Origin of the sequence: Streptomyces doebereineriae (genome assembly GCF_031845645.1) — a bacterium.
Lineage (GTDB): Bacteria > Actinomycetota > Actinomycetes > Streptomycetales > Streptomycetaceae > Streptomyces > Streptomyces canus.
In genome coordinates this window covers 1-112,918 of record NZ_JAVREZ010000025.1, presented here as the reverse complement: position 1 = coordinate 112,918, position 112,918 = coordinate 1, and the positions used below count along the sequence as shown (strand labels likewise).

At 70.5% G+C, this 112,918-nt stretch carries 104 protein-coding genes and 2 pseudogenes (1 of these 106 cut by a window edge); 33 read left to right on the top strand and 73 right to left on the bottom strand.

All coding sequences use genetic code 11. The features are described from left to right. On the top strand, positions 1–63 hold the end of the coding sequence (locus RNB18_RS44370; protein ID WP_062045160.1) for a lysophospholipid acyltransferase family protein. It extends 609 nt beyond the left edge of the window; only the last 63 of its 672 coding nucleotides appear in the window; its start codon lies off the left edge, out of view; its stop codon occupies positions 61–63. 78 nt (positions 64–141) lie between these two features. On the opposite strand, the pseudogene RNB18_RS44365 reads toward RNB18_RS44370, so the two are convergent. Next, positions 142–636: pseudogene (locus tag RNB18_RS44365) on the bottom strand (transposase); the annotation flags it as partial. A 380-nt stretch (positions 637–1,016) separates the two neighbouring features. Beyond that, entirely contained in the window at positions 1,017–1,919 is a 903-nt protein-coding gene (locus tag RNB18_RS44360) for a WD40 repeat domain-containing protein (protein ID WP_311719823.1), read from the bottom strand. Between the two features lie 107 nt (positions 1,920–2,026). Between RNB18_RS44360 and RNB18_RS44355 the strand changes: the two genes are divergently transcribed. After that, entirely contained in the window at positions 2,027–2,302 is a 276-nt protein-coding gene (locus RNB18_RS44355; RefSeq protein WP_311719822.1) for a hypothetical protein, read from the top strand. Positions 2,303–2,391: 89 nt separating this feature from the next. On the opposite strand, the gene RNB18_RS44350 is transcribed toward RNB18_RS44355, so the two are convergent. From RNB18_RS44350 to argH, 4 genes are all read right to left on the bottom strand, one after another. Continuing rightward, a complete protein-coding gene (locus RNB18_RS44350) occupies positions 2,392–3,915 on the bottom strand; it encodes an MFS transporter (RefSeq protein WP_311719820.1) in 1,524 nt (507 codons plus the stop codon). Further along, positions 3,912–4,478, bottom strand: coding sequence for a TetR/AcrR family transcriptional regulator (locus RNB18_RS44345; protein ID WP_311719819.1), 567 nt, complete (start codon positions 4,476–4,478; stop codon positions 3,912–3,914). Before RNB18_RS44345 ends, RNB18_RS44350 begins: the two co-directional genes overlap by 4 nt. An 83-nt stretch (positions 4,479–4,561) precedes the next feature. Beyond that, positions 4,562–5,533, bottom strand: a complete 972-nt coding sequence (locus RNB18_RS44340; protein WP_311719818.1) for an aldo/keto reductase — start codon at positions 5,531–5,533, stop codon at positions 4,562–4,564. A 179-nt stretch (positions 5,534–5,712) separates the two neighbouring features. Further along, positions 5,713–7,143, bottom strand: a complete 1,431-nt coding sequence (gene argH, locus RNB18_RS44335) for an argininosuccinate lyase (protein ID WP_311719817.1) — start codon at positions 7,141–7,143, stop codon at positions 5,713–5,715. A gap of 196 nt (positions 7,144–7,339) precedes the next feature. Between argH and RNB18_RS44330 the strand changes: the two genes are divergently transcribed. Together RNB18_RS44330 and RNB18_RS44325 are read left to right on the top strand one after the other, a co-directional pair. Beyond that, positions 7,340–8,257: a hypothetical protein gene (locus tag RNB18_RS44330; RefSeq protein WP_311719816.1), complete on the top strand. Its 918-nt coding sequence runs from the start codon at positions 7,340–7,342 to the stop codon at positions 8,255–8,257. Between the two features lie 121 nt (positions 8,258–8,378). After that, positions 8,379–8,966, top strand: coding sequence for a pyridoxamine 5'-phosphate oxidase family protein (locus tag RNB18_RS44325; protein WP_311719815.1), 588 nt, complete (start codon positions 8,379–8,381; stop codon positions 8,964–8,966). A 1-nt stretch (position 8,967) separates the two neighbouring features. Here RNB18_RS44325 and RNB18_RS44320 read toward each other — a convergent pair whose 3' ends face one another. Together RNB18_RS44320 and RNB18_RS44315 are read right to left on the bottom strand one after the other, a co-directional pair. Continuing rightward, a complete protein-coding gene (locus tag RNB18_RS44320) occupies positions 8,968–10,410 on the bottom strand; it encodes a sensor histidine kinase (RefSeq protein WP_311719813.1) in 1,443 nt (480 codons plus the stop codon). Further along, entirely contained in the window at positions 10,407–11,147 is a 741-nt protein-coding gene (locus tag RNB18_RS44315) for a response regulator transcription factor (RefSeq protein WP_311719812.1), read from the bottom strand. The genes RNB18_RS44320 and RNB18_RS44315 overlap by 4 nt, the downstream gene beginning before the upstream one ends. A 149-nt stretch (positions 11,148–11,296) precedes the next feature. Between RNB18_RS44315 and RNB18_RS44310 the strand changes: the two genes are divergently transcribed. The 5 genes from RNB18_RS44310 (at position 11,297) to RNB18_RS44290 (ending at position 16,161) form a co-directional block, all read left to right on the top strand. Then, positions 11,297–12,649 carry a ferredoxin reductase family protein gene (locus RNB18_RS44310; protein ID WP_311719811.1) on the top strand — a complete coding sequence of 451 codons (1,353 nt, stop codon included), beginning with the start codon at positions 11,297–11,299 and terminating at the stop codon, positions 12,647–12,649. A 10-nt stretch (positions 12,650–12,659) separates the two neighbouring features. After that, a complete protein-coding gene (locus tag RNB18_RS44305; protein WP_311719810.1) occupies positions 12,660–13,088 on the top strand; it encodes an FMN-binding protein in 429 nt (142 codons plus the stop codon). 77 nt (positions 13,089–13,165) lie between these two features. Continuing rightward, a complete protein-coding gene (locus RNB18_RS44300) occupies positions 13,166–14,548 on the top strand; it encodes a ferredoxin reductase family protein (protein ID WP_311719809.1) in 1,383 nt (460 codons plus the stop codon). A 28-nt stretch (positions 14,549–14,576) separates the two neighbouring features. Beyond that, complete coding sequence (locus tag RNB18_RS44295) at positions 14,577–15,368, top strand: FMN-binding protein (RefSeq protein ID WP_311719808.1); 792 nt, start codon at positions 14,577–14,579, stop codon at positions 15,366–15,368. Beyond that, positions 15,361–16,161, top strand: a complete 801-nt coding sequence (locus RNB18_RS44290) for an FAD:protein FMN transferase (protein ID WP_311719807.1) — start codon at positions 15,361–15,363, stop codon at positions 16,159–16,161. Before RNB18_RS44295 ends, RNB18_RS44290 begins: the two co-directional genes overlap by 8 nt. Before the next feature lie 90 nt (positions 16,162–16,251). Here RNB18_RS44290 and RNB18_RS44285 read toward each other — a convergent pair whose 3' ends face one another. The 6 genes from RNB18_RS44285 to RNB18_RS44260 all read right to left on the bottom strand — a co-directional run bounded on the left by RNB18_RS44285 (position 16,252) and on the right by RNB18_RS44260 (position 23,685). Beyond that, positions 16,252–16,797 carry an arginine repressor gene (locus tag RNB18_RS44285; RefSeq protein WP_266526190.1) on the bottom strand — a complete coding sequence of 182 codons (546 nt, stop codon included), beginning with the start codon at positions 16,795–16,797 and terminating at the stop codon, positions 16,252–16,254. A 19-nt stretch (positions 16,798–16,816) separates the two neighbouring features. Next, positions 16,817–18,004: an acetylornithine transaminase gene (locus tag RNB18_RS44280; protein WP_311719806.1), complete on the bottom strand. Its 1,188-nt coding sequence runs from the start codon at positions 18,002–18,004 to the stop codon at positions 16,817–16,819. Further along, the gene (argB, locus tag RNB18_RS44275; protein WP_311719805.1) at positions 18,001–18,909 is read right to left on the bottom strand and encodes an acetylglutamate kinase; all 909 of its coding nucleotides are present in this window, start codon (positions 18,907–18,909) and stop codon (positions 18,001–18,003) included. Before argB ends, RNB18_RS44280 begins: the two co-directional genes overlap by 4 nt. Next, on the bottom strand, positions 18,906–20,057 hold the full coding sequence (gene argJ / locus RNB18_RS44270; RefSeq protein WP_311719804.1) for a bifunctional glutamate N-acetyltransferase/amino-acid acetyltransferase ArgJ: 1,152 nt from the start codon (positions 20,055–20,057) through the stop codon (positions 18,906–18,908). Before argJ ends, argB begins: the two co-directional genes overlap by 4 nt. Next, positions 20,054–21,082: an N-acetyl-gamma-glutamyl-phosphate reductase gene (gene argC / locus RNB18_RS44265; protein ID WP_311719803.1), complete on the bottom strand. Its 1,029-nt coding sequence runs from the start codon at positions 21,080–21,082 to the stop codon at positions 20,054–20,056. Before argC ends, argJ begins: the two co-directional genes overlap by 4 nt. Before the next feature lie 65 nt (positions 21,083–21,147). Next, positions 21,148–23,685 (bottom strand): YfhO family protein, encoded by a 2,538-nt coding sequence (locus RNB18_RS44260; protein ID WP_311719845.1) that lies wholly within the window; start codon positions 23,683–23,685, stop codon positions 21,148–21,150. A 227-nt stretch (positions 23,686–23,912) separates the two neighbouring features. Here RNB18_RS44260 and RNB18_RS44255 point away from each other — a divergent pair, with 227 nt between their 5' ends. Continuing rightward, positions 23,913–24,350 carry a carboxymuconolactone decarboxylase family protein gene (locus tag RNB18_RS44255; protein WP_266567128.1) on the top strand — a complete coding sequence of 146 codons (438 nt, stop codon included), beginning with the start codon at positions 23,913–23,915 and terminating at the stop codon, positions 24,348–24,350. Here RNB18_RS44255 and RNB18_RS44250 read toward each other — a convergent pair. Further along, positions 24,337–26,814: an alpha-L-arabinofuranosidase C-terminal domain-containing protein gene (locus RNB18_RS44250; protein WP_311719800.1), complete on the bottom strand. Its 2,478-nt coding sequence runs from the start codon at positions 26,812–26,814 to the stop codon at positions 24,337–24,339. The two genes, RNB18_RS44255 and RNB18_RS44250, sit on opposite strands and share 14 nt — an antisense overlap. A 138-nt stretch (positions 26,815–26,952) precedes the next feature. Between RNB18_RS44250 and RNB18_RS44245 the strand changes: the two genes are divergently transcribed. Next, the gene (locus RNB18_RS44245) at positions 26,953–27,429 is read left to right on the top strand and encodes a DUF6314 family protein (protein WP_311719799.1); all 477 of its coding nucleotides are present in this window, start codon (positions 26,953–26,955) and stop codon (positions 27,427–27,429) included. Positions 27,430–27,542: 113 nt separating this feature from the next. On the opposite strand, the gene RNB18_RS44240 is transcribed toward RNB18_RS44245, so the two are convergent. Together RNB18_RS44240 and RNB18_RS44235 are read right to left on the bottom strand one after the other, a co-directional pair. Then, on the bottom strand, positions 27,543–28,136 hold the full coding sequence (locus tag RNB18_RS44240) for a histidine phosphatase family protein (RefSeq protein ID WP_311719798.1): 594 nt from the start codon (positions 28,134–28,136) through the stop codon (positions 27,543–27,545). 73 nt (positions 28,137–28,209) lie between these two features. Further along, a complete protein-coding gene (locus tag RNB18_RS44235) occupies positions 28,210–28,650 on the bottom strand; it encodes a GNAT family N-acetyltransferase (RefSeq protein ID WP_311719797.1) in 441 nt (146 codons plus the stop codon). A gap of 85 nt (positions 28,651–28,735) precedes the next feature. Between RNB18_RS44235 and RNB18_RS44230 the strand changes: the two genes are divergently transcribed. Continuing rightward, the gene (locus tag RNB18_RS44230) at positions 28,736–29,086 is read left to right on the top strand and encodes a DUF6461 domain-containing protein (protein ID WP_311719796.1); all 351 of its coding nucleotides are present in this window, start codon (positions 28,736–28,738) and stop codon (positions 29,084–29,086) included. Here RNB18_RS44230 and RNB18_RS44225 read toward each other — a convergent pair. Beyond that, on the bottom strand, positions 29,083–30,516 hold the full coding sequence (locus RNB18_RS44225) for an aminotransferase-like domain-containing protein (protein ID WP_311719795.1): 1,434 nt from the start codon (positions 30,514–30,516) through the stop codon (positions 29,083–29,085). The two genes, RNB18_RS44230 and RNB18_RS44225, sit on opposite strands and share 4 nt — an antisense overlap. On the opposite strand from RNB18_RS44225, the gene RNB18_RS44220 reads away from it, so the two are divergent. Next, positions 30,515–31,426 carry a DMT family transporter gene (locus RNB18_RS44220; protein ID WP_311719794.1) on the top strand — a complete coding sequence of 304 codons (912 nt, stop codon included), beginning with the start codon at positions 30,515–30,517 and terminating at the stop codon, positions 31,424–31,426. The two genes, RNB18_RS44225 and RNB18_RS44220, sit on opposite strands and share 2 nt — an antisense overlap. A 92-nt stretch (positions 31,427–31,518) precedes the next feature. Next, on the top strand, positions 31,519–31,719 hold the full coding sequence (locus tag RNB18_RS44215) for a DUF1918 domain-containing protein (RefSeq protein WP_311719793.1): 201 nt from the start codon (positions 31,519–31,521) through the stop codon (positions 31,717–31,719). Here RNB18_RS44215 and RNB18_RS44210 read toward each other — a convergent pair. After that, complete coding sequence (locus tag RNB18_RS44210) at positions 31,688–32,947, bottom strand: glycoside hydrolase family 10 protein (protein ID WP_311719792.1); 1,260 nt, start codon at positions 32,945–32,947, stop codon at positions 31,688–31,690. The genes RNB18_RS44215 and RNB18_RS44210 overlap by 32 nt on opposite strands. A 158-nt stretch (positions 32,948–33,105) precedes the next feature. Between RNB18_RS44210 and RNB18_RS44205 the strand changes: the two genes are divergently transcribed. Both RNB18_RS44205 and RNB18_RS44200 read left to right on the top strand, forming a co-directional pair. Then, positions 33,106–34,005, top strand: coding sequence for a 3-hydroxybutyryl-CoA dehydrogenase (locus RNB18_RS44205; protein ID WP_280856484.1), 900 nt, complete (start codon positions 33,106–33,108; stop codon positions 34,003–34,005). Between the two features lie 210 nt (positions 34,006–34,215). Further along, on the top strand, positions 34,216–34,473 hold the full coding sequence (locus RNB18_RS44200) for a hypothetical protein (protein WP_057614266.1): 258 nt from the start codon (positions 34,216–34,218) through the stop codon (positions 34,471–34,473). Between the two features lie 4 nt (positions 34,474–34,477). Here RNB18_RS44200 and RNB18_RS44195 read toward each other — a convergent pair whose 3' ends face one another. The 10 genes and pseudogenes from RNB18_RS44195 to infC form a co-directional block, all read right to left on the bottom strand. Then, positions 34,478–35,017: an NUDIX hydrolase gene (locus RNB18_RS44195; protein ID WP_311719791.1), complete on the bottom strand. Its 540-nt coding sequence runs from the start codon at positions 35,015–35,017 to the stop codon at positions 34,478–34,480. Positions 35,018–35,091: 74 nt separating this feature from the next. Next, positions 35,092–36,432, bottom strand: a complete 1,341-nt coding sequence (locus RNB18_RS44190; protein ID WP_311719790.1) for a transcriptional regulator — start codon at positions 36,430–36,432, stop codon at positions 35,092–35,094. Positions 36,433–36,626: 194 nt separating this feature from the next. Further along, complete coding sequence (locus RNB18_RS44185) at positions 36,627–37,682, bottom strand: PP2C family protein-serine/threonine phosphatase (RefSeq protein WP_394817770.1); 1,056 nt, start codon at positions 37,680–37,682, stop codon at positions 36,627–36,629. A gap of 146 nt (positions 37,683–37,828) precedes the next feature. Beyond that, positions 37,829–40,339, bottom strand: a complete 2,511-nt coding sequence (pheT, locus tag RNB18_RS44180; protein ID WP_311719788.1) for a phenylalanine--tRNA ligase subunit beta — start codon at positions 40,337–40,339, stop codon at positions 37,829–37,831. Continuing rightward, the gene (gene pheS / locus RNB18_RS44175; protein ID WP_311719787.1) at positions 40,339–41,460 is read right to left on the bottom strand and encodes a phenylalanine--tRNA ligase subunit alpha; all 1,122 of its coding nucleotides are present in this window, start codon (positions 41,458–41,460) and stop codon (positions 40,339–40,341) included. The genes pheT and pheS overlap by 1 nt, the downstream gene beginning before the upstream one ends. A 144-nt stretch (positions 41,461–41,604) precedes the next feature. Further along, positions 41,605–42,723, bottom strand: a complete 1,119-nt coding sequence (locus RNB18_RS44170; RefSeq protein WP_311719786.1) for a sensor histidine kinase — start codon at positions 42,721–42,723, stop codon at positions 41,605–41,607. A 48-nt stretch (positions 42,724–42,771) separates the two neighbouring features. Then, entirely contained in the window at positions 42,772–43,617 is an 846-nt protein-coding gene (locus tag RNB18_RS44165) for a TrmH family RNA methyltransferase (protein ID WP_311719785.1), read from the bottom strand. A 96-nt stretch (positions 43,618–43,713) separates the two neighbouring features. Beyond that, positions 43,714–44,097 carry a 50S ribosomal protein L20 gene (gene rplT / locus RNB18_RS44160; protein ID WP_020132316.1) on the bottom strand — a complete coding sequence of 128 codons (384 nt, stop codon included), beginning with the start codon at positions 44,095–44,097 and terminating at the stop codon, positions 43,714–43,716. 101 nt (positions 44,098–44,198) lie between these two features. Then, on the bottom strand, positions 44,199–44,393 hold the full coding sequence (rpmI, locus tag RNB18_RS44155) for a 50S ribosomal protein L35 (protein WP_057614273.1): 195 nt from the start codon (positions 44,391–44,393) through the stop codon (positions 44,199–44,201). 110 nt (positions 44,394–44,503) lie between these two features. After that, positions 44,504–45,200 (bottom strand): annotated as a pseudogene (infC, locus tag RNB18_RS44150) (translation initiation factor IF-3). A gap of 333 nt (positions 45,201–45,533) precedes the next feature. On the opposite strand from infC, the gene RNB18_RS44145 reads away from it, so the two are divergent. Beyond that, positions 45,534–45,908: a DUF1844 domain-containing protein gene (locus RNB18_RS44145; RefSeq protein ID WP_311719784.1), complete on the top strand. Its 375-nt coding sequence runs from the start codon at positions 45,534–45,536 to the stop codon at positions 45,906–45,908. A 1-nt stretch (position 45,909) separates the two neighbouring features. Here RNB18_RS44145 and RNB18_RS44140 read toward each other — a convergent pair whose 3' ends face one another. Further along, entirely contained in the window at positions 45,910–46,641 is a 732-nt protein-coding gene (locus tag RNB18_RS44140; protein WP_311719783.1) for an SseB family protein, read from the bottom strand. 150 nt (positions 46,642–46,791) lie between these two features. On the opposite strand from RNB18_RS44140, the gene RNB18_RS44135 reads away from it, so the two are divergent. After that, positions 46,792–47,790 (top strand): serine hydrolase, encoded by a 999-nt coding sequence (locus RNB18_RS44135; protein WP_311719782.1) that lies wholly within the window; start codon positions 46,792–46,794, stop codon positions 47,788–47,790. Between the two features lie 13 nt (positions 47,791–47,803). Here the strand turns inward: RNB18_RS44135 and mycP are convergent, their stop codons facing one another. Beyond that, complete coding sequence (mycP, locus tag RNB18_RS44130) at positions 47,804–48,988, bottom strand: type VII secretion-associated serine protease mycosin (protein WP_311719781.1); 1,185 nt, start codon at positions 48,986–48,988, stop codon at positions 47,804–47,806. Next, positions 48,985–50,925: a hypothetical protein gene (locus tag RNB18_RS44125; protein WP_311719780.1), complete on the bottom strand. Its 1,941-nt coding sequence runs from the start codon at positions 50,923–50,925 to the stop codon at positions 48,985–48,987. Before RNB18_RS44125 ends, mycP begins: the two co-directional genes overlap by 4 nt. Positions 50,926–51,195: 270 nt before the next feature. Between RNB18_RS44125 and RNB18_RS44120 the strand changes: the two genes are divergently transcribed. Further along, a complete protein-coding gene (locus RNB18_RS44120; RefSeq protein ID WP_311719778.1) occupies positions 51,196–52,398 on the top strand; it encodes an amino acid deaminase/aldolase in 1,203 nt (400 codons plus the stop codon). Between the two features lies 1 nt (position 52,399). Here RNB18_RS44120 and RNB18_RS44115 read toward each other — a convergent pair whose 3' ends face one another. Genes RNB18_RS44115 through RNB18_RS44100 form a run of 4 tightly spaced genes read right to left on the bottom strand, consistent with a single transcriptional unit; the run spans position 52,400 to position 56,711 of the window. Next, positions 52,400–53,158, bottom strand: coding sequence for a DUF2510 domain-containing protein (locus tag RNB18_RS44115; RefSeq protein WP_311719777.1), 759 nt, complete (start codon positions 53,156–53,158; stop codon positions 52,400–52,402). Between the two features lie 21 nt (positions 53,159–53,179). Beyond that, positions 53,180–53,962 carry a 3-oxoacyl-ACP reductase gene (locus tag RNB18_RS44110; protein ID WP_311719776.1) on the bottom strand — a complete coding sequence of 261 codons (783 nt, stop codon included), beginning with the start codon at positions 53,960–53,962 and terminating at the stop codon, positions 53,180–53,182. Continuing rightward, positions 53,959–55,341 (bottom strand): aldehyde dehydrogenase family protein, encoded by a 1,383-nt coding sequence (locus tag RNB18_RS44105; RefSeq protein WP_311719775.1) that lies wholly within the window; start codon positions 55,339–55,341, stop codon positions 53,959–53,961. The genes RNB18_RS44110 and RNB18_RS44105 overlap by 4 nt, the downstream gene beginning before the upstream one ends. Before the next feature lie 11 nt (positions 55,342–55,352). Further along, complete coding sequence (locus RNB18_RS44100) at positions 55,353–56,711, bottom strand: glutamine synthetase family protein (protein ID WP_311719774.1); 1,359 nt, start codon at positions 56,709–56,711, stop codon at positions 55,353–55,355. 95 nt (positions 56,712–56,806) lie between these two features. Here RNB18_RS44100 and RNB18_RS44095 point away from each other — a divergent pair, with 95 nt between their 5' ends. Then, entirely contained in the window at positions 56,807–57,544 is a 738-nt protein-coding gene (locus RNB18_RS44095; protein ID WP_311719772.1) for a FadR/GntR family transcriptional regulator, read from the top strand. Between the two features lie 67 nt (positions 57,545–57,611). After that, positions 57,612–58,304, top strand: a complete 693-nt coding sequence (locus tag RNB18_RS44090; protein ID WP_311719771.1) for a gamma-glutamyl-gamma-aminobutyrate hydrolase family protein — start codon at positions 57,612–57,614, stop codon at positions 58,302–58,304. Here RNB18_RS44090 and RNB18_RS44085 read toward each other — a convergent pair. Both RNB18_RS44085 and RNB18_RS44080 read right to left on the bottom strand, forming a co-directional pair. Then, positions 58,201–59,253, bottom strand: a complete 1,053-nt coding sequence (locus tag RNB18_RS44085; protein ID WP_311719770.1) for a phosphotransferase — start codon at positions 59,251–59,253, stop codon at positions 58,201–58,203. The genes RNB18_RS44090 and RNB18_RS44085 overlap by 104 nt on opposite strands. A 65-nt stretch (positions 59,254–59,318) precedes the next feature. Next, positions 59,319–60,245 carry a LysR family transcriptional regulator gene (locus RNB18_RS44080; protein ID WP_311719769.1) on the bottom strand — a complete coding sequence of 309 codons (927 nt, stop codon included), beginning with the start codon at positions 60,243–60,245 and terminating at the stop codon, positions 59,319–59,321. 70 nt (positions 60,246–60,315) lie between these two features. On the opposite strand from RNB18_RS44080, the gene RNB18_RS44075 reads away from it, so the two are divergent. Further along, positions 60,316–61,440: a TDT family transporter gene (locus RNB18_RS44075; protein ID WP_311719768.1), complete on the top strand. Its 1,125-nt coding sequence runs from the start codon at positions 60,316–60,318 to the stop codon at positions 61,438–61,440. On the opposite strand, the gene RNB18_RS44070 is transcribed toward RNB18_RS44075, so the two are convergent. The 4 genes from RNB18_RS44070 to RNB18_RS44055 form a co-directional block, all read right to left on the bottom strand. Further along, positions 61,352–62,068: a helical backbone metal receptor gene (locus tag RNB18_RS44070; protein WP_311719767.1), complete on the bottom strand. Its 717-nt coding sequence runs from the start codon at positions 62,066–62,068 to the stop codon at positions 61,352–61,354. The genes RNB18_RS44075 and RNB18_RS44070 overlap by 89 nt on opposite strands. Continuing rightward, entirely contained in the window at positions 62,065–62,634 is a 570-nt protein-coding gene (locus RNB18_RS44065; protein WP_266378847.1) for a helix-turn-helix domain-containing protein, read from the bottom strand. Before RNB18_RS44065 ends, RNB18_RS44070 begins: the two co-directional genes overlap by 4 nt. Before the next feature lie 294 nt (positions 62,635–62,928). Beyond that, entirely contained in the window at positions 62,929–65,535 is a 2,607-nt protein-coding gene (locus RNB18_RS44060) for an ABC transporter permease/substrate binding protein (RefSeq protein ID WP_311719766.1), read from the bottom strand. Continuing rightward, positions 65,528–66,583, bottom strand: coding sequence for a quaternary amine ABC transporter ATP-binding protein (locus RNB18_RS44055; RefSeq protein ID WP_311719765.1), 1,056 nt, complete (start codon positions 66,581–66,583; stop codon positions 65,528–65,530). Before RNB18_RS44055 ends, RNB18_RS44060 begins: the two co-directional genes overlap by 8 nt. A gap of 194 nt (positions 66,584–66,777) precedes the next feature. Between RNB18_RS44055 and RNB18_RS44050 the strand changes: the two genes are divergently transcribed. Continuing rightward, positions 66,778–67,707, top strand: a complete 930-nt coding sequence (locus RNB18_RS44050) for a 5'-3' exonuclease (protein ID WP_311719844.1) — start codon at positions 66,778–66,780, stop codon at positions 67,705–67,707. 93 nt (positions 67,708–67,800) lie between these two features. Next, positions 67,801–68,646 carry a siderophore-interacting protein gene (locus RNB18_RS44045; RefSeq protein WP_311719764.1) on the top strand — a complete coding sequence of 282 codons (846 nt, stop codon included), beginning with the start codon at positions 67,801–67,803 and terminating at the stop codon, positions 68,644–68,646. 68 nt (positions 68,647–68,714) lie between these two features. On the opposite strand, the gene RNB18_RS44040 is transcribed toward RNB18_RS44045, so the two are convergent. The 3 genes from RNB18_RS44040 to RNB18_RS44030 form a co-directional block, all read right to left on the bottom strand. After that, on the bottom strand, positions 68,715–69,491 hold the full coding sequence (locus RNB18_RS44040; protein WP_311719763.1) for an ABC transporter permease: 777 nt from the start codon (positions 69,489–69,491) through the stop codon (positions 68,715–68,717). Then, positions 69,488–70,477, bottom strand: a complete 990-nt coding sequence (locus RNB18_RS44035) for an ATP-binding cassette domain-containing protein (RefSeq protein WP_311719762.1) — start codon at positions 70,475–70,477, stop codon at positions 69,488–69,490. Before RNB18_RS44035 ends, RNB18_RS44040 begins: the two co-directional genes overlap by 4 nt. Positions 70,478–70,663: 186 nt before the next feature. Then, positions 70,664–71,254: a PadR family transcriptional regulator gene (locus RNB18_RS44030; protein WP_311719761.1), complete on the bottom strand. Its 591-nt coding sequence runs from the start codon at positions 71,252–71,254 to the stop codon at positions 70,664–70,666. 255 nt (positions 71,255–71,509) lie between these two features. On the opposite strand from RNB18_RS44030, the gene RNB18_RS44025 reads away from it, so the two are divergent. Beyond that, positions 71,510–73,036 carry an amino acid permease gene (locus tag RNB18_RS44025; protein ID WP_311719760.1) on the top strand — a complete coding sequence of 509 codons (1,527 nt, stop codon included), beginning with the start codon at positions 71,510–71,512 and terminating at the stop codon, positions 73,034–73,036. A 47-nt stretch (positions 73,037–73,083) separates the two neighbouring features. Here RNB18_RS44025 and RNB18_RS44020 read toward each other — a convergent pair whose 3' ends face one another. After that, complete coding sequence (locus RNB18_RS44020) at positions 73,084–73,665, bottom strand: GNAT family N-acetyltransferase (protein ID WP_311719759.1); 582 nt, start codon at positions 73,663–73,665, stop codon at positions 73,084–73,086. 1,065 nt (positions 73,666–74,730) lie between these two features. On the opposite strand from RNB18_RS44020, the gene RNB18_RS44015 reads away from it, so the two are divergent. After that, entirely contained in the window at positions 74,731–75,756 is a 1,026-nt protein-coding gene (locus RNB18_RS44015) for a terpene synthase family protein (protein WP_311719758.1), read from the top strand. 117 nt (positions 75,757–75,873) lie between these two features. Next, entirely contained in the window at positions 75,874–76,818 is a 945-nt protein-coding gene (locus RNB18_RS44010) for an RluA family pseudouridine synthase (protein WP_311719757.1), read from the top strand. A gap of 17 nt (positions 76,819–76,835) precedes the next feature. On the opposite strand, the gene RNB18_RS44005 is transcribed toward RNB18_RS44010, so the two are convergent. From RNB18_RS44005 to RNB18_RS43980, 6 genes are all read right to left on the bottom strand, one after another. After that, entirely contained in the window at positions 76,836–78,329 is a 1,494-nt protein-coding gene (locus tag RNB18_RS44005; protein WP_394817769.1) for a cytochrome P450, read from the bottom strand. A gap of 127 nt (positions 78,330–78,456) precedes the next feature. Next, positions 78,457–79,077 (bottom strand): GTP-binding protein, encoded by a 621-nt coding sequence (locus tag RNB18_RS44000; protein WP_266567073.1) that lies wholly within the window; start codon positions 79,075–79,077, stop codon positions 78,457–78,459. Next, on the bottom strand, positions 79,058–79,480 hold the full coding sequence (locus tag RNB18_RS43995) for a DUF742 domain-containing protein (protein ID WP_311719755.1): 423 nt from the start codon (positions 79,478–79,480) through the stop codon (positions 79,058–79,060). Before RNB18_RS43995 ends, RNB18_RS44000 begins: the two co-directional genes overlap by 20 nt. Continuing rightward, positions 79,477–79,884 (bottom strand): roadblock/LC7 domain-containing protein, encoded by a 408-nt coding sequence (locus RNB18_RS43990; protein ID WP_007380839.1) that lies wholly within the window; start codon positions 79,882–79,884, stop codon positions 79,477–79,479. Before RNB18_RS43990 ends, RNB18_RS43995 begins: the two co-directional genes overlap by 4 nt. Next, positions 79,881–81,470 (bottom strand): ATP-binding protein, encoded by a 1,590-nt coding sequence (locus RNB18_RS43985; RefSeq protein WP_311719754.1) that lies wholly within the window; start codon positions 81,468–81,470, stop codon positions 79,881–79,883. Before RNB18_RS43985 ends, RNB18_RS43990 begins: the two co-directional genes overlap by 4 nt. A gap of 278 nt (positions 81,471–81,748) precedes the next feature. Then, positions 81,749–82,390 carry a TetR/AcrR family transcriptional regulator gene (locus RNB18_RS43980; protein ID WP_311719753.1) on the bottom strand — a complete coding sequence of 214 codons (642 nt, stop codon included), beginning with the start codon at positions 82,388–82,390 and terminating at the stop codon, positions 81,749–81,751. Positions 82,391–83,011: 621 nt separating this feature from the next. On the opposite strand from RNB18_RS43980, the gene RNB18_RS43975 reads away from it, so the two are divergent. Genes RNB18_RS43975 through atzF form a run of 4 tightly spaced genes read left to right on the top strand, consistent with a single transcriptional unit; the run spans position 83,012 to position 89,683 of the window. Further along, positions 83,012–83,836, top strand: coding sequence for an urea amidolyase associated protein UAAP1 (locus RNB18_RS43975; RefSeq protein WP_311719752.1), 825 nt, complete (start codon positions 83,012–83,014; stop codon positions 83,834–83,836). Next, positions 83,833–84,471 (top strand): urea amidolyase associated protein UAAP2, encoded by a 639-nt coding sequence (locus RNB18_RS43970; protein WP_311719751.1) that lies wholly within the window; start codon positions 83,833–83,835, stop codon positions 84,469–84,471. The genes RNB18_RS43975 and RNB18_RS43970 overlap by 4 nt, the downstream gene beginning before the upstream one ends. Next, positions 84,468–88,004, top strand: a complete 3,537-nt coding sequence (locus tag RNB18_RS43965; RefSeq protein ID WP_311719750.1) for a 5-oxoprolinase/urea amidolyase family protein — start codon at positions 84,468–84,470, stop codon at positions 88,002–88,004. The genes RNB18_RS43970 and RNB18_RS43965 overlap by 4 nt, the downstream gene beginning before the upstream one ends. A gap of 32 nt (positions 88,005–88,036) precedes the next feature. After that, a complete protein-coding gene (gene atzF, locus RNB18_RS43960) occupies positions 88,037–89,683 on the top strand; it encodes an allophanate hydrolase (protein ID WP_311719748.1) in 1,647 nt (548 codons plus the stop codon). Between the two features lie 93 nt (positions 89,684–89,776). Here the strand turns inward: atzF and RNB18_RS43955 are convergent, their stop codons facing one another. The 12 genes from RNB18_RS43955 to RNB18_RS43900 form a co-directional block, all read right to left on the bottom strand. After that, complete coding sequence (locus RNB18_RS43955; RefSeq protein WP_311719747.1) at positions 89,777–92,638, bottom strand: DEAD/DEAH box helicase; 2,862 nt, start codon at positions 92,636–92,638, stop codon at positions 89,777–89,779. Between the two features lie 58 nt (positions 92,639–92,696). Further along, positions 92,697–93,587 carry a diacylglycerol kinase gene (locus RNB18_RS43950; protein ID WP_311719746.1) on the bottom strand — a complete coding sequence of 297 codons (891 nt, stop codon included), beginning with the start codon at positions 93,585–93,587 and terminating at the stop codon, positions 92,697–92,699. A gap of 31 nt (positions 93,588–93,618) precedes the next feature. Further along, positions 93,619–94,569, bottom strand: a complete 951-nt coding sequence (tatC, locus tag RNB18_RS43945; protein ID WP_199873949.1) for a twin-arginine translocase subunit TatC — start codon at positions 94,567–94,569, stop codon at positions 93,619–93,621. 48 nt (positions 94,570–94,617) lie between these two features. Beyond that, positions 94,618–94,905, bottom strand: a complete 288-nt coding sequence (gene tatA / locus RNB18_RS43940) for a Sec-independent protein translocase subunit TatA (RefSeq protein ID WP_057614315.1) — start codon at positions 94,903–94,905, stop codon at positions 94,618–94,620. Between the two features lie 258 nt (positions 94,906–95,163). Next, positions 95,164–95,358, bottom strand: a complete 195-nt coding sequence (locus RNB18_RS43935; protein WP_053850561.1) for a hypothetical protein — start codon at positions 95,356–95,358, stop codon at positions 95,164–95,166. A 10-nt stretch (positions 95,359–95,368) separates the two neighbouring features. Further along, on the bottom strand, positions 95,369–95,659 hold the full coding sequence (locus RNB18_RS43930) for a hypothetical protein (protein ID WP_311719745.1): 291 nt from the start codon (positions 95,657–95,659) through the stop codon (positions 95,369–95,371). Further along, positions 95,656–96,693 (bottom strand): helix-turn-helix transcriptional regulator, encoded by a 1,038-nt coding sequence (locus RNB18_RS43925; RefSeq protein WP_311719744.1) that lies wholly within the window; start codon positions 96,691–96,693, stop codon positions 95,656–95,658. Before RNB18_RS43925 ends, RNB18_RS43930 begins: the two co-directional genes overlap by 4 nt. Positions 96,694–96,711: 18 nt before the next feature. Continuing rightward, positions 96,712–97,665: a helix-turn-helix transcriptional regulator gene (locus tag RNB18_RS43920; RefSeq protein WP_266526309.1), complete on the bottom strand. Its 954-nt coding sequence runs from the start codon at positions 97,663–97,665 to the stop codon at positions 96,712–96,714. A gap of 176 nt (positions 97,666–97,841) precedes the next feature. Next, entirely contained in the window at positions 97,842–98,213 is a 372-nt protein-coding gene (locus RNB18_RS43915; protein WP_020117713.1) for an FKBP-type peptidyl-prolyl cis-trans isomerase, read from the bottom strand. Between the two features lie 88 nt (positions 98,214–98,301). After that, the gene (locus RNB18_RS43910; RefSeq protein ID WP_311719743.1) at positions 98,302–99,306 is read right to left on the bottom strand and encodes an FKBP-type peptidyl-prolyl cis-trans isomerase; all 1,005 of its coding nucleotides are present in this window, start codon (positions 99,304–99,306) and stop codon (positions 98,302–98,304) included. A 127-nt stretch (positions 99,307–99,433) separates the two neighbouring features. After that, entirely contained in the window at positions 99,434–100,795 is a 1,362-nt protein-coding gene (gene pafA, locus RNB18_RS43905; protein ID WP_059207845.1) for a Pup--protein ligase, read from the bottom strand. A gap of 9 nt (positions 100,796–100,804) precedes the next feature. Continuing rightward, complete coding sequence (locus RNB18_RS43900; RefSeq protein WP_311719742.1) at positions 100,805–102,064, bottom strand: MFS transporter; 1,260 nt, start codon at positions 102,062–102,064, stop codon at positions 100,805–100,807. 88 nt (positions 102,065–102,152) lie between these two features. Between RNB18_RS43900 and RNB18_RS43895 the strand changes: the two genes are divergently transcribed. Beyond that, positions 102,153–103,169 carry a LacI family DNA-binding transcriptional regulator gene (locus RNB18_RS43895; protein WP_311719741.1) on the top strand — a complete coding sequence of 339 codons (1,017 nt, stop codon included), beginning with the start codon at positions 102,153–102,155 and terminating at the stop codon, positions 103,167–103,169. Positions 103,170–103,240: 71 nt separating this feature from the next. Here RNB18_RS43895 and prcA read toward each other — a convergent pair whose 3' ends face one another. From prcA to arc, 6 genes are all read right to left on the bottom strand, one after another. After that, on the bottom strand, positions 103,241–103,996 hold the full coding sequence (prcA, locus tag RNB18_RS43890; protein WP_059207842.1) for a proteasome subunit alpha: 756 nt from the start codon (positions 103,994–103,996) through the stop codon (positions 103,241–103,243). A gap of 60 nt (positions 103,997–104,056) precedes the next feature. Further along, positions 104,057–104,902, bottom strand: a complete 846-nt coding sequence (gene prcB, locus RNB18_RS43885) for a proteasome subunit beta (RefSeq protein WP_311719740.1) — start codon at positions 104,900–104,902, stop codon at positions 104,057–104,059. Beyond that, the gene (locus RNB18_RS43880) at positions 104,854–105,315 is read right to left on the bottom strand and encodes an endonuclease VII domain-containing protein (protein ID WP_311719843.1); all 462 of its coding nucleotides are present in this window, start codon (positions 105,313–105,315) and stop codon (positions 104,854–104,856) included. The genes prcB and RNB18_RS43880 overlap by 49 nt, the downstream gene beginning before the upstream one ends. A 118-nt stretch (positions 105,316–105,433) precedes the next feature. Beyond that, on the bottom strand, positions 105,434–105,652 hold the full coding sequence (locus tag RNB18_RS43875; RefSeq protein WP_007380863.1) for a ubiquitin-like protein Pup: 219 nt from the start codon (positions 105,650–105,652) through the stop codon (positions 105,434–105,436). Positions 105,653–105,807: 155 nt separating this feature from the next. Beyond that, positions 105,808–107,319 (bottom strand): depupylase/deamidase Dop, encoded by a 1,512-nt coding sequence (gene dop / locus RNB18_RS43870; protein ID WP_365647039.1) that lies wholly within the window; start codon positions 107,317–107,319, stop codon positions 105,808–105,810. Positions 107,320–107,564: 245 nt separating this feature from the next. Continuing rightward, positions 107,565–109,331 carry a proteasome ATPase gene (gene arc, locus RNB18_RS43865; RefSeq protein ID WP_057614326.1) on the bottom strand — a complete coding sequence of 589 codons (1,767 nt, stop codon included), beginning with the start codon at positions 109,329–109,331 and terminating at the stop codon, positions 107,565–107,567. Positions 109,332–109,575: 244 nt separating this feature from the next. Between arc and RNB18_RS43860 the strand changes: the two genes are divergently transcribed. After that, complete coding sequence (locus RNB18_RS43860; protein WP_057614327.1) at positions 109,576–109,881, top strand: ferredoxin; 306 nt, start codon at positions 109,576–109,578, stop codon at positions 109,879–109,881. 57 nt (positions 109,882–109,938) lie between these two features. On the opposite strand, the gene RNB18_RS43855 is transcribed toward RNB18_RS43860, so the two are convergent. The 3 genes from RNB18_RS43855 to RNB18_RS43845 all read right to left on the bottom strand — a co-directional run. Further along, positions 109,939–110,517, bottom strand: a complete 579-nt coding sequence (locus RNB18_RS43855) for a hypothetical protein (protein ID WP_311719739.1) — start codon at positions 110,515–110,517, stop codon at positions 109,939–109,941. Positions 110,518–110,733: 216 nt separating this feature from the next. After that, on the bottom strand, positions 110,734–111,636 hold the full coding sequence (locus tag RNB18_RS43850; protein WP_057614329.1) for a tRNA (adenine-N1)-methyltransferase: 903 nt from the start codon (positions 111,634–111,636) through the stop codon (positions 110,734–110,736). 38 nt (positions 111,637–111,674) lie between these two features. Further along, a partial coding sequence (locus RNB18_RS43845; RefSeq protein WP_311719737.1) for a site-2 protease family protein occupies positions 111,675–112,918 on the bottom strand: 1,244 nt, incomplete at its 5' end.

Genomic DNA, 112,918 nt, shown 5'->3' with positions numbered 1-112,918 from the left:
GTCATGCGGTTGTCCGGGCAGGAGTACGTGGACATGTACGCCACCAAGGCGAAGGCTGCGTAGGGGTTCGCTGTCGGGTGCGGCGCCGTCGGGGCTGGTCTCGCCCACGCGGCGGAGCCGCAGATCGATACAGCCCCGCGCATCGTGACCGCCGGGCAGACGGTCGACCTCCAGGCGTATCAACGAGCCCTCAATGAACGGGAGTTCGCCGGTGTGGTCGATCCATGCCGAGCGCGTGGTCAGCCTCGGTGAATGCGGTCCCAGGCCATCACGGGAGCGGTGCCGTAGCGGTCGGTAACCTGCACGGTCTCCGCGTCCGGCTCGCCCCAGGTGTCGGACTTGGCGAAGCGGAACTCCCACGGGACCGGGCAGTCCGGCCAGGAGGTGGGCCATGCGCGGAGCGTCGTATCCGGCATCGAAGACAACCAAGATGTCGCGGTCACCCGGCTTCCAGCGGCCCATCTCGATGAGGTCGGTGACCACCCGGCGGACCTGGGCGGCAGCGGCCTCGGCGACATCGTCGGCCGGCCCCAGCCGCAGCGCGTCCAGGATCTGACACCACGAGGTCCGGCCCGCCTCCAGCGCGGCGACGAACGAGTAGGGCCAGCCGGGCACGAAGTGCGAGGAGCGTCCGCTGCCCACCCCGGCCGCGTACAAGGCCGAGCAGCCGCACGACGTCGGGTCGGCGGTGGAGGGTGCCCGCCCGTGTCCGTGCCCAACTGCGCGCCGGGGCGACTGGCCGGCCCCGTATCGAAAGCCGCGTGCCGTTCGTGCCCACCGGCTGACCCCGGGCGACGAAAAGGGCCCCGTCCGTGGCGGTCGGGCCCGGAGGTGCGTGCCGGCGGCTACGCGGCCGGCACTGGTGCCATGGGGCCGGGCCGGTATGCCCTGCCCCGACTGGGCTCCTCCAGAATCTCTTGGAGGAGGCCAGCCTTGATATGTCAGGAATCGCTGCCAGAAAGGATCACTGCGGGCGAGCCGCGTTACCCGTTGATCTCCATGCTTGTCATGCCGGGTCATGCCAGGCGAATGCTGATGTCCCCGTCCTCCGTGCCGGAGGCGAGGAGCGCGCGGCCGTCGGGCAGCACCACGGCGGCGACCGACATGCCGGTGTGGGATTCGTCGATGAGGCGGCCCGTCACGGCGTGCCATTGACGGACAAGGCCGCTTGCGGAGGGGGCGACGATTCTGGGCTCGTCGGCGACATCGACGGACGTCAACGAACCCACCATTTCCCCGGTCTCGATCGGATTCCCGAGCCGCTCCCCGGTCACCGCGTCCCACCGGTGGAGCACCCCGTCGCTGTCCCCGCAGGTGAGCACCGAAACGCCCGATCGGGACACCAGGAGATTCATGTCCAGGATCTCCGCGTTGATGACGTCACTGACGCCCACGCACTCCCCGGTGGCCCCATCCCACCTGCGAACCGTCCCGTCATCGCTTCCCGAAGCGATCAGCACCCCACGTGCTGGAACATCGCCTACGGCCACGCATTTGACACTGCTTCGGTGCCCAGCGAGCGGCGTTCCCGCCGTTGTACCGCTGATCGGGTCCCACCGATACACCATGTGATCGTTGCCCGCCCCCACAAGGATGGGCGAACCATCAGCCGCCACAATGGAGTCGAGCCCCCAGATCGTTCCCAAAGTGAGGTCGCTCGTGTCCTCCAGACGAATTCCGGAGCGCGCCTCCCACCGCTGCACGCCGACCTCTGTCGACACAGCCAGGACATCCCGGCCGTCGTGTGCCTTGATCACAGAGAGATCGAAGCACCCGTACCGGAGTTCGCCGTCCTGGAGACCCCAGACAGACTCCCCCGTCATCGCATCCCAGCAGCACAGCCGGTTGTCCGGATGTGCCGCACCGGAAATCAGGACCATCTGGTCCGACGAGAGACGACCGAACAGCAGCGGCCACACAATTCCGTCGTGCGCCGAAGTGATATGAAGCTCGCTGCCATTGTCTGCGATCCGCGCTATTTTCCCTCCACATTGTTGCCGCCCAGCACCACAGCCACACCGTCCCCGTGGATTACCGGATAAGCGGCCGGGGTACCGCCCAGATCAGCTACGCCGGGCCGGACGGAAAGCTGCACACCGTCAGCGCCCGTCTGCCCTGGCACGGCGGCGCCGACCTGACCGCCGGCAGCGCTCAGGCGGCCGTCTCCATCCTTCTGGGCAAGGAGGGCGGCAACGCCACCTGCTCGGTCAGCCTGCACGGCAAGGTGATGCAGCAGGCCACCGCGTACGGCTCCTACGGACGCGCCAACTGCCGCACCCCTCTGGCCCGCACCACACCATGATCACCCCGGGACGACATGCACGACGCCTTCCTCCAGCCGGCACATTGCATGGCCCTCGCCCGCAAGTACCCAGCATGCTGAAAACACCCCTAAGGGCGACTGTCGAGCCGTTGGTCCTTCAGCATGAACCACGCGGCCACTGCCGTCGCGAGCAGGACCGCTGCTCCTGCGCCCGCGGCGATGGTGAGGCCGTCCACGAAAGCCTCTCGGGCTGACGACAGCAGGTCCTGAGCCGTGTTCATCGGCAGTCCGGACGCTGCCTCCACCGCGCCGCCCAGGGACTCGCGCGCCCCTTCCGGCGTGCCCGCGGGGGCCGCGAAGTCCCGGTAGACGCCCGTCACAATCGAGCCCAGTACCGCGATTCCCAGGGCCGCGCCCAGTTCGTACGCCGTCTCGGACACCGCCGATGCCGAGCCCGCGTGTTCCTTGGAGACGCTCGACAGGATCACGTCGGCGGTCACCGTGAAGGAGAAGCCCGCGCCCACGCCGACCACCAGCAGGGCGGCGCCCAGCAGGGGGTAGCCCGTGGACTGGTCGAGCAGGGTCAGGGCCGCCAGGGCCACGCCGATGGCCGCCAGGCCCCCGGAGACGACCGCGCGCACCGAGTAACGGCGGGCCACCGTGCCCGCGACCAGGCCCGCCGCCACCGCGCCCACCGCCGCCGGGAGTTCGGCCAGGCCCGCCTCCAACGGGCCTCTGCCCTGGACGAGTTGCAGGTACTGGGAGAGGAAGAAGACCAGCCCGGAAAGGCCGAGGATGGTCAGGAGGTCGGCCAGGACGGCGCCGCTGAAGCCGCGGTTGCGGAAGAGGCGCATGTCCAGGAGGGGCGCGGGGAGGGTGAGCTGGCGGCGGACGAAGGCGTACAGGGCTGCCGCTCCGAGGATTCCCGCGGCGACCGGCTCCCACGTGATGCCGTGCGCGGCGGTCTCCTTGACGGCGTAGACCACTCCGATCATGCCGACCAGGGACAGCGCGACGCTGGTCATGTCCCAGGGGCCCGGGTTCGGGTTGCGGGACTCGGGCAGGAACCTGATGCCGACGAGGACCAGGACCGCCATCACGGGCAGGTTGATCAGGAAGACCGAGCCCCACCAGAAGTGTTCGAGCAGGAAGCCGCCGACGATGGGGCCGATCGCGGTGCCGGCGGAGGCGGCCGCGCCCCAGATACCGACGGCGAGGCTGCGTTCGCGCGGGTCGTGGAAGAGGTTGCGGATCAGGGCCAGGGTGGCGGGCATCAGGGTCGCGCCGGCGACGCCGAGCAGCGCCCGCGCCAGGATCAACAACTCCGGCGTCGACGCATAGGCGTTGAGGATCGATATCGCGCCGAACGCCGTGGCGCCCACCAGCAGGATCCGCTTGCGGCCGATGCGGTCGCCGAGGCTGCCCATCGACACCAGCAGGCCCGCGATGACGAACGAGTAGACGTCACCGATCCACAGGAGCTGGGTACCGGTCGGCTCGAGGTCCTCGCTGATGTACGGGGTCGCGAGGCCGAGGACGGTCGCGTCGACGGCCACCAGCAGCACGGCGAGCACCAGGACGGACAGCGCGAGCCAACGGCCGGGACGCTTCACCCCCTCGGTGGCGGTCGCCGGCTGCAGGGTGCTGGTCATGATTCCTCTATCGGTCGTACGGAATGACGTAGTGCGCCACCGAGCAGCAGCTCGACGGTCATGTGGTGGAAGTCCTTGGGGGCGCCCTTGCCGCTCTGGAGCAGCCAGACGGCGGAGGCGAGCAGGCCGAACAGGGCCTCGGTGAGCCAGACGGGCGTGAGGTCGATGCGGAACTCGCCGCTCTGCTGGCCGCGCCGGAACAGTGCGGAGATGCGGGCGTCGATGCGGGCCCAGCCGTCGTTCTGCTCCTCGCCCTCGAAGAGCTGGTTCTCCGTGTAGAGGAAGGCGAGGAGTCCGGCCGCGGGTTCGGCCTCGCGGACCAGGCGCCGTACGGCTTCGCTCGCCGGCCCCTCGTCCAGGCGGGCGGCCTCGAGCGCCTTCTCGCACTCCTCGATGCCCAGCGATTCCAGTGCGCGTACGAGCGCGTCGCGTCCGGCGAAGTGGCGGTGCAGCGTGGCCCGGCTGATCCCGGCGGACTTGGCGACCTCGTCCATGGTCGCGGTGGATCGGCGGGTCAGCAGGGCCGCGGCACTGCGCAGCACGTGGTCACGGTCGACAGCCATGAGACAACCATAACCCATATGAGACACTCATGTCTCACGAGGGGCGTGGCTGTCTCATGTGCGACCGCTGATCAGAGGTCTCGTCAGTGCCAGGGCAGCCGGCTGCGGCGCTCCCAGTACGCGCCCGGCTCCTCGGCCAGGCCCGCCAGCCGGGACAGCTGCTGGTCGTCGAGGTCCACGACGGCCGCGTGCAGGTTGGACGCGAGCTGGACGGTGGTTGCGGCCCCCGAGAGGACGACTCCGGCCCAGGGCTGACGGAGGACGAGTGCGAGGGCCACGGCGTCACAGCCCAGGGAGGTTTCCGCCGCTACGGCCTTCAGGGCGTCCGGGGCGTGCGGCTCGGCGAGCCTGCCGTTGGCCATGCCCTCCTTGACGATCACCGTGAGGCCCGCGTCGTGGGCCTCGGCGAGGGCGGGGGCGGCCGAGGTCTCCAGGGCGTTGTAGGTCGACTGGACGGTACGGAAGAGCGGCTCGCCGTCGACCGTCACGGCGAGGGCGGCGCGGATCGTGTCCGCCTGGGCGGGGCCGCTGGTGGAGAAGCCGATCGAGGTGCCCTGGGCGGCCGCCTCGGCGAGCCTCGCGTGGAGTTCCTTGTCGGTGAGGGCCGGGCTGTCCGGGGTCACCGAGTGGATCTGGTAGAGGTCGAGGCGATCGCCGAGCAGTTCGGCGGTTTCGGCGCGCTGACGGTCGTACGTCTGGACGCTGTGGTCCTTGACCTCGTGCTTCTCGGCGTCGGTGGCCCAGCCCGCGGTGTAGGTGTAGCCCCATTTGCTGCCCACGACGATGTCGTCGATGTCGGGACGGGCGTTCAGCCAGTCCGCGAGGAACTCCTCGGAGCGGCCGTAGGAGCGGGCCACGTCGAAGTAGCGGACGCCCTGGAAGTAGGCGGCGTCGAGGAGTTCGTGGGTGCGGGTGCGGAGGGTCTCTACGCTGCGGTTGTCTCCGAGGTCCTGGTCTCGGCCGAGGTTGATGTAGCCGGGGCGTCCGACGGCGGCGAGGCCGAGTCCGATGTGGCAGGTGGGGGTTGTCGCTGTGGCCAGTCGGGCGAAGGGCATCGCAGGCTCCGTTCGGTCGGGTCCGGTACGGCTGTCCGACCAACGTATCCCGCGATGACCTTCGGTGATGGAACCGCTCGCCCAAGAGCTCGGTTCTCGCGGTGGTTCGGCGGATGCGGCGACGTCGTGGCTTGTCGCGCCCCGCGGCGGGAGCCGCAGATCAATACAGCCTCGCGCCCCTAAGGGCGCTTTGCCTCAGCCCACTTGTGCTGTGCTGCCACGTCCGCCTTCACCTCGGCCAGCTGGACCGCCACCGCGCTCGGAGCCGTGCCGCCCCTGGCGTTGCGGGACGCGAGCGCGCCCGGGACGTTGAGGACCGTGCGGACCTCCGGGGTCAGGTGGGCGGAGATCTTGGCGAACTGGTCGTCCGTCAGGTCGCCCAGTTCCTTGCCCTCGGCCTCCGCCGCCTTGACGCACTCGCCGGCCACCTCGTGGGCCACACGGAAGGGGACGCCCTGCTTGACCAGCCACTCGGCGATGTCGGTGGCGAGGGAGAAGCCGGCCGGGGCCAGTTCCTCCATGCGCTCGCGGTTGACCGTGAGGGTCGCCATCATGCCGGTGAAGGCGGGGAGCAGGACCTCCAGCTGGTCGCAGGAGTCGAAGACCGGCTCCTTGTCCTCCTGGAGGTCGCGGTTGTAGGCGAGGGGCAGGGCCTTGAGCGTGGCCATCAGACCCGTCAGGTTGCCGATCAGGCGGCCGGACTTGCCGCGCGCCAGCTCCGCGATGTCCGGGTTCTTCTTCTGCGGCATGATCGACGAGCCGGTGGAGAACGCGTCGTGCAGGGTCACGAAGGAGAACTCCTTCGTGTTCCAGATGATGATCTCCTCGGCGATCCGGGAGAGGTTGACGCCGATCATCGCGGTGATGAAGGCGAACTCGGCGACGAAGTCACGGGAGGCCGTGCCGTCGATGGAGTTGCCGACGCTGCCGTGCTCGAAGCCGAGGTCCTTCGCGACCGCCTCCGGGTCAAGGCCCAGGGAGGAACCGGCCAGGGCACCCGAGCCGTACGGGGAGACAGCCGTGCGCTCGTCCCACTGGCGCAGCCGCTCCGCGTCCCGGGACAGGGACTGGACGTGGGCCAGGACGTGGTGGGCGAACAGGACCGGCTGGGCGTGCTGGAGGTGGGTGCGGCCGGGCATCGCCACGTCCGGGTGGGCCTCCGCCAGACCGACCAGCGCGTCCTGGAGCTCGGCGATCAGGCCGCCGATGATGCGGGCGTGGTCCCGCAGGTACATGCGGAAGAGGGTCGCGATCTGGTCGTTGCGCGAGCGGCCCGCGCGCAGCTTGCCGCCGAGGTCGGGGCCGACGCGCTCCAGCAGGCCCCGCTCCAGGGCGGTGTGGCAGTCCTCGTCGGCGATCGTGCCCACGAAGGAGCCGTCGGCCACATCGGCTTCGAGCTGGTCGAGCCCCGCGTGCATGCGCTGGAGCTCGTCCTCGCTCAGCAGTCCCGCCTTGTGCAGCACGCGCGCGTGGGCACGCGAACCGGCGATGTCGTACGGCGCGAGCCGCCAGTCGAAGTGGACGGACGCGGACAGCTTGGCCAGGGCCTCGGCGGGACCGTCGGCGAAACGGCCGCCCCAGAGCCGGACGTCACCGCTGTTGCTGCTCACTTGCGTTGCTCCTCACGGCTGCACTCAACGTTATGCATGATTATGCAGAGTCCTGCATGATTCGTCAATCCGAGGTCGGGCGGCAAGGAATTTGCGCTCCCTTTGAACACGGGAAACCGCTTGCTCGTACTTCCCGCCGAACGCAGGCGCCGCGTTTGTCAAGAAGACCACTCCCGACCCCGAGTGAGGCATCCGCATGTCCAGGGCTCTTCCTAAGTACAACAAGCGCCGCGTGGCGATCATCGGCGGCGCCGCCGCCGTGGCACTGACCGGGGCGATCGTCGCCGGTAGCGCCCTCGCCGGGGAGACCTCCAAGAGCAGCACCGCCACCGCCCGCACGCTGGCCGACGTCGGCAGCATCACGTGCCCGGACGTGGCCTCCCAGCTGCCGGAGATCCCGGCCACCGCGCAGGCCGAGGTCGACCGCAACCTGACCCTGCTCCAGACCCAGATCGACGAGGCCAACAAGCGGCTCGTCGACACCGTCGGCCAGGGCGGTGCCAACTTCGTCCAGAACGCCATTCTCGGCCCGCTGGAGGACAAGCGCATCGCCACGGTCAACCGCATCGCCACCGCCATCGGCCGTACGGCCGACAAGCCGCAGGGCCTCGACGCCCTGGCTCCCTGCACCCTCAACGCCGGCGGTGCCGCGGGCGCGGGTGAGGAGGCGGGCGCCGGGGCGGAGGCCGGTGCAGGCGCGGAGGCCGGGGCCGGCGCGGAGGCGGAGGCCACGCCGAGCGAGGCGGCCTCGGAGGCGGCAGGCGGCGCCGAGGACACCGGGAACGCGGAGGGTGCGGGCGACGCGGGTGAGGCCGCCGGCGCGGGCGCCATCTCCTGCCCGGACGTGGCCTCGCAGCTGCCGGCGATCCCCGCCACCGCGCAGGCCGAGGTGGACCGCAACCTGGCGCTGCTCGACACGCAGCTCGCCGAGGCGAACAAGCGGCTCGTCGACACCGTCGGCCAGGGCGGACCGAACTTCGTCCAGAACGCCATCCTCGGCCCGCTGGCCGACAAGCGGAACTCGACCATCGACCGCATCGCGATCTCCATCGGCCGTACCGCGGAGAAGCCGCAGGGCCTCAACTCCCTGGCCGCCTGCACGCTCACCCAGTGACGTGACAGGCGCTGTGGCCGCCCCGTGTGAGCGCCGGCCGGGGCGGCCACGGGCGTCCTCCCGCGAGGGGACGCCCGAATTCCTTAGACAGGCGAAAGGTCTGCGCCCATAATGCCTTGACATGGGAAAGACCTACGAACGCATAGACGGCCGGCTCCGCTCCTTCATCGAGGCGCAACCCCTCTTCTTCACCGCGACCGCGCCCCTGTCCGGCGACGGCACGGTCAACCTCTCCCCCAAGGGACTGCGCGGCTCCTTCGCGATCCTCGACGAACTCACCGTGGCCTACCTCGACTTCGCGGGCTCCAACGCCGAGACGGTCGCGCATCTGCGGGAGAACGGCCGGATCACCCTCATGTGGTGCGCGTTCCAGGGGCCGCCCAACATCGTCCGCGTGCACGGGCGCGGTGAGCCGGTCTTCCGGGACGACCCGCGCTTCAAGGAACTGCTCTCCCGCTTCCCGGACATCGACCCGACCGCGCACGGACTGCGGGCGATCGTCGTCGTGACGGCAGAACTGGTCCGCGACTCCTGCGGTTACGCGGTGCCGTACATGGCGTACGAGGGCGACCGCGAGCTGCACGGCAAGCGGTTCGCGCGCGAGGACGACGCCTCGCTCAGCGAGTACTTCACCAAGAAGGACCACATCGCCACGAGCCTGGACGGCCTGCCGGGGCTGCCGTTGCCGTTGCCGCCGTCCACGATCTGATTCACGCGCCATCGATCCGCACGGTGAAGGTCGTCGATCCCGGCCCGCTCTCCAACGTCACGCTCCCCCCGTGCGCCTCCACCACCGCCGCCACGATCGACAGTCCCAGGCCCGCGCCGCCGGTCTCCGCCTTGGTGCTGCGATCGGCTCGGGTGAAGCGTTCGAAGACGCCCGGCTGGATGTCCTCGGGGATGCCGGGGCCGTCGTCGTGGACCTTCAACGACGCTGTGCTGCCGTCGGTCTCCAGGGTCACCGTCACCTTGGCGCCGGCGGGGGTGTGCAGCCGGGCGTTGGACAGCAGGTTGGCCAGGACCTGCTGGAGGCGGTGTGCGTCGCCCGGCACCGTGACCGGGTCCTCGGGGAGGTCCAGTTCCCAGCGATGACCGGAACCCGTGGCCCGTGCGTCCGTGAGGGCGTCGAGGACCAGGCGGGTGAGGTCGACGGGGGCGGTCTCCAGGGGGCGGCCCGCGTCCAGGCGCGCCAGCAGGAGCAGGTCGTCGACCATCGCGCCCATGCGGGTCGACTCGGCGGCGATGCGCTGCAGGGCCCGGGTGATCTCCGGCGGCAGCGGGCCGGGGTGCAGCAGGGCGAGTTCGGCGTGGCCGCGCACCGAGGCGACCGGGGTGCGCAGTTCGTGGCTGGCGTCGGCGGCGAAGCTGCGCAGCCGTTCCTCGCTGGCGTGGCGTTTGGTGAGGGCGTCCTCGACGTGGCCGAGCATGCGGTTGAAGGCGCCGGCGACCCGGCCCACCTCGCCGCGCGGATCGGACTCGGGGGCGCGGGGCGGAAGGGCCACCTCCCCGCTGGCCAGCGGGAGTTCGCTGACCCGGGTGGCGGTCGCGGCGACCCGGCTGAGCGGGCGCAGGGACCAGCGCACCCACAGGGCGCCCGCGACACCGGCGGCGGTGAGGGCGGCGCCGAAGACGATCCCGGCGACCAGCTCCAGGCGGTGAACGGCGGCCTCGACGGGCTCCAGGGGCATCCCCGTGATCAGGACGTCGCCGTCCAGCCCCCCGGTGGCGATCACCCGGTAGTCGTCCAGGGCGGAGAGGCCGACGCTGTGGCCCCGGCCGTCGGCCGGGACGGCCGCGAGCCGCTCCCGGTCAGCGGCGGTCAGGTCGACGTTCAGGGTGCCGGTGGGGCGGACCACCGCGGCGTTGGTGACCGTGCCGTCGACCAGCCGGGCGCCGAACGTGCCCGTGGCCTGCCGGCGGGTGTCGGCGTGCTCGTCGCCGTCGTGATCGTCCTTCTCCGTCTCCCCCTTGTGCTCCAGGCTGACCGCGAACCTGTTCCCGGTCTCGGTCAGCTGCTCGTCGAGCCGGCTGGTGAGAAACCCGTTCAGCTCCACCACGGCGGCCAGCCCGACGGCGGCACAGCTCACCGTGAGGAGCACCAGGAGGCCTAGGGTGAGCCGGGCCCGCAGCGTGTGCGGCCGCAGGTCCCTCACGGCGTCACCGGCTTGATCACATATCCCGCCCCGCGCACGGTGTGGATCATCGGCTCGCGGCCCGCGTCCACCTTCTTGCGCAGATACGAGATGTACAGCTCGACGACATGGGCGCGGCCGCCGAAGTCGTAGGACCACACCCGGTCGAGGATCTGCGCCTTGCTGAGCACCCGGCGCGGGTTGCGCATGAGGAAGCGCAGCAGCTCGAACTCGGTCGGGGACAGTTCGATCAGCTCGCCACCCCGGGCGACCTCGCGGGCCTCCTCGTCCATGACCAGGTCGCCGACGGCCAGCCGGGGGCCCTCGTCGAGCTGCCGGGCCATGCCCGCGCGGCGCAGCAGTCCGCGCAGCCGGGCGACGACCTCCTCCAGGCTGAAGGGTTTGGTGACGTAGTCGTCGCCGCCCGCCGTGATGCCCTTGATGCGGTCCTCGACCGCGTCCCGGGCGGTCAGGAAGAGCACGCACACGTCCGACTTCACGGTGTGCAGGGCGCGCAGGACCGCGAAGCCGTCGGTGTCCGGGAGCATCACGTCCAGGACGACGGCGTCGGGCAGCAGCTCCCGGGCCGCGGCCACCGCCGAGGCGCCGTCGCCGGCCGTGCGGATCTGCCAGCCCTCGTAGCGCAGGGCGCCGGAGAGGACCTCGGCGAGGTCCGGGTCGTCGTCGACGACGAGGACGCGCAGCGGGGTGCCGTCGGGACGGGTGAGGGCGGGGCGGCCGGAGCGTGCGGTGTTCATGACCTCTCCAGGATCACCCCTGGCCGGGGCGGCGGGGGCCCCGGGAAGCTCTGAGTTTCCTCTGAGTGCGCTCTGCGGGTGGCCGTTCAGAGGGTCCTGAGAGGTTCCCCTCGCACAGTGGTGTCCCGGACAGGCGAAAGGACGCACCTATGACCACCGTGTACGAGCGGCGGGCCGCACCGGCCGTGGCACCGCCCGCGCGACGCTCCCCCGCGGGTGCCGTGCTGGCCCTGCTGTGGGCCGGGGCGGCGGCCGTGATCGCCCTGTGGTGGGCGGACACCGGTTCCGTGGTCGGTACGGCCGGGTGGCTGACCGGCGCCGGGCGGATCGCCGGGCTGCTGTGCGGGTACGCCTGCGCGGTGCTGGTGGGTCTGATGGCGCGGGTGCCGGTGCTGGAGCGGCGGGTGGGTTCGGACCGGGTGGCCCGCTGGCACGCGATGGCCGGGCGCTACACCGTCTGCCTGCTGCTCGCGCACCTCGCGCTGATCCTCTCGGGGTACGCGGCTCAGGACGGCGCCTCGCTGTGGCACGAGACCGTCACGGTGGTCCTGGACTATCCGGAGATGCTCAAGGCGACCGCCGGTACGGTGGTCCTCCTCGCGGTCGGTGTCACCTCGGCACGAGCGGTGCGCCGCCGTACCGGCCACGAGTTCTGGTACTACGTCCATCTCCTCACCTACGCGGCCGTGTTCCTCACCTTCGGACACCAACTGGCCCTCGGGAACGACTTCAACGGCAACACCGCGGCCACGGCGGCCTGGTACGCGCTCTACCTCGGTGTCGCGGCCCTGGTGCTGTGGTTCCGGATCCTCGCGCCGGTGCGGCTGAACCTGCGGCACCGGCTGCGGGTCGAGTCCGTGCACCAGGAGGCGCGGGGCGTGTGGTCCGTCGTCGTGCACGGGCGGGAGCTGGATCGACTCGGCGCGCGGGCCGGGCAGTTCTTCCGCTGGCGGTTCCTCGCCCCGGGCCTGCGGTGGACCTCGACGCCGTACTCCCTGTCGGCGCCGCCCCGCCCCGACCGCATGCGCATCACGGTCAAGGCGCTCGGCGACCACAGTACGGCCGTGGCCCTGCTGCGGCCGGGCACACGGGTGTGGGCGGAGGGGCCGTACGGCTCGCTGACCGCCGAGCGGCAGACCTCGCCCAGGACTCTGCTGATCGGTGGAGGGGTCGGCATCACCCCGCTGCGGGCGCTGTTCGAGACGCTGCCGGGCGAGGTCACCCTGCTGTACCGGGCGCGCACGGTCGAGGACCTCGCGCTGGGCGGGGAGTTGGAGGCCGTCGCGCGGTGGCGCGGGGCGAAGGTGCACTACCTGCTCAACGGGCCGGAGGGGCAACGGCCGCGTATCACCGCCGAGTCGCTGCGGGCGGCCGTCCCCGACCTGGCCGGTCACGACGTCTACCTCTGCGGCCCGCACGGGTTCGCCCGGGAGCTGTACGAGGAGCTGCGCGCCGCGGGAGTGCCCGATCGCCGTATCCACCACGAATCATTCGAGCTGTGAGGCCTCACACGTGCACGCGTTGAAGAAGAACCGCCCGCTGCGCCGGATCGTGCTGGCGAGCGCCGCCACCGTCTCCGGCATGGTGATGCTGCTGTCGCTGAAGCCGCACACCTCGCCGGCCCTCGCGGTGGCGTCCGGGGCAACCGCCCCCGCGGTCACGGGAACCCGAACCGTCACCGGCGACTCCGTCCAGACCCGCTGGGGTCCCGTACAGGTGCGGGTCACCGTGAAGAACGGCAAGCTCACCGACGTGACCGCCGTCGTCTACCCCACCGACAACCCCCGGGACCAGGAGATCAACAGCTACGCGCTCCCGCGGCTGCGGACCGAGGCGCTGCAAGCCCAGAGCGCGGAGATCGACACGGTCTCGGGGGCCACCTACACGAGTGACGGTTACCGCCAGTCACTCCAGTCCGCACTGGACTCCGCGGGCAGCTGAACACACCGGCGTCACGGCACGTATCTCAGGACCAAGGGACCACGCCCACCCCCCTTGCCCCCGTCCCCGGAGGAAACGTGACCACGACGCTCGCAGGCGGCCGCGCCGCCCGCCGCCAGACGATGCGCCGCATCCGCCCGCGCCGTTCCCCGGCGACCGTCCTGCTGCTCGCCGTATGGGCGGGGGCGGCCGGTGTGCTGTGGCTGTGGTGGCACAACACACCGTCCGTCGCCGACGACAACAGCAAGATCCTCAACGCGGGCCGGATCACCGGTCTGCTGGCCGGCTATCTGATGGCGCTTGTGGTGCTGCAGATGGCCCGAGTACCCGCGCTGGAACGCCGGGTGGGCTCCGACCGGGTCGCCCGCTGGCACGCGATGACCGGCCGCTACACCCTCTGCCTGGTCGTCGCCCACGTCTTCCTGATCATGTGGGGTTACGCCCTGCAGGCCGGCAAGGGGCTCGGCGACATCGTCCAGCAGACGATGGACTCCATCAACCAGCTGCCGGACATGGGCAAGGCGGCCATCGGCACCGGTCTGCTCTTCCTCATCGGGCTGATGTCGATCGGCGGGGTGCGCCGCAGGATCCCGTACGACACCTGGTACCACGTGCACCTGCTGACGTACGCGGCGGTCTTCCTGACCTTCTGGCACCAGCTGACCACCGGCAACGACTTCGCGGTCGAGCCGGTCGCCAAGACCGTCTGGTACGCGCTGTACGGCTCGGTCACCGCGCTGGTCGTCTGGTACCGGATCCTCACGCCGATCCGGCTGAACCTGCGCCACCGGATGTATGTGGAGGCGGTCGTCGAGGAGACGCCGGGCGTCGTGTCCGTGCTCATCGGCGGACGCAAGCTGCACCGGATGGGCGCGGAGGCGGGCCAGTTCTTCCGCTGGCGCTTCCTCGCGCCGGGCATGCGGTTCAGCTCCCACCCGTACTCGCTGTCGGCGGCGCCCCGGCCGGGGATGCTGCGGATCACGGTGAAGGCGATCGGCGACCACAGCGAACGGCTGCGCGAGCTGGTGCCCGGCACCAAGGTGTGGGCCGAGGGACCGTACGGCGCGCTGACCGCCCAGCGCCGCAGCCGGGGCAAGGTGCTGCTGGTGGCCGGCGGGGTCGGCATCACGCCGATGCGGGCCCTGTTCGAGACGCTGCCGGGCGCGGCCGGTGACATCACCCTGCTGTACCGGGCCAACACCACCCAGGACCTGGCCCTGTGGGACGAGCTCGCCGCCATCGCGGACGAGCGCGGCGCCCGGCTGATGTACGCGGTCAACAGTCCGGACGGGGAGCGCCCGGACATCTCCGCGGAGTCCCTCCAGCGCAAGCTCCCCGACATCGACAAGCACGACGTGTTCATGTGCGGGCCGAACGGTTTCGCGCAGTCCGTGTACGAAGCACTGCGCGGCGCGGGTGTGCCCGCCCGCCGCATCCATCACGAGTCGTTCGAGATGTGACGACGGGAATTCAGGAGCTGTTGAAGCGATGAGGAAGAGTCACCCCGTCCGTCGAGTCGTGCTCGCGACCGCCGCCACCGTCTCCGGTGTCGTGCTGATGCTGTCGCTGAAGCCGTCCTCGGACCCGGCGTCCGCCCAGGCGGGCGGAACGATCCCGCAGCAGACGGCGGCGGCGCAGGAGTCGGCCCAGGGCGGCACCGGGGCGGCCGCCGGCGGCGCGGTCACCGGGGACGTGGTCCAGACCCAGTACGGTCCCGTCCAGGTCCGTATCACCGTCAGCGGCAACAAGATCACCAAGGCCGAGGCGGTCCAGGCGCCCAAGGGCGGGGAGAGCGACGCGAAGACCGCTCTGTCCATCCCGAAGCTCACCCAGGACACGCTCGCCAAGCAGACCTCGCAGGTCGACACGGTCTCCGGGGCGACCTACACCAGCGAGGGCTACCAGAAGGCCCTCCAGTCGGCGATCGACAAGGCGAACGAGGCGGCCTCCCAGGCCCAGCCCTCGGCTCAGCCGTCCCAGACCGCGGGCGGCAGCGCCGGGGCGGCCGCCAAGACGGTGACCGGTGCCGTGTCGCAGACCCAGTACGGCCCGGTCCAGGTCCGGATCACGGTCAGCGGCGGCAAGATCACCAACGCCGAGGCGGTCCAGGCGCCGAAGGGCGGGACGAGCGACCAGAAGACGGCGCTGTCCATCCCGAAGCTCAACCAGGAGGCCGTGGCGGCCGGCAGCGCGGACATCGACTCGGTCTCCGGGGCCACCTACACCAGCGAGGGCTACAAGAAGTCGCTGCAGTCGGCGCTGGACCAGGCCGGTGGCTGACACGGTGGCCGAGCCGGCACAAGCTCCCGCCGCGGTGCGTCACGCGGAGGAGGTCATGGGGACGGTCTTCTCCTTCGACGTCCGCGGCGGGGAACCCGTTGCCGTGCAGACGGCACTGCGGGAGGCGGTGGCGGAACTGCACCGCGTGAACGAGGTGTTCAGCACCTACCGCGACGACAGCCAGGTCTCCCGCCTGGCCCGCGGCGAACTGACGGTCGCCGAGTGCGACCCGGAGGTGGCCGAGGTACTCGAACTCGGCGCCGAGGCCGAGCGGTCGAGCGACGGCTGGTTCAGCCTGCGCTACGGGGGCCGCCTCGACCCCACCGGCATCGTCAAGGGCTGGGCGGTGGAACGCGCGGCCCGACGGATGGCTCTCGCGGGGGCGACCGGGGTCAGCGTCAACGGCGGCGGAGACGTCCAGCTGTTGGGCGTACCGGGCCCGGAACGCCCGTGGCGGGTAGGGGTCTCGGACCCCCTGCGCCCGGGCGGCCTGGCGGCGGTGGTCTCGGCGGCGGGTGCTGCCGAGCTGGCGGTGGCGACTTCCGGTACGGCCGAACGCGGCGCCCACATCATCGACCCCCGCACGGGCCACTCCGCGGTGACGGACCTGCTGGCGGTGACGGTAGTGGCCCCGACCGTGACCTGGGCGGACTGCTGGGCAACCGCAGCCTTCGCGATGGGTTCGAGGGAGGGCCTGGCATGGCTGGAGAGCCTGCCGGACGTGGAGGCACTGCTGATCACGGCGGGCGATGAGGTGAGGTGTACAGGGGGCCTCGCAGCCAGGCTCGGGTGATTTCTTTTAGGGGCGCGGGGCTGTGTCGATATGCGGCTCCGCCGCGTGGGCGCGACCAGCCCCCACAAGCCCGCACCCGACAGACGACCGCTAGTGCCCGTTCTGAGCCAACCGCAACAAATGCTCGGCCAGCGCCTGCCCCCCCGTAGGGTTCCGGCTGATCAGCATCAACGTGTCATCCCCGGCGATCGTCCCGAGAATGTCATGCAGCTCGGCCTGATCAATGGCCGACGCCAAGAACTGCGCAGCCCCCGGAGGGGTCCGCAGGACCACAAGGTTCGCCGAAGCCTCCGCGGAAATCAGCAGCTCCTGAGAGAGCCGCCGCATCCGCTCCTCCTTCGCGGACTCCCCCAACGGCGCCCGAGGGGTCCGAAAACCCCCCTCACTGGGCACCGCGTAGATGAGATCCCCGTCGTTGTTACGGATCTTCACCGCGTTCAGCTCGTCGAGGTCCCGGGAGAGCGTCGCCTGAGTGACGCTCAGCCCGTCATCGGACAGCAGCTTGGCCAACTGGCTCTGCGACCGCACCGGCTGCCGGTTGAGGATGTCCACGATCCGGCGGTGGCGCGCGGTACGCGTCTGCGGCACGGCAGGCCCCGCGGCCCCGTTGTGCTCGTGATCCTGCGCATGACTCATCGTCGTCTCATTCTCCGGATCATCCGTCTCCCTCGGCGACACCCAGGATGCCGGGGAGAGCCTGAACAAGCGCGTCCACTTCGTCGTCGCCGATGTTCAGCGGCGGCATCAGCCGTACGACATCGGGGGCGGGCGCGTTGACCAGGAATCCGGCGTCCTGAGCCGCCTGCTGCACCTTCGGCGCGAGCGGCTCGGTGAGCACGATACCCAGGAGGAGCCCCGCACCCCGGACGTGGGAGATCAAGGGGTGCCCGAGTGACTCGATTCCGTCCCGCAGCCTCTCGCTCTGCTGCTTGACGTTCTCCAGCAACCCGTCGTTCGCGATGGTGTCGAGGACGGCGAGACCGGCGGCACACGCGACCGGGTTCCCGCCGAACGTCGTTCCGTGCTGCCCCGGCTGCAGCAGGTCCGCGGCCCGCCCGAAGGCGACGGTCGCGCCGAGCGGCAGTCCGCCGCCGAGCTGCTTGGCGAGGGTGACGACGTCCGGGAGGACGCCCTCGTGGGCCTGGTACTCGAACCAGTGTCCGGTACGGCCGATGCCGGTCTGGACCTCGTCGAGGACCAGCAGGGCGCCCTTGGCCGCCGTGATCGCCCGGGCCGCCTTGAGGTAGCCGGCCGGCGGCACCACGACGCCGTTCTCGCCCTGGATCGGCTCGATGACGACGAGCGCGGTGTCCTCGGTGACCGCGGCGGCCAGCGCCTGCGCGTCGCCGTACGGCACATGCGTGACGTCACCCGGCAGCGGCAGGAAGGGGGTCTGCTTGGCGGGCTGGCCGGTGAGCGCGAGGGCGCCCATGGTCCGGCCGTGGAAGCCGCCCTCGGTGGCGACCATGTGGGTGCGTCCGGTCAGCCGGCCGATCTTGAAGGCCGCCTCGACCGACTCGGCGCCGGAGTTGCAGAAGAAGACCTTGCCGTCCCGGCCGAAGAGCTGGAGCAGCCGTTCGGCGAGGGTGACGGTCGGCTCGGCCATGAAGAAGTTGGAGATGTGGCCGAGGGAGGCGATCTGCTTGCTGACGGCCTCGACGATCGCCGGGTGGGCATGGCCGAGCGCGTTGGTGGCGATGCCGCCGACGAAGTCGAGGTACTGCTTGCCCTCGGCGTCCCAGACCTTGAGTCCCGCACCGCGGACGAGAGGGAGGCGAGGGGTGCCGTAGTTGTTCATGAGCGTGCCCTGCCACCGCTGGGTCAGCTCCTGATTGTCGGTCATACGGCATCCCCCTCTTGTGCGTCCGGCACGACCATCGTGCCGATCCCCTCGTCGGTGAAGATCTCCAGCAGGATCGAGTGCTGGACCCGCCCGTCGATGACCCGGGCCGTGGTCACGCCGTTGCGTACGGCGTGCAGACAGCCCTCCATCTTCGGGACCATGCCGGAGCTCAACTCCGGCAGCAGCTTCTCCAGTTGGGAAGCCGTGAGGCGGCTGATCACCTCGTCGCTGTGCGGCCAGTCCTCGTAGAGGCCCTCGACGTCCGTGAGGACCATGAGGGTTTCGGCGTCAAGAGCAGCAGCGAGTGCCGCAGCCGCCGTATCAGCATTGACGTTGTAGACATGTCCGTCGTCCTGGCTCCGGGCGATCGACGAGACGACCGGGATACGGCCGTCGGCGAGCAGTGCCTCGATCGCACCCGTGTCGATCGCGGTGATCTCGCCCACCCGCCCGATGTCGACCAACTCTCCGTCGATCTCGGGCCGGTGCTTGGTGGCGCTGATGGTGTGGGCGTCCTCGCCGGTCAACCCGACGGCGAGCGGCCCGTGTTCGTTGAGCAGATTGACCAGCTCGCGCTGCACCTGCCCGGCCAGCACCATCCGTACGACGTCCATGGCGTCCTCGGTGGTGACGCGCAGTCCGGCCTTGAACTCGCTGACGATGCCGTGCTTGTCGAGGGCGGCGCTGATCTGCGGGCCGCCGCCGTGCACGACGACCGGCTTGAGCCCGGCGTGGTGCAGGAAGACGACGTCCTGGGCGAAGGCGGCCTTCAGGTCCTCGTCGATCATGGCGTTGCCGCCGAACTTGATGACGACGGTCTTGCCGTTGTGGCGGACCAGCCAGGGCAGCGCCTCGATGAGGATCTGGGCCTTGGGGAGCGCGGTGTGCTTTCGCGTGGTGCTCATGAGGAGTAGGCGCTGTTCTCGTGGACGTAGTCGGCGGTGAGGTCGTTGGTCCAGATGATGGCGGTCTCGGAGCCGGCCGCGAGGTCGGCGACGATGTGCACCTCGCGGTAGCGCATGTCGACCTTGTCGCGGTCCTCGCCGACGCCGCCGTTCTTGCAGACCCAGACGCCGTTGATGGCGACGTTGAGCCGGTCGGGCTCGAAAGCGGCCTTCGTGGTGCCGATGGCGCTCAGGACGCGGCCCCAGTTGGGGTCCTCGCCGTGGATCGCGCACTTGAGGAGGTTGTTGCGGGCGATGGAGCGGCCGACCTCGACGGCGTCGTCCTCGCTCGCGGCGCCCACCACCTCGACCTTGATGTCCTTGCTGGCACCCTCGGCGTCCCGGATCAGCTGCTGGCCGAGGTCGTCGCAGACGGTCCGTACGGCCTCGGCGAACTCCGCGTATTCCGGGGTGGCTTCGGAGGCGCCGGAGGCGAGCAGCAGCACGGTGTCGTTGGTGGACATGCAGCCGTCGGAGTCGACGCGGTCGAAGGTGGTCCGGGTGGCGGCCCGCAGGGCCCTGTCCAGGGCCTCGCTCTCCAGGTCCGCGTCGGTGGTGAGGACGACCAGCATGGTGGCGAGGCCGGGGGCGAGCATGCCCGCGCCCTTGGCCATGCCGCCGACGGTCCAGCCGTCCTTGGTCACCACGGACGTCTTGTGGACGGTGTCGGTGGTCTTGATGGCGATGGCGGCCTTCTCACCGCCGTGCTCGGACAGTTGAGCCGCGGCGGCCTCGACTCCCGGCAGGAGCTTGTCCATCGGGAGCAGGAGGCCGATGAGGCCGGTGGAGGCGACGGCCACCTCACCCGCGCCGATGTCCAGCACCTCGGCGACCTTCTCGGCCGTGGCGTGCGTGTCCTGGAAGCCCTTGGGGCCCGTACAGGCGTTGGCGCCACCGGAGTTGAGGACGACGGCGGAGAGCTGACCGGACTTGAGGACCTGCTCGGACCACAGCACCGGCGCGGCCTTCACGCGGTTGGAGGTGAAGACGCCGGCGGCGGCGCGGCGGGGCCCGGTGTTGACCACGAGGGCCAGGTCCGGGTTGCCGTTCTCCTTGATTCCGGCGGCGATGCCCGCCGCCTGGAATCCCTTGGCTGCCGTGACGCTCACGGTGCGACTCCGATCGTGGAAAGACCCAGCTCCTCGGGGAGACCGAGGGCGATGTTCATGCTCTGGACGGCACCGCCCGCGGTGCCCTTGGCCAGGTTGTCGATGGCGCTGATCGCGATGATGCGGCCCACGGACTCGTCGAGGACGACCTGCACCTGAACGGCGTTCGAACCGTAGACGGACGCCGTGGCGGGCCACTGCCCTTCGGGGAGCAGATGGACGAACGGCTCGTCGGCGAGGGCCTTCTCGTACGCGGCGCGGACGGACTCGGCGGTGACGCCGGGCTTCGCCTTGGCGCTGCACGTGGCGAGGATGCCGCGGGGCATCGGCGCGAGGGTCGGTGTGAAGGAGACGCTCACCCTGGCACCGGCCGCCGCGCTGAGGTTCTGGACGATCTCGGGGGTGTGCCGGTGGCCGCCGCCGACGCCGTACGGCGACATGGAGCCCATGACCTCGCTGCCCAGCAGGTTCGGCTTGGGCGCCTTGCCCGCGCCGGAGGTGCCGGAGGCGGCGACGATCACGGCCTCGTTCTCGGCAATTCCGGCGACGTAGGCCGGGAAGAGGGCGAGCGTGACGGCGGTCGGGTAGCAGCCGGGCACCGCGATGCGCCTGGTCCCGGTGAGCCGGGCGCGCGCACCCGGAAGTTCGGGAAGGCCGTAGGGCCAGGTGCCGGCGTGCGCGGAGCCGTAGAACTTCTCCCAGTCGGCTGCGTCCTCGAGCCGGAAGTCGGCGCCCATGTCGACGACGAGGACGTCCGGGCCGAGCTGTTCGGCGACGGCGGCGGACTGTCCGTGGGGCAGGGCGAGGAAGACGACATCGTGTCCGGCGAGGACGTCGGCCGTGGTCTCCTGGAGTACCCGGTCGGCCAGCGGCAGCAGGTGCGGCTGCAGTGTGCCGAGCCGCTGTCCGGCGTTGGAGTTGCCGGTCAGGGCGCCGATCTCGACCTCGGGGTGCGCCAGGAGCAGCCGCAGGACCTCACCGCCCGCGTATCCGCTCGCTCCGGCCACCGCCGCACGTACCGCCATGTCATCCTCCTCCTGGATGGCATGACTATACGTTTCGCTGCACGTTTATGCAACCACATGCATACTCACGCCCTCCGCCGACGAAGGGCCCCGAACGTGCCGATCCCGACGAGAGCGACGAGCGCACCGCCCCCGACCGCCGTCCCCAGCCGCAGACCGGGCGGATGGAAACTGCAGGTGACACTCGACGACGTGCCGTCGAGCGGCACGGCGATCAGCCCGTGGTACGCCTTCGCGGGTACGGCGGCCGCGTCACCGGCGGCGCAGCGCCAGCCGGCGATCCGGGGCGCGGCCACGACGGCGACGCCCTTGCTGCCCGCCGGGAGCCGGGCCCGGATCGTGCCTCCGGAGCCGGAGACGGTCACCTTGGTGGCGCCGGTGGCCTTGAGCTGTCGTACGACGGCGTGCAGGCGGCCGGTGTCCAGGCAGCCGACCGCCTGGTCCGGCACGACGCCCAGCCGGTTCGGGAACAGCTCGATCGTGAGGCGCCCGGAGTCCGGGACCGTGCCGAGCCGCTGCATGGCGGCGATCTTGGTGAGGGGGTGGTGGTCGGCCCTGAACCGCCCTGTCAGGCCGTGGGCGGAGGGGCCGGTGAGCCGCGCGGTGCCCGCGAAGTACGGCGCCCAGAGGTAGACCTCGCTGCCCGCCCGGCACCGGGCGGTGATCGTCGACCTGCCGCCGGTGCGCACCCCCTGCCGCTGGTCGGTACTGCGGTCCGGCCGCTTCCCGGCGCCGTCGAGGACGGTGATGCGGGGCAGGGTGTAGACGTGGGCACCCAGCAGCAGCTCCTGGTTGCGGTACGGCGACGGCCCGAAGGCACCGGTCGCGGCGGACGGCCGTACCGTCACCAGGGGCGGGACGTCCTCGCGGGTCACGGTCTCGCCGGTGCCGTCCTGGGGGAACCAGTTCTGATGCGGGTCCGGCGGGGAGTGCACCCGGGCGCCGACGGAGAAGAGGACGTCCGTCACCGCGTTGTCCAGGCTCTGGAGGCTGCGGCCGCCGGAGGTCCAGCCGCCACCGAGGGCGGTGAGCGTGCTGCTGAGCACGGCGGAGGTGTGGCTGCTGTAGTACTGGGCGCCCTGCCCGCCGACCTCCAGCGGGTCGTTGCCGACGGTCTGTTCCCGGCCCGGGTCGGTGCGGTAGCGGGGCCAGCCGTCGGCCTGCGCGACCGCGTCGGCCTGGTCCTGCTGCCGGGCGCCCCAGGGGGCGTAGTCGTCCATGTGCCCGAACCGCATCCGGGTGGCCACGGCATCGGTGGCGGTGGCCTCGCCCAGCTGCGCCCCGACGAGCAGTACGGCGGCGAGCGCTGCCGGGGCCATGCGCAGTACGGGTCGCCTGCGGCCGAGCAGGATCAGCCCGAGCAGCGCGCCAAGGGCCGCCATCAGGAATACCGGCCAGGCGAAGGAACGGACCAACTGACTGCCGCTGGCGACGACCGCGATCAGTGCGAGCAGTCCGGCGGCCGCGGCCAGGGCCCGCCGGTCGAGGGGGCCGTAGGAGAGCGTGTGCCAGGCGGCGATCACCAGCAGCGCGCAGACCACGAAGGTCTGGCGGTACGAACTGCCCTGCGGCGCGGCGAAGGCGTGCCAGAGCAGATGGGTCGGGCCCCACTGCATCGACAGGGTCACGACGAGCACCAGCAGCGTCCACCCCGCGCGCACCCGGCGGGGTGCCGCACGGTGGAAGGGCAGGGCGAGGGCGAGCAGCAGGGCCGTGGTGCCCACGAAGAGGGCCGGGGAGCCGAAGCTGTACGTCGTCGGCAGCAGCCGGGCCGACAGGTCCTGCGCGCCCACCGGAGCGAACCGGGTGAACCGGCCCTCGGAGGCGTGCGCGCTGCCGAAGTACACGACCGTCACCAGGGGTGCGGCCAGGCCCATGCCGAGCGCGAAGGTCAGGGCGGCCCGGCCCGCGGCGGTGAGCCCGCGGCGGCGGGGCAGGTCGGCCAGCCACAGCCGCAGCAGGAACACGAGAGCGGCGGCGAGGGTGGCCATGTACGCCGTGTAGAAGTTGGCGATCCATGCGGCCGTCACGACCAGCACCCCGACGAGCGGGCGCCTGCCGCTCAGGATCCACTCACCGACCAGGCACAGCAGCGGTAGGGCGATCAGCCCGTCGAGCCACATGAGGTTGTACGAGGCGGTCGCCACGGTCCATCCGCACAGGGCGTAGGACGCGCCCAGCAGTCCCGCCGTCCACCAGCGCCCGGGACGCAGCCTCAGCAGCAGCCAGGCCATGGCGGCACCGGCACAGGCGATCTTCAGCACGGTGATGACGTACACCGCGAGGTCGATCTCGTTCCTCGGGAACACCGCCACGAGCAGGGCGAACGGGCTGGTGAGGTAGGTGCCGAGGTCGGGCAGGAAGCTGGTGCCGAATCCTGACTGCCAGTTGACGAGGAGCCCGCCGGTGGCCCGCCCGTGCAGCAGGTCCCACAGGTGCGCGTGAAACGGCACGTACTGGTTTCCCAGGTCGTTGACGTTCCGGGTGCGCGGTCCGAAGGGGTAGCTGCGGGCGACGGCGTCGGCCGCGCAGAGCACGACGACGGTGATCGTCGCCGCCAGCAGAGCGGCCTGCCCCGGTCCGGGCGGCGGCCGCTCCCCCATGAGGTCGTCCGCGGTCTCCGGTTCGGGCGGGACGGTCGTTCGCACGCCCTGTTTACTGCTCAATTCAAGCCCCCGTCCGGGGCGTTCACCCCGTGCGTTGTAGCTGCGCCGATTTAGACCGGGGGTGCATACGGTTGGTTGTCCTACCGCAGATGGCGGTGCAGTGAATTCCGTACGACCCGGAGGCAACGGTGGCCGAGGGGACCGTACGGGCAGAGGGAGCTGACATGAGCGAGAGCACCACCCGCGAGGAGCGTTTCGCGCGCGGCCTGGAGATGCTGGGGAGCGTCAATCCCGAGGTAGGACAGCTGGTCGTCGACTCACTGGCCGACATCAGCCCGGAGATGGGCCACCAGGTCATCGCCTGGGGGTTCGGCGAGATCTACTCTCGACCACAACTCGCGCCCCGTGACCGCCAGTTGGTCACGCTGGGCATACTCACCGCGCTCGGCGGCTGTGAGACCCAGCTGGAGGTGCACATCAACACGGCCCTCAACGTGGGCCTCACCCCCGAGCAGATCGTCGAGGCACTGTTGCAGTCGGCCGGCTACTGCGGGTTCCCCAGGGCCCTCAACGCCACGGCCGTGGCGAAGAAGGTGTTCGGCGAGCGCGGGCTGCTGCCCGTAGGACAGCAGCCCGCCGACCCGTCGGCTACCTCTGCCTGATCCTCAGGAAGGTGATCGAGTTCGCCGGGAAGGTGTACGAGAACTTCCCGGCGACCCCGTCGAAGGTGGACTTCACCGGGGCGACCGCGGTCGACGTCTCACTGTTCACGGCGTCCGGGCCGGCCGCCAGCGTGGTCACCCGGGCCCTGGAGGCGACCTTGGCGCCGCCCAGGTCGACGGCCGTACGGGCGGCCGCGTTCTGGGCGTTGACGACCTTGACGATCAGGTCACCGGTCTTCTGATCCTTGGTGACCACCTGACGGAACGGCTCGGCCGGCTTGTCGTCGGTGAAGCTGCCCCACTCCTGTCCGTCGAGGTAGAGCGTCACCTGACGGTCACGCACCTTGACGTCGATGTCGTAGGTACGGCCGGTCTCGACCGATCCGGCCTTGGAGACCAGCGTCGACTTGCCGCCGTCCACGGCCTGTTCGACGGCGGACTGGGTGTTGTTCCAGCCGCCGATGTTCCACCAGTAGAAGTTGCCGGTGTCCTTGACGCCGAAGGCGACGAGGAAGCCCTCCTTGCCGGCCTTCTTGGTGGCCTTCGCCTTCAGGTCGTAGTCGTGCCAGGACGGGTCACCCGCCGAGACCATGGTGTTCTCGGCGTTCACGTCCGTCTGCACGTACTGCCCGTCCTGGACGCTCCAGCTGCCGCCGCCGGTGTGGGTCCACTGCGAGGCGTCACCGCTGAAGTCGTCGGTGAGCAGGGTCTTCCCGTCGGCACCGGTGACCCGCACATCGTCGTACGCCGCCGTCGTCGCCCACGTCGAAAGGCCCACGGCTCCGGTGATCGGGGCGAGCAGTGAGGGTGTGCCGGTGGCCTTCGAGGGCACCACGCGGTCGCCGACGTTGGTCATGAACAGCTTCTGGACCTCGTAGTTGGCGGAGTTCCAGGAGGCGTGGTTGTTGAACCAGATCAGGTCCGGGCGCCACTGGACGTAGTCCTCGTTGGCGAACAGCGGGGCGTAGGAGGCGAGTTTGACGACGTCGGCGTTGCGCTCCAGGCCGGTCATGAACGCCGCCTCGGTGAGGCCGTTCTTGAAGGTGTTGCCCTGGGAGGCGTACTCGCCGAGGAAGACCTTCGGGCCGTTCCTGTCGTAGGAGTCGTAGCGGTCGTTGTTCTGCAGGAACCACTGCGGGCTGTTGTAGTAGTGCTCGTCGACCATGTCGACCTTGGCGTCCTTGTTGAGCTGCCAGGCCGTGTCGAAGGTCGTTCCGGAGTCGTCCGGGCCGGAGTTGGAGATGACCTGGATGTCCGGGTACTTCGCCTGGATGGCGGCGCGGAACTCCTTGAACCGGGCGAAGAACTCGTTCGGCAGGTTCTCCTCGTTGCCGACCTCGATGTGGGTGAGGTGGAAGGGCTTGGCGTGGCCCATCTTCGCCCGCACCTTGCCCCACGTGGAGCTCGCCGGGCCGTTGGCGAACTCGATGAGGTCGAGGGTGTCCTGGATGTGCCGCTTGAGGAGTGCCTCGTCCACGACGGCCTTGTTCTGACCGCAGCCGGTCACCAGGGCGGGGACCACGGGCAGCGGCATGGCGCCGATGTCCTCGGAGAGGCGGAAGTACTCGTAATAGCCGAGGCCGTAACTCTGGTTGTAGCCCCAGAAGTTGGAGTTGGTCGCGCGCTGCTCGACCGGGCCGATGGTGTCCTTCCACTGGTACGAACGCTTGCGCTGCCAGCCGGAGGCCGCGCTGTAGTCCTCCATGGACCCCGTGTTCACCAGACAGCCGCCGGGGAAGCGCACGAAGCCCGGCTGCAGGGCGGCGATCTTCTCGGCGAGGTCCTTGCGCAGGCCGTTGGATTCACCGCGGTAGGTGTCGCGCGGGAAGAGGGACACCATGTCGAGGGCGGCCGCAGCGGAGGAGGCCACGGTGAGGCGGCCGTCGGAGCTGCTCCCGGTCGCGGTGAAGGTGGCCTTGTACTGGGCCCAGCCGCTCTTCGTCACGGTCACCTCGCGGGCGGTGGCGAGCGTCCCGTCGGCGTCCTGCAAGGAGACCGTGAGAGCCGTACCTGCGTCCGCGCGGGCCCACACCGAGAAGTCGTACTTCTTGCCCTCCTCCACGTGGATGCCGGTGTTGTATCCGGCGTTCGTGACGGACGAACCGGCGCCCAGGGAGAGGTAGTTGCGGTTGCGCTCGCCCAGCCGTCCGTCGTCGTTCACCACCTGGCCGGTGCCGGAGACCGTCCACGAGGTCAGCGGGGTGTACGAGGAGTTGTCGGCGGTGGAGTACTCGAAGGACCGGTTCTGTACGAGTTCGGCGTACAGACCGCCGTCTGCGGCGCGGTTGATGTCCTCGAAGAAGACGCCGTACATCGTGTCGTCGATCTTCGCGCCCCGGGCGGCCGGGTCGACGGTGATCGCGTAGTCGGTGACGTCCTCGGCATGGGCGGGGGCGGGGACCAGACCGGCGGCCACCAGGAAGGCGGTGGCACCGAGACCGAGTCTCCAGCGGGTGCGTGACATGAATACTCCGCGGCTCTGTGTCGAAGGTGACGTTCGAAATATCAAACGATGATCAGCACTTCGAACGGCAAGATAGGGAGGGTGCCGGGGAGCGTCAACGGGTCGCGCGGGACCGAAAGTGTCGGAAGTGAGGGACGGATGGGCGAGTTCTGGCCAGTGGCGGATGCGCTGACGTATCTGGCCGGGAACTGGCGGACCGAGCGAACCGTGCGGGATCTGGCGAGCGGAGACGAAGGGGAGTTCTCCGGTACGACCGCTTTCGGCCGACTGGAAGAGGGCGGACTGCTGTCCCAGGAGTCGGGCATCTTCGTCTGGCAGGGCGTCCCGCGACCCGCCGAACGGACACTCCGCTTCCTGCCGGGCAGCACACCGGGCACGGCCGACGTCCGCTTCTCCGACGGGCGCCCCTTCCACGACCTGGACCTGACGTCCGGCCACCATGTCGCCGACCACCCCTGCGCCGCGGACCTCTACCGCGGCGAGTTCAGCGTCCTGGACGCGGACCACTGGCGCACGGTGTGGCGCGTCGGCGGCCCGGCGAAAGACCTGGTCCTGACGACCCACTACACCCGCGAGCCCACCGACGGCCACGCGGACGGCACGCCCGACCACTGACCGCGCGAGACCACCGGCCGCCACCCGTACGAGGCGGCGACGGCTGACCGCACGGGACCGCCCGGCGGCCGCCCGCACAAGACGGCCTGCGGCCTGGCACGCCAAGCCCCCGGCTACGTCCGCGCGGGCTGAGCCGGGGCGCCCTCGAAACGGAGGTTCCAGCGGCCGGCTCTGCCGGTCACGGTGGTCGCCGACAGCGGACGTACGTCGATGTTCCAGTAGGTCGACGGCGGGGCCTTCAGCGCGTAGACCAGGGCGGCGCGGATCACGGCCGGTTCGGCGACGGCGACGATACGGCCGCCGTCGCCGACGGGCCGGGTGTCGAGCCAGCCGCCGACACGGGTGATGAAGTCGAGCAGTGACTCGCCGCCGTGCGGGGTCGCCCGCGGGTCGGCGAGCCAGGCGTCCACGGACTCCGGCTCCCGGGCCATCGCCTCGCCGAGGGTCAGCCCGCGCCAGCGCCCCATGTCACAGTCGCGCAGAGCGAGTTGCACCAGAGGGGCGTAACCGAGGGCGTCCCCGGTGGCACGGCTGCGCGGAGTGGGCGAGCAGTACCGCAGTTCGGCCGCCGCGAGCGGCAGCAGATCGTGCGCCACGGCCAGCACCTCGTCCCAGCCGGCCTGGTCGAGGGGGCGGTCGTCCTCGAACCGCTCGGCGAGCAGCGAGGAGCTGCGCGCGGCGGCGACGAACGTGACCCGAAGTTGCATGCGGCGATCGTGAGCTGTGGAAGTGCGCAGGTCAAGAGGCGTTACCGGGGAGTTACCCAGGGTGCGCCGGGGCTCACTGCCCGAAGATGAGCGCCATCCAGTGATCCGGCTTGGCGAGCGGCGCGAACCCGAGCTTCTCGTACACCCCTTGGGCGTCGTGGGTGGCGAGCAGAATGCGTTTGAGGCCGTAGGGCCGCAGGTGCTCGCGCACGGCACCGACCAACGCCGTACCGATCCCCTCGCCCCGCACGGACCGGTCCACGTACACGTCGCACAGCCAGGCGAAACTGGCCAGATCGGTGATCACGCGGGCATAAGCCACCTGATCCCCCGATTCCACCGCGTACACCCCGAAGTTGAGCGACCCGGCGATCGCCCGGTCCTGCTTCTCCCGCGGCCGGCCGATCGCCCAGTACGCGTCGGTCGACAGCCAGTGGTGCACCCGCCCGGCGTCGACGCGGTCGGGGTCGGTGGAGATCTCGTAGCCCTCGGGGAGGGGCGGGGTGTCGGTCATGCCGGGAGATTCGCAGGCCCCGGCCGCCGGCGTCGAACTGTTTTCCTGAGGGGCGTTGTCAGTGCCGGGTGCGATGCTGCGGAGCATGACGGGGATGACGACCGCCACCGATCAGGAGTGGCTGAAGGAGCTGGGGGCCGACGGGCGGAGCCGGATCGGCCACTGGACGCTGATGGTGGAGTTCAACGGCTACCTGGGCATCACCTTCGCCGACGCGCGGTACGGCAGCCACCCCGACGAACTGCTCACCGAGATGCAGGAGTCCGGCTTCGACCTCGAAGAGCGCGAGGAGGACGGTGATCACGACGCGTACTACGCGGCCCTGACCGCCGCCGCCTTCGCCCTCGCCCTCCGCCTCACCGGCATACGCCTGACCCCGGAACTCTTCGCCACCGCCGAGTTCCTGTGCGCGGTCGCGCCGGTGCCGCGCGGCTAGAGCACCTCGTCGCAGGCGGTACGAAGCCTGCGTACGCCTTCTTTGATCTCCTGCGGCCCCGCCACCGCCGCGAAGCTCAGCCGGACGTGTCCGGCCGGGGGTTCCGCGCTGAAGTACGGGCGACCGGGGGTGATCGCGACGCCCGCGCGCAGGGCCGCGGCGGTCAGGGCGGTCTCGTCCGTGCCGTCCGGGAGGCGGAGCCAGAGGTGGTAGCCGCCCGACGGGATGTGCGGGAGGGCGAGTTCGGGCAGGTCGAGGCGGAGGGCGGCGGTCATGGCGTCCCGGCGGGCCTTCAACTCCGCCGAGATCGTACGCAGATGACGGGGCCAGGCCGGGGAGCCGACGAGTTCCAGGGCCGCTTCCTGGAGCGGGCGGGGGACGAAGAAGGTGTCGACGATCTGGATCGCGCGGAGCCGGTCCAGTACCGGACCGCGTGCGGCGAGCGCGCTCACCCGGAAGCTGGGCGAGGTCGCCTTGGTCAGCGAGCCGACATGGACGACGACTCCGTCGGGATCGTCGGCGGCCAGCGGACGCGGCAACGGGCCGGCGTCCTCGTGCACGAGCCGTCGTACGAAATCGTCCTCGACGACGAAGGCGCCGGCCTCGCGGGCGATGCGCAGCACCTCGCCCCGGCGCTCGGGGGCAAGCACCGCGCCGGTCGGGTTCTGGAACAGCGGCTGGCAGACGAACACCCGCGCGCCGGTCGCCCGGAAGGCGTCGGCGAGCAGGGCCGGTTTCACGCCGTCCGCGTCCACCGGGACGGGCACGGGGCGAAGGCCGGCGGAACGCGCGATGGCCAGCATGCCGGGATAGGTGGGCGACTCGACGAGCACGGGCGCGCCGGGCGGGGCCAGCGCGCGCAGCGCCGTCGTGAGCGCCGACTGGCCGCCCGCAGTGATCAGCACCTCCGCGGTTGTGACGGCGCCGCCGATGCTCCGCGCGAACCACTGGCGCAGTTCCGGCAGACCCTCCGTCGGCGGTCGGCCCCAGGCTCCGGGTCGGCGGCCGGCGCGTGCCAGGGCCGCGGACATCGCGCGCTCCGGCTGCAGACAGGGGTGCAGATAGCCGCCGTTGAACTCGACCACCCCGGGCGGCGGGGCGGCCAGCGAGACCAGGACACCGGACGCGTCCACCGAGCGCGGTACAAGGTCGGCGGCGCCGTCCGCGCTGAGCGCGACCTCCTGCCAGGAGGTGTCCCCGGCCGGAGCGGCCGAGGTGCGCGCCGCCGCGCGGAAGGCACCCGCGCCCGGCCGGGTGACCACCAGCCCCTCGGCGGCGAGCTGAGCGAGGGCACGCGAGACGGTCACCGGGCTGACCCTGAACCGGTCGACCAGGACACGGCTCGACGGGAGCTTTCCACCGGGAGAGTAGCGGTCAAGCTCTCGCCGCAGCTGTTCTGCCAGGTCGGTGACGCTGCTACGCTCTTGCATGAGAGTACAGAGTAGCGCTACCGCGCCGACCGGGATAGCGGTCCCCGCTCCCGCCAAGAGCTTCGGCACCCTCCAGGCCGCCCTCGGCGTCGCCGCCTTCTCCCTCACCTTCCCCGCCACGGCGTGGGGGCTCGAGGGCTTCGGGCCCTGGTCCCTCGTCGCCGTGCGCAGCGTTCTCGCGGCACTCATCGCAGCCGGCTGTCTGTCGGCGCTGCGCGTCCCGATACCGAGCCGCCGTGACCGGCCGGGACTCGCGGTCGTCGCCGTCGGGGTGGTGGTCGGCTTCCCGCTGCTGACCACGCTCGCCCTGCAGACGTCGACCACCGCACACGCCGCCGTCGTGGTGGGTCTGCTGCCCCTGACGACCGCGCTGCTGTCGGCCCTGCGCATGGGCACCCGCCCCTCGCGCACCTTCTGGACGGCCGCCCTCGCGGGCGCGGCCGCGGTGGTCGCCTTCACGGTGCAGCAGAGCGGGGGCGCCCTGACCACCGCCGACCTGTATCTCTTCGCCGCGCTCCTGGTGTGCGCCGCCGGCTACACCGAGGGCGGCCGGCTGGCCCGGGTCATGCCCGGCTGGCAGGTCATCGCCTGGGCGCTGGTGCTGTGCCTGCCGATCGGCGTGCCCGCGGCGGCGCTCGCGCTGTCGTACGAACCGGTGCACCTCACCGCGCACAGCGTCGCCGGGCTGCTGTGGGTGGCGGCGGGCTCGCAGTTCCTCGGCCTGGTCGTCTGGTACCGGGGCATGGCGGCGATCGGGATCCCCAAGGCCAGCCAGTTGCAGTTGGCCCAGCCCCTGCTCACACTGGTGTGGTCGGTGCTGCTGCTCGGCGAGCACCTGACGGTGGCCGCCCCGCTGACGGCCGCGGCGGTGCTCGTGTGCATCGCCGTCACCCAGCGGGCGCGGGGCTGAACGGCGCGCACGCGCCGGTCCAACCGCGTCCCCGCGCCGTAGAATCGGGGCCACGGACCGTTGCTCCCGCACTTGTGAGGAGGCCCCAGACGATGCGTGCAACCGTGGGCGACCAGCTTGTCCAGCACGGCAGGGTGGTCGGACAGCAGGACAAGGTCGGCGAGATCGTCGAAGTGATGGGTCAGGGGGGCAACCCCCCGTACCGCGTCCGCTTCGAGGACGGGCACGAGGGCGTGTGCTCACCCGGCCCCGACACCGAGATCAAGCACCGGTTCCAGCAGACCGGCCGGTGAGTCGGCGCGGGGGAACCGCCGGCTCCTGGTAGTGGTCGGCGACCACCCGCGCCATCGCCCCGATCGGGTCCGAGGAGACCTCCCGCGCGGCGAAGAACACATGTCCGCGCACCTTCTTGTGGTCGCGCGCGAGCGTGAGGTGCCGGGACAGTTCCGCGGGGTCCTGCCAGGCCGCGGGCTGCGCCGGATCCCCGGCCTTGTAGAGGGCCTCGCCCAGGTACAGCTTCGTCCTGCTCCCCTGCGCCTGCTTCGCCCACCAGGGCACCAGCTTCGCGTAGTCGGCGGCGGCGAAGCCGATGTTCCAGTAGAGCTGCGGCACGAGGTAGTCGATCCAGCCCTCGCGCACCCACTTGCGGGTGTCCGCGAAGTTGTCGTCGTACGACTGCACACCCGCGCGCGTGTCCGAGCCGAGCGGGTCGGTGTCGGCGTTGCGCCACACCCCGAAGGGGCTGATGCCGAACTGTGCGGTGGGCCGGATCCGCTTGATACGGGCCGCGGTCTCCAGGACCAGCTTGTCGATGTTGTCCCGCCGCCAGTCGGCCCGGTTCGGGAAGGGGCCGCCGTACGCGTCGTAGGCCGCGTCGTCGTCGAAGGTCTGGCCGGCCACCGGGTACGGGTAGAAGTAGTCGTCGAAGTGGACCGCGTCCACCGGGTACTGGCGCACCGCGTCGAGGATCGCGTCCTGGACGAAGGCGCGGACCTCGGGCAGCCCGGGGTTGTAGTAGAGCTTCCCGCCGTACGTCACCACCCAGTCCGGGTGCCGGCGGGCCGGGTGGGAGGCGACCAGCCGGGTCGGGTCGCTGTGGTTGGCGATGCGGTACGGGTTGAACCAGGCGTGCAGTTGCAGGCCCCGCCGGTGCGCCTCGGCCACGGCCGTGCCGAGCGGGTCCCAGCCGGGGTTCTTGCCCTGGGTCCCGGTGAGGTACTGCGACCAGGGCTCGTACGGCGAGGGCCACAGGGCGTCGGCGGTGGGCCGTACCTGGAACATCACCGCGTTCAGGCGGTCCGCGGCCGCCCGGTCGAGGTGGGTGATCAGCTCCGCGCGCTGCTGTGCGGCGGTCAGCCCCGGCTTCGACGGCCAGTCCCGGTTGGACACGGTGGCGAGCCACACGCCCCGCATCCCGGTCGCCGCCCGCCTCGGATGCCGCGGTGCCGCCGCCGCTCCCGAGGCCGAGGTCATGGTCGACAGCGCGGCCAACGCGAAGGCCCGGCGCGACAGACGCCCCATGTGCACACTCCCCCAACACCATGGATCCGCTCGGTCACGGATCGTCTCCGCGCCCCAGAATGCCCGACGGAAGACGGACCCCGACGATCGATCATCGATACTTGGGAGTAACGTGCACGAACGGAGCAGGAACCGGACAACGGCCGACCTGCCACCAGGTGAAGATCAGCGAAAGGGACGAAGTGACGGACTTCCCGGCGGGAGACATCGCGCGCGTCGGAGTGGTGGGCTGCGGCCAGATGGGGGCGGGCATCGCCGAGGTGTGCGCCCGCGCCGGCCTGGACGTGAAGGTCGCCGAGACCACCGGCGAGGCCCTGGAGATCGGCCGCACCCGGCTGTTCAACTCCCTGACCAAGGCCGCCGAACGCGGCAAGATCACGGCGGACGAGCTGGCGGAGACGCAGGCACGTCTGAGCTTCACCACCGACCTCGGCGAGTTCGCGGACCGCGACCTGGTCATCGAGGCCGTCGTGGAGAACGAGCAGGTCAAGACCGAGATCTTCCAGGTGCTCGACCAGGTGGTGACCCGCCCGGACGCGATCCTGGCCTCCAACACCTCGTCCATCCCGCTGGTGCGGCTGGCGGTCGCCACCTCGCGGCCCGACCAGGTCGTCGGCATCCACTTCTTCAACCCGGCCCCGGTGCAGAAGCTCGTCGAGCTGATCCCGGCGCTCACGACGTCCGAGGGCACGCTGGCCCGCGCCCAGCAGTTCGCCGAGAAGCTGCTCGGCAAGCACGCGATCCGCGCCCAGGACCGCTCCGGTTTCGTGGTCAACGCGCTGCTGATCCCGTATCTCCTGTCCGCGATCCGGATGTTCGAGTCGGGCATCGCGAGCCGCGAGGACATCGACAACGGCATGGAGCTGGGCTGTGCCCACCCGATGGGCCCGCTGAAGCTGTCCGATCTGATCGGCCTGGACACCGTCGCCTCGGTCGCCTTCTCGATGTACGAGGAGTACAAGGAGCCGCTGTACGCCGCTCCCCCGCTGCTCCAGCGCATGGTCGACGCGGGCCGGCTCGGCCGGAAGTCCGGCTCGGGCTTCTACACCTACGACTGACCCGCACCCTGTCCGTTCCAGGGTGCTGATGACACAGTGCTACGAACACGGGCCCGGCACTCCTCCGAGTGCCGGGCCCGTGTCATTCACACACCGTGTGCGCGCCGGGCCCGCATATGCCCGTCGCACACTCTCCCCACGCGCCCACCAGGCGAGTTGACTCTTCATGCGCATGCAAGGGATGTGATGACTACGGAAAGGAGCGGACTTGTGACCGCCGAACCGGAGCATCCCGTGATCCATGGAGAACTCGCAGAGTTACGACGCCGCCTCGATGTCGCGTACGCACGCGTCGAGGGAGGCCTCGCTCTGCTCAGTCACCGTACGGAGGAGACGGACAAGGAGATCGACGATCTGAGCGCACGGATCATCGCCCTGGAGCACGCCCGCTGGCCGCTTCCCGCGGTTGCGGCGATCACCGCCGTGGGCGCGCTCGTCGTGGCGATCTGGCAGGCCCTCGGCCACTGAGGCCCTAGGTGTCCTGACCGAGCCTCAGATGGTGCAACAGGAGTAACGCGGCCGCCATGTTGGCGGCCGGGACCTCCCCACGGGCGACCATGTCGGGAACGAGCTTCAGGGGGACCCATTCCCGGCGGTCCGACTCGAAGTCGTCCACGGGGTGCCCGATGTACTCGCCCTCGTCGGCCCAGTAGATGTGGTGCCGGGCGTCGGTGAGCCCGTTGGAGGGCTCCACGCTCATGAGGTGGTGGAGCGGCCCCGGTCGCCAGCCGGTCTCTTCCTCGAGCTCCCTGGCGGCCGCGACGGCGATGTCCTCGCCGTCCTCGACCACACCCGCGGCGAGTTCCCAGCCCCAGCTGTCGGTGATGAAGCGATGGCGCCACAGCAGGAGGACCTCGTTGGCCTCGTTCACCACCGTGGCGACGGCGACCGGCCGCAGTCGTATCAGGAAGTGGTCGAGATGCCGACCGTCCGGCAGCTCGACATCGGCGAGATTGACGCTGAACCAGCGGTTTTCATACACAGTTTGTTCGTTCTGTTTCGTCCACTGCACGGCTCTGCCACCTTCCGTCGAGTAAGTGGCAATATCGCAGCAGGGACGGTGGCTGTCGGCGTACGCGTGTCGTCCTACAGCGGCACGCGCAGTGCGCCGTCGATCAGTTCGGCTGCCTCGGCGGTGCCCGCGCAGCCGCTGCGGACCAGGTGTTCGCGGACCGCTCTGAGTCTGTCGCGCAGGCGCTGGGACTCCATTCCCCGGGCCTGTTCCGCCATCTGTACGGCGGTGGCCACCGCCTTGTCGGCGTTGCCCTGACGCAGTTCGATCGTGCTGAGCATGGCGAGGCGGTGCACCCGGCCCCGGTCGTGGGCCGGGTTGTCGACGGCGGCCGCAGCGTGCGCGGCCGCCGCCGCGAGCTCACCGAGGCTGAGGAGCGCCTCCGCCACCTGGACGTTGACGAGGCCCGGCTGGACATAGCCGGTCTCGTCGGGCTCGTACCCCCGCCGGATGCGTTCGGCGGCCTGCTCGGCCCGCCGGATGCAGGACAGCGCGGTCGTGCCGTCGCCGAGGTGGGCGTACGCCTTGGCCTGCATCGCGTAGAGATCGCAGGCGAGCGCCGGGGTGATGTGCTTGCCGGCGGCCCGCAGCGCGGCCTCCGCGAAAGCGACGGCCTGGCGGTACTCCCGCATGAACAGGGCCTGGTTGACCAGCAGCGCGATGACATACGCGCCGAGTCCGCGGTCGCCGCTGGCCTTGGCGAGCCTGAGGGCCTGGTGGAAGTAGCGCTGGGCCAGGCCGTGGGCGTCGGAGTCGTAGGCGCAGATCCCCGCGACGGCGACCAACCCGCCGGTGGCGCGGTGCAGTTGGCGGCCCGTCTCGTCGGTGTAGCTGCCGCGCAGCAGCGGGGCGGCCTCGGCGTTGAGGAAGCCCACGATCCGGGTGCGGGTCGCTATGCCGCCGGCCTTGCGGTACATCTGCTCGTAGTGGGTGCGGGCGGCGCGGAGCATCGCGATGTCGGAGTGCGTGACCCGGTGCCGGCCGCCTCGGGAGACATCGACGTCCTCGGGCGGGTTCTCCCACTCCCACACGGGCATGACGGCGGGGGTGCCGGTGACCGCGGGGGCGCCCAGGATGTGCGGGCGCTGCTGTTCGTCGGAGCGCCACAGGGCGGTGGCCCGTTCCACGAAACCGGACAGCGAGGTGCCGTGCGGGGCGGAGGGTTCGCCGGGCACGCCGAGGCCGATGTCGTCGAGGGTGACGGGGCGTTGGAGCCGGCCCGCGAGCACCTCGCAGATCAGGTCGGGGACCTGACCGCGCGGGCGCTGGCCCTTCAACCACCGTGCCACGGCGGTGTGTTCGTACCTGAGCGCGAGGCCGCGTGCCCTCCCGGCCTGGTTCACATGTGCGGCAAGCCCGGCGTGCGAGACCCCGGCTTCGTCGAGGATCGCGTCGAGCAGAGTGTTGGGCTGCATATATGCCCCCCGGGTGGCTCGGTGCCGTCAGATTAGTGGGTTCGTCTTCACACGGGGTGTGAACGGAGTACTCGAATCCGCAGCGTGTGCGCACTGTCGCGGAGAGTTTCCACCCGGTTGACTGAAATACCTCGCAAGAGGCCGGCCGGGCCGCCGGCTCCCCCTCGTACAGTGCGGTGGCCCGGCCGTGGGCTTCAGAGGTGCGTCGTGGCTGGTCGCGCAGTTCCCGAGGTAGCTGAGTGTTGCCGTTCGTTTCTCAGCACCAGGAGGGCGACGTCGTCCGTCGGGGTGCCGCCCGTGTGGTTCACAAGAGCGGTGAATACAGCACCGAGTACGACGTCGGGAGCGCCCCGCGCAGCCTCACGCAGTACCTCCGGCAAGGAAAAGAACCGGCCATGAGCGTCCCTCGCGTCCTCGGCACCGTCCGTGTGCAGGACCAGGCTTTCGCCCGGTAACAGGTGGCCGCACTCCAGGGGCTGAAGGTCGCACGGCAGCCGAAACGGGCCGAGGGGCGGCAACGGATCCGCACACGACAGAGGCTCGACCCTGGGGCCACTCAACAGATACGGCCACGGGTGGCCACAGTTGAGGACGGAGAGCCCACCGTCCCTGTCGATCTCCAGCAGCAGCACCGTGACGAACTCCTCGGCGACCGTGCCGTCCCGTTCGGCGCGCTCCCTCAGGTGCCGGGCGAGCGCACGGTCCAGCCTGCGCAGCACCCCGGCGAGCCCGGGCTCGTCGTGGACGGCCTCGCGGAAGCTGCCGAGGACCGCGGCGGCCGTACCGATGGCGGCGAGGCCGTGGCCGCGGACATCGCCCATGACGACCCGTACACCGTGTTCCGTGGCGACGGCCTCGTACAGGTCGCCGCCGATGGTGGCGCCCCGGTCGGCGGACATCTGGGCGGCGGCCACGGTGAGCCCGTCGACGCGCGGGGGCAACGGCCGCAGCAGCGCGCTCTGGGCGGCGCCCGCGACCTGGCGGGCCTGTCTGAGCTCACGCAGCAGGGCCCGCCGGACATGGACGATCAGCCCGGTGCCCACCGCGAAGAACACGGCGCTGCTGGCGACCCGCGCGCCCAGGCCGTTCTGCTGGGCGAGCGGACAGGTCAGCTTGTACGTGATCGCGACGGCACCCCACACCGTGGGCAGCCCGAGCGTCAGCGCACGGCGCGACTTCCGGTGACCTCTGCGGACCGCGAGGCGAGCGGCACGCCCGACACGAGGCACCGCAGCCCTCAAGCACATCATGCCGATGGCCCCCCAACTAGGCCCTGCACACGCAATCGGACCGACCTCGAAAGGCCGGTCCGATTCTGTCGACCACATGGGCCGAAAGGGCCAGATCGCTGGGGGAACTCACCCTATCGAGTGAGGTGACCGCGCTCCCCGCACGCTCAACCCCGCAGCACAGCTCCCGTACGCTCCCCGGCGAGGGCGACCGCCGCGTCCCGGGCCGCGGAGGCCTCGTCCACGGTCAGGGTCCGGTCCCCCGCACGGAACCGCAGCGCATAGGCCAGCGACTTCTTGCCGTCCCCCAGCTGCTCCTCGTTCTCGTACACGTCGAACAGCCGGATCCCTTCGAGGAGTTCACCCGCGCCCTCACGCAGCGCGGTCTCGACGTCGGCGTGCGGCACGAACTTGTCGACGACCAGGGCGACATCCTGCGTGGCCACCGGGAACGTGGAGATGGCCGGCGCCTGCGGGGTGTCGTCGCCGACCGCCTCGAGGACATCCAGGTCCAGCTCCATCGCGGAGGTGCGCGCCGGCAGCCCGAACGCCTTCACCACCCGCGGATGAAGCTCACCGGCGTGACCGACGACCGTCTCGGCCCCGTCCACGACGACCACGAACTCGGCACAGCGCCCCGGGTGCCACGGCCCGTACTGACCGCCCCGCACGACCAGCTCGGCGCCGGCCTCACGCGCGACCAGACGCCCGGCCTCGACCGCGTCGGCCCAGTCGGCCGGACGGCCCCTGCCCCACCAGCCGGCCTGCTCCCGCGCACCGGCGAGCACCACGGCCACGTGCCGCGGCTGTTCCGGCAGCGCGGCGTCCAGTTCGGCGATCTCCGCGTCCGTGGGACGGCGGTCCACCGGCAGCACCGCGGCGACCCGCTGCTCCGAGCGCGGCAGGAAGACCAGCCCGGTCTCGAACAGCGCGAGATCGTGCGAACCCCGCCCGTCGTTGCGCCGCAGCGCACCGAGCAGCCCCGGCAGCAGCGACGTACGCAGCGCGGGCTCCTCGTCGTTCAGCGGGTTGGTCAGCCTGACGACACGGCGAGCCGGGTCGTCGGCCTCCAGGCCCAGCTGGTCGAAGACCTGCACGGAGACGAAGGGGTAGTTCGGCGCCTCGACATACCCGGCACCGGCCAGCGCCCGCCCGGCCCTGCGGTGCAGCCGCTGGCGGTGGGTCAGGCCACGGCCGGCCGGCGGCCTGGGCAGCGTGGAGGGCAGGTTCTCGTAGCCCTCCAGCCGGATGACCTCTTCGGCCAGGTCGTTGATCTCCTGGAGGTCGGGACGCCAGGACGGCACGGTGACGATCAGCTCGTCCTGCCCGTACACGTCGCAGCCGACCTCCTGAAGACGGCGTACGACGGTCTCGCGGCCGTAGGAGACACCCGCGACCTTGTCCGGGTGGTCCGCCGGGACACTGATGGTGTGCGGGGCCGACGGGGCGACGACCTCGGTGACACCGGCCTCGGCGGTGCCCCCCGCGAGCAGCACCAGCAGGTCGACCGTGCGCTGCGCGGCAGCGGCGGCGGCCTGCGGGTCGACACCGCGCTCGAAGCGCCGGGACGCCTCGGAGGACAGCTTGTGGCGGCGGGCCGTACGCGCGATGGCGACCGCGTCGAAGTGGGCGGCCTCGATGACCACGTCGGTGGTGCCTTCGCCCTCGGCGTGGTCGGCGATCTCGGTGTTGGCGCCGCCCATCACGCCGGCGAGGCCGATCGGACCGCGCTCGTCCGTGATGACGAGGTCCTCGGCGTGCAGCTTCCGCTCGACGCCGTCGAGGGTGACGATCTGCTCGCCCTCCTCGGCCCGGCGGACGCCGATGGTGCCCCGGACCAGCGTGCGGTCGTAGGCGTGCAGCGGCTGGCCGAGCTCCATCATCACGTAGTTGGTGACGTCGACGGCGAGCGAGATCGGGCGCATGCCGACCTTCTGCAGACGGCGCTGGAGCCAGAGCGGGGAGCGCGCCTCGGGGCTGAGGCCGGTCACCGTACGGGCCGTGAAGCGGTCGCAGCCGAGCGGGTCGGAGACCTGCACCGGGTAGCCGAAGGCGTTCGGGCCCGGGACGTCGAGCAGGGCCGGGTCGCGCAGCGGCAGGCCGTAGGCGATCGCGGCCTCGCGGGCCACGCCCCGGATGGACAGGCAGTCGCCGCGGTTGGCGGTGACGGCGATGTCCAGGACCTCGTCGACCAGCTCCAGGAGCTCGATGGCGTCCTTGCCGACCTCGGTCTCCGGCGGCAGCACGATGATGCCGTGGCTGCCGTCGTCGCCCATGCCCAGCTCGTCGCCGGAGCAGATCATGCCGTGGGAGGTCTTGCCGTACGTCTTGCGCGCGGAGATCGAGAAGCCGCCCGGCAGGGTGGCGCCGGGGAGGACCACGACGACCTTGTCGCCGACGGCGAAGTTGCGGGCGCCGCAGACGATCTCCTGGGGCTCACCGGTGCCGTTGGCCCGGCCGACGTTCACGGTGCAGAAGCGGATGGGCTTCTTGAACTCGGTCAGCTCCTCGATGGTCAGCACCTGGCCGACGACGAGGGGGCCCTTGAGGTCGGCACCGAGGTGCTCGACGGCCTCGACCTCGAGGCCGGCCGAGATGAGCTTGGCCTGGACGTCACGGCCGGTTTCGGTCGCCGGCAGGTCGACGTACTCCCGCAGCCAAGAAAGCGGGACCCGCATCAGATCTCCATCCCGAACGGCCGGGTGAACCGGACGTCACCCTCGACCATGTCTCGCATGTCCTCGACGTTGTGGCGGAACATCAGCATCCGCTCGATGCCGAACCCGAAGGCGAAGCCGCTGTACTTCTGCGGGTCGACGCCACAGGCGGTCAGCACCTTGGGGTTGACCATTCCGCAGCCGCCCAGCTCGATCCAGCCCTCCGAGGAGCAGGTACGGCAGGGGCGGTCGGGGTTGCCGACGGACTCGCCGCGGCAGACGTAGCACACCATGTCCATCTCGGCGGACGGCTCGGTGAAGGGGAAGAAGTTCGGGCGCAGCCGGGTCTTCATGCCCTCGCCGAACAGGGCCTGGACCATGTGGTCCATGGTGCCCTTGAGGTCGGCCATGGTCAGGCCCTCGTCGACGGCCAGCAGCTCGACCTGGCGGAAGACCGGGGTGTGTGTGGCGTCCAGCTCGTCGGTGCGGTAGACGACACCGGGACAGATCACGTACACCGGCAGCTCACGGCTCAGCAGCGAGCGGATCTGCACGGGCGAGGTGTGGGTGCGCAGCACGACACCGGACTCGGTGCCGCCGTCGGGGCCCTCGACGAAGAAGGTGTCCTGCTCGCCGCGGGCCGGGTGGTCCGGGCCGATGTTGAGCGCGTCGAAGTTGAACCACTCGGCCTCGACCTGCGGGCCCTCGGCGACCTCGTAGCCCATGGCCACGAAGACGTCCTCGATGCGCTCGGAGAGCGTGGTGAGCGGGTGGCGGGCGCCGGCCGGTACGCGGTCGTACGGCAGCGTGACGTCCACGGCCTCCTCGACGAGCACGCGCTGGTCGCGCTCGGCCTCCAGTTCGGCCTGACGGCCGGCGAGGGCCTTGTTCACCGCGCCCCGGGCCTGGCCGACGAGCTTGCCGGCGGCGGCCTTGGCGTGCGGGGGCAGGGCGCCGATCTCGCGGTTGGCGAGGGCCAGCGGGGAGGTGCCCCCGGTGTGGGCGACCTTGGCCTCCTGGAGCGCGTCGAGGGAGTCCGCGGCGGCGAAGGCGGCGAGCGCCTCTTCCCGCATGCGCTCGATCTCTTCCGGTTTCAGGGCCTCGACCTCTACAGGGTCGTACGACTTGTTCGGTGCCGACATCTCTTCCCGTGCTTCCGATTGGCTGGCTGAAGGTCCCCGTCACCGATTCACTCGGAGGGCCGTCCATGGGACACAAAGGTGCCAAAGGCCGAGTCTAACGGGGTTGAGGTACACGAATGCGCCCGCGGGCGGCTCGGGCGGATCTCAGGTGAGATAGGCCGGAGCGCTCACGGGCAACGTAAATCGGAACTCGGCGCCGCCCCGGGGGGCGCGGCCGACCGTGATGGTGCCGCCGTGGGCTTCGACGATGCCCTTGACGATGTAGAGCCCGAGGCCGGTGCCACCGCGCTTGCTGCCCCGCCAGAAGCGGGTGAAGACGCGGTTCATGGACTCCTCCGGGATGCCGGCGCCCTCGTCGCTCACGGTGACCGACGTGCCGGTGTCCTCCCCTTCGCGGGGGGACGCCGAGGGCGTGATGTCAATCGTGACGGTTCCCTCGCCGTGCCGCACCGCATTTTCCAGCAGGTTGCTGAGCACCTGGTCGATCTTGTCGGGATCGGCCCACAGGGCGGGCAGCGGCTGCTCGAGGCGGAGCAGGAACCGGTCGGCGGCGAGGCCCGCGGCGACGTAGGCCTGGATGTGGCGCCCGACGGCGGCGCCGATGTCGACGGGCTGACGCCTGACCTCCAGGCGCCCGGAGTCGATGCGGGAGATGTCGAGGAGCTCGGCGATGAGCCGGGTGACCCGGTCGGCGTCCGCGTCGACGGTCTCCAGCATCAGCCGTTTCTGGTCGTCGGTGAACCTCTCCCACTTGGCGAGGAGGGTCGCGGTGAAGCCCTTGACGGAGGTGAGCGGGGACCTGAGCTCATGGGCCACGGTGGCGATCAGCTCGGCGTGGCTGCGCTCGGTGCGGCGGCGGGCCTCGGTGTCCCGGAGGGCGACGACGACACGGTGGACGGGCCCGGTCGGCCGGGTGCGTACGTACTGCGCGGAGACGAGGACCTCACGGCCGCCCGGCAACAGCAGATTCCGTTCGGGCTGCCGCCTGCGGATGGCGAGGCCGCCGTACGGATCGGTCAGCTGCCACCAGCGCCGTCCCTCGAGGTCCTCTAATGGCAGGGCCTTCTCCAGCCGCTGTCCGAGGGCGTCCTCGGCGGGGAGGGCGGTGATCCGGGCCGCGGCGGCGTTGAAGCAGATCACGCGGCCCTGCTCGTCCGCGACGACGAGACCGTCGGGCAACTGGTCGGGATCGATGCCGAGTTCGGCGGCACCACCGGCACAAGCTCCGGACACGTCCTGGGCGCTCCTCGTGCCGACACTCATCCCCGTACCCCACCTCTCCGACGGCGCAGGGCCCCCGAGCTGGTCACCCTACTGGTTCTGGGTGACGGAGCGGCACCCTCCGGGGGCGCGCTGTGCACGGGCTGACGCATAGAGACATACGGCGGCCGCGGTGGCGAGGTTCAGGCTCTCGGCCTTCCCGTGGATCGGGACGCGCACCACGGCGTCCGCGAGTGCGCGGGTCTCCTCCGGGAGCCCCCAGGCCTCGTTGCCGAACACCCAGGCGGTCGGCCCGCCCATGGTGCCCTGGTCGAGCTCGGCGTCGAGGTCGTCGGTCCCGGCCCCGTCGGCGGCGAGGATGCGCACACCGGCCCGCCTGAGCCCCTCGACGGCCTCCTCCACGGGCACCCCGACGGCGACGGGCAGGTGGAAGAGGGAGCCCACGGAGGCCCGTACGGCCTTGGGGTTGTAGAGATCGACGGACGCGTCGGTCAGTACGACGGCCTCGGCACCGGCGGCGTCGGCGCACCGCAGCACGGTGCCGGCGTTCCCGGGGTCCCGCACGTTGGCGAGCACCGCGACGAGTCGGGGCCCGGCGGCGAGGATCTCCTCGAAGGGGGTGTCGAGGAACCGGCAGATCCCGACGAGGCCCTGCGGGGTGACGGTCGTCGAGATGTCGGCGATGACGTCCTCGGCGGCGAGGTGCACACGGGCCCCGACGGCCCGGGCCTCTCCGATGATGTCGGCGTACCGTTCCGCCGCCTCCACGGTGGCGAACAGCTCCACCAGACCGTGCCCGGAGGCCTCCCGCACCGCCTGCGGCCCCTCGGCCAGGAACAGCCGCTCCTTCCCCCGGAAGTTCCGCTTGGCGAGCCGCCGCGCGGCGGAGACCCGGGGGGAACGGGGGGAGATCAGCTCGGGGGTGACGGGGGGCATGCTCTTCGCCTTCGGAGGGGTGCAGGAAACAGCGGACCCGCAGGCATCACAGCCTGCGGGTCCACACAGTCACGTCGGCCTAGGGCCGGCGCAGCGTCACGCGGCCTTGGGCGCGTTCACGTCCGCCGGCAGAGCCTTCTGCGCGACCTCGACGAGCGCGGCGAACGCCGTCGCGTCGTTGACGGCCAGCTCGGCCAGGATCTTGCGGTCGACCTCGATGTTCGCCGCGTTCAGACCCTGGATGAAGCGGTTGTACGTGATGCCGTTGGCGCGGGCAGCGGCGTTGATGCGCTGGATCCACAGCCGACGGAAGTCACCCTTGCGCTTCTTGCGGTCGTTGTAGTTGTAGACCAGCGAGTGGGTGACCTGCTCCTTGGCCTTGCGGTACAGGCGCGAACGCTGACCGCGGTAGCCGGAGGCCGCCTCGAGGATCGCCCGGCGCTTCTTGTGGGCGTTGACTGCCCGCTTGACGCGTGCCACTTGTTAACTCCTTGTAGCGGGGCCGTGGTTGGACTCACACGGCCCGGTATCGATGGGGTCCCGGTCCAGACGTACGGCGCTCAGTGAAGGCGCCGCGTACGTCACTTGCCGAGAAGCTTCTTGATCTTCTTGGCGTCGCCCGGGGCCATCTCGGCGTTGCCGGTGAGGCGCCGCGTCAGGCGCGACGTCTTGTGCTCGAGGTAGTGGCGCTTGCCGGCACGCTCGCGGAGCACCTTGCCGGAGCCGGTGATCTTGAAGCGCTTGCTGGAACCGCTGTGCGTCTTGTTCTTCGGCATAGCGCCGTTCTCTCCTCGTCGGTGGCGCTCCGGTGCCCGGTCCTGAAACCGGGCACGGTGAGCGTCGCTCTTGTATCGGTTTGTGTCCTGGGGACTCGCGTCCCCCGGGGTCACGCCTCGGCGGAAGCCTCTGCCGGGGCCTCGACCTCGACCTCGGCCTCGTCCTCGACGTGGTCGCCCTCCGCGGCGTTCTGCGACTTGCCGGGGTTGGCCTTCGCGTCTGCCTTACGGGCTTCCTGCGCCTGGCGGGCCTCGGCCATCGCCTCGGTCTTCTTCTTGTGCGGACCGAGAACCATGATCATGTTTCGGCCGTCCTGCTTCGGATTCGACTCGATGAAGCCGAGGTCCTGGACGTCCTCCGCGAGACGCTGCAGCAGTCGGTAGCCCAGCTCGGGCCGGGACTGCTCGCGACCACGGAACATGATCGTGATCTTGACCTTGTCGCCCTGCTTGAGGAACCGGACGACGTGACCCTTCTTGGTGTCATAGTCGTGCGGGTCGATCTTCGGCCGGAGCTTCATCTCCTTGATGACCGTGTGCGCCTGGTTCTTGCGCGCCTCACGGGCCTTCATGGCCGACTCGTACTTGAACTTCCCGTAGTCCATGAGCTTGCACACGGGCGGACGGGCGTTCGCCGCGACCTCGACCAGGTCCAGGTCGTACTCCTGCGCAAGCTCCAGTGCCTTGGCCAGGGGGACGATGCCCACCTGCTCGCCACTGGGACCGACAAGTCGCACCTCGGGAACGCGAATCCGGTCGTTGATGCGGGGCTCGGCGCTGATGGATCCTCCTCGGTTAGCACCACACGGCGGTCTGGCGGACAGCCGCGTATGTCTTTTCGTTCGACCTAACCGCACCGAGGAACAAAAAATGCCCCGGCGGATCACAGACGGGGCTCCAACACTGCCGGAGCACCGCCGCGATGACGCGGGGCGCACTTTCGGGCGACTCCATCGTCCGTACGGAACGATGGTGGCCGCCTGACCGGGGTGACCCGCCTTCCCAGGGGATGGCCGGGTGGGAGATCGGAGCCTCCACTTGTGGGCCGGACACGCGAATGTCCAGCCGGTCGTTACACAAGGTTAGCAGCATCCCGGGGGTGGTGCGAACCGACGTGCGCCGGGCCCTATCGTGGGGGTCATGAGTGACACCCCTCCCGCGTCCTCCGGCGCTCCCGGCTCCCCCGACTTCGACGAGATGACCCGCGACATCGCCGAGGTCCCCGCCGTCGAGGTGATCGTGACGGTCGCCGTCAACCTGATGAGCGCCGCCGCGGTGAAGCTCGGTCTGACCGAGGAGGGCGACAAGTACAAGGACCTGGACGAGGCCCGCAAGCTGGTGGCGGCCCTGGCCGGCCTCCTGGACGCGAGCGCGACCGAGATCAGCTCCTTCCACGCGGCCCCGCTCCGCGACGGCCTGAAGTCCCTCCAGCTGGCCTTCCGCGAGGCGTCCCTCGTCCCGGACGAGCCGGGTCAGGGCCCGGGCGAGAAGTACACGGGCCCGGTCTACGGCTAGCTCACCCTCGTACGTACAAGGGCTCGCCCGGAGGCGTGGCCCCGGCCGGCAGGACTGCCAGGTCGAGGCCGCGTACCAGGCGGGCCCTCAGTGTTTCGTCGGCGGCCAGGCGCCGCGCGACCGCGTGGACGCCGGCGTCGTGCGGCACGGCCGGCTCGAAGACCAGGGCGAGGGTCCCGTCGGCCCGGCCCGGGCCGAGATAGGCACGCAGCACCGCGGGCACGTCGGCGACCACGGCGCGCACCGCGTCCACGACCGCCGGGTCGGCGAGTGGGTCCGTGGTGGTCCGTCCCTCGGCAAGGGCGAGCAACGCGGAGCCGGTCAGCTCGAAGGGCACCGGCCCCGCCAGATCCAGTACGACCGTGTCGGCCTTCTCGTGCGCGGCGGCCTGCAGCGCCTGGTGCAGGGGTACGGCGACGGGGCGGGCCTCGGGGTCCCAGCGGGCCAGCGACGCGGTGGAGGTGAAGGCAGGCAGGGCGGTCCGGGATCCTGCCTTGAGGGTGGGCACGGCCATGTCGCTGGTCTTCTCGCGGCGCAGCCCCTTCTCGTCCTCCTCGACCTCGCCGAGCACGGCCACCACGGGGACGAGCAGCCGGGCGCCCTTGAGGGCGTCCAGGACCGGGCCCACGGCGGCGCGGTCCTCGGCCCAGGCCGCGAGCGCCGCGCTCAGCCGGGGATCGGCGGAGCCGTCGTCGTCGGAGAAGCCGGGGTCGGGAATGTTCTTGTTCGCCACGGTCACCGACCCTATAGGGGGCTTGCTGCTGCGGTTGTGCGGGCCCGGAAACCCGCCCGTGACCGCTTTCACGGGTTTCTCAGAGTTCGCTGACACAGCTCTAACGTCCGTCTAACGGCCCGCACAGTCGGCGGCCCGACGATCAGCGGCATGGAGTCCTCCAGAGCCCCCGGCCGTCGCGTCCGCAGATTCCCCCTGCGGCCTTTGATGTACACCGCGCTCGCCTGTGTCGCCATCGCCGGCGTCACTGCCGGGGGCACCGTGTACGTGAAGGCGCAGGCGCACTCCGGGGGCGGCACCGTATCGTCGGCGCCGATGCCGTCGTTCTCGTCCTCCCCGGCGGCCACGACTGAGGAGGCGGCGGCGGTGACGGAGCCGGTGGTGGATTTCGACGAGCGGCTGTCCGACGCCATGAAGGCGGTGAGGGTGACGGGCGACGAGAAGGTCTCGGCGGCGGTGCTCGACCTGGAGTCGGGCGACAGCACGGTTTACGGCGACGGCGCCTTCGACACGGCGAGCATCGTGAAGGTCGACATCCTCGCGGCGCTGCTGCTCCGGCACCAGGAGGCGGGCACACAGCTCGGCGCGCGGGAGAAGGCGTACGCCACCACGATGATCGAGAACAGCGACAACACCTCGGCGTCGGCGCTGTGGGACCTCATCGGGAAGGCCTCCGGGCTCGACGCCGCCAACAAGAAGTTCGGGCTGACCGGCACGCAGGGCGGCGAGGGGGCGCTGTGGGGGCTGACCCAGACCACGGCGGCCGACCAGCTCACCCTGCTCCAGCAGGTGTTCGGGGACGACTCGGAGCTGAGCGAGACCTCGCGGTCGTACCTTCAGGGGCTCATGGGCCGGATAGAGGCCGACCAGCAGTGGGGTGTGTCGGCCGCGGCCGACGGCTCCGGGTGGGCGCTGAAGAACGGGTGGCTGCCGCGCAGCACGACCGGGCTGTGGGACGTCAACAGCATCGGGCGGGTGACGGTGGACGGCCACAGGTATCTGGTGGCCGTGCTCTCGAAGGGGAGCTCCACACAGGCGAAGGGGATTTCGCTGGTGGAGGCGGCGGCGAAGGCTGCGGTGTCGGTGTTCACGGGAGAGGACGCCTCGGCATCCGCGTCGGCGAACGCCACGAGCGCGGCGGCCCGTTGAGGCTTCGCCCGCCTCAGTAGCCCTCGTAGGACCGGCGGGGGCCCCGGCGGCCGCGCCACAGGACCACCCCGGTGACCAGCAGGGCCACGCCCAGGCCGCCCGCGAGCGGGGCCGCCCAACTGGCCGTGTCGTTCTCCGACTTGGCGGCATCGGGGCCGGAGCCGAAGTACTTCTCGCCGTAGGACGCCGGCTGCAGGCCCTGCGGCTTCAGGCGGGCCGCGGACTTCAGGGCTGCCGCGGGGTCGACGAAGCCGAAGCCGCGGGAGTCGTCGCGGCCGCCCGAGGGGGCGTTGCGGGCCGTGTCCTCCAGGAGCTTCTTGATCTGTGCGGGCGTCAGGTCCGGGTGGGCTGCCTTGACGAGGGCGACCGCGCCCGAGACGAACGCGGAGGCGGCGCTGGTTCCCCAGCCCTCGTAGTACTTGTGGTCGGGGTCGGCGATGACGACGTCGTCACCGGGGGCCGCGACCGTGGCGTACCAGCGGCGGGTGGAGAAGGAGGCGCGGGTGCCGAACTTGTCGACGGCGGTGACGGCGATGACGCCCGGGTACGCGGCCGGGTAGGAGATGTGGTCGCCCTTCTCACCGCCGTTGCCCGCCGAGGCGACGACGACGGCGCCCTTCTTGAGGGCGTACTGGACCGCGTCGTCCTCACCGGCCTCGGGGTGCGCGGAGGCGGAGTCGTCGCCGAGGGAGAGGTTGATGACGTCGGCGCCGTGATCGGCGGCCCAGCGGATGCCCTCGGCCAGGGCGTTGCCGCGGGTGTTGCGGGCCCTGGAGCGGGCCGGGTCGCCGTCCTCCAGGATCACGCGGACGGGGAGGATCTTGGCCTCGGGGGCGATGCCCATGACACCGTCTCCGTTGCCCACGCCGTGTCCGTGACCGGCGATGATGCCGGCCATGGCGGTGCCGTGCCGCGCCCAGGGCCGCTGCCCACGCACGGCTCCGAATCCGATCATGTCCTTGCCGGTGAGGACGTTGCCGACGAGGTCCGGGTGGTCGTTCTCGACGCCGGTGTCCAGGACGGCGACGGTGACGCCCGCGCCCTTCGTGGTCTGCCAGGCCTCCTGGGTGTGCATGGCCTCCAGGGCCCACTGTTTGGCGCGGATGCCGTCGGCGTGCGCGGCGGTGGGCGGGACGAGGGCGACGGAGGCGGCGAGCAGGACGCTCAGGAGACCTGCCCGGCGGGTCGTGACGCTCATGAGGACTGCTCCGGGGGCGAGGTGACGGTCTTGCGCAGGGCGCGTTCGACGCGGTCGGCCAGCCCCTGGGCCTCGTTGCCGAGACCGGCCTGGGCGGCGGGGGTGGTGTCGCCGGACTCCATGGCCTTCTCTGCGGGCTCCGGGGTGTCGACCGTACGGCCGTCCGCCCAGCCGGAGACGGCGAACGCGACCACGGGGGCGTCGGTGAGGACGGAGATCGTCCAGGAGGCCCGCTGCGCCGCACCGAAGTCCGCGGCGAGGGTGTTCTTCGCGGCGTACGGGAGGGGCATCAGGTCGGTGCGGTCGGCCAGGCCGTCGCGGGTGAAGCGGGTGTCGAGTTCGCGCATGGCGGTGGCGTCGGCGTCGGTGAAGAGGAGGCCGACGGTGGTGACGTAGCTCTGGGTGGCGTCCGTGTAGGTGGCGCGCAGGAGGCGTTCGCAGCCGACGGGGGCGAGGGCCTTGCGCAGCAGGGGGTCGAAGGCGTTCGTGCAGCCGCTGTCGGGGGCGACGGCGATCCGCGTCCAGGTGCGGTCGGCTCCGCCGGGCCCGGCGCCCTGGCCGTCCACGTTGGGCGGGAACAGCTGGTCGACGGGCACGCTGTGCCACAGCTCACCGGCCTGGGTGAACCTGTCGCCGCCGCCTTCGTCCCCGGAGTCCCCGGTCAGCCAACTCCCGGTCACGGCACCGCCGATGAGGCCGAGCCCGAGCACGGCGCACGCGGCCACGGCGGCGATCCGGGGAGGAATCCGCACCCACCACGACCGCTCCTTGTAGCCGACCTCGGGCTCACCGAACGACACGACGGGCCGCCCGTTGCCGGGCGTTCCGGCAAGCGGGGGCAGGGGGGCGCTCCAGGAGAGGGCGGGGTCGGGTGCGAGGGAGGTGGCCGCCGATTCTGCGGAGGCGGGGGGTGTGGAGGGCCGGTTGGTGGGCGCCGGGGGCGTTCTCGGCGGACCCGCGGGCGGCGGTGGCACGGTCGGCGGTCCCGAGGGCGTGCGCATCGCAGCGGTGCCCGACGCCTCACGCGTGGGGCGCGGCGGGAATCCGGGGCGGGCGGGCGCACCCGGCCGCGCACCGGTCTGGGGCCCTGCGGCGGCACCCGGACGGTGTGGATCGGCTCCAGGACGACCGGAGCCGGAGCCGGGGCGGGCGTCGGGCACGGGCGGTATGGCGGTGCCGCCGGAAGCCCCCCGCGGGGCGGAGGGCGTGGACGCCGAGCGGGTACGCCCGTCACCATCCGCCGGTCCCGGCGGCACCGGCCGCATCCGGAAGGTCGTCTCGGACGCGCTCTCGGCGGGGGCGGCGGCACGACGCGGGGGCACGGAGGGCTGAGCGCCGGGCCGGGGCGGCACGACACCGGACACCGGCGGTGAACCCTGCGCGGGAACCCCGGGGGTGTTCGGGTCCGGCGCCGGAGGGGTGTCCGGGAAGCGGGCCGAGGCCGGGGGCGGAGGCGGGGTGCTCGAGTTCCGGGGGCCGGATCGGGCGTCGGTGTCGGAGGGGGCCGGGGGCCGCGCGTCGTTGGTCATCGGTATCGGCGGCCGACCGGTGGCACCCGTTGCCTGGGACCGCTCCCCGCCCGGCACGTCGGTCTCCCGTCGCGCGTTCATGTCGCCGCCCGCGTCACCGGGTGCCCGGCGACCGGAGGTGTCCGGACCGCCGGACACCCGTGCGCCGCTCTCCTCGGACCCCTGCCAGTCGAACCCGCCGAACGTCGCCCGACCCTGCGCTTGCGGGCCTCGTCGGGTCCGCTCACCGAACGCCTGCCAGTCGGTGTCCTCGCTCATCCGCCCGCCCGGCTCGACGATCTCCCGCCGGCCCGACTCCTCGGACGGCTCCGAACCCGGCCCGTCCTCGCCCACCGCCGGCGGCTGGGCCGGCCTCGGTGGGGTCGTCGGGCGTGGAGGAACCGAGGCGCGACGTGCTTCGGTGCTCATGCACCCCCCGTTTCCTCATGTCCGGGCCGTTCGGTCGTGCGCGGGCCCTCGTCGGAGTCGCCGGCAGGGAAGACGGCCGTCCGGGCACGCATACCCGCACGGAAGGGCCGGCATCCCGGCGCGGCGGCGACGGGGGGCGTACAGCCCTGCGTGCGTGCGCGTCACTCTACGGGTTGTTCCTGGGCGAACGGGAACCAGTCCACCAGGCCGGGGGCATCTGCCCGGAACGTCCCCCTACCCTGCGGTAATCCTGTCTGGCAGTCTTCGTTCATGACTGCGCGCGCCGCCGACCGGGCCCGTTACGACCGGGCCACCGCCCATCTCGACGCCCCACTCGCGATCGTGGACCTGGACGCCTTCGATGCCAACGCGGACGATCTCGTCCGCCGGGCGGCGGGGAAACCCATCCGCGTCGCCAGCAAGTCCGTGCGGTGCCGGGCACTGCTCGAACGCGTCCTGGCGAAGGACGGATTCGCGGGCATCATGTCCTTCACGCTCGCCGAGTCCCTGTGGCTGGCCCGGGGCGGCTTCGACGACATCCTGCTCGCCTACCCCTCCGCCGACCGCGCCGGATACGCCGAACTCGCCGCCGATCCCAAGCTCGCCGCCGCCGTGACGGTGATGGTCGACGACCCTGCGCAGCTCGCCTTCATCGACGGGGCCCGCGCCGGCGGCACCGAAGTCATCCGGGTCTGCCTGGAGTTGGACACCTCGCTGAAGCTGCTCGGCGGCAAGGTGCGGGTCGGTGCCCGGCGTTCACCGCTGCACTCCCCCACCCAGGTCGCCGACATGGCACGCGCGGTGGCCCGGCGCCCCGGGTTCGAGGTCGTGGGGATCATGGCCTATGAGGGGCACATCGCCGGTGTCGGGGACTCGGTCGCCGGACGGCCGTTGCGTTCCCGGGCCGTCCGGCTGATGCAGGCCACCGCCCGCCGGGAGCTCGCCGAGCGGCGCGCCGCGGTGGTGCGCGCGGTGCGGGCCGTCGTGCCGGACCTGGAGTTCGTCAACGGCGGTGGCACGGGCAGTGTGCAGCACACCGCCGCCGAGGACGCCGTCACGGAGATCGGCGCCGGGTCGGGGCTGTACGTCCCGAGGCTGTTCGACAACTACACGTCCTTCAGCGGACGTCCGGCCGCCCTCTTCGCCCAGCCCGTCGTGCGCAGGCCGGGGGTCGGCGTCGTGACCGTCCTCGGCGGTGGCTACCCGGCCTCCGGCGCGGCCGGACCCGACCGACTGCCGGTGCCGTATCTGCCGGAAGGGCTGAAGTACGACCCGCAGGAGGGGCCCGGCGAGGTGCAGACCCCGCTGCTCGGCTCGCCCGCGGACGATCTGCTGCTCGGCGACAAGGTGTGGTTCCGGCACGCCAAGGCCGGTGAGCTGTGCGAGCGGTTCGAGAGGCTGCACCTGATCGAGGGGGACGCGGTGACGGCGACCGTCCCGACGTACCGCGGGGAAGGCCACACGTTCCTCTAGGTCAACGGCCGACCGACCGGATCCCGTCGGTGATCCGGTCCATGTCGGCGAGCGGCGGCCCGTCAGGACCCGCGTCGAAGGCGAAGCGGACGACGACGGCGTTCCGGGGTCCGCCGGGGGCGGGAGTGAAGACCAGCGACTGGACGTAACCCTCGGATCCCTGGGCCGACTCCACCCGCCAGCGCACCACGTATCCGGTGCATCCGGCGACGGCGACGCGCTCCGATCCGACGACCCGGTGGCTGCGGATGCCGGCGTAGGAACTGTGGGCGGCCTGCGGTATGTCCTTCTTCGCGAGGGATGCCGGGGACGCCCCGGAGTCCGCGGGCAGGGTGCGCGTGAAGACCCTGCCGCCGTCGGTGGTCATCACGACGTTGTCGCGGGTGACGTACTTCGCCGGGACCCAGCCGTCGGGCAACGGCAGGCTGATGCCGTCGAGTTCGTCGACCAGGCGGGACGGGTCCGGGGAGGCCGTGGAAGGCGGGGGCGTCGCGACCGTAGGTGCCGTGTCCGCCACGACGTCGTCGCCGTCGCCCCGGGCGAGGGCGAACGCCCCGCTGACGATCGCGGCGACGAGGACGACCCCCGAGGCCGTCAGGGCTACGGCCTTCGCGCGCCCCGAGGCCCCGCCGGCCGGCCGCGGGGGGCCGGGGCCCTCCGGGGCGCGCCGGTGGTCCGTCCAGGCCGTCCCGTCCCACCAGCGCTCCAGGTGCGGAGCGTCGGGGTCCGGGTACCAGCCGGGCGGGAGCGTCCTGCTCATGGGGGCACTGTAGGGCGAGACCTACTGCGGTGTGACGTACGCCCCCGAGATGCCGCCGTCGACGAGGAAGTCGCTGGCGTTGACGAAGGAGGAGTCGTCGCTGGCCAGGAAGGCGACGGCGGCGGCGATCTCCTCGGCCTCGGCGAACCGGCCGACCGGAATGTGCACGAGGCGGCGTGCGGCCCGCTCGGGGTCCTTGGCGAACAGTTCCTGGAGCAGCGGGGTGTTGACCGGGCCCGGGCACAGGGCGTTCACGCGGATGCCCTCCCGCGCGAACTGCACGCCCAGTTCGCGGGACATGGCGAGCACGCCGCCCTTGGAGGCGGTGTAGGAGATCTGCGAGGTGGCCGCGCCCATCCGGGCCACGAAGGACGCCGTGTTGATGATGGAGCCCTTGCCCTGGCGCCGCATGTAGGGGATCGCCGCCTTGCAGCACAGGTAGACGGAGGTCAGGTTGACCTCCTGGACGCGCTTCCAGGCCTCGAGACCGGTCTCCAGGATGGAGTCGTCGTCGGGCGGGGAGATGCCCGCGTTGTTGAAGGCGACGTCGACACTGCCGTAGGTGTCGTACGCCGTCTTGAACAGGGCCTCGACCTGCTCCGGGTCGGTCACGTCGACCTTGACGAAGAGCCCGCCGACCTCGTCCGCGGCGGCCTTGCCGCGGGTTTCGTCGACGTCGGCGCAGACGACACTGGCGCCCTCCGCAGCGAACCGGCGGGCGGTGGCGAGACCGATGCCGCTGCCGGCTCCGGTGATGACGGCGGTGCGGCCGACGAGTCGACGGCACACGATCTGATCGGTCACTGTGCGGGGCCCTCCGTGCTGATGAAGACGTTCTTGGTTTCGGTGAAGGCGGTCAGGGCGTCCGGGCCGAGCTCGCGGCCGAGTCCGGACTGCTTGTAGCCGCCGAAGGGGGTCCAGTAGCGGACGCTGGAATGGGAGTTGACGGACAGGTTGCCCGCCTTGACCGCGCGGGAGACGCGCAGGGCGCGGCCCAGGTCGCGGGTCCAGAGGGAACCGGAGAGGCCGTACGGGGTGTCGTTGGCGAGCCGGATCGCGTCCTCCTCGTCGGTGAAGGGCAGCAGAACGGCGACCGGGCCGAAGATCTCCTCGCGGGCGGCCTCGGAGTCGGGCGCCTCGCCGGTGAGGACGGTCGGCGCGAACCAGAAGCCGGGCCCGTCGGGCGCGCTGCCGCGCAGTCCGGGTGCGTCGGCGGGGACCAGTGCCCGTACGCGCTCCAGCTGCCGGCGCGAGATCAGCGGGCCCATCTGGGTCTTCTCGTCGGCGGGGTCGCCCACGACCACGGCGTTCACCGCGTCGGCGAGCAGTTCGCGGACCTCGTCGTAGACCGGCTCCTGGACCAGGATCCGGGTGCGGGCGCAGCAGTCCTGGCCGGAGTTGTCGAGGAAGGAGAAGGGGTCGACGGCCGTGCGCAGGTCCGCGTCCGCGAAGACGATGTTGGGGCTCTTGCCGCCGAGTTCGAGGGTGACGGGCTTGACCTGGCGGGCGCAGCCCTCCATGACGGCACGGCCGGTGCCGGTGGAGCCGGTGAACACGATCTTCGCGACGCCGGGGTGCTCGACGAGGGCGGTGCCGGCGACCGGGCCGTGGCCCGGCAGCACCTGGAACAGGCCGTCCGGGAGCCCTGCCTCCAGGGCGAGTTCGGCGAGCCGTAGGGCGGTGAGCGGGGTCGTCTCGGCGGGCTTGAGCACGACGGCGTTGCCGGCGGCGAGCGCGGGGGCCGTACCCCAGGCCGCGATGGGCATGGGGAAGTTCCAGGGCGCGATGACCCCGACGACACCGAGCGGTTCGAGGATCGTGACGTCGAGTCCGCCGGGGACCGGGATCTGGCGGCCGCTCAGCCGCTCCACTCCCCCGGCCGCATAGGCCAGCAGATCACGGACGTTGCCGGCCTCCCAGCGGGCGTTGCCGAGGAGGTGACCGGCCTCGCGGACCTCCAACCGGGCCAGTTCCTCGACGTGTTGGTCGACGACGTCGGCGAACCGGCGCAGCAGCCGGGCCCGGTCGGCGGGCGCGAGCGCGGCCCACTTCGCCTGCGCCTTGGCAGCCCTGGCGACGGCCGCGTCCACGTCGGCCGCGGTGGCGGCGGGGACGGTGGCGACGACCTCCTCGGTGGCCGGGTTGAGGACGATCAGCTCATGCTCGTAGGACGACGGGGACAACGGAGTGCCTCTCACAGACGTTCGAAGGAGCGGCGCAGCTCCCAGTCGGTGACCGCCGCGTCGAAGGCTTCGAGCTCGACGCGGGCCATGTTGCGGTAGTGCGCGACGACCTCGTCGCCGAAGGCGGCCTTGGCGATCGGGCTGTTCTCCCAGAGCTCGGCGGCCTCGCGCAGGGTGGTGGGGACGTGGGCGTACTCGGCGGTGTAGGCGTTGCCGGTACACGCCTCCGGCAGCTCCAGCTTCTGCTCGATGCCGTACAGCCCTGCCGCGACCAGCCCGGCGACCGCGAGGTACGGGTTGACGTCACCGCCGGGCAGCCGGTTCTCGAAGCGCAGGGAGCGGCCGTGGCCCACGACCCGCAGGGCGCAGGTGCGGTTGTCGTGGCCCCATGCCGCAGCCGTGGGGGCGAAGGAGCCCGGCTGGAACCGCTTGTAGGAGTTGATGTTGGGGGCGTAGAGGAGCGAGAAGTCCCTGAGGGCCGCCAGCTGCCCCGCGAGGAAGTACCGCATCACGTCCGACATCCCGTCCGGGCCGGCCATCGCGTTGTTGCCGGCGGCGTCGGCGAGTGAGAGGTGGATGTGGCAGGAGTTGCCCTCGCGCTCGTTGTACTTGGCCATGAAGGTGAGCGACACGCCCTCCTGGGCGGCGATCTCCTTGGCACCGGTCTTGTAGATGGCGTGCTGGTCGCAGGTGACGACGGCCTCGTCGTAGCGGAAGGCGATCTCGTGCTGGCCGGGGTTGCACTCGCCCTTGGCGGACTCGACGGTGAGCCCGGCGGCCGCCATTTCGTTGCGGATACGGCGGAGCAGGGGCTCGATGCGGCCCGTGCCCAGCACCGAGTAGTCGATGTTGTACTGGTTCGCCGGCGTCAGCCCTCGGTAGTTGGCGTCCCAGGCCTGCTCGTAGGTGTCCTTGAAGACGATGAACTCCAGCTCGGTGCCGACCTGGGCGGTGTAGCCGAGCTCGGCGAGCCGCTCCAGCTGGCGGCGCAGGATCTGGCGGGGCGCGGCGACGAGCGGGGAACCGTCCTCCCAGGCGAGATCGGCGACCAGCATGGCCGTACCGGCGTTCCACGGCACGCGGCGCAGGGTGCTCAGGTCGGGGCGCATGGCGAAGTCGCCGTAGCCCCGGTCCCAGGACGACATCGCGTAGCCGTCGACAGTGTTCATCTCGGTGTCGACGGCGAGGAGGTAGTTGCAGCCCTCGGTGCCGTGGTGGAGTACCTCGTCGAGGAAGAAGCGGGCGGCGAACCGCTTGCCCTGGAGCCGGCCCTGCATGTCGGGGAAGGCCAGGACGACGGTGTCGATCTCACCGCTCGCGACGAGGGCATGCAGCTCCTCGACGCCGAGCGGGGGTGTGCGGTCTGCCACGGGAGAGCTCCTTCGGCTGCTGCGCGTTTTTCCGACCGGGCCGGGAGCCATAAGGTATTGCTCTGAACCATTGCTTGGGAAGGGGGCTCGGCCATATGTCGGTGGACGCTGACGGCGGCCCGGACGACCGGTTGACGCCGGTGCTGCGGCCGGTCAGGGCGGGCAACGGCTTCGAGGAGGCGCTGGAGCAGATCCTCCAGGTCGTGCGGCTCGGCCTGGTACCGGGGGGCGGGCGGCTGCCGGCCGAGCGGGAGCTCGCGGAGCGGCTCGGGATCAGCCGGGTGACGCTGCGCGAGGTGCTGAAGGTGCTCCAGGACCAGGGGCTGGTGGAGTCGCGGCGCGGGCGGTACGGCGGCACGTTCGTCCTGCCCCGCGCGCAGGACGCGGTCGGCGAGGAGGAGTTGCGGCGCCGGATCGCCGAGGCGGACATCGAGGACGTGCTGCGCTTCCGGGAGGTCCTTGAAGTGGGCGCGGCGGGTCTGTGCGCGGCGCACGGCCTCACGGACCAGCAGGCGCAGCGGCTGCGCGAGGCCCTGGCGGCCACCCAGGAGGCTCCGCTGGCGGACTACCGGCGCCTGGACACGCTGCTGCACCTCACGCTGGCGGAACTGTGCGGCTCACCCACGCTGACCGCCCAGTACGCGGCGGTACGGGCCTCGGTGAACGACCTCCTGGACTGCATCCCGCTCCTGGTCCGCAACCTGGAGCACTCCCAGCGGCAGCACGCGGCGCTGGTGGATGCGGTGCTGGACGGGGACGCCGACGGGGCCCGGGAGATGATGCGGGAGCACTGCGCGGGGACGGCTGCGCTGCTGCGCGGTTTCCTGGCGTGACCTTGATTCTTGACACCGCCAGGAGCAAAGGTATGGGCGTGGGCCATTGCAAGCCTGGGAGGGCCGTGTGACCGTACGACCGCTGATCGGTGTCAGCACGTATCTGGAGGCCGGCACGCGCTGGGGCCTCTGGGAGCTGGAGGCGGCGCTGCTGCCGGCCGGCTATCCGCGACTCGTCCAACGCGCGGGCGGCCTCGCCGCGATGCTCCCGCCGGACGCCCCGGAGCACGCGGCCGCGACGGTGGCCCGCCTCGACGGTCTGGTCGTCGCGGGCGGCCCGGACGTCGAGCCGGTCCATTACGGCGCCGCCCCCGACCCCCGCACGGGCCCGCCCGCTCGCGCCCGGGACACCTGGGAGCTGGCCCTGATCAGGGCGGCGCTGGCGGCCGGCGTCCCCCTCCTGGGCATCTGCCGCGGCATGCAACTGCTGAACGTCGCCCTCGGCGGCACCCTCGTCCAGCACATCGACGGCCACGCGGAGGTGCCGGGAGTCTTCGGCCACCACCCGGTCAAGCCCGTACCGGGCACGGTGTACGGCGACCTCGCCCCGGAGGAGACCTCCGTACCGACCTACCACCACCAGGCGGTGGACCGCCTCGGCGAGGGCCTCCTGCCGTCCGCGCACGCGCCGGACGGCACGGTGGAGGCCGTCGAACTCACCGGCCCGCCCTGGGTGCTGGGTGTGCAGTGGCATCCGGAGATGGGCACGGACCTGCGGGTGATGCGGGGGCTGGTGGCGGCGGCCGCCAACGCAGGCTGAGCCGCCGCCGGAGCCAGGCCAGGGCCGCGTCGCCCTGTGCCCGCTGGAAGGCCCGGAGGGTGGGAATGCCGGGCGGCGGGGGCAGCAGGGAGTGGTACAGGAAGTAGCCGGTCAGGGCCGCGAGGGCGGTGGTGACGGCGTCCGGGTCGGCGGGCGCGCCCAGCGGATGTGCCGTGAACAGTTCCTCCGGGTCCGGGCCGCCCTGGGCGCGGACGCACGGCAGCATCACCAGCAGGTCGAACCATGCATTGGCACGCAGGGCGTGCGGCCAGTCGACGAACACGGTCCGGCCGGCGTCGGTGAGCAGGATGTTGTCCGCCCGCAGGTCCCCGTGGGCGAGGGTGTCGCCGGAGACGGCCTCGGGCCAGGGGGCGGCGAGTTCGGCGAGCCGGGGCAGATGGGTGGCGGTCCAGGGGCCGAGGTGTTCCGCGAGGCCCTCGTGGTCACCGTCCAGGAGTCGCTGCCAGCCGCCGAAGGTGCGGGCGAGGGCCGTGGCGGCGGACGGGGCGTCGAGCGGGGACGGGGTGAGGGTGCGGCTCAGTTCCGCCACCGCGTCCAGGACGCGCGCCAACTCGGTCTTCTGCCACGGGATGTGGGGCTGGCGGCCGGGGACGTCCTCGTACACGAGGGCCACCCAGGTGCCGTCGTCGTAGGTGCCGAGCAGGCGGGGCGCCGGGACCGTGGCCGGGAGCGCGGCGGTGTTCCGGGCCTCGGTGCGGTGCAGTTCCGGGCTGTCGGGGTTGGTGTCGCCGCTGACGGCCTTGACGAAGGCCCGGTGGCCGGTGGCGGAGCGGACGCGGGTGGCGGCGCCGGGGGAGAATCCGCCGGGTTGGGTGGTGGCGTGGGTGACCCGTCCGCCGAGCACGTCCGCGACGGCGTCGCGTACGACCTCGGGGAGGTCTTCCCACGGGGTGCGGACGCCGGTGGCGGGCGGGGCGGTGGCGGTCATGCGGTTCATGGTGCGGGCCCGCCGGGCCGGTTCGCCAAGGGTTTTCGCCCCCGCGAGGAACCGTCCTACGCCCGCGTCAGCGACAGCAGGTCTCTCGCCGGGCCCACCGGTCGGTGGCCCGTGGGCCACACCGCCCGCAGGTCCCGTGCCAGGGACACCCCCTCCACCGGCACCCGCACCAGGCGGCGCATCGCCAGTTCCTCTCCCACCGCCAGCTCGCTCAGGACCGCCGGACCCGCTCCGCTCACCACCGCCGCCTTCACCGCCGTGGTGGAGGAGAGTTCGATCAGCGGGCGGGCCAGGCCGCCCAGGGCCGTGTCCAGCACCTGCCGGGTGCCCGAGCCCTTCTCACGGAGGATCAGCGGTGTCGCCGCCAGTTCGGTGGAGGCCAGAGGGCGTCGGCGGCGGGCCCACACATGTCCCGGGGCGGTCACCACGATGAGGTGGTCGTGGGCTATCACCACCGAGTCCAGGCCGGGAGGGACCGTCAGGCCCTCCACGAAGCCCAGGTCCGCCTCGTCCGACAGCAACCGCTCCGCCACCGCCGCCGAGTTCCCCGCGTGCAGGGACACCGCCGTGTCCGGCCGCCCGGCACGCAGCGCCAGCAGCCACCCCGGCAGCAGATACTCCGCGATCGTCATGCTCGCCGCCACCCGCAGCCGGGAGTCGCGCCGGACCCGCAACGCCTGCGCCCCCGCGTCGAAGGCCTCCGCCGCCGCCACGATCCGCCGCGCCCAGTCCGTCACCAGCGCCCCGGCGTCCGTGAGCCGGGAGCCGCGGGGCGAGCGGTCGACCAGGGCCACTCCCAACTGCCGTTCCATGGAACGGATCCGGCTGCTCGCCGCCGGCTGGGTGATGCCGACCTCCCGCGCCGCCCCGCCGAGGCTCCCGAGCCGCGCCACGGCCAGCAGCAGCTCCAGCGCCCCGAGATCCGGTACCCGGTGGGCCAGCCCGCCGCCCACCGCCGCCCCTTGCCGATCCACACCGCTCATAAAGACAGCTTATGCCCTCATAGAGCCATACTCCCTGGTCGCGGCCCGTCCCGAACGACACCGTGGAGACATGGTCACCGCCGTCCGTCACCTCGGGCCGAACTGGTACGCCTCCGTCATGGGCACCGCGATCGTCGCCACCGCCGGCGCCGCGCTCCCCGTGCACCTCCCCGGCCTGCGCACGATCTGCGCGGCCGTCTGGCTCCTGTCCCTCGTCCTGCTGCTCACCGTTCTCTGCGCCCGCGCCCTGCACTGGCGCCATCACTGCGACCAGGCCCGCGCCCACCTCCTCGACCCCGCCGTGGCTCCCTTCTACGGCTGCCTCGCCATGGCCCTGCTGGCCGTCGGGGGCGGTGCCCTCACCGTCGGCCGGTACTGGATCGGCACGACCGCCGCGGTCGCCCTCGACGCCGTGCTGTTCACCACCGGTACGGCCGTGGGACTCGCCGCCGCGATCACCGTGCCGTACCTCATGGCCGTACGGCAGAAAGCCGACCCGCGGCAGGCCACACCCGTGTGGCTGCTCCCTCTCGTCGCGCCCATGGTGTCCGCCGCGCTCGGGCCGCTCCTCGTGCCGCATCTCCCGGCCGGTCAGCCGCGCGAGACCCTGCTCCTCGCCTGCTTCGCGATGTTCGGGCTCAGCCTCCTCGCGACCCTGGCCATGCTGCCGCTCGTCTTCGCCCGAATCGTCACCGGCGGGCCGCTCCCCCTCGCCCTCACCCCGACCCTCTTCCTGGTCCTCGGCCCGCTCGGCCAGTCCACCACCGCCGTCGGCAAGTTCGCGGACGTGGCCCCCGGTGTCGTGGCGGCCCCCTACAGCCAGGGTTTCGGCGTTCTCGCGGTGCTGTACGGCGTTCCCGTCATGGGGTTCGCGCTGCTGTGGCTGGGGCTCGCCACCGCGCATGCCGTCCGTGCGCGCCGGCACGGGATGCGTTTCGCGATGACCTGGTGGGCCTTCACCTTCCCCGTCGGCACCTGTGTCACGGGGGCCGAGGCGCTGGCCCGGCACACGGGACTCGTCGTCTACGACTGGCTCGCCGTCGGCCTCTTCATCGCTCTCGTCGCCGCCTGGGCCACCGCCGCCCTGCACACCGCGCGCGGGGTCGTCAGCGGCGCGCTGCTCGCAGGGCCTCGCCCAGCGCGCGTGGCGCCTCTGCCAGTGAGGGTCCGTACCACGTCAGGTGCCGTCCGCTGACGAGTGCGCAGTCCAGGCCGGGGAAGGCCTCCGGGCCGTCCTCGGGGGTGAAGCGGTACGGCTCGTCGGGGAGGACGACCAGGTCCGGTGCCGCCGCCCGCAGCTCCTCCAGCGGGACACGTGGATAGCGGTCCTCGTGGCCGGCGTACACATGGTCCACGCCCAGGCGGGACAGCACATCGCCCGCGAACGTGTCCCGGCCCAGCACCATCCACGGCCGACGCCAGATCGGTACGACGGCGGTCCTGCGGCGCGCGGGGGGCTTGAGCGCCGACCAGGACTCCTCGGCCTCGTCCAGCCAGCGCGGCCGTACGACGCCACACGCCTCGACCACCCGGGCCAGCTCCCGGAAGGCCTGCGGGACGTCCCGGACCTCGGTGACCAGGACCTCCAGACCCGCCTCCCGCAGGGCGGCCAGATCCGGCTCCCGGTTCTCCTCCTCGTTCGCGATCACCAGGTCGGGGGCGAAGGCGGTGATCCGGTCGAGCTTCGGGTTCTTGGTGCCGCCGACGCGGGTGACGTCGAGGTCTGCCGGATGGGTGCACCAATCGGTGGCACCGACCAGGGCGCCCGGTGCCGAGCGGGCGATCGCCTCGGTCAGCGAGGGGACCAGGGAGACGACTCTCACCGCCGGGGCCGGTCCCGGACGGCCTCGATGTGTTCGGCCACGGCGACGACGACCACGCGGGTGTCCGCCACAGTCGCCCGCCAGCGGTGCCGCACCCCGCCGGTGAGGTACAGGGTGTCGCCGCGGCCCAGCCGGTAGGCGCGCCCCTCCGCCTCGACGTCCACCGCGCCGTCGGCGACGTACATCAACTGGTCGTTGCGGTACTGGAATTCACGTCCCGCGTCATGATCACCGGTGAACTCCTGGGCGTGCATCTGGTGGTGACCGCGCACCAGGGAACGCATCCGGGGTGCGTAGTCCGGCTCCGGGCCCTCGGCGTGCACGACGTCGACGCTGCACGCCGGGTCGGCGGCGGCGAGGAGTTCGACGGCGGTGGTGCGCAGGGCGTCGGCGACCTTCTCCAGGGAGCTGCGGCTGGGGCGGGCGCGTTCGTTCTCGATCTGGCTCAGGAAGGGAACCGAGAGGCCGCTGCGCTCGGCCACGACGGCGAGGGTGAGCTCCAGCGCGCGGCGCCTGCGGCGCACGGCCGCGCCGACCCGAAGGGGCTGTTCTTTGTGGTCGCCCATGGCTCCGGCTCCCTCCTCCGCTCGTCGGTCCTGTGACACGTCCCCTGATGAGTTGTCTGCACCCTACGCATGTTCGGCAAACCGTTTCACGCGGCCGTCACATCGATGTCACACGGCGTGCGACCGTACCTCACACTTCACGCCAGCCGAACGGCCCCCCGGTGGATCACCAGGGGGCCGGAAGGCGGGCCCTCACCCGTCGCCCGCCGCCCAAGTCCCCTTGTCGGCGGCGAAGTTCGGGCGATGGCGTAGCTCTATGTGGTTGGCCGGATCCTTACCGTGCTCCCGGAGCGGTTATGACGGTGTCATCCGCCCGACCATCTCCGGATGCTCCTTCAGCCAGGCGGCGACGGCCTGCTCCTCGTGACCCTGGCCGTACCTGTTGATCTCTCCCTCCAGGGTACCGAGCTCGTCCTCGCTCATATGGAAGCCCTTGATCCACTTGGTGAGCTGCGGATACTGCGAGGGGAACTTCTCGTTGGCGATGGTGCGAATCGTGTTGCCCTCGCCGAAGAGCTTCTTGTCGTCCTTCAGCTTGGTGAGGTCGTACTGGCTGTAGGCCCAGTGCGGGGACCACAGGACGACGGCGACGGGCTGCTTCTTGGCGTAGGCACGCTTGAGCTCGGCCAGCATCGCGGGAGTGGAGCCGTCCACGACGTCGTACTCCTTGTCGAGGCCGTAGCCGGGCAGGACCTTGTTCTTGAGGAGGTTCATCTCGCCGGTGCCCGGCTCGATGCCGATGATCTTCCCGTCGAACTGGGAGGCCTTGCCCTTCAGGTCCTCGTAGGACTTCACACCCTTGACGTACGACGGCACCGCGATCTCCAGCGAGGTCGGCTCGTACCAGGTGCCGAGGTCGGCGAGTCTGTCCTTGCTCTTGTCCCAGTAGTTCTTCTGGGCGTACGGCAGCCAGGCGTCGAAGTTGAGGTCCAGGTCTCCGGAGGCGAGGCCCGTGTAGACCGGGCCCACGTCCATCTGCTTGAGGTTGAGCTTGTAGCCGCGCTTTTCGAGAACGTTCTTCCAGAGATAGGTGACGGCGATGTCCTCGTCCCAGGGGAACCAGGCCACGTTCACCGGGCGCTTGGCCTCCGCCGCCGTCTTCTGGACGGGGGCCAGCTTGTCGACCAGGCCGGGGTGCTGCTTCAGCCAGGTGCGCACGGCGTCCTGCTGCTTGCCCTTGCCCGCCTTGTTGATCTCGGCCTCCAGGCTGGTGAGCTGCTTCTCGTCCAGCTTGAAACCCTTCAGCCACTGTCCGACGACCGGGTTCTCGGCCGCGAAGCCCTTGCGGGCCACCGTGTGGATGCCGTCGCCCGAGCCCCAGGCGCCCTTGGGGTCCTTGAGCTTCTTCAGGTCGTAGTCGTTGTACGCCCAGTGCGGCGACCAGAGTGTGACGACGATCGGGTCCTTCTGCGCGTACGCCCGCTTGAGCTCGGCCAGCATGGCGGGCGTGGAGCTGTCGACGACCTTGTACTCCTTGTCGAGGCCGTACGCCTTCAGGACCTTGCTCTTCAGCAGGGCCATCTCACCGGCGCTCGACTCGATGCCGGTGATGTTCCCGCCGAACTGGGAGGCCTTGCCCTTGAGGTCGGCCAGGGAGTTGATGTCCTTCATGTACGACGGCACGCTCAGCTCGAGAGAGGTCTTGTCGTACCAGGCCCCGAGGTCGTCGAGCTTGCTGCCGTACTTCTTCCAGTACTGCTCGTGGGTGGTCGGCAGCCAGGCGCCGGTCATGAAGTCGGCGTTGCCGGAGGCGAGGGAGGTGTAGAGCGGCCCGGCGTCGAACTGCTTGGCGTCCACCTGGTAGCCGCGTTCCTCCAGGATCTCCTTCCAGAGGAAGGTGGAGGCGACGCCGTCGTCCCAGGGGACGTAGCCGATGCTGATCTTCTTGCCCTGACCGACGTCCTTGCCGCCGGAGACGGCCGTGGCCTCGCCCGAGGTGCCGCCGAAGATCCCCATACCGCCCGCGACGAGGGCGAGGACGACGACGCCGATCACGGCGATCTGCGGACGGGGGCGGTAGGACCAGATCCTGAGCCCCTGGGTCGTGCGCGCCTTGGCGGCGGCGCGGCGGCCCAGCGGGGAGACCTGGGTGCCGAGCGCGCTGGTCATGCGGTCGAGGTAGATCGCGAGGATCACGATGGCGACGCCGGCCTCGGAGCCGAGGCCCACGTTGAGCTGGCCGATGGCCTCGTTGACGTCGCCGCCGAGGCCGCCGGTGCCGACCATGCCGGCGATCGCGGCCATCGACAGGCCGAGCATGATGACCTGGTTGACGCCCGCCATCACGGTGGGCAGCGCGAGCGGCAGCTGGACGCGCAGGAGGGTGTCGCGGGGGCTGGTGCCGAACGCCTCGGCGGCCTCGACGAGCTCCTTGTCGACCTGGCGGATGCCGAGCTCGGTCATGCGGACGCCGGGGGCGAGCGCGAAGATCAGAGTGGCGACGATGCCCGCGGAGGCGCCGGTGCCGAAGAACAGGATCGCCGGGATGAGGTAGATCATCGCGGGCAGCGTCTGCATGAAGTCCAGGACGGGACGGACGAGTCCGCTGACCCGGTTCGAGCGGGCCGCCCAGATGCCCACGGGGACGGCTATCACCAGCGCGATGATCGTGGCGACCAGGACCAGCGAGAGGGTCGTCATCGCGTCCTCCCACAGTTCGAGGGAGTCGATGAAGGCGAATCCCGCGAAGGTGAGGAGGCCGGCCAGGGTGCCGCGCAGCCAGAAGGCGATCACGGCGAAGATGCCCGCGAGCAGAAGGGGCTGGGGCGCCTGGAGGACGGCGTCGATACCGTCGTAGGTGCCGGTGAAGACGGTCTTGAAAAAGTCGAAGAGCCAGGACACGTGGTCGAGCAGCCAGTCGACGGTGTCGTTGACCCAGTCGCCGAGCGGGATCCTAGGCATGGGCCACCTCCGCCTCGCCGAGGAAGCCGAGCAGTCGCTGCTGCGGGACCACCCCGACGAGTTTGCGGTGCTCGTCGAGGACGGCCACCGGATGCGTCGACCGGGCGCTCATCGCGCAGAGCTCGGTGAACGGCGTGTCGGGCGTCGCGGTCTCACAGTCGCTCGCGCAGCCGCAGCCGCAGTCGGCCTCGGCGTCGCGCACGTCCGTGTCCATGACGGCGGACGCGGTCAGGACGCGGGAGCGGTCGACGTCCTTGGTGAAGGAGGCGACGTAGTCGTCGGCGGGCCGCACGAGGATGTCCTCCGCGCTGCCGATCTGGACGATCCGGCCGTCGCGCATGACGGCGATCCGGTCGCCCAGGCGCATGGCCTCGTTGAGGTCGTGGGTGATGAAGACGATCGTCTTCTTCAGGGTCTGCTGGAGCTGCAGGAGCTGGTCCTGCATGTCCCGGCGGATCAGCGGGTCGAGCGCGCTGAAGGACTCGTCCATGAGGAGCAGGTCGGCGTCGGTGGCGAGCGCGCGGGCCAGGCCCACGCGCTGCTGCATGCCGCCGGACAGCTCGTCGGGCCAGGACTTCTCCCAGCCCTTGAGGCCGCACAGCTCCAGGGCCTCGGTTGCCCGCTCGATGCGCTCGGCCTTGGCGACGCCCTGCACGGCGAGGCCGTAGGCGGCGTTCTCCAGGACGCTGCGGTGCGGGAAGAGCGCGAAGTGCTGGAAGACCATGCTGATCTTCTTCGCGCGTACGGCGCGCAGTTCGCGGTCGGTGAGCGCGGTGAGGTCCTGGCCGTCGAAGCGGACATGGCCCGCGGTCGGCTCCAGGAGGCCGTTGAGCATGCGCAGCAGCGTGGACTTGCCGGAGCCGGACAGACCCATGACGACGAAGATCTGACCCGGTTCCACGGTGAAGGAGGCGTCGATCACCGCGGCCGTGGTGCCCTCGGCGCGCAGTCCCTCCCGGTCGGCGCCCTCGCGGAGCCGCTCGACCGCCTCGTCCGGACGTCTTCCGAACACCTTGTACAGCTGCTCTGCCTCAAGCCTTGATGACACGCGTGCCTCTCGTCTCTTCGACCACTGGGGGGAGACGAAGGGCCGCGACAGTTGAAGGTGCAACCTGCCTCGCTCCGAGGCGGCGCCTGCCCCGATGCCTTTCGGCCAAACGCACCGGTGGTCCAGTTCACAGGACGCTCACACCCGCCGGACGAGGCAAGGGACGACGGCCGGTGTCGGTGCCGTACGGCATGATGCGAAGCGTGACCGGACGACTGATGCTCCTCGACACCGCCTCTCTCTACTTCCGTGCCTACTTCGGCGTGCCGGAGTCGGTGAAGGCACCGGACGGCACGCCGGTGAACGCCGTGCGCGGCCTCCTCGAATTCATCGACCGCCTGGTCAAGGACCACCGGCCCGACATGCTCGTGGCCTGCATGGACGCGGACTGGCGCCCCCAGTGGCGGGTCGACCTCATCCCCTCCTACAAGGCGCACCGCGTCGCCGAGGAGCACGAGAGCGGCCCGGACGAGGAGGAGGTGCCGGACACGCTCTCGCCGCAGGTGCCCGTCATCGAGGCGGTCCTGGACGCGCTCGGCATCGCGCGTGTGGGCGTGGCCGGCTATGAGGCGGACGACGTGATCGGCACGTTCACCGCGCGGGCGACGGGCCCGGTCGACATCGTCACCGGCGACCGCGACCTGTACCAGCTCGTGGACGACGAGCGCGGGGTGAGGGTGCTGTATCCCCTCAAGGGCGTCGGCACGCTCCAGCTGACCGACGAGGCCTGGCTGCGCGAGAAGTATGGCGTCGACGGCCGTGGGTACGCGGATCTGGCGACACTGCGCGGCGACCCGAGCGATGGCCTGCCGGGCGTCCCCGGCATCGGCGAGAAGACGGCTGCCAAGCTGCTCGCCGAGTTCGGCGACCTGGCCGGCATCATGGCCGCGGTCGACGACCCGAAGGCGAAGCTCACACCGTCGCAGCGCAAGCGGCTCGACGAGTCGCGGCCGTACGTCGCCGTGGCACCGAAGGTGGTACTGGTGGCCGGTGACGTCCCGCTGCCGCAGGTGGAGACCGCGGTTCCGCGCACACCACGCGATCCCGCGGCACTGGAGAAGCTGGCTGACCGGTGGGGGCTGGGTGGCTCACTGCAGCGGCTGATGGCGACGCTCGGCGCGTAAATATTGCCCGCGCTTTCCACGAGTGGCATGCCATCACCAGGGGGGTGGATGCTAACTTAGGTAAGCCTAAGCGTAGGGAACTGGGAGGCCGCCATGGCAGAAGGACCGGGACGCAAGCCGCGGAAACCTCACTCCGCACAGGTCGTCCGCACCGAACGCCTCACCCCGCACATGCAGCGCGTGGTGCTCGGCGGCGACGGACTCGCCGACTTCGCGGCGGACACCTGCACCGACCACTACGTCAAGATCCTTTTCCCGGCCGAGGGCGCGACTTACCCCGAGCCCTTCGACATGCAGCGCATCCGCGAGGAGTTCCCGCGCGAGCAGTGGCCCGTGACCCGCACCTACACCGTGCGCCACTGGGACGCCGAACACCGCGAACTCACCCTGGACTTCGTGATCCACGGCGACGAGGGCCTCGCCGGCCCCTGGGCGGTACGCGTCCAGCCCGGCGAGACCGTGCGCTTCATGGGCCCCGGCGGCGCCTACGCCCCCGAACCGGACGCCGACTGGCATCTCCTCGTCGGTGACGAGAGCGCGCTGCCCGCGATCGCCCGTTCCCTGGAGTCGCTGCCCGACGGCGCCCGGGCGCACGCCTTCATCGAGGTCTCCGGGCCCGAGGAGGAGCAGAAGATCGACTCCGACGTGGAGGTCGTGTGGCTGCACCGCGGCTCCCGCCCGATCGGGGAGTCGCTGGTCGAGGCCGTGCGCGCGCTGGAGTTCCCGGAGGGCCGGCTGTGCGCGTTCGTGCACGGCGAGGCGCATTTCGTGAAGCAGCTGCGCCAACTGCTGCGCGTCGAGCGCGGCGTCCCGCGCGAGGACCTGTCGATCTCCGGCTACTGGCGCCTGGGCCACAACGAGGACGGCTGGCAGGCCTCCAAGCGGGACTGGAACGCGCGCATCGAGGCGGAGCAGGAGGGGGCGGCGCCGGCCGCTTAGGCGTACGGCCGCTTGGGCTCGGTCGCGAAAGGGGCGGCACCTTCGAGGGTGCCGCCCCTTTCGCGTGTTCACACCGAGCGCTGGTACGACCGGAAGGTCCGGATCGACAGCCACACCGCCACGACCGCCAGCCCGAGCAGCGCTCCCCCGCGGCCCAGCACCGCGCCCCAGTCGGGGTCCGCCGAGAGGGCCGAACGGCCCGCCACCATCGCCCAGTTCAACGGGTTGAAGTCGGCGATGTGCCGCATCCAGGTGGGCATCTGCGAGGGCGCCATGAAGGCGCTGGACAGGAAGGTGAGCGGGAGCAGCAGGAAGGTGTTGATCCCGATGATCGACTCCCGTTCCCGCACCAGCATGCCGAGCGCGTTGGACAGCGCCCCGAAGACGGTGCCCAGCAGGACCGAGGCGAGGACCAGGACGGCGATCCCGGCGATCCCGCCCGGGTAGTCGGCGCCGCCCAGCAGCCCGAGCAGCACGATGACCACCGACTGGAAGGCGGTGACCAGGCCGTTGTTGACGACGTTGCCGTTCATCAGCGCGGCCCGGCTGACCGGAGTGGTCAGGAAGCGGTCGAGGGTGCCGCGCTGGATCTCGTCCAGGGTGGTCATCCCCGCCCACATGTTGGAGCTGAGCGCGCTCATCACCACCACACCGGGGACCAGATAGTCCAGGTAGGACGTGGTGCCGAAACCGCCGAGCTCGACGACCTTCCGGAAGAGGCTGCCGAACAGGAACAGCCAGATCACCGGCTGGACCAGGGTGATGATCGCGTACGCGGGCTGCCGTACGAACACCATGAGTTGACGCTGCGTCATGTACCAGGTCTGGGAGACGGCCATGCTCATCGGGCACCCACCAGGTCTTCGGCCTCCGAGTAACGGCGGCCCGCGTAGCGCAGATAGACGTCGTCGAGTGAGGGACGGGCGACGGTCGCGGTGGCGACCTTGACCCCGGCCCGCTCCAGGGCGGCGAGCAGGGCGGGTACGGCGGCGGCCCCGTCGTCGGCGCGGACGCTGACGCGGTGCCCGTCGGCCAGCACCTCGTGCACGCCCGGCACCCCGCGCAGGGCGCCGGTCAGCAGGGTGCGGCCCGCGTCGCCGAGCGGCTCACCCAGCTCCAAGTGCACCGCGTCACCGCGTAGTTCGCCCTTCAGCGCGTCCGGAGTGCCCTCGACGACGATCCGGCCCCGGTCGACGACGGCGACGCGCTCGGCGAGCCGGTCCGCCTCTTCGAGGTAGTGCGTGGTGAGCAGGATCGTCAGCCCCTCCTCACCGGCGAGCCGGCCGATCTCGTCCCACATCGCGCTGCGGGCCTCGGGGTCGAGTCCGGTGGTCGGCTCGTCGAGGAAGAGCACCTCGGGGCGGTGCACCAGGCCGAGGGCGACGTCGAGCCGGCGTCGCATGCCACCGGAGTAGCCCTTGACCGGGCGCCGGGCGGCGTCGGTGAGCGTGAAGCGGTCGAGGAGCTCCTCCACCCGGCGTTCGAGCGCGGCGCCCCTCAAGCCGTAGAGCCTGCCCTGGAGTCGGAGGTTCTCGTGGCCGGTGGCGACCGGGTCGGCCCCGGAGCCCTGGGCGACCACGCCGATGGCCCGGCGGACCCGGTCCGGGTGGCGCAGCACGTCATGGCCCGCGACGGTGGCCGAGCCGGAGTCGGGGCGGGCCAGAGTGGTGAGGATCTTGACGGTGGTGGACTTGCCGGCGCCGTTCGGGCCGAGCAGGCCGAAGACGCTGCCCCGCTCGACGACCACGTCGATGCCATTGAGAGCGGTGACCTCACCGCCGTAGGTCTTGATCAGTTGACGCGCCTCGATCGCGGGCGCACGGGTGTTCATGAAGGGTGTCCTCCTGGGTGAGCGGATCCGGTGAAGGGATGACAACTGATCCGCGTGAGGAGCACCGGGCTATCCTGGGCATGCCGCACCTCGATCGCCTGGATGTGCCTCAGGGCGGATTCAGTTCGGGGTTCGAGGCCCCGGCGGGCTGCTGCAACAGCCGTGCCGGGGCCTGTTTTCGTCAGGTCATTGCTCGTGGAACGCCTTCCACTCCTCGATGCCGGGCAGCGCGCCCGTTCTGAGTTCGTCGAGGAAGCCGCGGACCCACGCCGCCTCCGCCTCGACCATGTGGAGCTGGTACTCGTTCTCCACGAGGAAGAGCCGGGGCAGCGTCTCGTAGAGCTTCTCCAGAGCGCCCCGGCCGCTCGCGATCTGCACCTCCAGGGCGTCGAGCCGTTGCTCCAGCAGGGGCACCACCTCGTCGGGGTGCAGCACGCCGAGCAGCGAGAGGGCGGTCTCGAAGATCGGGTACTCCTTGGCCGGGAGGGCGACCAGGTCCGACATCCACTCGGTCATCTCCTGGCGTCCGGCCGCGGTGATGCCGTAGACGGTCCGCTCGGGCCGGTTGCCCTGCCGCTCCACGTCCGTGACCTCGACGAACGCGTGTTTCTCGAGGCTCTGGACGACGGTGTAGAGCGAGCCGTAGTTGATCTTCGTGCTGGCGTCCTTGCCCTGGCGGCGCAGGGTCTGGGCGATCTCGTAGGGATGCATCGGCTTCTGCCACAGCGTCGCCAGCACGGCGAGCGCCAGGGGGTTGCGGAGCTTGCGACGCCCCATGGATCCACCTCGCATCCGAACCTCGTACCCGAATATCCGTGACCGAACATATCGCGACCCATAAGGGCAGTCAATAGACACGATGTATCGCGTATGAAGGCCCGCGCAAGGGCGTGAGGACTTGGGAGCTGCTTCGACATGCCTGCGTCACGCACCCGAAACAGCGCCTCCTTAATTTCTGTCACCCGACAGGAATTCAGCTCCCGCACCGCTGTTCCGCTCTCCGCCCTCATGCCGCCGAAGGCAGGTGCCGCCGTGACGACAGCCAGCCCCTCCGACGTCCGTCCCGATCCCCCGCATTCCCCCGCCCCCGACGACCGCTCCCTCACCGAGTTCGGCTACCAGCAGGAACTGCACCGGAGCCTGGGCCGGTACGCGTCCTTCGCGGCGGGGTTCTCCTTCATCTCGGTCCTGACGACCGTCTTCCAGTTCTTCGCCTTCGGGTACGCGTTCGGCGGCCCCGTCTTCTTCTGGGCCTGGCCGGTGGTACTGGTCGGGCAGTTCCTGGTGGCGGCCTGCTTCGCGGAACTGGCGGCGCGCTACCCGCTGTCCGGCGCGATCTACCAGTGGTCGTCCCGCCTCGCCACCCCGGCCTTCGGCTGGTTCGCCGGCTGGATCATGGTGATCGGGCAGATCGTCGTGGTCGCGGCGGCGGCACTCGCCCTGCAGATGGTGCTCCCGGCGATCTGGTCCGGCTTCCAGCTGGTCGGCACCGACCCGGCGCCGACCTCGGCGGACGGGGCGGCCAACGCGGCACTCCTCGGCGTGATCCTGCTGGTGCTGACGACCGTCGTGAACATCCTCGACAACCGTGTGATGTCCCTGATCAACCGGGTCGGAGTCACCGCCGAGATCATCGGTGCGGTCCTGATCATCGTGCTCCTGCTGACCCACTCCGAGCGCACGCCGAGCATCACCTTCCACACCACGGGCGCCGCGCAGAGCGGCCTGCTCGGGGCCCTGCTGGTGGGCTCGTTCGCGGCGGCGTACGTGATGATCGGCTTCGACAGCGCGGGCGAGATGAGCGAGGAGACACACGCCCCGCGCCGCACCGCGCCCCGCACGATCCTCACGGCGCTCGGCGCGGCCGGCGTGCTCGGCGGCCTGCTCGTCCTGGGCGGCCTGCTCGCCGCCCCCAGCCTCACCGACGGACACCTGTCGGTCGACGGCCTCAGCTACGTCCTCACCAGCAGCCTGGGCGACGGGGTCGGCAAGGCCCTGCTGGCCGACGTGGTGGTCGCGATCGCGGTGGCCACCCTCGCCATCCAGACAGCGGCCTGCCGCATGCTCTTCTCCATGGCCCGCGACGGCCAACTTCCGTTCGCGGGCCGCCTCGCGCGGGTGAACCCCCGCACGGGCATGCCCACCGCCCCCGCTCTGGTCGTCGGCGTCCTGGCCGCCGCGCTCCTCCTCCTCAACTTCGCTTCCCCGGAGGCGTTCCTGGCGATCGGCACCACGTGCATCGTGATGCTCTACCTGGCGTACGCGATGGTCACGGGCCCGCTGCTGATCCGGCGCGTGCGAGGTGAGTTCACGTCGGAGGGCACGGACGAGACGGGCGCCCGCCTGTTCTCCCTGGGCCGCTGGGGCATCCCGGTCAACGCCCTGGCCCTCCTCTACGGCCTCCTGATGACCGTCAACCTGGCCTGGCCCCGGGCAGAGGTGTACGACCCGGCGGGCGGGCACTGGTACTTCCAGTGGTTCACGGTGCTGTTCCTGGCCGCGACGCTGGCAGTGGGCGTGGCGTGGCGGGCAGTTCGAGGGCGTAGGCCGACGGGATAGGGGCGCGCCTCCTCGGCGGACCCCCAGTGGTCCCCCTTGGCATCCCCTCAGTCGCCCCGGACACGCGCGTGCAGATGCATGTCATGCCAACCGTCCGGATGCAGGACCGCACTTCGCTTGGTCCCTTCCAGAACGAAGCCCGTCTTGGTCGCGACACGACACGAGGCCTCATTACGGACGGCATGCATGAGCTCGAGACGATGGAACCCGATGTCGTCGAAGGCCCAGCGAGACAGGACGACCGTGGCACGCGCCGCGACACCCCGCCCACGCGCCCCCGCGGTCGTCCAGTACGCCATCTCGGCCTGCCCGTCGACGAGATTGATCTCTCTCAGCGCCACCCGGCCGAGCAGCAGACCGGTGTCCGCGTCCACCACAGCCCACTGAGCGGTCTTCTCCTGGGCCCACACCTCCCGCCACTCCTCGATCCAGCCGCCGACCTCGTCCACGGAGTCGGCGGCACGGGCGTGCCATTGCTGCATCACCGGGTCCTGGAACGCGGCGTGGACCGCGGGCGCGTCCTCGGCCCGCCAGGGGCGCAGGAGCAGGCCGTCGCCGGTGGGGAGGGTGGGTTGGGCGGTGCTGGAGAGGGCGCCTGGTGCGAGGACCGGGCCGGTGAGGAACGGCATGAACCGCATCCTGCCAACCGCACGGAATCCGTCCCAACGAGTTTTTACTCTTGACGGCGATGAGACGCGGCCCGGGCGCCCGGTCCCCGCACCGAACCGTGATCACGTCCTTGGCGCTCGAGCCGGACGGTCCGTCCCCCGGCGAACTTGCTTCCCAACTGCCGCAAACGAGGGTGGTACCCGCGGCGCACCGACAGGCCGGAATGCGCGGCCGTGCATCCGGCGGCCAGGGGATCCGCTCCGTGCGCCGGGGCTGCGCCCCCTTTCCCACGGCCGGAAATCGTCGCATGGTGCGAAGTGGTGGGCTGTCAGGTGAATTACCGGCATGAGCGGTGTCGCACCCGGGCCCGTGAGGATGGTGGCCGGATGCCTTCGATGGTCGGCGGTGCGGCTCGGGTACGTGCTCCGCGCAACGCACCGATGCGGTCGACGCGACCGTACACTAGTGCGAATCCTCCGGAGACGAGCGCCTGCCTCCTGCCGACCGGGCTGTCCGGAATGTCACCGAGAACAGTGAACGGGCTCCCACCCGACACGCCCCGCGCGGCGACCCGCCACGGCGCCTCACACCAGCGCCAACTCGCCCCGCACCGTTGACGAAACCCACGGCGGCACTGGAAGGTAGGGATGATCCACGACCTCGCCTGCGACAACGCTGTCGTGGCGGTGGTGGCCACAGACTGTCTGCGCCGTCGCGCGGTCGCCTCGAAGGTCACGCCGGCGAACTGCCCGGCATGCGGTCGACGAGGCCCCGCTCGACCGATTCGACCGGCAGGCCCAGGCCGTGCACGAGTCAGCAACGCCACTATCGCAGCGCCTGGAGCACAACGCACAGTTCATGAACTTGGTCGACTCCGCCACCCGGAGGGCATCATGAAAAACTCTGCTCGTGCCCAGTTGTCTCGGTCCACCCCCTTGATGGCGAGCTCGCGGCCACCGGGTCCGCCCGCGGGAGGAGGGGCCCTCAGGACCGTGGCCGCCCCCCTGACTGCGCCGGAAGCCGCAGGGCCCCTAGATTCGGCTCTGCGCCGATAAGCATGCCGAGGCAGAAACTGGGAGAGAAAAATGCCCCAGAACGTAACCATCAAATTGCCCATTCCTCCCCGACTGAACACCGGTTTAGCAGCCGCCAGGGAACGCAATCTGGAGTGGATGCGTCAGCAGAAACTAGTGTTGGGACATGGGGCCACTCATCGCTACATATTCTCGGCAGTAGCAGACTTGGCTGCCTACAGCTACCCGGACGCCGAAGATGATGACCTCGACCTGGCCTTTGACACCATGGGCTGGTTCTTCCTTTTCGATGACCTGTTTGACGTGCCCGAGGGGTGCAAAGCCGATACAGCCGTCGCAGTGTGTCGGCAACTCATCACGCTCGTCACCCACCCCTCGCAGCGGGAAACCCACCACGATGCGCCTCTGGTGAGCGCCTTCGCGGACATCTGGCGTCGAGCCAAGATGGGGATGTCCGAGGAATGGCGGCAACGGGCCGCTCACAATTGGATGGATTACCTGACAGGAAACCTCACCGAGGAAGTCGATCGTCGCACATGGATCCCCGAGGACTTCGCCACCCGGATGAGGGTCGGGCATCGCACCCTGGGGCTGATTCCCTCGCTCGACCTGGCCGAAAGGGTGGGGCACTTCGAGATCCCACAGATCATTTGGCACAGCAGTCATCTTGAGTCGATGCGACGAGCAGCTGTCGATGCCGTCAAACTCATCAACGAGGTGATGTCCCTCGAGAACGACGACGCCCGAGGCGATCCCAACCTGGTGCACTGCCTCATGCGGCAACGCAATTGCTCCCGGGCGGAAGCCATCAGGCTCGCCGTCACCCTCGTCCAGACAACAGTCGGTCAGCTCTTTGAGCAGATGAAACTGGTCCCCCTGTTCTGCGCCCGACTCGGGCTCACGAGCTCGGAGTCCGAGAAGGTCCAACGTTATGCGACAGCATTGCTCACATGGATACGCGGCAGCTACGACTGGAGCCGAAGCAATGGCCGTTATTCCCCACGCACCGCCAGCGCCCTGAGTCCGAATATGACCGGCCAGCTTCACCCCGCAAACCTCACAACGGTGTCTCGATAACTTCCCGTTGCCCCGATCGGGGTTCACAGGCGACCTTCGAAGCAGCACCCGTCAGACACGTCCGGATCGGCACTGTTGAGGCATGCTCGGCACCAGCCCCTCGTAGGCTTGGACCTGATGAGACGCCGTACCCCACCCCCGCCTTCTCCCCTGCCGCAACGCGACGGGGTCGATCCGGTGCGGGTGCGGTTGCCGATCGGTGACGCCTCGGCGACTGTGCGGGATCATCTCGTGGCGCGGTTCGCGGCCGGGGCCGAGGTGATCGACGGGCTGCTGGAGGCTGGGCGGATCGTGGATGCCGCCGGGCGTCCGGTGACCCGCGACATGGCGTACGTGCCGGGGATGTTCGTGTGGTTCCACCGGGAGCTGCCCGACGAGGAGCGGGTCCCCTTCCCGATCGACGTCATCTACCGGGACGAACACGTAGTGGTGGCCGACAAACCGCACTTCCTGGCCACCACCCCGCGCGGCAGCCATGTCGCCGAGACGGCCCTGGCACGGCTGCGCCGGCAGCTGGGCACCCCCACGTTGGGCGCCGCGCACCGGCTGGACCGACTGACGGCCGGCCTGGTGATGTTCACGGTGCGGCCCGAGGAGCGCGGCGCCTATCAGTCGCTGTTCCGGGACAGACGGGTGGCGAAGGAGTACGAGGCAGTGGCCCCGTACGACCCGGCGCTGGCCCTGCCGCGCACCGTGCGCAGCCGGATCGTCAAGGAACGCGGAGTCCTGGCCGCCCGGGAGATCGAGGGCGAGCCCAACGCCATCAGCCGGGTCGAGTTGCTGGAGCACCGGGGCGAGCGCGCCCGGTACCGGCTGACGCCGAGTACCGGGCAGACGCACCAGTTGCGGGTGCACATGAGCGCTCTGGGCGTGCCGATCCTCGGCGACCCCCTCTATCCGGCTGTCACCGACCCCATTGCGTCCGGCGACTTCCGGCGTCCGCTCCAACTGCTGGCACGGGTGCTGGAGTTCACCGACCCGGTCACGGGACGCGAGCACCGGTTCGTCAGCCCTCGCGTGCTGCGGGCGTGGTCGTCGTACGACGAATGGGCGGCCGAATAGACCCAGGGCCTGTCGGCTCACTCGCCGCGCCACCAGCGCAGAAGGCGCCGGAACACACCAGGCCGGCCAGCCGGTTCGGGCGTCGGCGTCGGCGTCGGAGCGGAGGTCGGCATCGGAGCGGAGGTCGGCGAGGTAGCTTCCAGAGGCGCCGTCTTCGGCTGGGGCGTGCTGACCAGCCAGTTGCTGGAACGCTGCAACGCCAGCGGGTGCGCGGGCCGCGCCATGACGTCCTGCTGGGGCTTGGCCTCGAACTTCACGGGCAGTTCCACCAAGTGCCGGTTCGAAATGGACGCCCACCAGCCCAGTTCGTCCTCGTCGCAGGCGAGTTGGACGTCGGGCAGGCGGGTCAGCAGTGCGTCGACGCCGACCTCGGCGATGACACGGCCGATGTCCTGCCCCGGGCATTCATGAGGGCCGCCGCCGAAGGCCAGGTGGGAGCGGTTGCCCTGCATGTGGGCCTTGGGGTCGGGCCGGACTCGCGGGTCCACATTGCCCGGCGCGATGCCGAGGATGAGGGCGTCACCCTTACGAATGCGCTGGTCACCCAGCTCCGTGTCCTGCTTGGCGATGTAGGGAAGGACGGTGCTGAACGGCGGCTCGTCCCACAGGGACTGCTCGACCGCTTGGGGCACCGTCATCTGGCCGCCGTTGAGTTGGGCGCGGAACCGCGGGTCGGTCAGCACCACACGCATCACGTTGGCGATGAGGTTTGCGGTGGCCTCGTAGGCCGCGACCAGGATGATGCGGAGGTGCTGGCCCACTTCGTCGTCGGTGAGATTCGCCGGGTGGTTGATCAGGTGGCTGGTGAAGTCGTCCCTGGGTTCGGCCCGGCGGCGGGCGGTGAGCCGCATCAGGACGTCCATGAGGTATGCGTTGCTGGCGATTGCGGTCTCGCTGCCCTTGGGCATGTCACGAGCGGCCTGCACGATCTGGTCGTTGTACTCCTCGGGCATACCGAGGATCTCGCACATCACCACCATCGGCAGGTGCTCGGCGAACTGGCCGACCAGGTCGGCCCTACCCTCTCGGCAGAACTTGTTGACGAGCTGCTGGGTCGCACGGTTGATGTAACGGCGGATGCCCCGGTGATCGATGGTCGACATGGCACCGGTGACCGCACCGCGCAAACGCAGATGCTCGTCGCCCTCGGCGTGACTGCAGATGGGTTGCCAGGCGAAGTGCGGCATGAGCGGGTGATCGGGCTTGACCGTGCCGTCCTGCAGGGCTGACCACAATCGGGTGTTTCGGCAGAACTGCGAGGGGTTGCGCACCATGTGCAGGTTCTCGGAGTGACCGAGCACCACCCAGATCGGCACATCTTCGTGAAGCAGCGCAGGAGCCACAGGTCCATGCTCGGCGCGGAGCGTCTCGTACACGGCCTCCAGGTCCTCCGCCCCAGGGCCGTACAGCCGACGCAGTCCGCCGACGCCGATGCCGTGCGCGGGGCAGCCGGGGGGAGGGACGGCCATGGGGGCGTCCGTACCGGTCGGGGAAAGGGATTCAGGCGTCACGATGGTCGCTCCGAAGCTGAGATCGATCTGGTGTACAGGAAGTGATGGGCTGCCCCGGTCCGATGGGTTCGAGCGAAGCCGGGAGCGTGGGAGAGGGGGCGGCGGTACGGCACTGCCGCGCCACGCCTCACACAGGAGCCTTCTCCAAAGCCAGCGAATGAAGGAACCGCAACAACGTCATCAACACGTCCCGGCTGGACGCCCGTCGGCGCGCGTCGCACTCGACGATGGGGATGTCCTCGCTGAGGTCGAGCGCGGTGCGGAGTTCCTCGAGGTGGTGACGGGGGCCGTCGGGGAAGGTGTTGACGGCGACGACGAAGGGCACGCCGCGCTCCTCCAGGCGGTCCATGACGTCGAAGCTGACTTCGAGGCGTCGGGTGTCCACCAGGACCACCGCGCCGAGTGCGCCTTCGAACAGGCCGTTCCACAGGAACCAGAAGCGCTCCTGGCCCGGGGTGCCGAAGAGATAGAGGACCAGCTGGTCGGTGATGCTGATGCGGCCGAAGTCCATGGCCACGGTGGTGGCCGTCTTGGTCTCGGAGCCGTAGTTGTCGTCGACCCCGATGCCGGCCTGGGTCATGGTCTCCTCGGTGGTCAGCGGTTTGATCTCGCTGACCGAGCCGACCATGGTGGTCTTGCCCACGCCGAAGCCGCCCACGATGACGATCTTCACCGCGGCATCGGCGGTCTGGGGAAGGTGGTCCTCTGTTCGCGGACCGGGGATGGTGTCAGAGCCTTTGAAGTCCATGCATCACCGCTTCGAGGAGGGAACGGTCGGCCAGCGCCTGGCGGATGACCGGGGCGCGGGCCGTCACCAGTTCGGCCGCCAGCAGCTCGGTGAGCAGGACGGTCACCACGCTGAACGGCAGGCTGAGATAGGCGGACAGCTCGGCCACGGACAGGGGGGCCGTGCAGAGCCTGAGCAGCGCCGCCTGCTCAGGCGTGGCGGAGGGCGGCGGGTCGGCGTGCGCCACGATTAAGGTGACCAGGTCGAGTTCCGAGCGCTCGGCTCCGTCGGGGCCGGTGATGACGTACAGCCGCTCGGGGTTCTTCTTCGGTCCTTCGGGCGGGTCCTGGCCCTCCTGCGGGGGTTGCGGCGTCGGTTCCGGACCGGCCTTGGGAAATCGCCGTCGGCGTTGTGGAGGAGTCATACGGTCTGCCCGTTGCGCCGGGGCGGGCTGGTGAGGTGCGCGCCGATGCGGACGACCAGGTCGCTCATGCGGGCGCTCATGTGGCCGGGTTCGGTGATGATGTCGGAGAGCACCGCGAGGTAGGCGTTGGGGCCGGCGGCCATCAGATAGAAGTAGCCCCCGTGAATCTCGATGAGGACCATCTTCATCTTGCCGTCGCTGCCGGGGATCTCCCCGGCCACGGCGCCCGCCAGGCTCTGCAGGCCCGCGCAGGCGGCGGCGACGCGGTCGGCGGTGTCCGGGTCTCCGCCGTGCCGGGCGATGCGCAGGCCGTCGGCGGAGAGCACCACGATCATCTGGATGCCCGGTACGCCTTTGGCGAGGTCCTGGAGCATCCAGTCGAAGTTGCCTCGCTGCTGGATCACTTGAGGTTCCCCTCGTCTTCGGCCTCGGTACGGGCCGGTTCGTCGGTCGGCTGGGTGACTGTGGAAGAGGAGGGCCGCTTGAGGCCGTCCATGAACGCCTGGACCCACAGGCCGGGCGGAGTGTCGTCCGGCTTCTGCTCCGGCTCCGGCTCGCGCTGGGCCGTCGACCAGATCGTCGGGCGGCCTTCCCGCTCGGCCCGTTCGATCTCGGCCTGCTCGGCGTAGCGCTGGGTGAGGGAGGTCTTGACCCGGCTGCGGCGCTGCGGCAGCCCGTTGGCCGTCCACTCGGTGACCTCCGGGACGTCGTCCTCCATGGAGACCGGTGTCGTGAACTTGGGACTGGTGGGGCGGCGCTTCTTGATCGTGCGCTTGGGGCCGGGCAGGGCGCCCAGTTCGGCCTTGGGCACCGCGGTGGCGCCGATGCCGTGGGCGAGTCCGACGCCGGGCTCGTCGGTGAGCATGTCGCTCGGCACGACGAGGATGGCGCGCACACCGCCGTACGCGGAGGCACGCAGGGAGACCTGCATGTCGTACGCCTGGCAGAGCCGGCCCACGACGGCGAGGCCGAGCCGCGGCGACTCGCCCAGATCCTGGAAGTCCACTCCGGCCTTGGCCCGCTCCAGCATGCCCTCGGCCCTCAGGCGGGCCTCCTCGCTGAGGCTGACGCCGGCGTCCTCGATCTCGATACAGACGCCGGTCTGCACCTCGGTGGCGGTGACGTGCACCTTGCTCTGCGGCGGGGAGTAGCGCGTGGCGTTGTCGAGGAGTTCGGCCGCGGCGTGGATGACCGGTTCGACGGCGGTGCCCTTGACGTTGACCTTGGCGATCGAGGACAGGTCGATGCGCCGGTACTCCAGGATCCGGGACATGGCGCCGCGCAGCACGCTGTACAGCGCGACGGGCTCCGGCCACTGGCGTCCGGGGCGGCCGCCGCCGAGGACGGAGATGGAGTCGGCGAGACGGCCGATCAGCGCGGTGCCGTGGTCGATGCGCAGGAGGTCGTCGAAGACCTCGGGGTTGCGGCCGTGGTCCTCCTCCATCTCCCGCAGTTCGTTGGCCTGTTGGTGGACGATGGCCTGGACGCGACGCGCGATGTTCACGAAGGAGCGCTGCGCGGCGTCACGCATGATCTCCTCGGTGTCGACGATGTTGAGCACCGTCTTGAGCAGGCGGATCTGCGCCTCGGGAAGGTCCGCCCACGCGGGGTCGACGTCGCCGAGTTGGCGAATCACCTCTCCGGGGGAACTTCCACGGCGCAGCCAGTCCAGCGCGGTGGGCGCGATCTCCTTCGCGAACCGGGTCAGGTCCTGGTCCTGGTCGGCGATGCGCCGCTGCAGATCCGCGGTGTGACGGGCGTGCTCGAGACGCTGGTCCCGCAGTTCGCGTCCGCGCCGGACGGCTTCGGCCGCCACCGCGATCACCAGCAGCGTGGCGATGGCACCGCACCAGCCGACAGCGGCCCGGGCGGGCTGCTGCACCGCCGCGACGGCGGCCCCGGTCGCCGCGGCCATGACTATGGCGGGGAGCAACAGCACGCGCGCATATGGCAGTTCACGGCGTCCTGGCGGGGATTGAACACTCACCATGTGGGCCCTCTGAGACGTATCGACGGGGAGTCGCACATATAGGGAACAAGCGCACGAATACACATCAACTCGGTGCGCTGCGGGCGAGCTTAGTCCGACCGGATCATCGCCGTGTCATATTCAGCAAGCACCTGAAACGGGCATTGCGACTGGAGTACCCTCGGCCCATTTGCACGCTCTGGCATCTTTCGAACACGGAAAGTTAAGGCGTACAGGTGCACGAGTATCACTCACCGTGACGGGTGAAGATCGGCCTCCGGTCGGATACCGGACCGGACTCAGAGCCCGGCGATGCGCAGGGCTGCGTCCGCGGTGGCCTCCGCGAAGACCGAGACGGGGCGCTCGGGGTCGGAGCGGTGGATGAGGATCACGCTCTCGATCAGGCCGAACAACAGGTCCGTGCGCAGATCGAGCTCGCTCTTGGCGAGGGCGCCGCCCGTCGGCGTGGCGGCGAGCAACTGCCGGTAGGCATCCTTGAGTTCGGCGCGCACGGCGTGGAAACCGGCGAACCGCTCGTCGCGCACCTCGGGCAGCAGGTAGAGGCCGCCGAGATTGTGCGGCCCGCCGCACAGCACCTCGGTGTCCGCGCGGCACAGCTCCCACAGGCGGTTCCCGGCCGGGACCGTGTCGTCGGCGAGCAGCTCGCGGGCGTACGCCAACGAGGGCGTGACGGTGGACTCCAGGAGCTCGGCGAGGAGCTCCTCCTTGCCGGAGACGTAGTGGTACATGGACGCCTGCCGCATGCCCGCACGCTCGGCGACCGCCCGGGTGCTGGTGGCGGCGTAGCCCAGCGAGGTGAACAACTCGGCTGCGGCGACGAGGAGTTCGTCGCGCGGCGCCAGCCCGCTGTCCGGCCGCCGAGCGGCCCGCGGCCTGCCGACCCGTCGCCCGGACTCCGCCGCACCGCCTGTCGTACCCATGCGTTCGATCCTCGCACACGGGGGCGCGGGAATCTGCGGGTGATCCACAGGCGCCGGCGGCCGCCGGCATCCCGGCACCCTCCAACCTCCCCAGGGACGCGAGGACCTCCGCGTGCCCCACGGGTCCGACCTGCCGCCAGTTCAGCGGCACGCCCCCAGGTGCCCAGGGATCTCCGCGCGACCCATGGGCACCGACCGGCGGTCCGCACTCCAGCACGCTCCCCCCAGGGGCCCGGGGATCTCCGAGCGATCCAATGGCGCCGACCAGCCAGCACCCCGGCACGCTCCCCGAGGGACGCGAGGACCTCCGCGTGACCCACGGGCCCGACCGGCCACCAGTTCACCGGCACGCCCCCCAGGGGCCCAGGGATCTCCGCGTGAACCCACAGGCGCCCTCCGGCCACCAACACCCCGGCACCCCCCAACCTCCCAGGGACGCGAGGCCACATCGACTTGCCTCTCCGCCACGCGGGCGCGACCAACCCCCCACCGCCCCACACCCGACGACGCACCTGTGAGCCCCCGGTAACCCCCTGGCAACGCCCGAGCAACCCCTCCGACCCGCACCGCACCTAATTTCTGTCGAGCGACAGAAATAACCCCGGAGCCGGAGGTCCCGCCATGGCCACGCAGACCACGTACGGAGCCCGAGACCACGCCCGCGCCCAGGACGGCACCCGTGCCGAGGCCATGCCCGTCGTCCCGGCCGGCGACTGGCCGGACCCGCCCTGCGAGGCGGGTCACCTGGTGTGGGCGGAGACCGTCGCGGGCGGCAACTACACCCACCGCGTCCTCGCCCGCGGCACCGAGCTGCGCCTCACCGACCCGCGCGGAGACGCCTGCGCCCACCTCCTCCTGTACGCGGAGGGCCGCCCCTGGGAGCGCCTGAACGTCGCCGACACGGTCAAGGTCCAGTGGAACGCCTACCTCGACGAGGGCCAACTGCTCCTGTCCGACCAGGGCCGCGTCCTCGCGAGCGTCGTCACCGACACCTCCGGCCGCCACGACGCCCTGTGCGGCACCTCCACCCTGGTGAGCAACACCGGGCGCTACGGCGACGGCACCCCCCAGAGCCCCTCCCCCGCCGGCCGTGAGCTCTTCAAGCTGGCAGCCGCGAAGAACGGCCTCGAACCCCGCGATCTCCCTCCGTCCCTCTCCTTCTTCCAGGGCGTCCGGATCCGCGAGGACGGCACCCTCGACTTCACCGGCTCGGCGGGCCCCGGCGGCAGCGTCACCCTGCGCGCCGAACAGGACGTGACGGTACTGATCGCGAACGTCCCGCACCCCGCCGACCCACGGCCCGACTACGTCAGCACCCCGCTGGAAGTCCTCGCCTGGCGCGCCGAACCCACCCGCGCCGGCGACCCCCTCTGGGACGCCACCCCCGAAGGCCGCCGTGCCTTCCTCAACACCACCGAATTCCTGGCCTCGAAGGGACGCGCATGAAGACCGTGGTTCCGGCCCGCGCCGCCTGGTCCCGCGTCATCCGCGAGGGCGAGACGCTCACCATCACCGACCTGCACGGCAACCAGGCCGTCGACTTCCTCGTCTACGACGCCCACGACACGGCGGTCCGCTACAGCGCCCCCGACACCATCCAGGCGCAGGGCGGCATCTTCCTCACCACCGGCAGTGTGCTGATGTCCAACGAGCACACCCCGCTGATGACGGTCACCGCCGACGACGTGGGCCGCCACGACACCGTCGGCGGCGCCTGCTCCAAGGAGTCGAACACCCTGCGCTACGGCCATCACACCTGGTCGCAGCACGCCTGCGTGGACAACTTCCTCGCCGAGGGCGCAAAGCACGGTCTCGGCAAGCGCGACCTCGTCTCCAACATCAACTGGTACATGAACGTGCCGGTCGAGAAGGACGGCACCCTCGGCATCGTCGACGGCATCTCCGCCCCCGGCCTCTCGCTCACCCTGCGCGCCGAGCGCGACGTCCTCGTCCTGGTCTCCAACTGCCCCCAGATCAACAACCCCTGCAACGGCTTCGACCCGACACCCGTGGAGATGACGATCGGGTCCGCCGAGACGACGACGGGGGCCGCGGAGACGACGATTGGGGCCGCACAATGACCTTCGACACCCTCCTCGTCGCCAACCGGGGCGAGATAGCGGTCCGGATCATCCGCACGGCCCGTGAGCTGGGCCTGCGGACGGTCGCGGTGTACTCCGACGCCGACCGAGCCGCACCTCACGTCCGGCTCGCCGACCAGGCCGTACGCCTCGGCCCCGCACCCGCGAAGGAGTCGTACCTCGACACCGACCTGGTGCTGAAGGCGGCCAAGGACTCGGGCGCGGGCGCGATCCATCCCGGTTACGGCTTCCTGTCCGAGGACGCCGCCTTCGCCCGCCGCTGCGAGGACGCGGGGATCGTGTTCGTGGGCCCCACGCCCGAGCAGTTGGAGCTCTTCGGCGCGAAGCACACGGCACGGGCGGCGGCGGAGGCGGCCGGGGTGCCCCTGGCGCCGGGCACCGGACTGCTGCCCTCTCTCGACGAGGCCCTCGAATCCGCGGCGGCCATCGGTTATCCCGTCATGCTCAAGGCCACCGGCGGTGGCGGCGGCATCGGCATGTCGGCCTGCCACTCCGCCGACGAACTGACCGACGCCTGGGACCGGGTGCAGCGCGTCGCCGCCGCCTCCTTCTCCTCCGCCGGCGTCTTCCTGGAACGGCTCGTGGAACACGCCCGCCATGTCGAGGTGCAGGTCTTCGGCGACGGCGAAGGCAGGGTCGTCACCTTCGGCGACCGCGACTGCTCCCTCCAGCGCCGCAACCAGAAAGTCCTGGAGGAGGCTCCGGCGCCGGGTCTCCCCTCACACGTCCGCGCACAACTCGCGGACAACGCTCGTGAGTTGTGCGCCGCGGTCGACTACCGCTCCGCGGGAACCGTCGAGTTCGTCTACGACGCCGCCCGCGAGGAGGCCTACTTCCTGGAGGTCAACACCCGCCTCCAGGTGGAGCATCCGGTCACCGAGGAGATCTACGGCGTCGACCTGGTCGCCTGGATGCTCCGCCTGGCCCGCGGCGAGCGGGACGTCGTACGTGAACCGGACCTGCCGCACGGCCACGCCGTCGAGGCACGCATCTACGCCGAGGACCCCTCGCGTGAACACCGGCCCAGCGCCGGGCTGCTGACGCGGGTCGAGTTCCCCACCGGGGTCCGTGTCGACGGCTGGGTGGAGACGGGCACCGAGGTGACGACGTCGTACGATCCGATGCTCGCGAAGATCATCGCGTACGGCCCCGACCGCGCCCACGCCCTTCGACGGCTGGACGAAGCCCTGGAGCGCACCCGCGTCGACGGCATCGAGACCAACCTGGGCCTGGTCCGGGCGGCGCTCGCGGACCCTCGTCTCGCCAGGGCGACCCACTCGACGGCAACGCTCTCCCAGGTTCAGGACCCGACCCCACGCATCGAGGTCATGGCCGCCGGCACCCTCACCACCGTGCAGGACTGGCCGGGCCGTACCGGCTACTGGCAGGTCGGGGTACCGCCGTGCGGCCCGATGGACGACCGTTCCTTCCGGCTCGGCAACACAGCGCTGGGCAACCCGGAAGGCGCCCCCGGCCTCGAATGCACCTTGCAGGGCCCGTCGTTGAGGTTCACCCACGCCACGACCGTCTGTGTGACCGGCGCCCCCGCCCCGGTCGCCGTCGACGGCACCCCGGTCGCCCAGTGGGAGCCGGTGACCGTGCCCGCGGGTGGTGTCCTGGAGGTCGGCACACCCACCGAACACGGTCTGCGGACGTACGTCCTCTTCGCGGGCGGCCTCGACATCCCGGCCTTTCTCGGCAGCGCGAGCACCTTCACGCTGGGCCGCTTCGGCGGCCACGGCGGCCGGGCCCTGCGGACCGGTGACGTACTGCACGGAGGCCGCGAGGCCGAAGGGACGCTGCTCCTAGGGGCCTCGGCCGAAGGAACACCGGTCGAGGACCGTCCCTCCTACATCTCCACCTGGCACATCGCCGCTGTGGAAGGCCCGCACGCGGCCCCGGAGTTCTTCACCGAGGACGACATCCGCGACTTCTACGCCGCCGAGTGGAAGGTCCACTTCAACTCGGCCCGCACCGGTGTCCGCCTGGTCGGCCCCAAGCCCCGCTGGGCCCGCAGCGACGGCGGCGAGGCCGGCCTGCACCCCTCCAACATCCACGACACCCCCTACTCGGTCGGCGCGGTCGACTACACCGGCGACATGCCGGTGCTGCTGGGCCCGGACGGGCCCTCCCTCGGCGGGTTCGTGTGCCCGGCGACCGTCATCAGCACCGAGCGCTGGAAGCTGGGCCAACTGCGCCCGGGCGACACCGTGCGCTTCATGCCGGTGGACGCCTCGGGCGAGCCCCGCCCGGCGATCGTGGACGGCGGTGTCCTCGCCCGCGCCGGTGACGTGACATACCGCCGCAGCGGCGACGACAACCTGCTGGTCGAATTCGGCCCCATGCAGCTGGACCTGGCGCTGCGCATGCGTGTCCACGCACTGATGGACGCGGTGGCCGAGCAGGGCCTCGACGGCATCACCGATCTCACCCCCGGCATCCGCTCCCTCCAGATCCAGACGGACCCCGGCCGCCTTCCCCAGCAGCAACTCCTCGCCGTCGTACGGGAGATCACCGCGTCGCTCCCCCCGTCCGACGAGCTGGTCGTCCGCTCCCGCACGGTCCATCTCCCCCTCTCCTGGGACGACCCCGCCACCCGCGAGGCGATCGCCCGCTACATGGCGGGCGTTCGGGACGACGCGCCCTGGTGCCCCTGGAACATCGAGTTCATCCGCCGGGTCAACGGCCTGGAGTCGGTGGACGACGTCTACCGCACCGTCTTCGACGCGGAGTACCTCGTCCTGGGCCTGGGCGACGTCTACCTGGGCGCTCCGGTGGCCACCCCGCTCGACCCGCGCCACCGCCTGGTGACCACGAAGTACAACCCGGCGCGCACCTGGACGGCCGAGAACTCGGTCGGGATCGGCGGAGCGTATCTCTGCATCTACGGCATGGAGGGCCCCGGCGGCTACCAGTTCGTGGGCCGTACGACCCAGGTGTGGTCGCCCTGGCAGCAGCGCGGCGCGTTCGAGCCGGGCTCGCCCTGGCTGCTGCGCTTCTTCGACCGCATCCGGTGGTATCCGGTGGACGCGGACGAACTCCTGGAGCTGCGGGCCGACATCACGTCCGGCCGTTTCGTTCCCCGCATTGAGGAGGGCACCTTCTCACTCGCCGCGTACCAGTCCTTCCTCGCCGAACACGCCGAGTCCATAGCGGAGTTCAGGACACATCAGCAGGCGGCCTTCTCCGCGGAGCGGGACGCGTGGGAGGCGGCGGGAGAGTTCGCGCGGGCAGCGGAGACATCCGCACCGGCCGTCCCCCCTGCCGAGGTGGCGATCCCCCCGGGCGGACGGCTCATCGAGGCCGAATTCGCCGCCTCGGTTTGGCAGTTGAACGTCGAGCCGGGCGACGAGGTGGCCGCCGGCCAGCCGCTCCTCGCCCTGGAGGCGATGAAGATGGAGTCCAGGGTGCACGCGCCGACCGACGGCGTGGTCGCGGAGATCCTGGCCAGGCCGGGCGACCAGGTGGAGGCGGGGACAGCACTGCTCGTCCTGGCCCCACCCGCTCAGTGAAACGCGGTCGCACAGTGAAAGAGGAGCGAGCCATGTCCACCACCGTCACCCGGGTCCGTGCCGCCTACGACCGCGTCGAGGCCGTGGACCGCCCCGAGATCTGGATCGATCTGCGCCCCCGGGAGGAGGTCGAGCGGGAGGCCCGGACGATCGACGAACGGCTCGCGAAGGGCGAGCAACTCCCCCTCGCGGGACGTCTGTTCGCAGCCAAGGGCAACATCGACGTGGCCGGCCTGCCCACGACGGCGGGCTGTCCGTCGTACGCCTACCATCCGGAGGACGACGCCCCGGTCGTCGCCGGTCTTCGCGCGGCGGGCGCGATCGTGCTCGGCACCACGAACCTGGACCAGTTCGCGACGGGCCTGGTCGGAACCCGTTCCCCGCACGGCGCGGTCCGCAACGCGTACGACCCCGCCAGGGTGAGCGGCGGCTCCAGCTCCGGCTCGGCCGTCGCGGTGGCCCTGGGCATCGTCGACTTCGCCCTCGGTACCGACACGGCGGGCTCGGGCCGGGTCCCGGCCGCCTTCAACGGCATCGTCGGCCTCAAACCCACCCGCGGTCTGGTCCCCACGGCCGGAGTCGTCCCGGCCTGCGCCTCGATCGACTGCGTGACGGTGTTCGCCCGAACCCTGCCCGAGGCAGAGCAGGCCTTGTCCCACATGGTGACCGGCACGGCCCCGGCCATGCCCGGACGCCGCCCCGGCCCGTGGCGGATCGCTGTGCCTGCGCGCGAGCAGCTCGGCGAACTGGACGAGGGCTGGGCTCAGGCGTACGAAGCAGCGGTGGAGCAGCTCGCGGCGGCGGGCGCGACCATCCGCGAGCTGGATCTGTCGCCCTTCAACGAGGCTGCGGCGATGCTCTACGAGGGCGCCTTCGTGGCCGAGCGCTACACAGCGGTAGGAGCCTTTGTCGACAAGGCGACAGCAGCGGACGACGACTCCCTGGACCCCACGGTCGCCAGCATCATCACCCGGGCCCGCGACCTCCCGGCCCACCAGCTCTACGCCGACATGGACCGCCTGGCCGTGCTCCGCACGCGCGCGCTGGCCGAACTGGCCGACGCGGACGCCCTCCTCCTGCCCACCGCCCCCGGCCACCCCACCCTCGCCGAGGTGGCCGCCGATCCTCTGGGTGCCAACGCCCGCCTGGGCCGCTTCACCAACTCCACGAACCTCTTCGACCTGGCCGCGGCCGCCGTCCCGGCGGGCGAGGTGAACGGCCTCCCGTTCGGCGTGATGCTGATCGGCCCGGCGTACACCGATGAGCGGTTGGCGAGGATCGCGAGCCTGCTCCAGCCGGAGACCCGGCTCGCAGTGGTCGGCGCGCACCTGACGGGCCAGCCGCTGAACCCCCAACTCCTCGCGCTGGGCGCCCGCCTGGACCGTACGACCACCACGGCACCGGTCTACCGCCTGCACGCCCTGCGGACGACCCCACCGAAGCCGGGCCTGGTCCACGTGGGCGAGGGCGGCGCAGAGATCGAGACGGAAGTCTGGAAGATGCCCGCGGCGGGCCTCGGCCGGCTCCTCTCCACGCTCCCCCGCCCCATGGCCCTGGGCAGCGTGCGACTGGCCGACGGCACTGATGTCCCCGGCTTCCTCTGCGAGCCGTCCGCCCTCAGGAACGCCGAGGACATCACGTCATACGGAGGCTGGCGCTCCTATGTGAACGCCGAGTAGCTCAACCTACCCAGGGGCGCGGGGCCGCATCGATATGCGGCTCCGCCGCGTGGGCGCGACCAGCCACAGCTAACCCGCACCCGCCCCAAAACATCACCCCACCGACGAGTAGGCCACAACCCCCCGCAGCAACAGATCAACAGCCTTCCGCGCGTTCTTCGCGACGGAGGAAGACCCACCCCCCGACACCGGAGCCGCAGCCGAGATCTGCCCCAGCACATCGATCACCTGCTTGCACCACCGCACGAAGTCCCCGGCAGGCATCTCCGCCTCCCGCAGCACCTCGTCGAGCCCCTTCCCGCTGGCCCACATGTACGCGGACCAGGCGAACCCGAGATCCGGCTCCCGCTGCCCGACCCCCTCGGTCTGGCTGATCCGGAAGTCCTCCTCGAGGGCGTCGAGACGCCCCCAGATCCGCACCATCTCACCGAGCGCCGCCTTGGCCTTGCCGGACGGCACCTTGGGCGCCATGGCGTCGTCGCCGACCCGGGACTCGTACACCAACGCCGAGACGCACGCGGCCAGTTCGGCAGGGGCGAGCCCCTCCCAGACCCCTTCCCGCAGGCACTCACTGGCCAGGAGATCGAGCTCGCCGTACAACCGGGCCAGCCGCTTGCCGTGCTCGGTGACCTCGTCGGCCCGCAGATAGTCCAGCTCGGTCAGCAGTGCCACGATCCGGTCGAAGGTGCGGGCGATCGTGTTCGTACGCCCCTCGATGCGCCGCTCCAGCTGCGAGGTGTCCCGCAGCAGCCGGTGATACCGCTCGGCCCAACGGGCATGGTCCTCACGGTCGTCGCACCCATGGCAGGGATGCGCCCGGATCGCCGTCCGCAGCCGCGCGATCTCACGGTCGTCGGCCGCCTGGGAGCGCTGCTTACGGGCCCGCTCCGGCGGAATGTGCCCCGCCTTGGTACGCAGCGCGGAGGCCAGGTCCCTACGGGACTGCGGCGAGCGCGGGTTGAAGGACTTCGGGATCCGCATCCGGTCCAACGGCTCGACCGGCACCGGGAAGTCCATCGACGCGAGCCGCTTGACCTGCCGCTCGGCGGTCAGCACCAGCGGCCGTGGACCGTCGTGGTGCTCGAAGCCCCGGTGGCCGTTGGACCGCCCGGCGGGCAGGCCCGGGTCCAGCACCAGAGCGAGACCGGCGTACTTGCCCGTGGGCACATGGATGACGTCGCCCGGCTTGAGCTTCTCCAGCGCCACGGCAGCCTCGACCCGCCGCTGTGCGACTCCCTGCCGGGCCAGCTCGGTCTCGCGGTCCTTGAGCTCGCGGCGCAGCCGCGCGTACTCCTCGAAGTCGCCGAGGTGGCAGGTCATGGAGGCCTTGTAGCCGTCGAGTCCCTCCTCGTTGCGCTGCACCTGACGGGAGATCCCGACGACCGACTTGTCGGCCTGGAACTGCGCGAACGACGTCTCGAGCAGCTCACGCGAGCGGTGCCGGCCGAACTGCTCGACCAGGTTGACCGCCATGTTGTACGACGGCTTGAAGCTGGAGCGCAGCGGGTACGTGCGCGTGCCGGCCAGTCCCGCCAGGTGCTCCGGGCTGCTCCCGCGCTGCCACAGCACCACCGCGTGACCCTCGACGTCGATGCCGCGCCGCCCTGCACGCCCCGTCAACTGGGTGTACTCGCCGGGAGTGATGTCGGCGTGCTGCTCGCCGTTCCACTTGACGAGCTTCTCCAGCACCACCGAACGCGCGGGCATGTTGATGCCCAGCGCGAGCGTCTCGGTCGCGAACACGGCCTTGACCAGGCCGCGCACGAACAGCTCCTCGACGACCTCCTTGAAGGTCGGCAGCATGCCCGCGTGGTGGGCCGCGATGCCGCGCTCCAGGCCCTCGAGCCACTCGTAGTACCCGAGGACATGGAGGTCCTCGGTCGGGATGGACGCCGTGCGCTCCTCGACGAGGGCGCGCACCTTCCCGCGTGCCTCGTCGTCGTTGAGCCGCAGCCCCGCGTACAGGCACTGCTGTACGGCCGCCTCGCACGCGGCGCGGCTGAAGATGAACGTGATCGCGGGCAGCAGGCCCTCGGCGTCCAGCCGCTCGATGACCTCGGGCCGGCTCGGCGTCCACACCTTCGACCGCTGCCGCCGCTCGCGCTCCCGGTCGGCCTCGCGCATCGCCCGGCCGCGTCTGCGGTCCTGGTACGACGGCCGCTGGGCCTCCATGCGGGCCAGCCGGGCGAGATCGGGGTTGACGGCCTTCTTGCTGCCCTCGCCCTCCTCGAACAGGTCGTACATCCGGCGCCCGGCGAGCACGTGCTGGAACAAGGGCACGGGCCGGTGCTCGGAGACGATCACCTGGGTGTCGCCGCGGACGGTGTCGAGCCAGTCGCCGAACTCCTCGGCGTTGGACACGGTCGCCGACAGCGACACCAGGGTCACCGACTCGGGGAGGTGGATGATCACCTCTTCCCATACGGCGCCCCGGAAGCGGTCGGAGAGGTAGTGCACCTCGTCCATGACCACGTATCCGAGGCCGAGGAGGGTCTGTGAGCCCGCGTACAGCATGTTCCGCAGCACCTCGGTGGTCATCACGACCACGGGGGCGTCGGAGTTGACGCTGTTGTCGCCGGTGAGCAGGCCGACCTTGTCGGCGCCGTAACGGCGGCTCAGGTCCGCGTACTTCTGGTTGGAGAGTGCCTTGATGGGTGTGGTGTAGAAGCACTTCTTGCCCTGCTGGAGGGCGAGGTGGACGGCGAACTCGCCGACGATCGTCTTTCCGGAGCCGGTGGGAGCGGCGACCAGCACGCCCTTGCCCGCTTCGAGAGCCTGACAGGCCTCGATCTGGAAGGGGTCGAGACCGAAGTCGTACATCTCGCGGAAGCCCGCGAGCGCGGTGGCCTGCTCGGCTGCCCGCAGGCGGGCTGCCGCGTACCGCTCGGCCGGTGAGAGGTCCTCTGTCATCGTGCTTTCGAGCGTACCCGGCGGCACTGACAACAGGACGATCATTATCCGGATCGGAGTCCGCGAAACCTGCTCTTCACGCAGTTCACGGGCCCACCGCAGTTCACGGGCCCACCACGGACACCGCCCCGTGGACACAGCGCGCGCTCAGCGGCAGCGGCCCGAGCGGCTCGCCGTCCGCATACCCCGTGACGTCCTCGGCGGCGATCTCGACCCGCGCGGCCCGCAGCACGGTCACCTTGGGGTGGTCGACATGGGTGCCCCGGTACACGCTCGGGAACACCCGCAGCAGGGTCGTACGGCTGCAGTCCCCGACCACGGTGATGTCGAAGAGCCCGTCGGTGAGGTCCGCGCCCGGGCAGATCCGCATGCCACCGCCGTACGACGATCCGTTGCCGACGGCCACCAGGGTCGCCTCGACCTCGCGGACCTGGCCGTCGTCGAGCGTGATCCGGTACGGGACGGGCCGGAAGGCGGCCAGTTCGGCGAGCATCGCGAGGTCGTACTTGAGGCGGCCCGTGGGCCATCTCATGCGGTTGCCGCGGTCGTTGACCCGGGAGTCGAAGCCGGAGGCGAGGACGGTGGCGAACCAGTGGTCACCGACCCGGCCCAGGTCGGTGTCGTGGACCCGTCCCTCCTTGAGGGCGTCGGCGATCAGCCGGCCCGCAGCGGCGGGATCGCGCACCGGCAGGCCCAGCGTGCGGGCGAAGTCGTTGCCGGTACCGACGGCGACCATTCCGAACGGGGTGCGGGTGCCGGCCACGGCCTGGAGGGCGAGGTTCGCCATTCCGTCACCCCCGACGGCGACGAGTGCCCCCGTGCCCTCGTCCACGGCGGCACGCGCGCGTGCGAGGGCGTCGGCGGCGTCCTCGCCGAGCACGGTCCGCACGGCGAATCCGGCCGCCCGCAAAGCCGAAGCGGCCGGCTGCGCCGCGTGGGCGCCCCGGCCGCGGCCCGCGGTGGGGTTGACGAAGAGGGTGATCTCGCTGGTCACGGAAGTGACCTTACGAGCCGCTTCCCCCTCGTCAGGTCACGTCGTCATAACCGTTGACCCGGTCCGCGCCCGACTGCTCGGGCAGCGCCCGGCTCGCGGAGACGGTCTCGACCTCGCCGATGTCCTCGGGGGTGAGATCCAGGTCGGAGGCCTCGTCGTCGTCGGGGCCCTCGGCCTCGCGACGGCGCCTGCGCCGGTCGTTCAGCAGGGAGAAGGCGGTCGCGGCGAAGTACAGCACCCAGATCGGCGCGGCGAGCGCCAGCATCGTCAGCGGGTCGGTGCTCGGTGTGGCGATGGCAGCGAACACGGTGATGGCCATGATCATGCCGCGCCACCAGCCGAGCATCCGCTTGCCGGTGATCAACCCGGTGAGGTTGAGGAAGACCAGCAGCAGGGGCAGCTCGAAGGAGAGGCCGAAGACCAGCACCATGCGCAGGACGAGGTCGAGCAGGTCGTCCAGCGGCAGCAGGTTGGAGGTGCCGCCCGGGGTGAAGCCGATCAGCACCTGGGCCGTGGTCGGCAGGACCGAGTAGGCGAAGTAGGCGCCGACGAGGAAGAGCGGGGCGCCCGTGCCGACGAACGCGTAGGCGTACTTCTTCTCGTGCCGGTGCAGGCCGGGTGCCACGAAGGCCCACAGCTGGTAGAGCCAGACCGGCGAGGCCGCGACGACGCCGGCCATCAGCGACACCTTCAGGGCCAGCGTGAAGGGCGCGAGCAGACCGTTGATCGTGATCTCGGCGCACGGCTTGGTCGACTGTGTCGACTTGGCCAGTTCCGCGAAGGACTTGTCACAGCCGACCGAGTCGAGGATCGGCTTGGTGATCAAGTTGATGATGTCGTTGTAGAAGAAAGCGGCCACCACCGTGACGATGACGATGGCCAGCATCGCCTTCGCGAGCCGGTTGCGGAGCTCACGAAGGTGATCCGCGAGAGGCATCCGCCCCTCGGGATCCCTCTCTTCTCTGCGGGCAGACTTCAGCAACCCACGTTCCCATCTCGTGCGGGCGGGCCGGAGGTCACCGGCCCCGCGTCAGCGCTTGGTCGTGTCCGTCGGCTCGGTGACCGGGCGCGAGCTCGTCACGTCGCCGGGCGCGGCCTGGATGGTGCGCTGAGCAGGGGTCTGCTCGTCGGTGTTGGGCGGACCGGCCGGAGTGGCCGTGCTGCTGCCCTCGTCCTTCATCGCCTTGGCCTCGCTCTTGAGGATGCGAGCGGACTTGCCGAGCGAGCGCGCCATGTCGGGAAGCTTCTTCGCGCCGAACAGCAGGATGATGACGACGAGGATGAGAATGATCTCGGGGGCGCCGAGCCTTCCGAACATAAGTCTTTACCTTCTCACCGAGGCGGCTTGTGGGGTGCTGTCCGACCGGTCGGACATGTGTCCGATCAGTCGTGCTGACAGCGATCGTAACGCTCAGGGGTGAACGCCTGGCAATCCCTGTGCGTACTCCCGGTTCGCGGCCGAGCCTCGTTATCCGGACCGCGACCAGCAGCGTACCTGCCGACCCGGCCAAGGTGACAGGGCGAAGTGGCCCAAAACGCATGCACCGCTCGACTCACACCCAACTCTCAGCCGTACTCACAGTGAGTCCACAGAACGGGCCGTGCTCACCGCCGCCCGCTCCAGGTCCTCCGCGGCCCGGCTGATACGCCGCGCGGAGTCCGTGACCTGGCGCCCCAGACGCTGCGCCTCCAGAAAGACCCGGACGGCGAGCACACCCAGGACGGCGAGACCCACGAAACCCACTGCTACCGCGAACATCGGCCAGAACATGGCACCGAGCCTAGAGGGTGGAGTGCAGCCGCAGTGTCCGGACCCCGCCGCCGGTCAGCAGTTCCACGATCCGCTCGCCGGCGGGCTTGCGGACGGCCGAGCCGCACTCGGGGCAGGTGAAGGAGTAGAACGTGGCGCGGCTGGTCGCGCCGATGGCGAGGCGCAGGGCGGCGGCGGCCAGCTCGAACCGCTCCCGGCAGTCCGGGCAGCTCGCCTTGAAGGTCACCGGAGCCGCGCTTCTCATCCCCGCGAAGGCGGCAGCCACCGTCATGCCCGCACCGGACGTCGCCGACTCGCTCAAAGCCCTTGCTCCTGCCTGTCGTACCGACCGTCGTGCACCCGCGTCCCCGGGGTGTCCTGCGCCTCGACCCCGTCATAGGCCGCCAGCGCCTCGCGGGCCGCCTCGCGGGCGCTGTCGGCGAGGTCGTGCGGCGAGACGATGCGGCCGTCGCGGCCGAGCCGGAGCGCCAGCCGACGCAGCGATGCCGGGTCGGGGGTGCGCAGGGTAATACGCAGCCCGCCGTCGGAAAGCTCATCCGCACTGTCGTGCGGGTAGTACTCGGCGACCCATCGGCCGCCCGGGCCCACCTCGACGACCACCTCGGGGTCCTCGGCCGCGGGCTGCACGAGCCCCTCGGACAGGTCCCTGAGCTCGACCTCGGGCGGCGCGGACGGCTCGTCCAGGATCTTGATCTCGGCTACCCGGTCGAGCCGGAAGGTGCGCCGCGCCTCGGAGCGGCGGCACCAGGCCTCGACATAGGTGTGGCCGACGCTGACCAGGCGGATCGGGTCGATCTCGCGCTCGGTGAGCTCGTCGCGGGCGGGCGAGTAGTAGCGGATCCACAGGCGCCGGCGCTCGGAGATGGCCCGGTCGACGTCCGCGAAGACCCCGCCCTCGGACTCGAAGGTCACCGACAGCCGCGCGCTGGCACCGGCCGTCTCACCGGCCGCGGTCTCCACCTTGGCGGTCGCCCGCAGCAGCGCCTGCCGGTCGCTCTCCCTGAGGCCGGGCAGCGTGGACACCGCGCGGGCGGCCACCAGCAGCGCAGTCGCCTCGTCGGCGGCGAGCCTGAGCGGCTCGGCCACGTCATCGGGGTTGTGCCACCAGATCCGCTCGCCGTCGGTGTCGATGTCGAGCAGGTCTCCGCCGCGGAAGCTGGTGCCGCACATGGGCAGCACATCGAGGTCGGAGACCAGCTCGTCCTCGGTGATCCCGAAGGCGCGGGCGACGTCCTCGACCCGGGCGCCGGGGCGCTCCCTGAGATAGGTCACCAGGGAGAGCATCCGCCGGGTCTGGTCGATGGCGTTCGCCGGCCTGACCGGTTTGCCTGCCATGATCTCTTCCGCTCCCCCTCAGCCCTTGGCCACGGCACGCAGCCGGTCCACCACGTCGGCCCGCAACTCGGCGGGCTCCAGGACCACCACGTCCGGGCCGAACTCCACCAGCCAGGCGTCCAGGCCATGGCCGTACGGAATCTCCAACTCGTCCCAGCCGTCGCCCAGTTCCCGCACCGAGGTGGCCTTCGCCCGCAAGGGGTACCCGGCGTCCGTGCGCAGCCGGATCAGCGCGCTGCGGTCGGCGGTCTCCCCCGCCCAGCTCGCGACGGTCTCACGGACGGTCACGACGTCGGGGACCGGGGCCGTGTAGCGCGTGCCGCGCGAGCGCACCTTGCCGGTGATCCGGGAGAGCCGGAAGACCCGCTCGGCACCCCGGTCGCGGTCGAATCCGGCCAGGTACCAGTGGCCGCGCCAGCACTCCAGCGCCCACGGTTCGACATGACGGGGCTCGGGGCGGGCGGCGGTGGCCTTGCGGTAGTCGAAGACGACCGGGCGGCGGTCCCGGCAGGCGAGCATCAGCGGCTCGAAGGAGGCCTCGTGCACCGGGATGCGCGGCTCCAGGGCGCCGTGCGCCTCGTACGGGTCGAAGTCCTCGGGCAGCCCCGCCGCACGCAGTTTCTGCAGGGCGCCGCTGGCCGCGCCGGCGAGCCGGGCCTGCTGCCACACCTTGGCGGCGAGCCCCAGGGCGGCGGCCTCCTCGGCGTCGAGGGTGACGGGCGGCAGCCGGTTGCTGTCGCGGCGGGCGAGGTAGCCGACTTCGCCGTCCAGGTTCTCAACGGTCTCGATCACGAGCCCGAGTTCACGCAGATCGTCCTTGTCGCGCTCGAACATCCGGTTGAAGGAGTCGTCGGAATTCGCCTCCAGGTAGGCCTCGATGGACTCCCGAAGCTCACGCTTGCTGAGCGGCCGTCGCGTCCCGAGCAGACACAGCGCCAGGTTCATCAGCCGCTCGGCCTTGGCAATGGCCATCGACGCCCTTCGCCTCCCTATGGTGCTTACGGACGTTGACCGTACCGCCCCGAAGGAGCAAGGCAAAAGCCGAGGGCCCATGCCCGGACAGGCATGGACCCCGGTTGATCAGGTCCGGTCGGAAGTCGTACGACGATCCGACCGCGACGCGATCTCTTATGACTCCGGTACGACGATCAGACGCCGAGCAGGTCGACCACGAAGATCAGGGTCTCACCGGGCTTGATCGCCGGGGTCGGGCTCTGGTTGCCGTAGGCGAGGTGGGCGGGGATGGTCAGCTGGCGGCGGCCGCCGACCTTCATGCCCTGCACGCCCTGGTCCCAGCCCTTGATGACCCGGCCGCCGCCCAACGGGAAGCGGAACGGCTGACCACGGTTCCAGCTGGCGTCGAACTCCTCGCCGGTGCTGAAGGCCACGCCCACGTAGTGGACGGTGACGGTCTGGCCGGCCTGCGCAACCTCGCCGTCGCCCTCCCAGATGTCCTTGATCTCCAGGTCCGCCGGGGGCTCGCCGCCCGGGAAGTCGATCTCGGGCTTGTCGATGCTCACGTCACTCGCTCCTGCTGGTTCACGGAAAGGCAACAGGGACCAGTCTTACATCCCCGCGGCCGGGACCTTCGCGCATGTCCCCCGTGCGTCACATCTTCGCCAGGATGTCCACGGTGAAGACCAGCGTGGAGTCCTTCTCGATACCGCTGCCGGCCGGCGGCTTGTCGCCGTAGCCCAGCTTCGGCGGAATGGAGATCAGCACCCGGCTGCCCACCTTCTTGCCGGTCAGGCCCTGCGCCCAGCCCTTGACGACCTGCTGGAGCGAGAACGAGGCCAACTGCTTGCGGCTGTACGTCGAGTCGAACTCCTTGCCGGTGTCCCACACCACGCCCTTGTACTGCACGAGCAGGGTGCTGTCGGCCGCCACCTCGTCGCCGTCGCCCTCGATGACGTACTCCGACACCAGCTTGGTGGGCGCATCCGCCTTGGGGACCTCGATGGAGGGAGCCTTGCCGTCGGTGTTGGTGCCGACCTTGGGCAGATCCGCGTCGCTCTGCGCGACATTCTTGCCCTTGGCTGAGCTCTTCGCGTTGAACGTGTCCTGGACGTCGACGACGAACACCAGCGTGTCGGTGCCCTTGATACCCGCCTGCGCGTTGCCCTCCTTGCCGTACCCCCAGGTGGGCGGAATGGAGAACTGGACCCGGCTGCCGGCCTTCTTGCCCGTCAGGGCGTACCGCCAGCCGTCGATGATGCTGTTCTGCGCGAGCTGGATGACCAGCGCCGTCTTACGGTCGTAGGAGTTGTCGAAGACCTTGGCCGTGCTCCAGACCTGGCCGAGGTAGTGGGCCTGGATGTAGTCGCCCTCGGCGATGGTGGTGCCGCCGCCCGCGATGACCGTCTTGACCGCGAGATCCTTCGACGGATCGCCGCTGCCCTTGGCGACCGTCGGCTTCTCACCGAACTTCGTGCCCGCCGTGATCGCCGGCAGCGGACCGTCGACGATCTTCGGCGGCGGCGCCTGCGAGGCCGAGGACGACGCCGAGGGTGACGCGCTGTCGCTCGCCTTGCTCGAGTCGGACTTGTCGTCACCGCATGCGGCGAGTGTGGCCAGTCCTGCGGGAACGGCAATGAGGAGTGAGCGTCGGCGCACGGTGGGGGCCTCGTAATCGGTCGATCTTGTTGATGGCGTGCGCGCAACTCTACGACGTGAGAAGGGCGCCGTACGTGAAACGTACGGCGCCCGTGTTGCGTTCCGACACGGATGCGGAACGCGTCGATCACATTCCGGCGATCAGTTTCTCGACCCGGTCGTCGACCGAACGGAACGGGTCCTTGCACAACACCGTGCGCTGTGCCTGGTCGTTGAGCTTGAGGTGGACCCAGTCGACGGTGAAGTCCCGGCGCTGTTCCTGGGCCCTGCGGATGAAGTCACCGCGCAGCCGGGCCCGAGTGGTCTGCGGCGGAACCGACTTGCCCTCGAAGATTTTCAAGTCGTTGCAGATACGGGCGGCTTGGCCCTTCCTCTCCAGAAGGTAGTAGAGGCCACGACGGCGGTGAATGTCGTGATACGCGAGGTCTATCTGCGCGACCCGCGGGTTGGACATGGTCATGTTGTGCTTGGCCCGGTACCGCTCGATGAGCTTGTACTTCATGACCCAGTCGATCTCGGTGCCGATCCGGTCGAGGTCCTCGGCCTCGATCGCGTCCAGCGTGCGGCCCCACAGCTCCAGGACCTGCTCGACGGTGCCGGTACGGATGCCCCGGCGCTCGCAGAAGTCGACGGCCTTCTCGTAGTACTCGCGCTGCACCTCGAGGGCGGAGGCCTCCCGGCCGCTGGCCAGACGCACCTTGCGCCGGCCGGTGATGTCGTGACTGACCTCACGGATCGCCCGGATCGGGTTCTCCAGGGTCAGGTCGCGCATCACGGTGCCCGCCTCGATCATGCGCAGCACCAGGTCGGTCGCGCCGACCTTCAGCAGCATGGTCGTCTCGGACATGTTCGAGTCGCCCACGATGACGTGCAGGCGGCGGTAGCGCTCGGCGTCGGCGTGCGGTTCGTCGCGGGTGTTGATGATCGGCCGGGAACGGGTCGTCGCCGAGGAGACGCCCTCCCAGATGTGCTCGGCCCGCTGGCTGACGCAGTAGACGGCGCCCCGCGGGGTCTGCAGAACCTTGCCCGCGCCGCACAGCAGCTGACGGGTGACAAGGAAGGGAATGAGGATGTCCGCGAGCCGGGAGAACTCCCCGTGGCGTGCGACGAGATAGTTCTCGTGGCAGCCGTAGGAGTTGCCGGCCGAGTCCGTGTTGTTCTTGAAGAGGTAGACGTCGCCCGCGATTCCTTCCTCGTGCAGGCGTCGTTCGGCGTCCACCAGGAGTCCTTCGAGAATGCGCTCGCCTGCTTTGTCGTGCGTGACCAGTTCGGTCACGTTGTCACATTCGGGTGTCGCGTATTCCGGATGTGACCCGACATCGAGATAGAGGCGGGCGCCGTTTCGCAGAAAGACATTGCTGCTGCGGCCCCATGACACGACACGGCGGAAGAGGTACCGCGCCACCTCGTCGGGAGACAGGCGTCGCTGTCCCCTGAACGTACACGTGACGCCGTACTCGTTCTCCAGCCCGAAAATGCGGCGGTCCATGAGTGAACATTACGCCCGATCCCCCGAGCTGAAACGGGGTTCGGCAGCACGGTTTGGATCATTTTCCGATGAAGACGCAACCACCGCCCGCCCGGCGGGAGCTGTGAGGACGCCTCCCGTGACCAGCAGAACCAGCAGCGACACGCCCCCCGCGGCACCCGGCACGGCGAAGCCCCACAGGGCCCCACCCCGCTCGACGACCGGGCCCGCGAGTCCTGTTCCGACCGACGCGCCCACGGTGAACGTCGTGACAAGCCAGGAGAAAGCCTCGGTGACCGTCCCGGCCGGCGCGTGCCGGTCGACGAGGACGAAGGCGCACGCGATGACGGGCGCGAGGAACACCCCGGCGAGCACCGTCAGCAGCGTCATGGCGACCGCGCCCGGCATCAGGGTGAGCGGCAGGTAACACACCGCCAGGAAGCCCACCAGGACCTGGAGTCGCCGCGCGGGCTCACCGGCCCACTGCCGCGCGCCGTACGCCAGGCCGCCCACGAGGGCGCCCAGACCGATCCCGGCCATCAGCCAGCCGTACACCGCGTCCCCGCCGTGCTCGTCCGCGTACGGCACGGAGGCGACCGTGATGGACCCGAGCGCGATACCGACGAACAGGAACGCGCCCAGCATCGCCAGGAGTCCCGGCGAGCGCAGCGCGCCGAGCCAGTGCGCCTCGCGCGGTGCGGAGCGCCACGCGCGCGAGGGAGGCGACACCACGACCGAGAGGGCGCCCAGCACCCCGATGACGTTCAGCACCAGCAGTGCCGCCTGCGCCGACCACAGCGACGCGCACAACGTCACCAGCAAGGGCCCCACTGCGAACATGACTTCCTGCGCCACCGCGTCCATGGCGTACGCCGTGTGCACCTGATCCTCCCTGCGCAGCACGCTCGACCACAGCGCCCGCAGGCCGCCCTCCAGGGGCGGCGTGAAGAGCCCGGCTGCGGCCACGGCCGCGTAGGCGAGCGGGAGCGGGTCGGTGCCGTTGAACGCGAACAGAGCCATCGCGAGGGCCGACAGCACGGCGGAGGGGAGCTGAACACGGGGCTGGCCGTGCAGGTCGACGAGCCGCCCGAGCACGGGCTGCCCCACGGCGTTGGCCACGCCGTACACGGCCGCGAGACCTCCGGCGAGGCTGTACGTGCCGCCCTGCGCCCGGACGAACAGCACGATGGCGATCGCCGCGGTGGCGTTCGGCAGCCGGCCCACCAGCGTTCCCGTCAGCAGACGCGCCGCGTGCCTCGCCCTGAGGATCTCCAGGTATCCCGCGGCCATGTCCCGCCTCCAAGTCATACGTATAACCTCGACTCCCATACGTACCATGTGCGCTGTTCGGACGTCCAGACGAAGGAGCGGACCCACGGTGGCACGCAGCAGTACGCGCCCTACCAGCCGTGACGTCGCACAGGCGGCCGGGGTGTCCCAGGCGGCCGTCTCGCTCGTGCTGGGCGACAAGTGGCGCGGCCGGGTCTCCGAAGCCACCGCCGAACGGGTCCGGGAAGCCGCCCGCGACCTCGGCTACCGTCCCAACCTGGCCGCCCGCAACCTCCGCCTCGGCCACACCCGCACCGTCCTGCTCGTCGTCCCGGCCCTGACCACGGAGTTCTTCGCCGGCGTCTACACCGGCGCCGCACGCGTGGCCGCCGACCACGGCTTCGGCGTCGTCCTGTACCCCTCCCCCGAGGGCATCGGCCCCGCCCGCGACCCCTTCGCCTCCGCCCAAGCGGCCCTGGACGGCGTCATCGCCTCCTCCATGGCCGCCGACGCCCTCACCGCCATCCGCGGCGACCAGCTCCCCCTCGTCATGCTCGACAGCGACCCCTCGGGCAGCCTCGGCGCCGCCACCGTCAACCTGGACATCGCCGACGGCATCCGCCAGGTCGCCGCCCACCTCCTGGACCTCGGCCACCGCCGCTTCCTGCACCTCGCGGCCGACGTGCCCTCCTGGACCTTCGAGGTCCGGGCGCGCGAACTGGCCGCACAGCTCGACACGGTCCCCGGCACCTCCGTCCGCACCGCCCACGCACCCATCTCGATCGACGGCGCCCTGACCGCCACAGAGGCCGCCCTCGCCACCCCGGGCCCCCGGCCCACCGCCCTCGTCTGCGACGACGACAAACTCGCCGCCGGCGCCTACAAGGCCGTACGACGGCTCGGACTGCGCATCCCCGACGACATCTCCGTCACCGGCCTGGACGACCTCGGCCTCGCCACCGCCATCGACCCTGAGCTGACGACCGTACGACTGGACGCCGAGCTGTTCGGCGAACGCGGCATGGAAGCCCTCCTGGCCGTCCTGGAAGGCCGTACCCCGCAGGAAGGGGACATCCCCGTCGAGTTGGTCGTACGGGGCTCCACGGCCCCGCCCAGCACCCCCTGAACGCCCTGCGCCCCGGCCTGGTGATCGGCCGGGGCACAGAAGGGGTGATGGTCGGGCGAGACGCCCCGGGACTACTCGTCCTCGGAACCCTCCGCCTCGTCCGCGCTCTCCGCCTCGGTGGACGCACCGCCTGCCTCCAGCAACCGACCGAGCTGACGCCCCACGATGCGCTTGAACTTCCGCTGCTGCGGGCGCGTCCGGTCCAGCACCGCGACCTCCAGCCGCTCCGCGGGGATCTCCCGCTCACTGCCGTTCGTGTCACGGGACAACGCCTGCACGGCCAGCTTCAGCGCCTCCGCCAGGCTCATACCGTCCTGGTGACGCTGGTCCAGATAGCTGCTGATCGTCTCGGCATTGCCGCCCACCGCGACCGAGCCGTGCTCGTCCACGATGGAACCGTCGTGCGGCAGCCGGTAGATCTGGTCGCCGTCCGGCGTCTCACCGACCTCGGCCACGACCAGCTCCACCTCGTACGGCTTCTCACCGGCCGAGGAGAAGATCGTGCCCAGCGTCTGGGCGTACACGTTGGCGAGCCCACGGGCGGTCACGTCGTCACGGTCATAGGTGTAACCACGCAGGTCGGCATACCGGACGCCGCCGATCCGCAGGTTCTCGTACTCGTTGTACTTGCCGGCGGCCGCGAAGCCGATCCGGTCGTAGATCTCGCTGAACTTGTGCAGCGCGCGGGACGGATTCTCGCCGACGAACACGATGCCGTCGGCATACTGCAGCACGACCAGGCTGCGACCACGGGCGATGCCCTTGCGGGCGTACTCGGCCCGGTCGGCCATCGCCTGCTGGGGGGAGACATAGAACGGCGTCGACACCGGTTATCCGTCCCTTTCTGTGGAAGTCACTGCGATCACCTTGAACAAGACGGGTGGCGCCTAGAGCAACGCGGCCCGCGGGCCGTCGGGCTGCTCCAGCCGCCGCTCGAGAATCGAACGGGCGATCTCGGAGGACTCGTCGTCGTTGAGCCGGCGGAAACCGTCCTCGGTGATCACGGTGACGATCGGGTAGATCCGGCGGGCGACATCGGGACCACCGGTCGCCGAGTCGTCGTCGGCCGCGTCGTACAGGGCCTGCACCACGAGCATCGTGGCCTCGGCCTCGCTCAGACCGTCGTGGAAGAACTTCTTCATGGCCCCGCGCGCGAAGACCGAGCCGGAACCGGTGGCGGCGAAGTGGTGCTCCTCGGAACGGCCGCCGGTGACGTCGTAGGAGAAGATCCGCCCCCTGCCGCGGTCCACGTCGTACCCCGCGAACAGCGGCACCACGGCCAGCCCCTGCATCGCCATGCCGAGGTTGGAACGGATCATGGTGGACAGCCGGTTCGCCTTGCCCTCCAGGGACAGCTGGGCGCCCTCGACCTTCTCGAAGTGCTCCAGCTCCAACTGGAACAGCTTCACCATCTCGACGGCGAGACCGGCGGTGCCGGCGATCCCGACGGCCGAGTACTCATCCGCGGGGAACACCTTCTCGATGTCCCGCTGAGCGATGACATTGCCCATCGTGGCGCGACGGTCACCGGCGAGCACGACACCACCGGGGAAGGTGACCGCCACGATCGTGGTGCCGTGCGGCGCCTCGATCACACCCTGCATGGGCGGCAGCTGCCGGTTGCCCGGCAACATCTCCGGCTGGTGCTCGGACAGGAAGTCCATGAAGGACGACGACCCTGGCGTCAGGAAGGCAGCTGGTAGACGCCCGGTGCTACGAGTGTTGGCTTCCACGCGTTTCCTTCCAGGTAATCGGCAGCTCGGTACATCGCTTCGGGGTCGTCCCTCAACAGGCCGAGGCCGGAATTGCAGTTGAAGCACAGTACGCCTCGGACCCTACCCGTCTTGTGGCAGTGATCCACATCAGTCGCCGGAGCGCTTAGGCATACGCAGCAGACTCCGCCTTGAGCGGCGATCAACTCATCTCGCTGGGCACGGCACACACGGCATTTACTCGCCCAGCCGTCCGACGTGGACTTGTTCCGCTCCCACTCAGAGTGGGGCTTCACCTCACAGCACTGCGGGCATCGCTTGTGCCCCGCTGGGACGGAAACCCTCTCTCGGACTTTCCTGCCCTTGGCCTCCTGGCGCTGCCGGTAGTACTCAGCAGAGCACTCTCGGCAGTACGCCTGGAGACCATCGGCCATTGCCTTATTGCTGGCGAACGCCGCCCTCGGCAAGTGTTGCGAGCACCGCGAGCAGCGCTTCGCCTCCACCTCTTCGTTCACCTAAATCCTCGACTTCACCTTAGAATCGAAGGTGAAGTCACTCGCCACCCTTCTGAACGAAGGACCGGACGAAGTCCTCGGCGTTCTCCTCCAGGACATCGTCGATCTCGTCCAAGACGGAGTCCACGTCGTCGCTGAGCTTCTCCTGGCGCTCCTTGAGGTCCTCGGAACCCTGCGTCTCCGCAGTCTGCTCCTCGACCTCCTCGGTGTTGCGCGTGGCCTTCTGCTGTCCGCCGCCGGTGTCCTTGGTCGCCATAACCCCTCACCCCGCTCGGTTCGACGTTCTTGATCAGACCCTACAAGCAGGGTCTGACATCGGCCCCGCAGTTCTTACAACGTACGGGGGCCATCTCGATGATTCCCTCTGGCCGGGCTTTCCACCCTGTCGGACTGCCCGGCGCGAGGACCCGCTCAGCTGCCCGACAGCACCCTGACCAGGTCTTCTGCCGTGCGACAGCGGTCCAGGAGCTCCTTGACGTGATTTCGCGTTCCGCGAAGCGGTTCGAGGGTTGGGACCCGTTGGAGCGAGTCCCGGCCCGGGAGGTCGAAGATCACCGAGTCCCAGGAGGCCGCGGCGACGTCGTCGGCGTACTGCTCCAGGCAGCGGCCGCGGAAGTAGGCGCGGGTGTCCTCCGGGGGCTTGGTACGGGCTCGCTCGACCTCGTTCTCGTCCAGCAGCCGCTTGATGCGGCCGCGGGCCGCGAGGCGGTTGTAGAGGCCCTTGTCGGCGCGCACGTCGGCGTACTGGAGGTCCAGGAGGTGCAGCTTCGCGGCGTCCCAGTCGAGGTCGTCGCGGCGCCGGTAGCCCTCCATGAGCTCGCGCTTGGCGACCCAGTCGAGTTCGCCGGCGAGGCTCATGGGGTTGTTCTCGAGGCGGTTGAGGGTGTCCTCCCAGCGGGCCAGGATGTCCTTGGTCTGGTCGTCCGCGTCGGCGCCGAAGCGTTCTTCGACGTACTTGCGGGAGAGCTCGTAGTACTCCATCTGGAGCTGGACCGCGGTGAGTGTGCGGCCGCTGCGGAGGGTGACCAGGCGCTGGAGGGTGGGGTCGTGCGACACCTGGTGCAAGGTCCGTACCGGCTGGTCGACCGCGAGGTCCACCGCGATGAAGCCGTCCTCGATCATCGACAGGACGAGGGCCGTGGTGCCGAGCTTCAGGTAGGTCGAGATCTCCGAGAGGTTCGCGTCGCCGATGATCACGTGGAGGCGGCGGTACTTCTCGGCGTCGGCGTGGGGCTCGTCGCGGGTGTTGATGATCGGGCGCTTGAGGGTGGTTTCCAGGCCGACCTCGACCTCGAAGTAGTCGGCGCGCTGGCTGAGCTGGAAGCCGTGTTCGTGTCCGTCCTGGCCGATGCCGACGCGGCCGGCGCCTGCGAAGACCTGGCGGGAGACGAAGAAGGGCGTGAGGTGGCGCACGATGTCCGAGAAGGGGGTTTCCCGCTTCATCAGGTAGTTCTCGTGCGTGCCGTAGGAGGCGCCCTTGTTGTCGGTGTTGTTCTTGTAGAGGTGGATAGGTTGTGCGCCCGGGAGCTGGGCGGCACGCTCGGCGGCTTCGGCCATGATCCGCTCGCCGGCCTTGTCCCACAGGACGGCGTCCCAGGGGTTGGTGACCTCGGGAGAGCTGTATTCGGGGTGTGCGTGGTCGACGTAGAGCCGTGCGCCGTTGGTGAGGATGACGTTGGCCAGTCCGATGTCCTCGTCGGTGAGCTGGCTGGAGTCGGCGGCCTCGCGGGCGAGGTCGAAGCCCCGTGCGTCCCGCAGCGGATTCTCCTCCTCGAAGTCCCAGCGGGCCCGGCGGGCCCGGTGCATCGCCGCCGCGTAGGCGTTGACGATCTGGGACGAGGTGAGCATGGCATTGGCGTTGGGGTGGCCGGGGACGGAGATCCCGTACTCCGTCTCGATGCCCATTACTCGCCGTACGGTCATGCGGCCCTCCTTGCCCGGCGGCGCCCTCGGTCGGGGGCGCCGCTCAAGTACCGCTGGCGCTCCGGTGCGTGTGCGGTGCCCGTCCCCGCACTGCGCGACTCGGCGGTACCGAAGAGCCTAGAACGGCTCTGCGCTGGTGGGGAGATCATTTGCGTCATTGCCTTGCTCGCCTTTGGTCCGGTTAGTTGCCTGAAAAACAGTCGGCTGCGGGTACCCCGGTGAGGGCACCCGCAGCCGCCCTGTCTTTACAGGTACTGCCCGGTGTTCGCCACCGTGTCGATGGAGCGCCCGGTGTCGGCGCCCTGCTTTCCGGTGATGAGCGTACGGATGTAGACGATCCGCTCGCCCTTCTTGCCGGAGATACGGGCCCAGTCGTCGGGGTTGGTGGTGTTGGGCAGGTCCTCGTTCTCCTTGAACTCGTCCACGCAGGCCTGGAGGAGGTGGGAGACGCGGAGACCCTTGGCGTTGTGATCGAGGAAGTCCTTGATCGCCATCTTCTTGGCGCGGCCCACGATGTTCTCGATCATGGCGCCGGAGTTGAAGTCCTTGAAGTAGAGGACTTCCTTGTCGCCGTTGGCGTAGGTGACTTCCAGGAAGCGGTTTTCCTCGGATTCCGCGTACATGTGTTCCACGGCCGTCTGGATCATGCTCTGGACGGTGGTGGCCTTGCTGCCGCCGTGCTCGCCGACGTCGTCGGAGTGCAGCGGGAGGCGCTCGGTGAGGTACTTGGCGAAGATGTCCTTGGCGGCCTCGGCGTCGGGACGCTCGATCTTGATCTTCACGTCCAGGCGGCCGGGGCGCAGGATGGCGGGGTCGATCATGTCCTCACGGTTGGAGGCGCCGATCACGACCACGTTCTGCAGGCCTTCCACGCCGTCGATCTCGGCGAGCAGCTGGGGGACAATGGTGTTCTCCACGTCCGAGCTGACACCGGAGCCGCGGGTGCGGAAGAGGGATTCCATCTCGTCGAAGAAGACGATGACGGGTGTGCCCTCGCTGGCCTTCTCCCTCGCACGCTGGAAGACGAGGCGGATCTGCCGCTCGGTCTCGCCGACGTACTTGTTGAGGAGCTCGGGGCCCTTGATGTTGAGGAAGAAGCTCTTGCCGGTGGCCTGGCCGGTGACCTCGGCGACCTTCTTGGCCAGCGAGTTGGCGACGGCCTTGGCGATGAGCGTCTTGCCGCATCCTGGGGGTCCGTAGAGCAGGACGCCCTTGGGCGGGCGCAGTTCGTGCTCCTTGAACAGGTCCGGGTAGAGGTACGGCAGCTCGACGGCGTCTCGGATGGCCTCGATCTGGCCGCCGAGTCCGCCGATCTGTTCGTAGCCGATGTCGGGGACTTCTTCGAGGACGAGTTCCTCGACCTCGCTCTTGGGCACGACCTCGTAGACGTAGCCGGAGCGCGGTTCGAGGAGCAGTGCGTCGCCGGGGCGGATGGTCACGTCGAGCAGCGGTTCGGCGAGCCGCACCACCCGCTCCTCGTCCGTGTGCCCCTGCACCAGGGCGCGCTCGCCGTCCTCGAGGATCTCCTTGAGGGTGACGATGTCGCCGACGCTCTCGTACTCCATGGCCTCGACCACGTTGAGAGCTTCGTTGAGCATCACTTCCTGGCCGCGCCGGAGCTCTTCGAGTTCGACGCTGGGGCTGACGTTCACCCGCAGTTTGCGGCCGCCGGTGAAGATGTCGGCGGTGCCGTCCTCGTTCGCTTCGAGGAAGACTCCGAAGCCGGCCGGGGGCTGTGCGAGCCGGTCGACCTCCTCCTTGAGGGCCACGATCTGGTCGCGGGCCTCACGGAGCGTGTTGGCGAGTCGCTCGTTCTGGGCGGATACGCCGGCCAGGTTGGTCTGCAGCTCGACGATCCGCTCTTCGAGAATCCTCGTGTGTCGCGGAGAGTCGGCGAGCTTGCGTCGCAGGACGGCGATCTCCTGCTCAAGGTAGGCAATCTGCCCGGACGGGTCGTCGGACCCTCGTCCCGGGCGGATGCCGCGGTTCATGTCGTCGTCGTGGGCTGCCACGGTCCTCACCTCCTCCAAGGGGAGCTGGACGCTTCCAGACCCTACCTGGGTGGGTGTCGATTGAAACCCCTAGATCACAAAGACTGTCGAGGTGTGTCCGATCTTCACCCTTGCGCTCTCCCTCACGCCAGGGGAATACCCACCGAACAAGATTGGAAAGCTGCCGAAGGTAGGGTCGAAGTGTTCAACACCCGTCAGAGCTGGCCGGATTCCCGTTCGGCTCGACGCATAAACGGCAGGAGAGATGAGAGTGCAGCAGGAGGTCAGGGCCGACGGCGAGACTCTGGAGGTCTGGATCGACCAGGATCTCTGTACCGGTGACGGCATCTGCGCCCAGTACGCGCCCGAGGTGTTCGAGCTGGACATCGACGGTCTGGCCTACGTGAAGGGGTCGGACGACGAGCTTCTGCAGGACAGGGGCGCCACAACGCCCGTACCGCTGCCGCTTCTCAACGATGTGGTCGACTCCGCGAAGGAGTGTCCTGGCGACTGCATCCATGTACGTCGAGTTTCGGACAGGGTCGAGATCTACGGACCGGACGCAGAGTAACCAGAAGCCCACTGCGCGCGATGACTGTCTGATTTCTCACAGATGTGATCGCTTCGGTCAGACGGTGTGCGTGCCCGCGGGGGTCGAGCGGACGAACGCGCCGTCCTTCCACTGCCACTTCGCCTTGTCCGTCACGTCCGGGCAGCAACTGGGTACGTCGGACGTGGAGTAGCCGAGCAGGGTCGCGAGGACGGTGCCGTCGCTCACCGTGAAGTCGGTGACGGTGTTGCGGGTCTTCGGGCTCAGCAGGGTGGCGACGACACGGGGTTCACCGGTGCCCTTCGCGCGTGTGATGACGTAGACGGCGTCGGGCGGGGTGCCCATGGGGGCGTCGCAGTGCACCACGACGACGGTTTCCGGCCGTCCGTCGCCGTCGAGGTCTCCGGAGACCTGTTTCTGGATCTTCGCCTTGACGGGTCCGCAGTCGATCGGGAAGTGGACGTCCGCGGGATCGGGCGCGGTCGCGGCCACGGGTGCGGGTCCGGCCTCGGGGCCGGCCGCCTGGGCCGCCGTCGCCGGGTTGGGCTGCAGGAGCGAGGAGAAGGCCACGACGCCCGCCACGGCGGTGGCGGTGGCGACCCAGTGGATCGGGCGGGTGTGCGTGTGTGCCAGTTCCGGGACGGCGGATTGCTGCACTAGGAGCGTCTCCTGTGAGGGCGTGCCGGTGGGGGTGGGGTGGCCAGCATGGTGCCACACGTCACAGGTCGGGGGAACGGCGGGGTGGGTACTTGTCCGGGTTGTCGTACGGCGGTTTCCGTCGCTCCCTCAACACAGAGGCGTCGGGGTGGAGTTCCCCTGGTCTGCGGGAACTCCACCCCGACGCCTGTACGTTGACTGCGGCACGGGGCCGCCCTAGCGGCCGGAGCCTCCGTCGGCGTTGGGGCCGGTGTAGTCCTCGCCGTAGGCGCCCTTGGCGGGGCGGCGTCGGCGCATGGGGGGCTCGACGCCGTCGGCGAGGCGGCGGGCGGTGAGCAGGAAGCCGGTGTGGCCGATCATGCGGTGGTCCGGTCGGACTGCCAGGCCTTCCACGTGCCAGTTGCGGATCATCGACTCCCAGGAGGTCGGCTCGTTGAAGGAGCCGATCTCGCGGATGGACTCGACGGTCCGGGCGAGCTGGGTGGTGGTGGCGACGTAGCAGCACAGGATGCCGCCGGGGACGAGCGCCTTGGAGACGGCCTCCAGGCACTCCCAGGGGGCGAGCATGTCGAGGATGACGCGGTCGACGTCGGTGTCGGACAGGTTGTCCTGGAGGTCGCCGACGGTGAGCTGCCACGCGGGGTGCGGGCCGCCGAAGTAGCGCTCCACGTTCTGCTGGGCGATCTCGGCGAAGTCCTCGCGGCGCTCGTAGCTGTGCAGCATGCCCTGGTCGCCGATGGCGCGCAGCAGGAAGCTGCTGAGCGAGCCGGAGCCGACGCCGGCTTCGACGACGCGGGCGCCGGGGAAGATGTCGGCGAAGGCGAGGATCTGCCCCGCGTCCTTCGGGTAGACGACGGCTGCCCCGCGGGGCATGGACAGGACATAGTCGGGGAGCAGGGGGCGCAGCGCGAGGTAGGCGACGTTACCGGTGGTGCGGACAACGCTGCCCTCGGGTGCGCCGATCAGCTCGTCGTGCGGGAAGGAACCCTTGTGGGTGTGGAAGTTCTTTCCCTCTTCGAGCGTGAACGTGTAGTGGCGGCCCTTGGGGTCGGTCAGCTGAACCTGGTCCCCGACCTTGAAGGGCCCGCGCCTGCGGGCGGCACCGGTCGGTTCGGACATGTGAACAGCCTACCGGTCCCGGGAGGGGCCGCCGACCACTAGGACGGTCTGGCCATGGCCTTCACGAAGGCGCGTTCCACGTCGGCCGCGGACAGGACGCCGTAGATCTCGCCGGTCTGCTCGACCACGAGGTATTCGGTGGCGGGGGTGGCGCGCAGGGCGTCCAGCAGGTCCTCGCCCGCGAGCTCCGCGGAGACGCGCATGCCGTCGGTGAGGTCCTGGGCGAGGCCGCTGACGGCGACCCAGGGGCGGCGGTGTTCGGGTACGCCGACGATGGCGGCCTCGCGGACGAGGGAGAGCGGGGTGCCCTCGGCGTCGACGACGACCAGGGCGCGGGCGCCGGCGGCGTTGGCGCGGCGCAGGGCCTCGGAGAGGGGGGTGTCGGTCTCGACGGGGACCGCGCGGCGGGTGAGGGTGCGGGCGCGCAGGTCGGGGAGGTGTTCGCGCAGGCGTGCCATGCGCAGGCTGTTGCCGGCGCCGGTCCAGATGATCGCGGCGAGGATCGCGGCGAGCAGGGCGTCCATGACCGTGTCCATGCCGACGTTGTCCTCGGCGGAGGAACCCAGGGCTCCGGACTGGGTGAGCAGGGGGAGGCCGATGAGGACACAGACGGCGAGGGCGCGGCCGACCCAGGCGGCGGCGATGGTGCCGCTCATGGGCTTGCCGGTGATCTTCCAGACGACGGCGCGGAGCATGCGGCCGCCGTCGAGGGGGAGGCCGGGCAGGAGGTTGAAGGCGGCCACGATGAGGTTGGAGACCATCAGGCCGGCGAGCAGGACGCCGGGGACCGTGCCGGGTTCGACGGGCTGCATGGCGAGGTAGAAGAGGCCGGCGAGGATCAGGGAGAGCAGCGGGCCGACGAAGGCCAGCACGAACTCCCGGCCGGGGGTCTCGGCCTCTTTCTCGATCTCGGAGACGCCACCGAAGAACTGGAGCTGGATGCGGCGGACGGGGAGCTTGAAGCGCAGTGCCGCGACGGTGTGCGCCAGTTCGTGGACGAGGACGGAGGCGTAGAAGGCGACCGCGAAGAAGAGTGAGACGAGGTAGCGGGCGGCGCCGAGCTCCGGCAGCACGCGGTCCAGCTGTCCGCCGAACACCCAGGTGATGAGCGCGGCGACGAGGAACCAGCTGGGGGCGACGTAGACGGGCACACCGAAGGGGCGGCCCATCAGCAGGCCGCCGCGGGGCTGGGGGGACGGGGGCGGGGGGGTCTTGGGGGCGGCGGAGTGGGCGAGGGTGGGGTGGTCCTCGTGGAAGGGCGGAGGGGGGTGGTCGGGGTCCG

What these genes read in the sequence shown, in the direction of transcription:
- RNB18_RS43955 (WP_311719747.1), bottom strand. Translation starts at nt 92,638, where the DNA reads ATGATCGTCCTGTTGTCAGTGCCGCCGGGTACGCTCGAAAGCACGATG.
- RNB18_RS43995 (WP_311719755.1), bottom strand. Translation starts at nt 79,480, where the DNA reads ATGACTCCTCCACAACGCCGACGGCGATTTCCCAAGGCCGGTCCGGAA.
- RNB18_RS43965 (WP_311719750.1), top strand. Translation starts at nt 84,468, where the DNA reads ATGACCTTCGACACCCTCCTCGTCGCCAACCGGGGCGAGATAGCGGTC.
- RNB18_RS44120 (WP_311719778.1), top strand. Translation starts at nt 51,196, where the DNA reads ATGACTGCGCGCGCCGCCGACCGGGCCCGTTACGACCGGGCCACCGCC.
- RNB18_RS44260 (WP_311719845.1), bottom strand. Translation starts at nt 23,685, where the DNA reads ATGGGGGAGCGGCCGCCGCCCGGACCGGGGCAGGCCGCTCTGCTGGCG.
- RNB18_RS44040 (WP_311719763.1), bottom strand. Translation starts at nt 69,491, where the DNA reads ATGAGCATGGCCGTCTCCCAGACCTGGTACATGACGCAGCGTCAACTC.
- RNB18_RS44050 (WP_311719844.1), top strand. Translation starts at nt 66,778, where the DNA reads ATGCGAAGCGTGACCGGACGACTGATGCTCCTCGACACCGCCTCTCTC.
- RNB18_RS44255 (WP_266567128.1), top strand. Translation starts at nt 23,913, where the DNA reads ATGAGCGAGAGCACCACCCGCGAGGAGCGTTTCGCGCGCGGCCTGGAG.
- RNB18_RS44165 (WP_311719785.1), bottom strand. Translation starts at nt 43,617, where the DNA reads ATGCCCCCCGTCACCCCCGAGCTGATCTCCCCCCGTTCCCCCCGGGTC.
- RNB18_RS44230 (WP_311719796.1), top strand. Translation starts at nt 28,736, where the DNA reads ATGACGGGGATGACGACCGCCACCGATCAGGAGTGGCTGAAGGAGCTG.
- RNB18_RS43970 (WP_311719751.1), top strand. Translation starts at nt 83,833, where the DNA reads ATGAAGACCGTGGTTCCGGCCCGCGCCGCCTGGTCCCGCGTCATCCGC.
- RNB18_RS44015 (WP_311719758.1), top strand. Translation starts at nt 74,731, where the DNA reads ATGCCCCAGAACGTAACCATCAAATTGCCCATTCCTCCCCGACTGAAC.
- RNB18_RS44330 (WP_311719816.1), top strand. Translation starts at nt 7,340, where the DNA reads ATGTCCAGGGCTCTTCCTAAGTACAACAAGCGCCGCGTGGCGATCATC.
- mycP (WP_311719781.1), bottom strand. Translation starts at nt 48,988, where the DNA reads ATGAGCGTCACGACCCGCCGGGCAGGTCTCCTGAGCGTCCTGCTCGCC.
- atzF (WP_311719748.1), top strand. Translation starts at nt 88,037, where the DNA reads ATGTCCACCACCGTCACCCGGGTCCGTGCCGCCTACGACCGCGTCGAG.
- RNB18_RS43875 (WP_007380863.1), bottom strand. Translation starts at nt 105,652, where the DNA reads ATGGCGACCAAGGACACCGGCGGCGGACAGCAGAAGGCCACGCGCAAC.
- RNB18_RS44220 (WP_311719794.1), top strand. Translation starts at nt 30,515, where the DNA reads ATGAGAGTACAGAGTAGCGCTACCGCGCCGACCGGGATAGCGGTCCCC.
- RNB18_RS44315 (WP_311719812.1), bottom strand. Translation starts at nt 11,147, where the DNA reads ATGAACACCGCACGCTCCGGCCGCCCCGCCCTCACCCGTCCCGACGGC.
- argB (WP_311719805.1), bottom strand. Translation starts at nt 18,909, where the DNA reads ATGAGCACCACGCGAAAGCACACCGCGCTCCCCAAGGCCCAGATCCTC.
- pheT (WP_311719788.1), bottom strand. Translation starts at nt 40,339, where the DNA reads ATGCGGGTCCCGCTTTCTTGGCTGCGGGAGTACGTCGACCTGCCGGCG.
- RNB18_RS44030 (WP_311719761.1), bottom strand. Translation starts at nt 71,254, where the DNA reads ATGGGGCGTCGCAAGCTCCGCAACCCCCTGGCGCTCGCCGTGCTGGCG.
- pafA (WP_059207845.1), bottom strand. Translation starts at nt 100,795, where the DNA reads ATGGACCGCCGCATTTTCGGGCTGGAGAACGAGTACGGCGTCACGTGT.
- RNB18_RS44210 (WP_311719792.1), bottom strand. Translation starts at nt 32,947, where the DNA reads ATGGGGCGTCTGTCGCGCCGGGCCTTCGCGTTGGCCGCGCTGTCGACC.
- RNB18_RS44250 (WP_311719800.1), bottom strand. Translation starts at nt 26,814, where the DNA reads ATGTCACGCACCCGCTGGAGACTCGGTCTCGGTGCCACCGCCTTCCTG.
- RNB18_RS44125 (WP_311719780.1), bottom strand. Translation starts at nt 50,925, where the DNA reads ATGAGCACCGAAGCACGTCGCGCCTCGGTTCCTCCACGCCCGACGACC.
- RNB18_RS44295 (WP_311719808.1), top strand. Translation starts at nt 14,577, where the DNA reads ATGAGGAAGAGTCACCCCGTCCGTCGAGTCGTGCTCGCGACCGCCGCC.
- RNB18_RS44080 (WP_311719769.1), bottom strand. Translation starts at nt 60,245, where the DNA reads ATGAGCGGTGTGGATCGGCAAGGGGCGGCGGTGGGCGGCGGGCTGGCC.
- RNB18_RS44010 (WP_311719757.1), top strand. Translation starts at nt 75,874, where the DNA reads ATGAGACGCCGTACCCCACCCCCGCCTTCTCCCCTGCCGCAACGCGAC.
- argC (WP_311719803.1), bottom strand. Translation starts at nt 21,082, where the DNA reads ATGGCGGTACGTGCGGCGGTGGCCGGAGCGAGCGGATACGCGGGCGGT.
- RNB18_RS43860 (WP_057614327.1), top strand. Translation starts at nt 109,576, where the DNA reads ATGAGAGTGCAGCAGGAGGTCAGGGCCGACGGCGAGACTCTGGAGGTC.
- RNB18_RS44310 (WP_311719811.1), top strand. Translation starts at nt 11,297, where the DNA reads ATGACCACCGTGTACGAGCGGCGGGCCGCACCGGCCGTGGCACCGCCC.
- RNB18_RS43880 (WP_311719843.1), bottom strand. Translation starts at nt 105,315, where the DNA reads ATGGCCGATGGTCTCCAGGCGTACTGCCGAGAGTGCTCTGCTGAGTAC.
- RNB18_RS44135 (WP_311719782.1), top strand. Translation starts at nt 46,792, where the DNA reads ATGGAGTCCTCCAGAGCCCCCGGCCGTCGCGTCCGCAGATTCCCCCTG.
- RNB18_RS44045 (WP_311719764.1), top strand. Translation starts at nt 67,801, where the DNA reads ATGGCAGAAGGACCGGGACGCAAGCCGCGGAAACCTCACTCCGCACAG.
- RNB18_RS44245 (WP_311719799.1), top strand. Translation starts at nt 26,953, where the DNA reads ATGGGCGAGTTCTGGCCAGTGGCGGATGCGCTGACGTATCTGGCCGGG.
- RNB18_RS44215 (WP_311719793.1), top strand. Translation starts at nt 31,519, where the DNA reads ATGCGTGCAACCGTGGGCGACCAGCTTGTCCAGCACGGCAGGGTGGTC.
- RNB18_RS43985 (WP_311719754.1), bottom strand. Translation starts at nt 81,470, where the DNA reads ATGGTGAGTGTTCAATCCCCGCCAGGACGCCGTGAACTGCCATATGCG.
- rpmI (WP_057614273.1), bottom strand. Translation starts at nt 44,393, where the DNA reads ATGCCGAAGAACAAGACGCACAGCGGTTCCAGCAAGCGCTTCAAGATC.
- RNB18_RS44235 (WP_311719797.1), bottom strand. Translation starts at nt 28,650, where the DNA reads ATGACCGACACCCCGCCCCTCCCCGAGGGCTACGAGATCTCCACCGAC.
- RNB18_RS43850 (WP_057614329.1), bottom strand. Translation starts at nt 111,636, where the DNA reads ATGTCCGAACCGACCGGTGCCGCCCGCAGGCGCGGGCCCTTCAAGGTC.
- RNB18_RS44170 (WP_311719786.1), bottom strand. Translation starts at nt 42,723, where the DNA reads ATGAGTGTCGGCACGAGGAGCGCCCAGGACGTGTCCGGAGCTTGTGCC.
- RNB18_RS44000 (WP_266567073.1), bottom strand. Translation starts at nt 79,077, where the DNA reads ATGGACTTCAAAGGCTCTGACACCATCCCCGGTCCGCGAACAGAGGAC.
- RNB18_RS44065 (WP_266378847.1), bottom strand. Translation starts at nt 62,634, where the DNA reads ATGGGCGACCACAAAGAACAGCCCCTTCGGGTCGGCGCGGCCGTGCGC.
- RNB18_RS44225 (WP_311719795.1), bottom strand. Translation starts at nt 30,516, where the DNA reads ATGCAAGAGCGTAGCAGCGTCACCGACCTGGCAGAACAGCTGCGGCGA.
- RNB18_RS44145 (WP_311719784.1), top strand. Translation starts at nt 45,534, where the DNA reads ATGAGTGACACCCCTCCCGCGTCCTCCGGCGCTCCCGGCTCCCCCGAC.
- tatA (WP_057614315.1), bottom strand. Translation starts at nt 94,905, where the DNA reads ATGTTCGGAAGGCTCGGCGCCCCCGAGATCATTCTCATCCTCGTCGTC.
- RNB18_RS44075 (WP_311719768.1), top strand. Translation starts at nt 60,316, where the DNA reads ATGGTCACCGCCGTCCGTCACCTCGGGCCGAACTGGTACGCCTCCGTC.
- RNB18_RS44190 (WP_311719790.1), bottom strand. Translation starts at nt 36,432, where the DNA reads ATGCAGCCCAACACTCTGCTCGACGCGATCCTCGACGAAGCCGGGGTC.
- RNB18_RS44060 (WP_311719766.1), bottom strand. Translation starts at nt 65,535, where the DNA reads ATGCCTAGGATCCCGCTCGGCGACTGGGTCAACGACACCGTCGACTGG.
- RNB18_RS44350 (WP_311719820.1), bottom strand. Translation starts at nt 3,915, where the DNA reads ATGACCAGCACCCTGCAGCCGGCGACCGCCACCGAGGGGGTGAAGCGT.
- RNB18_RS43935 (WP_053850561.1), bottom strand. Translation starts at nt 95,358, where the DNA reads ATGTTCTGGCCGATGTTCGCGGTAGCAGTGGGTTTCGTGGGTCTCGCC.
- RNB18_RS44285 (WP_266526190.1), bottom strand. Translation starts at nt 16,797, where the DNA reads ATGAGTCATGCGCAGGATCACGAGCACAACGGGGCCGCGGGGCCTGCC.
- RNB18_RS44185 (WP_394817770.1), bottom strand. Translation starts at nt 37,682, where the DNA reads ATGATGTGCTTGAGGGCTGCGGTGCCTCGTGTCGGGCGTGCCGCTCGC.
- RNB18_RS44035 (WP_311719762.1), bottom strand. Translation starts at nt 70,477, where the DNA reads ATGAACACCCGTGCGCCCGCGATCGAGGCGCGTCAACTGATCAAGACC.
- RNB18_RS43925 (WP_311719744.1), bottom strand. Translation starts at nt 96,693, where the DNA reads ATGGCAGGCAAACCGGTCAGGCCGGCGAACGCCATCGACCAGACCCGG.
- RNB18_RS44325 (WP_311719815.1), top strand. Translation starts at nt 8,379, where the DNA reads ATGGGAAAGACCTACGAACGCATAGACGGCCGGCTCCGCTCCTTCATC.
- pheS (WP_311719787.1), bottom strand. Translation starts at nt 41,460, where the DNA reads ATGTCGGCACCGAACAAGTCGTACGACCCTGTAGAGGTCGAGGCCCTG.
- RNB18_RS44340 (WP_311719818.1), bottom strand. Translation starts at nt 5,533, where the DNA reads ATGCCCTTCGCCCGACTGGCCACAGCGACAACCCCCACCTGCCACATC.
- RNB18_RS44085 (WP_311719770.1), bottom strand. Translation starts at nt 59,253, where the DNA reads ATGACCGCCACCGCCCCGCCCGCCACCGGCGTCCGCACCCCGTGGGAA.
- RNB18_RS44095 (WP_311719772.1), top strand. Translation starts at nt 56,807, where the DNA reads ATGTCGGTGGACGCTGACGGCGGCCCGGACGACCGGTTGACGCCGGTG.
- RNB18_RS44020 (WP_311719759.1), bottom strand. Translation starts at nt 73,665, where the DNA reads ATGCCGTTCCTCACCGGCCCGGTCCTCGCACCAGGCGCCCTCTCCAGC.
- RNB18_RS43900 (WP_311719742.1), bottom strand. Translation starts at nt 102,064, where the DNA reads ATGGCCGCGGGATACCTGGAGATCCTCAGGGCGAGGCACGCGGCGCGT.
- RNB18_RS43920 (WP_266526309.1), bottom strand. Translation starts at nt 97,665, where the DNA reads ATGGCCATTGCCAAGGCCGAGCGGCTGATGAACCTGGCGCTGTGTCTG.
- RNB18_RS43980 (WP_311719753.1), bottom strand. Translation starts at nt 82,390, where the DNA reads ATGGGTACGACAGGCGGTGCGGCGGAGTCCGGGCGACGGGTCGGCAGG.
- RNB18_RS44240 (WP_311719798.1), bottom strand. Translation starts at nt 28,136, where the DNA reads ATGCAACTTCGGGTCACGTTCGTCGCCGCCGCGCGCAGCTCCTCGCTG.
- RNB18_RS44345 (WP_311719819.1), bottom strand. Translation starts at nt 4,478, where the DNA reads ATGGCTGTCGACCGTGACCACGTGCTGCGCAGTGCCGCGGCCCTGCTG.
- dop (WP_365647039.1), bottom strand. Translation starts at nt 107,319, where the DNA reads ATGACCGTACGGCGAGTAATGGGCATCGAGACGGAGTACGGGATCTCC.
- RNB18_RS44115 (WP_311719777.1), bottom strand. Translation starts at nt 53,158, where the DNA reads ATGAGCAGGACGCTCCCGCCCGGCTGGTACCCGGACCCCGACGCTCCG.
- RNB18_RS43975 (WP_311719752.1), top strand. Translation starts at nt 83,012, where the DNA reads ATGGCCACGCAGACCACGTACGGAGCCCGAGACCACGCCCGCGCCCAG.
- RNB18_RS44280 (WP_311719806.1), bottom strand. Translation starts at nt 18,004, where the DNA reads ATGACCGACAATCAGGAGCTGACCCAGCGGTGGCAGGGCACGCTCATG.